This window comes from Dysgonomonas sp. ZJ279, assembly GCF_011039205.1.
In the GTDB taxonomy this organism is placed as follows: domain Bacteria; phylum Bacteroidota; class Bacteroidia; order Bacteroidales; family Dysgonomonadaceae; genus Dysgonomonas.
In genome coordinates this window covers 1-115343 of the sequence record NZ_JAAKEL010000006.1, presented here as the reverse complement: position 1 = coordinate 115343, position 115343 = coordinate 1, and the positions used below count along the sequence as shown (strand labels likewise).

At 37.5% G+C, this 115343-nt stretch carries 86 protein-coding genes, 1 tRNA gene and 1 pseudogene (1 of these 88 running past the window's edge); 51 read left to right on the top strand and 37 right to left on the bottom strand.

From position 1 onward, the window contains the following. Nucleotides 1-1878 carry the 5' portion of an HD family phosphohydrolase gene (locus tag G7Y57_RS09530; protein WP_165022947.1) on the bottom strand. The gene continues 186 nt to the left of window position 1, outside the view, so the window shows 1878 of its 2064 coding nt (coding positions 1-1878); its start codon is at nt 1876-1878; its stop codon lies off the left edge, out of view. Nucleotides 1879-1993: 115 nt separating this feature from the next. After that, a complete protein-coding gene (locus tag G7Y57_RS09525) occupies nt 1994-3475 on the bottom strand; it encodes an O-antigen translocase (protein ID WP_255491393.1) in 1482 nt (493 codons plus the stop codon). Between the two features lie 223 nt (nt 3476-3698). Here G7Y57_RS09525 and gltX point away from each other — a divergent pair, with 223 nt between their 5' ends. The 3 genes from gltX (at nt 3699) to G7Y57_RS09510 (ending at nt 7080) form a co-directional block, all read left to right on the top strand. Continuing rightward, nucleotides 3699-5216: a glutamate--tRNA ligase gene (gene gltX / locus G7Y57_RS09520; RefSeq protein ID WP_165023246.1), complete on the top strand. Its 1518-nt coding sequence runs from the start codon at nt 3699-3701 to the stop codon at nt 5214-5216. 9 nt (nt 5217-5225) lie between these two features. Further along, nucleotides 5226-6464 carry a 3-deoxy-D-manno-octulosonic acid transferase gene (locus G7Y57_RS09515; RefSeq protein WP_165022941.1) on the top strand — a complete coding sequence of 413 codons (1239 nt, stop codon included), beginning with the start codon at nt 5226-5228 and terminating at the stop codon, nt 6462-6464. Between the two features lie 298 nt (nt 6465-6762). Further along, on the top strand, nt 6763-7080 hold the full coding sequence (locus G7Y57_RS09510; RefSeq protein WP_165022938.1) for a hypothetical protein: 318 nt from the start codon (nt 6763-6765) through the stop codon (nt 7078-7080). Between the two features lie 248 nt (nt 7081-7328). Here G7Y57_RS09510 and G7Y57_RS09505 read toward each other — a convergent pair whose 3' ends face one another. The 3 genes from G7Y57_RS09505 to G7Y57_RS09495 form a co-directional block, all read right to left on the bottom strand. Next, complete coding sequence (locus G7Y57_RS09505; RefSeq protein ID WP_165022936.1) at nt 7329-8792, bottom strand: hypothetical protein; 1464 nt, start codon at nt 8790-8792, stop codon at nt 7329-7331. 4 nt (nt 8793-8796) lie between these two features. Continuing rightward, entirely contained in the window at nt 8797-9264 is a 468-nt protein-coding gene (locus G7Y57_RS09500; protein WP_165022933.1) for a CYTH domain-containing protein, read from the bottom strand. Nucleotides 9265-9350: 86 nt separating this feature from the next. Then, entirely contained in the window at nt 9351-10430 is a 1080-nt protein-coding gene (locus tag G7Y57_RS09495) for a DUF4831 family protein (protein WP_165022930.1), read from the bottom strand. 261 nt (nt 10431-10691) lie between these two features. On the opposite strand from G7Y57_RS09495, the gene G7Y57_RS09490 reads away from it, so the two are divergent. The 5 genes from G7Y57_RS09490 to G7Y57_RS09470 all read left to right on the top strand — a co-directional run bounded on the left by G7Y57_RS09490 (nt 10692) and on the right by G7Y57_RS09470 (nt 14801). Then, the gene (locus G7Y57_RS09490; protein WP_165022926.1) at nt 10692-11219 is read left to right on the top strand and encodes an RNA polymerase sigma factor; all 528 of its coding nucleotides are present in this window, start codon (nt 10692-10694) and stop codon (nt 11217-11219) included. Nucleotides 11220-11228: 9 nt separating this feature from the next. Beyond that, nucleotides 11229-11768: a hypothetical protein gene (locus G7Y57_RS09485; protein ID WP_165022923.1), complete on the top strand. Its 540-nt coding sequence runs from the start codon at nt 11229-11231 to the stop codon at nt 11766-11768. A 5-nt stretch (nt 11769-11773) separates the two neighbouring features. Beyond that, nucleotides 11774-12817, top strand: a complete 1044-nt coding sequence (locus tag G7Y57_RS09480) for a DUF4097 family beta strand repeat-containing protein (protein ID WP_165022920.1) — start codon at nt 11774-11776, stop codon at nt 12815-12817. Between the two features lie 12 nt (nt 12818-12829). Next, nucleotides 12830-13471, top strand: a complete 642-nt coding sequence (locus G7Y57_RS09475; RefSeq protein ID WP_165022917.1) for a GIN domain-containing protein — start codon at nt 12830-12832, stop codon at nt 13469-13471. A 409-nt stretch (nt 13472-13880) separates the two neighbouring features. After that, on the top strand, nt 13881-14801 hold the full coding sequence (locus G7Y57_RS09470; RefSeq protein WP_165022914.1) for an endonuclease/exonuclease/phosphatase family protein: 921 nt from the start codon (nt 13881-13883) through the stop codon (nt 14799-14801). Between the two features lie 84 nt (nt 14802-14885). Here the strand turns inward: G7Y57_RS09470 and G7Y57_RS09465 are convergent, their stop codons facing one another. Next, nucleotides 14886-15773, bottom strand: a complete 888-nt coding sequence (locus G7Y57_RS09465) for an AraC family transcriptional regulator (RefSeq protein WP_165022912.1) — start codon at nt 15771-15773, stop codon at nt 14886-14888. A gap of 470 nt (nt 15774-16243) precedes the next feature. Here G7Y57_RS09465 and G7Y57_RS09460 point away from each other — a divergent pair, with 470 nt between their 5' ends. The 4 genes from G7Y57_RS09460 to G7Y57_RS09445 are packed head-to-tail and all read left to right on the top strand — an operon-like array spanning nt 16244 to nt 24265. Continuing rightward, nucleotides 16244-17614 carry a sugar porter family MFS transporter gene (locus G7Y57_RS09460; RefSeq protein WP_165022909.1) on the top strand — a complete coding sequence of 457 codons (1371 nt, stop codon included), beginning with the start codon at nt 16244-16246 and terminating at the stop codon, nt 17612-17614. A 52-nt stretch (nt 17615-17666) separates the two neighbouring features. Further along, nucleotides 17667-21005 carry a DUF5107 domain-containing protein gene (locus tag G7Y57_RS09455; RefSeq protein WP_165022906.1) on the top strand — a complete coding sequence of 1113 codons (3339 nt, stop codon included), beginning with the start codon at nt 17667-17669 and terminating at the stop codon, nt 21003-21005. A 24-nt stretch (nt 21006-21029) separates the two neighbouring features. Next, on the top strand, nt 21030-23210 hold the full coding sequence (locus G7Y57_RS09450; RefSeq protein ID WP_165022903.1) for an alpha-galactosidase: 2181 nt from the start codon (nt 21030-21032) through the stop codon (nt 23208-23210). Between the two features lie 41 nt (nt 23211-23251). After that, nucleotides 23252-24265, top strand: a complete 1014-nt coding sequence (locus G7Y57_RS09445; RefSeq protein WP_165022900.1) for an aldose epimerase family protein — start codon at nt 23252-23254, stop codon at nt 24263-24265. Between the two features lie 2 nt (nt 24266-24267). On the opposite strand, the gene G7Y57_RS09440 is transcribed toward G7Y57_RS09445, so the two are convergent. Then, nucleotides 24268-28245 carry a hybrid sensor histidine kinase/response regulator transcription factor gene (locus G7Y57_RS09440; protein WP_165022897.1) on the bottom strand — a complete coding sequence of 1326 codons (3978 nt, stop codon included), beginning with the start codon at nt 28243-28245 and terminating at the stop codon, nt 24268-24270. Between the two features lie 464 nt (nt 28246-28709). On the opposite strand from G7Y57_RS09440, the gene G7Y57_RS09435 reads away from it, so the two are divergent. The 6 genes from G7Y57_RS09435 to G7Y57_RS09410 all read left to right on the top strand — a co-directional run bounded on the left by G7Y57_RS09435 (nt 28710) and on the right by G7Y57_RS09410 (nt 41977). Next, nucleotides 28710-31772: a SusC/RagA family TonB-linked outer membrane protein gene (locus G7Y57_RS09435; protein ID WP_165022894.1), complete on the top strand. Its 3063-nt coding sequence runs from the start codon at nt 28710-28712 to the stop codon at nt 31770-31772. Between the two features lie 38 nt (nt 31773-31810). After that, complete coding sequence (locus tag G7Y57_RS09430) at nt 31811-33382, top strand: RagB/SusD family nutrient uptake outer membrane protein (RefSeq protein ID WP_165022891.1); 1572 nt, start codon at nt 31811-31813, stop codon at nt 33380-33382. 31 nt (nt 33383-33413) lie between these two features. Then, the gene (locus tag G7Y57_RS09425; protein WP_255491392.1) at nt 33414-35522 is read left to right on the top strand and encodes an alpha-galactosidase; all 2109 of its coding nucleotides are present in this window, start codon (nt 33414-33416) and stop codon (nt 35520-35522) included. Nucleotides 35523-35621: 99 nt separating this feature from the next. Further along, nucleotides 35622-37826, top strand: coding sequence for an alpha-galactosidase (locus G7Y57_RS09420; protein WP_165022887.1), 2205 nt, complete (start codon nt 35622-35624; stop codon nt 37824-37826). Between the two features lie 162 nt (nt 37827-37988). After that, nucleotides 37989-39521, top strand: a complete 1533-nt coding sequence (locus G7Y57_RS09415) for a glycoside hydrolase 43 family protein (RefSeq protein ID WP_255491401.1) — start codon at nt 37989-37991, stop codon at nt 39519-39521. Between the two features lie 35 nt (nt 39522-39556). Then, a complete protein-coding gene (locus tag G7Y57_RS09410) occupies nt 39557-41977 on the top strand; it encodes a glycosyl hydrolase family 95 catalytic domain-containing protein (RefSeq protein WP_165022881.1) in 2421 nt (806 codons plus the stop codon). A 207-nt stretch (nt 41978-42184) separates the two neighbouring features. Here the strand turns inward: G7Y57_RS09410 and G7Y57_RS09405 are convergent, their stop codons facing one another. Together G7Y57_RS09405 and G7Y57_RS09400 are read right to left on the bottom strand one after the other, a co-directional pair. Beyond that, the gene (locus tag G7Y57_RS09405) at nt 42185-44323 is read right to left on the bottom strand and encodes a GH92 family glycosyl hydrolase (protein ID WP_165022878.1); all 2139 of its coding nucleotides are present in this window, start codon (nt 44321-44323) and stop codon (nt 42185-42187) included. A 153-nt stretch (nt 44324-44476) separates the two neighbouring features. Beyond that, nucleotides 44477-45658: a hypothetical protein gene (locus G7Y57_RS09400; protein WP_165022873.1), complete on the bottom strand. Its 1182-nt coding sequence runs from the start codon at nt 45656-45658 to the stop codon at nt 44477-44479. Nucleotides 45659-46016: 358 nt separating this feature from the next. Here G7Y57_RS09400 and G7Y57_RS09395 point away from each other — a divergent pair, with 358 nt between their 5' ends. After that, on the top strand, nt 46017-46553 hold the full coding sequence (locus G7Y57_RS09395) for an HDIG domain-containing metalloprotein (protein ID WP_165022870.1): 537 nt from the start codon (nt 46017-46019) through the stop codon (nt 46551-46553). Nucleotides 46554-46606: 53 nt separating this feature from the next. Here the strand turns inward: G7Y57_RS09395 and G7Y57_RS09390 are convergent, their stop codons facing one another. The 5 genes from G7Y57_RS09390 to G7Y57_RS09370 form a co-directional block, all read right to left on the bottom strand. Continuing rightward, entirely contained in the window at nt 46607-46945 is a 339-nt protein-coding gene (locus tag G7Y57_RS09390) for a T9SS C-terminal target domain-containing protein (protein WP_165022867.1), read from the bottom strand. Between the two features lie 78 nt (nt 46946-47023). Beyond that, nucleotides 47024-47938 (bottom strand): ribonuclease Z, encoded by a 915-nt coding sequence (locus G7Y57_RS09385; RefSeq protein ID WP_165022864.1) that lies wholly within the window; start codon nt 47936-47938, stop codon nt 47024-47026. A 6-nt stretch (nt 47939-47944) separates the two neighbouring features. Next, nucleotides 47945-48526 carry a 7-carboxy-7-deazaguanine synthase QueE gene (locus tag G7Y57_RS09380; RefSeq protein ID WP_165022860.1) on the bottom strand — a complete coding sequence of 194 codons (582 nt, stop codon included), beginning with the start codon at nt 48524-48526 and terminating at the stop codon, nt 47945-47947. Then, nucleotides 48510-48869 carry a 6-carboxytetrahydropterin synthase QueD gene (queD, locus tag G7Y57_RS09375; RefSeq protein ID WP_165022857.1) on the bottom strand — a complete coding sequence of 120 codons (360 nt, stop codon included), beginning with the start codon at nt 48867-48869 and terminating at the stop codon, nt 48510-48512. Before queD ends, G7Y57_RS09380 begins: the two co-directional genes overlap by 17 nt. Before the next feature lie 20 nt (nt 48870-48889). Further along, on the bottom strand, nt 48890-51049 hold the full coding sequence (locus G7Y57_RS09370) for a S9 family peptidase (protein ID WP_165022854.1): 2160 nt from the start codon (nt 51047-51049) through the stop codon (nt 48890-48892). A gap of 271 nt (nt 51050-51320) precedes the next feature. Between G7Y57_RS09370 and G7Y57_RS09365 the strand changes: the two genes are divergently transcribed. From G7Y57_RS09365 to G7Y57_RS09345, 5 genes are all read left to right on the top strand, one after another. Then, nucleotides 51321-52445, top strand: a complete 1125-nt coding sequence (locus G7Y57_RS09365) for a TlpA disulfide reductase family protein (RefSeq protein ID WP_165022851.1) — start codon at nt 51321-51323, stop codon at nt 52443-52445. Between the two features lie 77 nt (nt 52446-52522). Then, nucleotides 52523-54067: a YifB family Mg chelatase-like AAA ATPase gene (locus G7Y57_RS09360; protein ID WP_165022849.1), complete on the top strand. Its 1545-nt coding sequence runs from the start codon at nt 52523-52525 to the stop codon at nt 54065-54067. A 28-nt stretch (nt 54068-54095) separates the two neighbouring features. Beyond that, complete coding sequence (locus tag G7Y57_RS09355; RefSeq protein WP_165022847.1) at nt 54096-54701, top strand: DUF4254 domain-containing protein; 606 nt, start codon at nt 54096-54098, stop codon at nt 54699-54701. 65 nt (nt 54702-54766) lie between these two features. Beyond that, the gene (locus G7Y57_RS09350; protein WP_165022844.1) at nt 54767-55813 is read left to right on the top strand and encodes a glycosyltransferase family 9 protein; all 1047 of its coding nucleotides are present in this window, start codon (nt 54767-54769) and stop codon (nt 55811-55813) included. Between the two features lie 7 nt (nt 55814-55820). Beyond that, nucleotides 55821-56939 carry a glycosyltransferase gene (locus G7Y57_RS09345; protein WP_165022841.1) on the top strand — a complete coding sequence of 373 codons (1119 nt, stop codon included), beginning with the start codon at nt 55821-55823 and terminating at the stop codon, nt 56937-56939. A gap of 6 nt (nt 56940-56945) precedes the next feature. Here G7Y57_RS09345 and G7Y57_RS09340 read toward each other — a convergent pair whose 3' ends face one another. The 6 genes from G7Y57_RS09340 to mutS form a co-directional block, all read right to left on the bottom strand. Continuing rightward, a complete protein-coding gene (locus G7Y57_RS09340; RefSeq protein WP_165022838.1) occupies nt 56946-58115 on the bottom strand; it encodes a DUF4468 domain-containing protein in 1170 nt (389 codons plus the stop codon). Between the two features lie 163 nt (nt 58116-58278). Continuing rightward, nucleotides 58279-58995: a glycosyltransferase family 2 protein gene (locus G7Y57_RS09335; RefSeq protein ID WP_165022834.1), complete on the bottom strand. Its 717-nt coding sequence runs from the start codon at nt 58993-58995 to the stop codon at nt 58279-58281. Nucleotides 58996-59018: 23 nt separating this feature from the next. After that, on the bottom strand, nt 59019-60779 hold the full coding sequence (locus G7Y57_RS09330) for an LIC_10190 family membrane protein (protein ID WP_165022831.1): 1761 nt from the start codon (nt 60777-60779) through the stop codon (nt 59019-59021). Nucleotides 60780-60788: 9 nt separating this feature from the next. Next, entirely contained in the window at nt 60789-62495 is a 1707-nt protein-coding gene (locus G7Y57_RS09325) for an LIC_10190 family membrane protein (RefSeq protein WP_165022828.1), read from the bottom strand. Next, on the bottom strand, nt 62496-63440 hold the full coding sequence (locus G7Y57_RS09320) for a UDP-glucuronic acid decarboxylase family protein (RefSeq protein ID WP_165022825.1): 945 nt from the start codon (nt 63438-63440) through the stop codon (nt 62496-62498). Between the two features lie 87 nt (nt 63441-63527). After that, nucleotides 63528-66110 (bottom strand): DNA mismatch repair protein MutS, encoded by a 2583-nt coding sequence (gene mutS, locus G7Y57_RS09315; RefSeq protein ID WP_185153931.1) that lies wholly within the window; start codon nt 66108-66110, stop codon nt 63528-63530. A gap of 227 nt (nt 66111-66337) precedes the next feature. Between mutS and G7Y57_RS09310 the strand changes: the two genes are divergently transcribed. The 4 genes from G7Y57_RS09310 (at nt 66338) to ubiE (ending at nt 69770) form a co-directional block, all read left to right on the top strand. Further along, nucleotides 66338-67315 carry a PhoH family protein gene (locus tag G7Y57_RS09310; protein WP_165022820.1) on the top strand — a complete coding sequence of 326 codons (978 nt, stop codon included), beginning with the start codon at nt 66338-66340 and terminating at the stop codon, nt 67313-67315. 98 nt (nt 67316-67413) lie between these two features. Then, on the top strand, nt 67414-68361 hold the full coding sequence (locus G7Y57_RS09305) for a phosphoribosylaminoimidazolesuccinocarboxamide synthase (RefSeq protein WP_165022818.1): 948 nt from the start codon (nt 67414-67416) through the stop codon (nt 68359-68361). Nucleotides 68362-68414: 53 nt separating this feature from the next. Beyond that, a complete protein-coding gene (locus G7Y57_RS09300; RefSeq protein WP_165022816.1) occupies nt 68415-68981 on the top strand; it encodes a zeta toxin family protein in 567 nt (188 codons plus the stop codon). 51 nt (nt 68982-69032) lie between these two features. Continuing rightward, nucleotides 69033-69770 (top strand): bifunctional demethylmenaquinone methyltransferase/2-methoxy-6-polyprenyl-1,4-benzoquinol methylase UbiE, encoded by a 738-nt coding sequence (gene ubiE / locus G7Y57_RS09295; protein ID WP_165022814.1) that lies wholly within the window; start codon nt 69033-69035, stop codon nt 69768-69770. Between the two features lie 8 nt (nt 69771-69778). Here ubiE and G7Y57_RS09290 read toward each other — a convergent pair whose 3' ends face one another. After that, entirely contained in the window at nt 69779-70294 is a 516-nt protein-coding gene (locus G7Y57_RS09290) for a TlpA family protein disulfide reductase (RefSeq protein ID WP_165022812.1), read from the bottom strand. A 262-nt stretch (nt 70295-70556) separates the two neighbouring features. Beyond that, nucleotides 70557-72380, bottom strand: a complete 1824-nt coding sequence (locus G7Y57_RS09285) for a YgiQ family radical SAM protein (protein WP_165022810.1) — start codon at nt 72378-72380, stop codon at nt 70557-70559. Nucleotides 72381-72926: 546 nt separating this feature from the next. Here G7Y57_RS09285 and G7Y57_RS09280 point away from each other — a divergent pair. Beyond that, a complete protein-coding gene (locus G7Y57_RS09280) occupies nt 72927-75245 on the top strand; it encodes a BamA/TamA family outer membrane protein (protein ID WP_165022807.1) in 2319 nt (772 codons plus the stop codon). Between the two features lie 2 nt (nt 75246-75247). Here G7Y57_RS09280 and G7Y57_RS09275 read toward each other — a convergent pair whose 3' ends face one another. After that, on the bottom strand, nt 75248-76585 hold the full coding sequence (locus G7Y57_RS09275) for a dihydroorotase (RefSeq protein WP_165022805.1): 1338 nt from the start codon (nt 76583-76585) through the stop codon (nt 75248-75250). Between the two features lie 35 nt (nt 76586-76620). Next, complete coding sequence (gene miaA / locus G7Y57_RS09270) at nt 76621-77535, bottom strand: tRNA (adenosine(37)-N6)-dimethylallyltransferase MiaA (RefSeq protein WP_165022803.1); 915 nt, start codon at nt 77533-77535, stop codon at nt 76621-76623. A 150-nt stretch (nt 77536-77685) separates the two neighbouring features. Between miaA and rsfS the strand changes: the two genes are divergently transcribed. From rsfS to G7Y57_RS09255, 3 genes are all read left to right on the top strand, one after another. Beyond that, a complete protein-coding gene (gene rsfS, locus G7Y57_RS09265; RefSeq protein ID WP_165022801.1) occupies nt 77686-78042 on the top strand; it encodes a ribosome silencing factor in 357 nt (118 codons plus the stop codon). Between the two features lie 76 nt (nt 78043-78118). Next, nucleotides 78119-80134, top strand: coding sequence for an ATP-dependent zinc metalloprotease FtsH (gene ftsH / locus G7Y57_RS09260; RefSeq protein WP_165022782.1), 2016 nt, complete (start codon nt 78119-78121; stop codon nt 80132-80134). Between the two features lie 130 nt (nt 80135-80264). Beyond that, nucleotides 80265-81095 (top strand): phosphatidate cytidylyltransferase, encoded by an 831-nt coding sequence (locus G7Y57_RS09255; RefSeq protein ID WP_165022779.1) that lies wholly within the window; start codon nt 80265-80267, stop codon nt 81093-81095. A 96-nt stretch (nt 81096-81191) separates the two neighbouring features. Here the strand turns inward: G7Y57_RS09255 and galE are convergent, their stop codons facing one another. Beyond that, nucleotides 81192-82226, bottom strand: coding sequence for a UDP-glucose 4-epimerase GalE (gene galE / locus G7Y57_RS09250; protein ID WP_165022776.1), 1035 nt, complete (start codon nt 82224-82226; stop codon nt 81192-81194). A gap of 101 nt (nt 82227-82327) precedes the next feature. On the opposite strand from galE, the gene G7Y57_RS09245 reads away from it, so the two are divergent. The 3 genes from G7Y57_RS09245 to G7Y57_RS09235 are packed head-to-tail and all read left to right on the top strand — an operon-like array spanning nt 82328 to nt 85737. Beyond that, complete coding sequence (locus G7Y57_RS09245; RefSeq protein ID WP_165022773.1) at nt 82328-82588, top strand: hypothetical protein; 261 nt, start codon at nt 82328-82330, stop codon at nt 82586-82588. A gap of 29 nt (nt 82589-82617) precedes the next feature. Further along, on the top strand, nt 82618-84324 hold the full coding sequence (locus G7Y57_RS09240; protein ID WP_165022770.1) for a glutamine--tRNA ligase/YqeY domain fusion protein: 1707 nt from the start codon (nt 82618-82620) through the stop codon (nt 84322-84324). Continuing rightward, complete coding sequence (locus tag G7Y57_RS09235) at nt 84325-85737, top strand: tetratricopeptide repeat protein (protein WP_165022767.1); 1413 nt, start codon at nt 84325-84327, stop codon at nt 85735-85737. It abuts the gene before it with no gap. Here G7Y57_RS09235 and G7Y57_RS09230 read toward each other — a convergent pair. After that, nucleotides 85734-87515 carry a DNA polymerase III subunit gamma/tau gene (locus G7Y57_RS09230; RefSeq protein ID WP_165022763.1) on the bottom strand — a complete coding sequence of 594 codons (1782 nt, stop codon included), beginning with the start codon at nt 87513-87515 and terminating at the stop codon, nt 85734-85736. The genes G7Y57_RS09235 and G7Y57_RS09230 overlap by 4 nt on opposite strands. A gap of 314 nt (nt 87516-87829) precedes the next feature. Here G7Y57_RS09230 and G7Y57_RS09225 point away from each other — a divergent pair. Further along, a tRNA-Leu gene (locus tag G7Y57_RS09225) sits at nt 87830-87911 on the top strand. Nucleotides 87912-88140: 229 nt separating this feature from the next. On the opposite strand, the gene G7Y57_RS09220 is transcribed toward G7Y57_RS09225, so the two are convergent. The 3 genes from G7Y57_RS09220 to G7Y57_RS09210 all read right to left on the bottom strand — a co-directional run bounded on the left by G7Y57_RS09220 (nt 88141) and on the right by G7Y57_RS09210 (nt 90689). Further along, nucleotides 88141-88866: a phage Gp37/Gp68 family protein gene (locus tag G7Y57_RS09220; RefSeq protein WP_165022760.1), complete on the bottom strand. Its 726-nt coding sequence runs from the start codon at nt 88864-88866 to the stop codon at nt 88141-88143. After that, on the bottom strand, nt 88853-89980 hold the full coding sequence (gene tcmP / locus G7Y57_RS09215; protein WP_165022757.1) for a three-Cys-motif partner protein TcmP: 1128 nt from the start codon (nt 89978-89980) through the stop codon (nt 88853-88855). Before tcmP ends, G7Y57_RS09220 begins: the two co-directional genes overlap by 14 nt. A 430-nt stretch (nt 89981-90410) precedes the next feature. Then, nucleotides 90411-90689 (bottom strand): hypothetical protein, encoded by a 279-nt coding sequence (locus G7Y57_RS09210; protein ID WP_165022754.1) that lies wholly within the window; start codon nt 90687-90689, stop codon nt 90411-90413. 587 nt (nt 90690-91276) lie between these two features. Here G7Y57_RS09210 and G7Y57_RS09205 point away from each other — a divergent pair. The 7 genes from G7Y57_RS09205 (at nt 91277) to G7Y57_RS09175 (ending at nt 96494) form a co-directional block, all read left to right on the top strand. Beyond that, a complete protein-coding gene (locus G7Y57_RS09205) occupies nt 91277-91714 on the top strand; it encodes a helix-turn-helix domain-containing protein (protein ID WP_165022751.1) in 438 nt (145 codons plus the stop codon). A gap of 228 nt (nt 91715-91942) precedes the next feature. Beyond that, on the top strand, nt 91943-93136 hold the full coding sequence (locus tag G7Y57_RS09200; RefSeq protein ID WP_165022748.1) for an FISUMP domain-containing protein: 1194 nt from the start codon (nt 91943-91945) through the stop codon (nt 93134-93136). A 118-nt stretch (nt 93137-93254) separates the two neighbouring features. After that, nucleotides 93255-93989 (top strand): class I SAM-dependent methyltransferase, encoded by a 735-nt coding sequence (locus G7Y57_RS09195; protein WP_165022745.1) that lies wholly within the window; start codon nt 93255-93257, stop codon nt 93987-93989. Between the two features lie 4 nt (nt 93990-93993). Further along, a complete protein-coding gene (locus G7Y57_RS09190) occupies nt 93994-94572 on the top strand; it encodes a Crp/Fnr family transcriptional regulator (RefSeq protein ID WP_165022742.1) in 579 nt (192 codons plus the stop codon). Between the two features lie 81 nt (nt 94573-94653). Next, nucleotides 94654-95043: a pyridoxamine 5'-phosphate oxidase family protein gene (locus G7Y57_RS09185; protein WP_255491391.1), complete on the top strand. Its 390-nt coding sequence runs from the start codon at nt 94654-94656 to the stop codon at nt 95041-95043. A gap of 124 nt (nt 95044-95167) precedes the next feature. Further along, the gene (locus tag G7Y57_RS09180; RefSeq protein WP_255491390.1) at nt 95168-95761 is read left to right on the top strand and encodes an outer membrane beta-barrel protein; all 594 of its coding nucleotides are present in this window, start codon (nt 95168-95170) and stop codon (nt 95759-95761) included. 388 nt (nt 95762-96149) lie between these two features. Then, entirely contained in the window at nt 96150-96494 is a 345-nt protein-coding gene (locus tag G7Y57_RS09175) for an MGMT family protein (protein ID WP_165022736.1), read from the top strand. 13 nt (nt 96495-96507) lie between these two features. On the opposite strand, the gene G7Y57_RS09170 is transcribed toward G7Y57_RS09175, so the two are convergent. The 7 genes from G7Y57_RS09170 to G7Y57_RS09140 form a co-directional block, all read right to left on the bottom strand. Next, entirely contained in the window at nt 96508-97875 is a 1368-nt protein-coding gene (locus G7Y57_RS09170; RefSeq protein WP_165022733.1) for a hypothetical protein, read from the bottom strand. Next, nucleotides 97847-98785, bottom strand: coding sequence for a glycosyltransferase family 2 protein (locus G7Y57_RS09165; protein WP_165022730.1), 939 nt, complete (start codon nt 98783-98785; stop codon nt 97847-97849). Before G7Y57_RS09165 ends, G7Y57_RS09170 begins: the two co-directional genes overlap by 29 nt. Nucleotides 98786-98900: 115 nt before the next feature. Continuing rightward, the gene (gene tsaE / locus G7Y57_RS09160) at nt 98901-99320 is read right to left on the bottom strand and encodes a tRNA (adenosine(37)-N6)-threonylcarbamoyltransferase complex ATPase subunit type 1 TsaE (protein WP_165022727.1); all 420 of its coding nucleotides are present in this window, start codon (nt 99318-99320) and stop codon (nt 98901-98903) included. Nucleotides 99321-99328: 8 nt separating this feature from the next. Further along, a complete protein-coding gene (locus tag G7Y57_RS09155; protein WP_165022710.1) occupies nt 99329-100873 on the bottom strand; it encodes a bifunctional response regulator/alkaline phosphatase family protein in 1545 nt (514 codons plus the stop codon). Nucleotides 100874-101146: 273 nt separating this feature from the next. Continuing rightward, complete coding sequence (locus G7Y57_RS09150; protein ID WP_165022707.1) at nt 101147-102607, bottom strand: tryptophanase; 1461 nt, start codon at nt 102605-102607, stop codon at nt 101147-101149. A gap of 122 nt (nt 102608-102729) precedes the next feature. Beyond that, a complete protein-coding gene (locus G7Y57_RS09145) occupies nt 102730-103866 on the bottom strand; it encodes a glycoside hydrolase family 18 protein (protein WP_165022704.1) in 1137 nt (378 codons plus the stop codon). A 46-nt stretch (nt 103867-103912) separates the two neighbouring features. Then, on the bottom strand, nt 103913-106570 hold the full coding sequence (locus tag G7Y57_RS09140; RefSeq protein ID WP_255491389.1) for a TonB-dependent receptor: 2658 nt from the start codon (nt 106568-106570) through the stop codon (nt 103913-103915). Nucleotides 106571-106764: 194 nt separating this feature from the next. Here G7Y57_RS09140 and G7Y57_RS09135 point away from each other — a divergent pair, with 194 nt between their 5' ends. Both G7Y57_RS09135 and G7Y57_RS09130 read left to right on the top strand, forming a co-directional pair. Then, a complete protein-coding gene (locus G7Y57_RS09135) occupies nt 106765-108303 on the top strand; it encodes a glycine--tRNA ligase (protein ID WP_165022698.1) in 1539 nt (512 codons plus the stop codon). An 18-nt stretch (nt 108304-108321) separates the two neighbouring features. After that, nucleotides 108322-108918, top strand: a complete 597-nt coding sequence (locus tag G7Y57_RS09130; protein WP_165022695.1) for an FKBP-type peptidyl-prolyl cis-trans isomerase — start codon at nt 108322-108324, stop codon at nt 108916-108918. Nucleotides 108919-108930: 12 nt separating this feature from the next. On the opposite strand, the gene dacB is transcribed toward G7Y57_RS09130, so the two are convergent. Then, nucleotides 108931-110376, bottom strand: coding sequence for a D-alanyl-D-alanine carboxypeptidase/D-alanyl-D-alanine-endopeptidase (gene dacB / locus G7Y57_RS09125; protein WP_165022692.1), 1446 nt, complete (start codon nt 110374-110376; stop codon nt 108931-108933). 84 nt (nt 110377-110460) lie between these two features. On the opposite strand from dacB, the gene G7Y57_RS09120 reads away from it, so the two are divergent. The 6 genes and pseudogenes from G7Y57_RS09120 to G7Y57_RS09095 all read left to right on the top strand — a co-directional run bounded on the left by G7Y57_RS09120 (nt 110461) and on the right by G7Y57_RS09095 (nt 115221). Beyond that, nucleotides 110461-111588 carry an AI-2E family transporter gene (locus G7Y57_RS09120; RefSeq protein ID WP_165022689.1) on the top strand — a complete coding sequence of 376 codons (1128 nt, stop codon included), beginning with the start codon at nt 110461-110463 and terminating at the stop codon, nt 111586-111588. A gap of 129 nt (nt 111589-111717) precedes the next feature. After that, entirely contained in the window at nt 111718-112110 is a 393-nt protein-coding gene (locus G7Y57_RS09115) for a DUF3127 domain-containing protein (RefSeq protein ID WP_255491387.1), read from the top strand. Between the two features lie 87 nt (nt 112111-112197). Next, nucleotides 112198-112467 carry a 30S ribosomal protein S15 gene (gene rpsO / locus G7Y57_RS09110; RefSeq protein WP_165022686.1) on the top strand — a complete coding sequence of 90 codons (270 nt, stop codon included), beginning with the start codon at nt 112198-112200 and terminating at the stop codon, nt 112465-112467. A 149-nt stretch (nt 112468-112616) separates the two neighbouring features. Then, a pseudogene (locus G7Y57_RS09105) lies at nt 112617-113447 on the top strand (transposase). Between the two features lie 594 nt (nt 113448-114041). After that, nucleotides 114042-114392 carry a PadR family transcriptional regulator gene (locus G7Y57_RS09100; RefSeq protein WP_165022683.1) on the top strand — a complete coding sequence of 117 codons (351 nt, stop codon included), beginning with the start codon at nt 114042-114044 and terminating at the stop codon, nt 114390-114392. Next, on the top strand, nt 114376-115221 hold the full coding sequence (locus G7Y57_RS09095) for a hypothetical protein (protein ID WP_165022680.1): 846 nt from the start codon (nt 114376-114378) through the stop codon (nt 115219-115221). Before G7Y57_RS09100 ends, G7Y57_RS09095 begins: the two co-directional genes overlap by 17 nt. Nucleotides 115222-115343 lie beyond the last annotated feature (122 nt).

The following is a 115343-nucleotide window of genomic DNA, read 5'->3' as shown; positions in this document are numbered from 1 at the left end:
TAAACTTCGGGATGCGGCCTCTATTGTGTCCGCCATCATTAGCAAAGCAGTCTCTCTAGTGAAAGGGTTTGGTCCCGGATATGTAAAATCGGCTATGTCTACTATTTGGTCAGGATGACTGTTCACATATGAGTTATAGAAGAACTTAGCTTTCCCTTTACCATGATGAGTTTGTATGAAATCGATTATTTGCTGAGGTAAGTTATGTTTTTTCGCTATACGAACACCTTCTTCAACATGTCCGATAATGATATGTGCACTTTCCTTCTCGGTTAACCCGGCATGAGGATCCATACCCTGCGATTGGTTTTCTGTGAAGAATGCTGCATTAGTCATTTTACCTATATCATGGTATAAAGCTCCTGTGCGAACCAATGCTGCATTGGCTCCAATACGATGAGCTGCCGACACCACAAGGTTAGAGACTTGCATGGAGTGCTGGAACGTCCCTGGTGCCACTTCAGATAGTTCTTGAAGTAATGGCCTGTTTGTATTGGAAAGTTCTATCATGCTCACCTCAGAGATGAATCCGAATGTCCTCTCGAAAACATAAACTAATAAGTAGGCAAACGAAACAAATACGAAGTTGATACAGAAATAAACATATATCCACTTATTTTCTTTAATCAGAGTGAAGTCGCCTTCTGTAGCTAAAATCCATCCGGTATAAGAAACCATGTAGGTCAAGAGTATAAATAAAGAACAATATACCAACTGAGAACGTTCTGAAAGGTTTCTTAAACTGAATATACACATATAGCCCACTAGTAGTTGCAAGAATACAAACTGGGCGATTTGAGCAATAGGCATCATCAAGGCGCAGATAAGCACTGTTATTACATGAGCTGTCATTGCCGTTCGTGAATCTATAAATGTACGAAGCAAGATCGTTGGTATGGCAAACGGAATGATGTAAAGCAGGCTCGACATTTTATGATCGACCATAAATCCCGTTATGATTGGAAATATAATTACCATCAAAAGGATGAAAATTATACTTTTACGCTTATTGTACTCTGCTATTCTGTAGAATTTGAGATAGACCATCAACGTCATCATCAGAAGCGAAATCATAATAAGTTCGCCAACGATGAGCCATCCGGGTTTCGCTTTAGTGCCGACCTTACTTTCCACTTCACGGCTGTACGAGTCAAGAATATCTTTGAGACGGGAATCTACTATTTCTCCTCTGTCTATAATTTTTTCGCCTAGCTGCACCTCACCTTCATATAGAGCGATTTGCTTGAGCAGTTCCTGTTTTACTTTTGTTGACGTGTTCTCGTCATATATTACATTTACTGCCAGATAGTCGTTTAGGTTCAGCGATTTGAGATTTGTCGGATTTATGAAAGATGGAGCATCACTGAATATTTTCTCATAAGCTAATTTGGGCGTATAAAATGATGCGATATGCCGTGCCGCATAAATATGATTTTCATTGCTGATGAGCAATTGTTTTTTGTTAAGAAGCTGTACCTTATCATAATCTTCTGCTGATATAATACCTGCCTTATATACTTCTTGTAGTTTTCTGTTTATATAGTTTATATATTCGCTCGAAACGCTTTTAGCTCTGGCATCCTGATCGAATAGCGATATTGTCTTTTTCATAACATCCGGATCCATAGAGTAGTAAGGCTGATAAGATTCCATTATGCTATCTTTCTCGCCTTGTACCTGACTCTCCGATTTGTGGATATTAAAGTTGAAAGGAGCTGTAAGCAGTCCATATTGCCACGGTCTGTTTTCAGCATAGGAGTATTTGTATTTACCCTCGCGAGGTAAGAAATACATAATGACTAAAATCGCTATAATGAAAAGTCCCGGGGTAGGTATATTTATATTTATCTTCCCTTTTATTTTATTTATCAGATCCATAATGATATGGTTTTAAGCACAAATTTACAAGTTTATTTTTTACCGGAATATTTTTTAGGCCTTAATATCAAAGATAATAACATATAATACAACGGATAAGCCCTAATCCATCTATTTATTTTTTTCTAAACCAGTCTTTTAATTCATTTAGAGAGAATACCCTTTTCAACTTCAGAAAGGCATATATGAGTGATAGAAAAAATAATACACATCCAAATATAAGTATATATTCGGACTGAATATGTGTTATACATAGTGCGATGGTGATGAATAATGCATTAACGGCTATCATTTTCAATACATCGATGCTCCATGCGAACCCCGATATATTATTGCAAATAATAAATATTGCAAATAAATAGACTACATAAGCAATGAGATAACCAAAACCTGTTGCTGCTACTCCCATCTGGGGGAATAGTAGATAACAAGATAGGAGATAGGTTGCAAAGAACAGCACTTCCGAGAATAGATATAATCTGCCTTTGCTTTTTGCTAATAATATGGTCGCAATAGGTGTCGCTAATATTTTCAGGTATGTCCCTATTACCATCCACTGTAATATCTCTCCTGCGCCGGTAAATCTAGAAGAATAGAGTAAGAAAAGTGCTAGATGGGAAAATAGCAGAAGTCCGATAACTACAGGCGCAGCAATAACAAGTACGATATACGATTGTTCATTAACCAGTTTCTTTGTTTCAGCTTTGTTATCGATGATAGAGCATAAGCGTGAGAAATAATCGGTTCGGGTAGAGCCTAATATGAGTGCAACATAAACACTTGTGATGGTCCATGCCGATTGAAATAAACCGACAGTACTCAAATCCAATTCATGTGCAAGGTAAGTGCGGACAATAAACATACTTGCTGCATTAACAACTCCAGCCACAAGAACAAATAGCCCAAGCTTAAGTATTCTTTTACCTGTATTGACAACTTCCGAAAAAGGAACAGATACAGAGCGAACTTCCAACTTCTTATAATAGTAGTGGATGCAAAAATAAACAATCAGGCTATTTATTATGAGAGCTGGGATAACCCCCGCTATACCGAAGAAATAATAGATAGGGATAATGATCAGTAAACCAAGCATACTTTCGCCTATTGTGGCTTTCGCCAGATAGGATATTTTACGCATTCCTTGTAAGATAACCGACCTGCCGATAGTAATAATTGCAAAAAATACAGCTATGGAAAGCAATGCAATAGGTAGCGCATGTTCTTTATCATCAAATATCCAATAGCTAAGGGGGTACGAAAAAAGAATGCATATAAACATACCTATGCAGGCAGCAAACACAAACCAACGGTCGAAAACAAAGATAGATTTACCTAATAGATGTTTATCCTCTTCATTTGCCGCCTTTGCTATTTCTCTTATAGTTCCCGGTTCCATACCGAGGGTGCCCAGAGAACGAATCATTTCGATCATCGACTGATACACGCCTATAAGCCCGACTCCTGCAGGACCAAGCAAAATAGCTATTACCTTGGTTCGGATAAGCCCCAAGGCAATGTTGATGGCTTGCGAACCACTGTATATGCTAGTTGCTTTAACAATCTGATTGTATGAAGAATCTTTCTTATTCAAAGTCACCTGATTGAACGGTTTATGAATTACAAAGCTACTATTTTTTGATGAATAATTTCTCGAAAGTGGCAAACATGATGTCTATTGTATGATGATATAATAATCAGTGTATTTATGAATATGGAAACTAAAATATTTTATTAATCAACATATTGTTACATTAAATTGAAGCCTCGCAGTCTCTTTAGAATATTTTATATATTTTTGCAGTCTCTTATAAACAATAATTATTATGTCTCAAAAAGTCAGAGTGCGTTTTGCACCCAGCCCAACAGGAGCTTTGCATATAGGTGGTGTACGCACAGCATTATACAATTACCTTTTCGCAAAAAAGCATGGAGGAGATTTCATCCTTCGTATTGAAGATACCGATTCACAGCGCTTTGTTCCCGGAGCAGAGGAATATATTATCGAAGCCCTTACATGGCTAGGCTTAAAATTTGACGAAGGTACTCATATCGGTGGAGGTTACGCCCCTTATCGCCAGTCTGACAGAAAAGAGATTTATAAAAAATATGTTGATAGCCTATTAGAGAAAGGCGCAGCTTACATTGCTTTCGATACTCCTGAAGAATTGGATGCTAAACGTGCTGCGATAGCAAACTTTCAATATGATGCTTCTACTCGTGGCGAGATGCGGAATTCATTGACTTTGTCTAAAGATGAGGTTCAGAATCTCATAGATGCAGGAAATCAGTATGTTGTTCGCTTCAAGATAGAGCCTAATGAAGATGTACTTGTAAACGATATTATTCGTGGAGAGGTAAAGATAAACTCATCTGTACTGGATGATAAAGTACTATATAAATCGGCTGACAACCTGCCGACATATCATCTTGCAAATATAGTGGATGATCATTTGATGGAAATTACGCATGTGATACGTGGTGAAGAATGGCTACCATCTGCACCATTACATGTATTGCTATACCGCGCTTTCGGTTGGGAAGAAACAATGCCTCAGTTTGCACATCTTCCGCTATTGCTTAAACCCGAAGGAAATGGAAAACTGAGCAAGCGTGACGGAGATCGTCTTGGCTTTCCTGTTTTTCCATTAGAATGGAAAGATCCTAAAACAGGCGAAATATCATCAGGATATCGCGAAAGTGGATATTTGCCCGAAGCTGTCGTTAATTTCTTGGCACTTCTTGGATGGAATCCGGGAAATGACTTGGAGATAATGTCGTTAGATGAGCTGATAGAATTATTTTCACTCGAAAGATGTAGTAAAAGTGGTGCTAAATTTGATTACGAAAAGGGTAAATGGTTCAACCATCAGTACATTCAGAAGAAATCAGATGCAGAGATTGCAAAATTATACTTACCTTACCTAAAGGAAAAAGAAGTAGATTTTCCGCTTGATTACATCGAGACAGTTGTTGGACTTGTGAAGGAGCGTGTCAATTTTGTAAAAGAACTTTGGGATCAATCTTTCTTTTTCTTTGAGGCTCCTACATCGTATGACGAAAAAGTTGTAAAAAAACGCTGGAAAGAAGATTCTGCTGCTCAACTAAATGAGCTGATTGTTGTTTTAAATAACATAAGCGATTTCTCGGCTCATAATCAAGAGATAATAGTTAAAGACTGGATAGAGTTGAAAGAATATCATTTGGGTAATATAATGAATGCTTTCCGTTTAGCCATTGTTGGTGAATCGAAAGGACCACATATGTTTGATATAACAGCCGTAATCGGGAAAGAAGAAACAATAAAACGACTTGAAAAGGCCGTTCACGATATTAAATAATATTTTGTAATGCTACTCTATAACATAGCTATATACCTCTACGCATTTATTGTTCGTCTTGTATCGCCTTTTAATACAAAAGCGCGTAAGATGCTTGAGGGACATAAGGAGGTCTATACTAAACTGAAAAATGAAATAGACTGCAATGCCGAGTATATTTGGTTTCATGCTGCCTCATTAGGCGAGTTTGAACAAGGCAGACCTATAATGGAAGAGGTAAAGAAGAGCCATCCTCATTATAAAATTCTCCTTACATTCTTTTCTCCATCGGGATACGAAATCCGAAAAGATTATCCGTTGGCTGATATTGTTTGTTATCTACCTTTCGATAAAAAACATAAGGTTAAAAAGTTTCTCAAACTGGCAAAACCTAAGATGGCAATCTTTATCAAGTACGAATTTTGGTACAACTATATTAATCAGTTACATAAATTGGGTATTCCGACTTATATGGTATCTGCAATATTTCGTCCGACGCAAATATTTTTCAGATGGTATGGAAAACCTATGCGTAATATGCTAAAGTTGTATAGTCGTATTTGTCTTCAGGATGAGAACTCTGCGGTAATGTTGGCTAAAATAGGAATTATAAATGTAGAAGTATGCGGAGATACTCGTTTCGATCGGGTAATGGATATTCAAAAGCAAGCCAAGCAATTACCTGTAGTAGAGAGATTTGCACGTAAGGCAAAAGAAGAGAACGAAACAATATTGATTGCCGGAAGTTCATGGCCTAAAGATGAAGATGTATTTATCTCTTACTTTAATATGACAGCCGATCTGAAACTGATTGTTGCACCTCACGAAATTGATGAAGCTCATTTGAAGTATATAGAGAGCATCCTTCGTCGCCCATATATTCGATATTCTCAGGCAATTCCCGAAAATGTAGGTGATTATGATTGTTTGATAATCGATAGCTTTGGCCTATTATCATCTATTTATCGTTATGGGCAGGTTGCCTATATTGGTGGTGGATTTGGAGTAGGAATACATAATTTGTTGGAGGCGGCAGTATATGATATACCGGTAATATTTGGTCCTAATTTCAAGAAGTTTCGTGAAGCTCACCAGCTTATAGAGCAGGGTGGGGGATATTCGATTGCCAATGCGGAAGATTTTAGGGGGCTGATGGATGAATTCCTTCAATACAGTAATACACTCGAAGCTGCAGGTGCTCATGCAGGAGATTATGTAAAGTCTAATACAGGTGTTGTGAAAAGGGTTCTAAATATCCTCGAATTATAAGAATAACATAATTCAATATAAACAAAAGGCTATTCGTTTCGGATAGCCTTTTGTTGTTTTTTGCATAATACCTATCGCAAACATTACTTTTTTTGGGAAAGATTAAATATTTATACAAGACATATAGTATATAAATATTTAAGAATAAATAATAGATATTTTTTATATAATACTCATCTCAATACATAAGAAATCTTTATTGTATCTTTGTGACGTATTAGGATGCAAACCAAGAGCGATTGGGATGGTTGAAAACTACATTATTAGCAATAACTACACTTAACAGAAACTTGAAATTATGAAAAAAGTATTATTAGGATTATTTTTTTTAGCAACACTATCTATGTCTTCTGGAGTATATGCAAGAGAAATTGTTGTAACTGCTAAAACGGCAGATCAGATTGCAAAAATTAAAATGAATGCTGAAAAGGAATCAAAAGACGCCGAATTAAGAGCTGAAAAAGAAATTATAGAAGCTAAGAGGCAGGCAGAGAAAGACCTAATAAAAGCAACGGAGAAAGCTTGGAAAAAGGCTCAAGAGCGGAAGTTCAAAACAGAGCAAAAAGCTGCTGAAGATATTTTAAGGCTTAAACAAAAAGAAGGTATAGCCTTGTAAAATTATAAAAAATAAGGAGTCAATTTTTCAGTTGATTCCTTATTTCTTTTTTATAGGGAATTAAATTTTTTCTCAACTTTTGTTACTAACTTTACTTCACTAAAACATATTAACATCCTAACTATAAAAGCCATGACAAAGAAAATATTAGCAGTGTCTTTATTAGCTGCGGCAAGCAGTGTTGCTGTGTATATTTATATGCAAAACAAGAAAAAGGCTAAACGTAAGAATGTACCCATAAATTTTATTTAATCCAGCTCACTGACACTGGTTATTCCGTTACGATTGAATAGGAGGCGATAGGTTTTATAGTACTTATCGGTATCTGATTCGCACTGTACTACGAAGTATAGTGGATAGATGCGAGTTCCTTCAAAGCTGGAAAAACCTTTATCCTTATCTACAACATAAAGGGGGATAGATGGATTATCCATTTTCTGCACAAAGTGAAAAAGATTGAACCGGGTTATATCATTGATACCCGACAAGCGATATTCTTTATATTTTTCTATCTCATCTTTTGATAAATTGACCCATTTGCGATATAAAATTATCTGCTCGTTGTAGGTTTGATTTTCCGCCTCTACCAATGGGGAACGATTCCGCATATTAAGAACTTCACTCGATACTTTGCTTTCTTCTACAAAGTCGAAAGATTCTTTGAGCCAGCCTATTTCTTGTTTACGAATGCTTAGTTTGAGCTTTGTGTCAAAGTATTTTTTGCTGAGTTCGGATGAAAAATAGTATCGCATTAAATCTTTAATACGGTCTTTCAGCATATAACTGATAACTAATACAACGAAGAGGTCTGTTGTGAAGTTGCCATAGCGTTGTGTAGCGAAAAAAGATATTACGGTAGCGAAGATCATAGCGACTCCCGCTGCAATGCTATAATACATCTGTTCGGCAAAAGCACCGTCTTTCTTCTTGACAATCTGCAAGAACAAGTCACTCTCTACAAACTTCTTTAGTATATTGCGTTGTGTAATAATAAGGCTGTTGTGTTCCTCATTACCTTCTTCGAGAGTGGAGAAACCTCGTTTTTTCTTATGATCTATTTCTCCGATAAGTAGCTTGTTGAGAATGGGGTTAATTGATTGAATTACAGATCGACTATTGAGCTTTCTCATTATGTCGAACGTGTGCTGTTCAATAATATTTCCCAGAAAATTGTCTCCAAACAAATAATAATTGCGCTGTTCCTGACTAATCTCCGGTCTGGTTAGCATCTCCCATTTTTCACGGTATTCTAATGCAATGGCTTCTACTTGCGATACATATCTGTTAACTAGATGAACCAGCTCTTCGTCATCAGCTGTATTCGCTATAATCTGAGCTTCGCGCCGTAGGGCACTTTTCATAATGCAGAGTAGCATCTTTACCTGATAGAGATAATCTTCTTTTTTTATGTCATTAGTAGGGTCTACGGACAAGGCAGCCAACGCTTTTTGTAATCGTGGCAAAGGGCCTCTGCCGGCCTTTAGTATATCGTCTAAAGAATAGATGGGAGTAATTAGACGAATGTTGCTTTTTACATCCCTATAAAACTGCTCTTTGGAATAAGTCGCACGATTGATATCAAGACCATTGGGAATAAATATCCATGTATTAATCTTGAACTCATTGATATCTTTTGTCTTATTGTTGGTAATAAAACCCGTTTTGAATTCTACTGAAAAATTATCGTGTATTTTAACTTGAGTTTCAATCATGTTTTTACCATTTTGTAAATGGACATTTTACCAGCGATGCATTATAGTAACGATTATCTCCCGTCACTTCTTTACCTAACCAATCCGGATGTATAAAGGATTCTTTTTCGTCCTCCAGTTCTATTTCGGCTACTACTAATCCTTGATTCTCTCCACGGAATTCATCGACTTCAAATGTATGCTTTCCACATTCGATGTAATAACGAATCTTATCTATGGCTCCGGGTTCGCATAGATGCATTAATTCTTTAGCTTCTTCTATCGCAATTTCTTTTTCCCATTCATAGCGCGAAATACCGGAGGCATTGCTGATACCCTTTATAGTCAAATATGCCTTGTCACCCTTTATGCGAACACGAACGGAACGATCGGGAGCTGATGATAAGTATCCTTGTGTTATCTGTTCATGATGATAGGCGTGAGATTTAAAATCTCCGCTGACTAAAAACTTCCGCTCTATTTCTAATGCCATATATCAAATTGAAAAATGAGTAAATCGGCAAATCTTTTGATATATCTCATTTTGCTGATTTACTCATTCGTTTATCTTTTTTTATTTTATTGAATAATCTGTTTTACTGCACCCAAATAAGGATAGAAAATCACCTTGATCGGTTGCTTGTTGTTGTCGAACATTTTCGGTACGAGAACCTCTTGTGTACCATATTGTACCACATCGCATTCTTTTTGTATTAAGTCTTTGCTGTTAAATGTGATTTTTAGGTTTGCTTTTCCCGGTATATTGTAGATAATTCCTTTCGCGAATTTGTCAGCCAACGCTTTTTCTTCTTTAGGCGTTAATATCTGTGCTTGCTTTGGTTCCTTATTTTTAAGCGATAAATAAATCGGGGCTCCGGCCAGATCGCTCTCACCCACTACACCTAATTTTGACGAGAATCGGAAGACAATTCTACTGTCTATGTCCTTTTCATCGGGAATAATTACGAAATTTTGCATGCCTGTTTCAGTCGTTTCCGTTCCGGCAAACATAGCTACTAATGCTTTCTCCTGATCGTCTAGTTGTCCCATTACTATTTTATAAGCATTACCGTCAGGGGGCATATTGTCAGCTTCGCCGGTGAGGATGTTAGTACGGCTTTCGCGTAGGCGATATATTTGTTTGGCTATTAGCTCGGCTTGTTTAGCAGTTGAGCCGGCTCTCAATATTTCTTCTGATAAGAATGTACGTGGGTTTAATAATGGAGCTTGGTTTGATGGGGTGACATTATTTGATACGTTTTCTTGTGGAAAGGAGTAATCATCGTTGATTGCACAAATCAAACCGTCTCTGGTTAATGTCACAAAAGGCGCTGTTGAGTTTGCTCTGAATTCAACAAGATATGACTTGTCTTTGTCTATTATCCCATTTGTTACAGCTTCTATTTTGTCTAAAGTATAAGTAATGTCATCTTTTGTTATTGGATTCGATATACTCAAATAACGTTCGGCGTATTGATAGAACTCACCTGCTTTGCGTGTTGTTTTTGTATAGTATGCCTGGACTTCTATTGAGGTTTTAGGCAAAGAATAGGCTACGCCATAATCGCTGGCTTTTACAGCACTCATCTTTACCGTGTTTTGTGCAAATAATTGACTGCCTGCGAAAAAGAATAATAATACACCTATATAATATTTCATAATCAGTTTGTTTATTAGAATGTTGTAATTACAAAGCTAATTATTTTTTGTGAAATAACTAACAGGAATACCTCTGGTTGAATGTCATGAGGCGAAAATGTTTTCATAGTGAAGCCAAATTCTTCACTATGCAATATGTGTCACATTTATTATCCATCCATAATTTATCAAGTCTTTACTTTTTCTTGAAAAAATATATCTTCATTTGTAACACTTTCCTTTTTGATTCGTATTAGTATATATATAGAGTAATGAAGAACAATGGTTGATTTCGATATCGAGATAGTAGAAAGATGCAAGACGGGTGAACGCAGGGCACAGATGCAACTATATACTGCTTTTTACAAGCGGGTTTATAATAGCTGTTTACGCATCCTGCGAAGTGTCCCCGAATCGGAAGACGCTATGCAGGAGTCTTTTCTGAAAGCATTCTCGGGCTTAGATTCTTATGATAGGTCAACACCTTTTGAAGCATGGATACTAAGAATTGCAATCAACACCTCTATTGATAAGTTGCGGAAAAAGGATTTGGAATTGACAGACCTGAATGAGAATATACATTCTGATATAATTGATGCGGATGATGATGACTGGGATGAAATATTGGCAAAGGTCGAGCAGGTGAAGGCTGCTATCGGTAAATTGCCTGACTCGAGCCGCTTAATAATTAATTTGTATTTGATCGAAGGCTACGATCATGAAGAGATAGCTGAAATATTAAATATAGCACCGGGTACTTCCCGAATACAGTATATGAGAGCAAAACAACGACTTATAAAACTAATGTAAGGAGAAGAGATGAAAAATTTAAGGAAACAAATAAAAGATAATAAAGATATTTTCGATGATCAAGAGCCTATGGAAGGGCATTTTGAACGATTCGAAGCCCTTCTCGATAAGCAAGAGAAGGAAAAGAGAAAGCCAATTAAGAGGATGCAGCTTATGGGTATAATATCAATTGCAGCATCTATAGTAGTACTTATGGTTGTTGCGATTCAGTTCTATTCGCCACAACATATCCCGAATGATCTGCCTGTAATTGAAAATACGATGGAGGTATCGGACGAGTTTAGAGCTACGAATGACTTTTATAACCGACAAATGCAGGAGCAGATAGCTGATATTATGTGTAAACTGGCGAATACCGATAGCGAAAATCAAGCTTTATTGAATAGGGACTTGCAAAAAATAATAGATGGCAATGCCGCTTTCGTGAATGATATGGCAAATGCAGATGATGAAGAAATGGCTATTCACTATTTAGTAAAGCATTATAAGGCAAATATTCAAGCGCTCGAAAATATAAATGAAAAATTAGGTAAATACACTAAATGCTAACAGCAATGAAAAAGAATTTATTTTATACAGCAGTCATTTTATTCTGTCTCATCATTTCTCCCGAAATGCAAGCAGAAGATCATTTTGAGATAGACCAATCGAGAACCCCGGTTCAGATTGAGAAAAAAAGTTTTTCGAATATCTCCAAGATTGAGATAAAGCATCTTTATGGCGATATCTTTGTTCGGGAATCAGCGACAAAACAAGTAGAGTTAGAGATTCAGTATTTAGATCAAAAAGCCGGAGAGCAGGTAAGCTGTGAAACTTCGACGTCGAATAATATCTTATCGATACAGACTAATTATAAAGGGGGTGCGAATAATAACAATAGACCGTCCATTAATTACATTATCAGTATTCCGCGTAATACAGGATTGAGTATAGATCTCAAATATGGGAATATCAAAATGAATCCTTTCCATGGGCCTTTTATGGCTGATTTGTCTTACAGCGATTTGTCTGCTAAATCGTTAACAGGGTCAACCCCATCTGTTAAAATTAAGTACGGGAATATGTCTATTGAGAATGCACCTGACATCTTGGTAAATGCTGCTTACTCGGATATAAAAATCGATAAAGCGAATAACGTAAATATATCAGGAGACTATAATAATTATGTTTTTAATAATGCACATTCTATCACGTCAAATAAGTCTTTAAACTATGGCGATATAAAGGTGACTACTGTTACAAATATGAATTTGAATATTCAATATGGCGATGTTAAAATAGGTAACCTCGTGTCGAATCTGGATGCTGTGTGTCTATATAGTGATATTAAAATTAATAATGTGTCTCCTAAAATTAGCAACGTGATGATGAAAGGGAGTTATTCTGATATGACAATCAGTTTGCCACAAGATATTTCAGTTTCATTCGATCTGAATATGAATTATGGAGATGTTGATATTTCAAAAACACACAATGTAACTTATACGCAACAGAGCGAAAGCGATACCAAAATAGTAAAAATAGGAAAGATTGGCTCTAAATCACCAACAGGAAAAATAACAGTAATAAGTAATTACGGAGATTTGAAAATCAAATAAATTATAAATAGTATGAAAACAAAAAACATCGTTCTTACAACATTAATCTTTGTGTTGAGTTCTTTTACTCTGGTAGCTTACTCTGCTTCCGAGACAAGACCGGTTAGTCCATTTCAACAGGTCGAGGGCTCTAATGGTATAAATGTGATTTATTCGGCAAGCAATACTTTTAGCCTTAAGGTAGAAGCCCAAGACGACGTATTGAGTAGAATAAAAACTGAAGTGAAAAATGGAGTTTTGAAGATATATATCGATAATAAAGATAATTACAGAATCAAAGGGAAAATAGAGGTCTATATTTCGGCTCCAACTCTCGATCGAATAAATTTATCAAGTGGCTCTAGCTTTATTACCAATGAAATAAGCAATCCTGAATCGATCAGAATTGACTTATCCAGTGGAGCTTCTGTGGGAATAGGTAAACTTACGGCTAAAAGTTATTATCAATCGTCTTCATCCGGTTCGAGTGGTCATGCCAAAATAGCTGTATCTGATGTGAATATAAATGTGAGTAGTGGAGCCAGCTTCAAGTTGGATGGCAAAACTAATAATATCACACTCAATTGCAGTAGTGGAGCAGTAGTAAATATAAAAAACTTGGCTTACGAAACTATAGATTCTCATACCTCTAGCGGAGGTTCTGTGAGCAAATAATATATAATTATAAATAGAGTAGAAGGCGGAAGATTATCTTTCGCCTTCTCTTTTTTAGGGATGAAGGTAAGATAAATAGGCTGCTAATTTTGTAGAACTATTTAGTTAAAACATTAAATAGTTTTGTATTTTTGTTTGTGAAGTAGTTAACCCGAGGTCGTTTGATGATGAGTCTTTTTTGATAACTGATCATTAAATCTGAATCTAATATAGAGCCCAAAATATTGCGGCAGATTATCCGCAGAAAGTAGATGATATGAAAGCCAAATATCAGGAATGGGCTCAACGGACGCTGGTTCTCCCTGCGCCTTGATTATCTATAACACTAATTATTAAGAAGTAACTTGTTATATTATTTATACCTTTGTCTTGAAGCCTTAAATAATTTAATCCCTTAAATCTATAATCTATGCGTATTATTTGTAAATGTATATTAGCTATTATCCTTATTCTTCCGGTATATTCCTGTAGTAATAAGACGGCTTCCCAGCCTATCGAATTAAAAGTAATGAGTTTTAATATCTGGCTAGGTGCTAAAAAATCAATTCCTGCTACTGCACAGGTTTTAATTGAAAGTAAAGCCGATATAGTCGGAATACAAGAAGCAAACCGGGATGGGAAAGATATAGCTGTTTATTTGGCTGACAGCATTGGTTGGTATTCATACTCATCGGGTGGAAGTCCGACAATCGTTAGCAGATATCCTATAGTAGATACTTCTGCTAACAAAAACGGGGTGAAGATAAAAATAGATGAGTCTCATTCTGTATGGATGTTCAATGTTCACTTGATGTATTGCCCTTACGAACCATACCAACTGAATGGGATAGAGTATTGTGGTGGACCTATATTGCAGACCGCGGAAGAAGCTGTTGAATCTGCAATAAAGAGTAGGAGCGAAGCCGTAAATTCTGTTATCGCAGATATATTAGAAGTTCAGAAAGAGGGTTATCCTATTTTTCTTACAGGCGATTTTAATGAACCATCTTGTTTAGACTGGACAGCTAAGGCTGTAGAAGCCGGACTATGTAAGATACCTGTTGTATGGCCATCTACAAAGGCTTTCATAGATAAGGGTGGCATGCAGGATTCTTATAGGCTGTCCTATCCGGATGAGGTGAGTAAACCGGGTCACACGTGGACAACACTTCCGGAAGTTGAAACTTATACTGAGGTTTTAGATCGTATCGATTTTGTTATGTTCAGAGGAGATAAAATAAAACTTATAAACTCACAGGTTGTCGGAGAAAAAAGTGTAAAAAGCGATATCGGGTTCGATAACTATCCATCAGATCACAGAGCCGTTCTTAGTACTTTTACATTAGAATAATAAATGTAATCTCATCTAAATATAAAGGCTGTTTATTCATATTGAATAAACAGCCTTAGTTTTTCGTTAACAGGCTGACAGTTTTTATTGATACCGTTTTCTATATTCTTTCGGTGTAATACGCATCTCTTTTAAAAAAGCTTTAGAGAAATGAAAAGGATCATAGAAACATAATCTGAAAGCAATCTCTTTTATCTTCAATTCAGAAAACTGCAGGTACGAACATGCGCGTTGTATTCTCAATTGATTATAGTATATCATAGGAGGATAGGATGTTTTCTGAGTAAAAAGAGTAATCAGATGTGAGCTTGAATAGCCTACGGCATTGGCTATATCATTCAGTGTTATTTTATTTTCGAGATTGTCTTTCATGAAGTGAATGCTTTGCTGCACTACATCGTCAACCCTTATATTTTTTATTACTCTATACTGTGTCAAATATTTTAGCGACGCTAAGAAATATCTCAGGCAAAAGCTTATGTATTCCAGATTTTCAGGATTGTACCCCATCTCCAGATTCTGATACATATCCTCAAAAAGTAGCATACGGTCTTTATATCTGCTATTGTCCGATTCTTTTATTGAAAGGACCTTACCTATGATCGAATTAAACATCGGTACGTTTTTTCCTTGAAAATGCAGCCAATATATACTCCACGGATTGCGTATGTCTGCTCCGTAGGTATGGGGTTCATTTGCAGGGATAATATATACCTGATTATTCGATAAGTAAAATCTTTCCCCACCGTGTTCTATCCACCCTTTTCCTTTCTCGCAATATATAAGGATGTTTTCGTTGGCTCCCGATATTCGTTGTCTGAAATGAAACTTCGCATTGGGATAATAGCCTATGTGAGTCAGATATAGAGGTTCTGTTATTGGGTTTGCCTCTTGATACTCTCTTGTGTTGTAGGGTGTTACAATGGCTTTTTCTCCTTTGAACCCATTGGCAATTGTTTCTGTGTTTTCCATGATGTGAAGGTGTAGGTTAACGGATTAAACAAAGATACAATTGATCTGAAATATAGCCCTATAGATGAATTATATTTTAGAAAATATGTGTATCAAAAAGTAGTACAAATGTCGCATGCATGCCTATTCCTTATGAAATTAGGACATGTATTATATTTATTGCTTTTTATGTACCTGTTTATTAGCGAATAATAGAATATTTTTGATATAGATAAATGCAGATAAAAAATCAATTCTTACAAAAGACCAAACCGGAAGTTTATAAAAAATATTTACTTAATATTTATGCTATTTCGCTCTGGTTTTAAAGAAAAGACACATCATTATACTACGAATTGAGAGGGAATGCTTCTGATTGAAACGACAAGTAGAGTAAATCGTAATATTTTACATGTTTTCAAAAAGAACATACATTTTTAATAAATACTTTAAATCTAATTTTACATTCAGATAACCTATAAAAATCTAATATGAAAAATAGCCGCTATTTATTACTTATCACTTTTGTCTCAGCAATGGGAGGCTTATTATTTGGTTACGACTGGGTTGTAATCGGAGGAGCAAAGCCATTTTATGAATTATATTTCAATATTGCAGACTCACCTTATATACAAGGTTGGGTTATGGGGAGTGCCATATTAGGTTGCTTGTTGGGAGTTATGGTTTCGGGTAGCCTTTCGGATCGCTACGGAAGAAAGCCGCTAATGATAATAGCCTCGTTGGTATTTATCATCGCAGCCGTAGGCACAGGTGTCAGCGATACGCTCACCTGGTTTATTATCTATCGTATATTTGGAGGAATTGGCATCGGTATGGCATCCAACCTGTCGCCCATGTACATCGCCGAAGTTGCGCCAACGAATGTCAGGGGCAAATTCGTAGCACTTAACCAATTGACAGTTGTTATTGGAATACTTGCGGCACAACTTGTAAACTGGCTTATTGCCGATTCTGTCGCTCCCGGAGAAGATATCCTCAATTCGTGGAACGGACAGATGGGATGGAGATGGATGTTTTGGGCAGGAGGGGTTCCCGCAATCTTTTTCTTTATATTGATATTTATTATACCCGAGAGTCCACGTTGGCTCTATACCAAAATGAAGATAGAAAAATCACAGATAATACTTACCCGTATCGGAGGAGGTGACTATGCCAGAACCGAAATGAGTTCTATGAAAGAGATTGCTGATAATAGTAAAGAAAAGGTGAACTATAAATTACTCTTTAAAGGGAAAATGCCTAAAATATTACTCATCGGAATCGTTATCGCAGCCTTCCAGCAATGGTGCGGAATTAATGTAATATTTAATTATGCACAGGAAATATTTATGGCTGCAGGATATGGTGTTTCCGATATTCTTTTCAATATCGTTATAACAGGTGTAACAAATGTTGTTTTCACTATCGTAGGAATGTACACCGTAGACAGATTAGGACGACGCTCTTTGTTGCTTTTCGGGGCAATAGGCTTAGCCTGTATTTATGCGGCATTAGGCACTTGCTACTATTTAGAGGTGTCGGGCTTATCTGTTCTGGTTTTAGTGATGCTTGCTATTGGCTGCTACGCGATGACTCTGGCGCCTATCACATGGGTAGTTATTTCCGAAATATTCCCTACACGCATAAGAGGGATGGCGATGGCAATTGCCACATTCTCGTTATGGACGGCATGTTTTATACTGACATATACATTTCCATTATTAAACAGCAGACTAGGTTCTTACGGCACATTCTGGCTATATGGCATTATCTGTCTCTTGGGATTTGTATTTGTCAAAAAGAATTTACCCGAAACAAAAGGTAAATCACTCGAAGAAATTGAAAAAGAACTTACTAAATAATAAAGGTGCAACCTTAAATCGTATAATATTTAACTCAAAAGGTAAAAACGTAATGGAAGAGATAACTGATTATCTGATTCGATCCACTGTGAATGAAAAAAATGTAGTAAAAGCATGGGAAGAAAACATCATGCTCCCTACATACGAAATAGGAGAAGAAGAGAAAAACCCGATATTCCTCGAGAAAAGAGTTTATCAGGGAAGTTCGGGAGCCGTATATCCCTATCCTGTGGTAGAAAAGGTTTCTGATGAGAAGAAAGACAAGCAATACAAGGCTTTATTTATCGAAAACGAATATCTAAAAGTAATGATCCTTCCCGAATTGGGCGGACGCATTCAAATGGCTTACGATAAGGTTAAGCAACGCCACTTTGTATATTATAATCAGGTGATTAAGCCCGCATTGGTAGGTCTTACCGGTCCGTGGATTTCGGGAGGTATAGAGTTCAACTGGCCTCAGCATCATCGCCCGAGTACCTTTCTGCCTACGGATTATTATATCGAAAAAAATGCAGATGGCAGTATGACTGTCTGGTGCAACGAGGTGGAACGCATGTTCCGAACAAAAGGCATGCAGGGATTTACGCTTCGTCCCGGAAAAGCATATGTCGAAATAACTGTAAAAGTGTATAACCGTACTGCCTTTCCTCAGACATTCCTATGGTGGGCTAACCCTGCTGTTGTGGTAAACGATCATTATCACTCGGTGTTTCCGCCCGATGTCCATGCTGTGTTTGATCACGGTAAGCGTGATGTATCAAATTTTCCGATAGCAACAGGCACATATTACAAACAGGATTATTCGGCAGGAGTAGATATTTCGAAGTATAAAAATGTTCCTGTACCGACCTCTTATATGGCTATACAGTCCAAATTCAATTTTGTAGGAGGATATGAAGAAGATGTGAAAGGTGGTTTATTGCACGTTGCCAATCACCATATATCTCCCGGTAAAAAACAGTGGACATGGGGCAATGGTGACTTCGGTATTGCCTGGGATCGGAATCTAACCGATGAAGACGGGCCATACATAGAATTAATGACAGGAGTATATACCGACAATCAACCTGATTTTACATGGCTGCAACCCAATGAAGAAAAATCGTGGGTGCAATACTTTATGCCCTATGCAGAGGTAGGCTATGTGAAAAATGCGAATAAAGATGCAATCGTAAATATAGATGTAAAAGAGGGACAGGCAAGTATTATTCTTTACACAACTTCCGAGTTTCAGAATCTACACATTGTATTAAAGAACACCGATGGAAAAGTTTATTTAGATAGTTATGCAAATACCTCACCTTTGCATTCTTACTTCAACACGGTAGAGGTAGGAAATATAACTCCCGAAAATTTAATATTCAATCTCTATACATCCGATGGAAACGAGCTATTGACATATAAGGCAGACAAACCCGAAATAAAGCCGACTCCTGATCCTGCCAAAGCGGCTAAAGAACCGAAAGAAATTGCATCCATAGAGCAACTGTTCCTTACGGGTCAGCATTTGGAACAATATCGTCATGCGACCTATAACCCGATAGATTTTTATACAGAAGCTCTTAGCCGTGAGCCGAAAGATATCCGCTGTAATAATGCAATGGGACTTATTTTAATGCGTCGGGGGCAATTCGCTAAAGCCGAACCCTTTTTCCGCAAAGCAGTAGAAACGCAAACAGAGCGCAATCCGAATCCTTACGATGGTGAACCAAATTATAATCTGGGATGGTGTCTAAATATGCAAGGTCGTAAGGATGATGCTTACGGTGCATTCTTTAAAGCGACATGGAATGCCGCATGGCAAGATTCGGGATATTATGCTTTGGCACAAATAGATGCCGAAAGAGGATTGTGGGAAGAGGCTTTAGAGAGAATAGATCGCAGTTTGATACGGAATTGGCACAATCATAAAGCACGCCAGCTAAAGGCTTCTATACTAAGAAAGCTGGGAAGAAAAGACGACGCGATGGATTTAATCGAAGATTCTTTGAAAATCGATAAGTTCAATATCGGATGCCGATTCGAAAAATATCTTCTAACGAATGATATTAGAGATATAGAAATATTAAAAAACCTGATGCACGGCTCCACTCATCCATATATAGAATACGCGCTCGATTTTGCAGGTGCAGGACTATATGAAGAGGCAACTCGATTATTATCATGCTGCATCACCGACGAAAACAAGGTGTATCCGATGGTATATTATATACTGGGTTATTTCTCTTCTAAAATGGGTAAAGCTACCGAAGCTAAAGAATATTACATAAAAGCTTCTAAAATGTCGCCCGACAGATGCTTCCCCAATCGGATAGAAGAAGTAAATATACTACAAGAAGCCATGAGGCTAAACCCCGAAGACTCCTTAGCTCCATACTATCTGGGTAACTTCTGGTATGCGGCACGTCAATACGATGACGCTGTGATATGTTGGGAAAGATCGCAGCAATTAAACAATAAATATCCTACAGTGCTTCGCAATCTGGCATTAGCCTATTACAATAAATACAATCGCAAAGAAGAGGCTAAAGAATTATTGGAAAAGGCATTTGCTCTGGATATGACTGATTCACGTATATTAATGGAATTGGATCAGTTGTATAAAAAAAGAGGTGTCTCGCCTGATGAACGTTTAGCTTTTCTCGAAAAATATGCGTCATTAGTCGAAGAACGTGATGATCTTTGTATAGAACGGATCACATTATACAATCAGCTAGGACGATACAAAGAGGCTATGAATCTGATTACTGACTACAAGTTCCATCCGTGGGAAGGTGGCGAAGGTAAAATAGCAAAGCAATATACTGTCTGCCGCATCGAATTAGCCAAACAAGCTATGAAAGGTAATGAATTTCAAGAAGCACTCAGGCTACTTCACGAGACAGATTATTATCCTCACAATCTAGGCGAAGGTAAGCTATCTAATGCGGAAGAAAACGATATTGATTATTACAAAGGATTAGCTTACAAAGGCGTTGGAAACGAGCAAAAAGCAATGTTCCATTTACAAAAAGCAACTATCGGTTCGCCCGAACCTCAACAGGCATTTTTCTATAATGACCAGCAACCCGACAAAATATATTATCAAGGATTGGCTTGGGCTGCATTAGGCAATACAGATAAAGCAAAGAGCCGTTACAACAAGTTGATAGATCACGGAAAGAAGCATCTTTTCGACAACTGCCGTATCGATTATTTTGCTGTATCATTACCCGATCTTGCCATTTGGGAAGACGATCTGAATATTCGCAATCAGATACATTGCTACTATGTTATGGGATTGGGGAATCTGGGATTAGGAAATCTGAATGAAGCCAAGGAATATCTTATAAAAGTGAAACAATTGGATATAAACCATTTGGATAGCCACTTGATACTGAATAGCATTTAATATTAAAACAAAAATCATAATACCATGCAATTACAAAAGTATTTATTGATCGCTCTGTTTCTGGTAGCCTCTACGAGTCTGCTTGCCGCAAATTACATTCCGATAACAACGGATAATACATGCTTGCTGTTACAGGTTAACGACCAAAACAGGCTCGAACAAGTTTATTTCGGTAAAAAGATAAAACAGCTCAACGAATTAGAGGCAGTTCCTTTGAAGAGTTTTAGTGCCTATTCCACATTCGGAACAACCCATGTGTTCGAAGCTGCATTAAGAATGACCCATGCCGATGGGAACACATCGACCGAATTAGGATACGTATCGACTAAAACAGATCGTAAAGACACTAATATTTTTCATACTGTAATCTCTTTGAAAGATGAATATTATGGTTTGTATGTCGATCTGCATTACAATGCTTACCAAAAAGAAGACATTATAGAACAATGGACAGAAATAAGAAACGGCGAAAACAAACCTGTTATTCTTAATAATTTTGCGTCTGCCGATCTGTCTTTTTATGCAAAGAAATACTATGTAAGCCAATTTTATGGTGACTGGTCGGAAGAGATGAATATCGCAGAGCAAGAGCTAACTTCCGGTATTAAAATCATAGATACCAAATTAGGGGTAAGATCTAACCAATATACCCATCCTTGTTTTCTGCTCTCGTTAGGTAATCCTGTGGAGGAATCGAATGGCGAAGTGATTGGTGGCACATTAGCGTGGCCTGGTAACTTCCAATTCTGTTTCGAAGTGGATAACGATCAGAAACTACGTGTTTTGTCAGGAATAAATCCTTATGCCTCAACCTATACACTCGATAAAGACAAAATTTTCAAAACTCCTGCTCTGCTCTACACATATAGTAATGAAGGTACAGGAAAGATTACCCGTAACTTTCACCGTTGGGCTAGAAAATACGGTATAAAAAACGGAGATAAAGAGAGAAGTATTTTACTGAATAACTGGGAAGCGACATACTTCGATTTTGACGAACCGAAACTAACCCAAATCATTGACGATGCGTCTAAAATGGGATTCGAACTATTCTTACTCGATGATGGCTGGTTCGGTAATAAATATCCGAGAAATGGAGATACAGCCGGATTAGGCGATTGGCAAACCAACACCAAGAAATTACCAAGAGGTATCCCTTATCTGATAGAAGAGTGTAAAAAAAGAGGTCTGAAATTCGGAATCTGGGTAGAACCCGAAATGGTAAATCCGAAGAGTGAATTATACGAAAAACATCCCGATTGGGTTATCGCTCAACCTCACAGAGAAAGGACTCCTCAACGTAATCAGTTGATTTTGGATATGAGTAATCCGAAAGTAAAAGAGTTTGTTTATAATACAATTGACGAAATATTACAAAAGAATCCGGGTATCGACTATGTGAAATGGGATTGTAACCGTTTTGTTCAAAATTCGGGATCATCTTACTTGCCGGCTGATAAGCAATCGCACCTTTGGATAGATTATAGTTTAGCCTTACTGGAAGTAATGGATAAAGTAAGTGCAAAATACCCAGATGTAACCTTTATGGCTTGCTCGGGCGGTGGCGGTCGCATCGACTATGGCACAATGAAACATTTCGATGAATATTGGATCAGTGACAATAACGATCCATTACAACGCATATTTACTCAATGGGGTGCGCAGTATTTCTTCCCTACTATTGGTCTTGCAAGTCATGTTTCGGTATCACCCAATCATATTTCGGGACGCAGTACCCCACTTAAATATCGTTTCGACATTGCTATGGCAGGCAAATTAGGCATGGATTTACAGCCTGTACAAATGACGGATGAAGAAAAAATATTCTCGAAAAATGCAATAGAGACATATAAGCAAATACGTAAAACTGTTCTTCATGGCGATCTGTATAGAATCCTCTCACCATACAAAAACAATCGTACTGTCTTCATGTATGTTAATGAAAATAAAGACGAAGCTATTGTTTTCAATTTTCTTGTAAGAAAAGAATTGAAATCAGATAAGCAAACAATCTATTTGAAAGGTCTCGATCCCAACAAGACATACACACTGAAAGAAATTAATAAGGTATCTCCTAATTGGTCGAGAGCGGCTGCTTACGAGAATAAGCCATTCAGTGGTGATTATCTGATGACTGTAGGTCTTACATTCCCTATATATAATGAATATGAGAGCGTTCTTCTTCAACTTAATAGTATAAAATAGCAAATTTATTCTGACTGAAAACAAACACAAATAGATGCACTATGACTAAAATTTCTATACAACAGTCTGTTACCTATAAGCAAAAGGAGGTAATCTTGCTACGCTTGACAAATACTTCCGGTTCATATATAGAAATAAGTAATTATGGTGCATCTATCGTTTCCATCGTCGTTCCGAATAAAGAAGGGGTAGGAAAGAATGTTATTCTAAGCTATAATAATCTGGAAGATTACTTTTGTGATATGTTCTATTTAGGTTCTACTATCGGTCGTTATGCCAATCGAATATCTAACGGACGATTTACACTGAATGGACAGACATATCAGACAGATAGAAATGACGGACAAAATTCCAACCACGGAGGATATAATGGTTTCAATACAAAGATATTTGATTATAGAATCAATGAGAATAATGTAATATTCTATATCGAAAGTCCTGATGGAGAGGGCGGATTTTCCGGTAATCTGAAATTATCAGTTACTTATTTTTTCTCTGACAATAATGAATTGAGTATCGAATATAAAGCCTTGTCGGATAAAGCAACACCTGTGAATTTCACCAATCACAGCTACTTCAACCTTAACATTCAAAATAATGATATTCTGGATCATGAACTTCAAGTGAATGCAACGCAATATCTTGAGATGAATGATGAGTTTCTACCCATCGGCAAGATTTGTTCGGTAACGAATTCAGCTTTTGACTTCAGAGAATATAAGCCCATCGGTAAAATGGCTCAACTTAAAAAAGACAATCTAAAAGGGTATAACGCATATTTCATAAAAGACCCCGACACAGCTACTCCAATAGCATCGCTCAGGGAAAAAGTATCCGGGCGGATTGTTGATGTATATACATCCATGCCCGGTATTCAAATTTATACAGGCGATTTTTTAGAGGGGAATTTTGTGCCTTTTGGTGGAATATGCCTCGAGGCTCAATATCATCCTGATGGTGTAAATCATCCTTGTTTTGAAACAAATATTCTTACTGCAAATGAGGAAAAATCAGATTTTATAAGATTCAAATTTAGTTGTAAGCCCTCAAAATAAGATTATTCTTTATTCTGTTTCTCGAATTCTTTTGGAGTCATTCCGTACTGGCTTTGGAATAATTTAATAAAATAAGAGGATGAATTAATTCCTACTAAATAACAAATCTCATTTATCCTGTATTTTCCTTCCTGTATCAATTGTGCTGCTTTTTGTAGACGCACTAATCTTATGAAATCAGTTGGTGTAGAGTCGATCATTACTTTCAATTTGCGATGAAGGCTGGAGCGACTCATATAAACTAAATCGGCTAGGCTCTCCACATTGAAATTAGAATCGGTAATGTTTTCGTTTATAATTGATATGATTTTTGTCAGAAATTCTTCATCGGCTTTGTTGATTCCCGATTGCTGCATAGGTAGAAAAGGCTTTTTCAGGAACAACTCTATTTCGCGCTTTCTATTATTCATGAGAGATACGAGCAATGTTTGCAAATACTGGAACGAGAAAGGTTTTTCTACATAAGCATCAGCACCGATTTCCAATCCTTTAATTTTACTGTTCAAGTCATTTTTTGCAGTTAATAGTATTACAATAATATGGCTGTACTCCATATTTGATTTGATAAAATTGCATAACTCGAAGCCATTCATTTCGGGCATCATAACATCACTTATAACAATGTCGATACTTTTCTGTTTCAGTATTTCCTGAGCTTTAAGTCCATTAGACGCACATTCTACAACGTAATTTTCTTTCAACTTGTCTGCAATAAATTGTAACATATCCGTATTGTCTTCAACTACCAATATTGATTCTAAATGTTTCTTCTTTGCAGAGTTAGTTTCATTTTCTACAATATAATCGGATGCCCTGTCTATATTTATAGTATCTGTTCCATTTGTTGCCAATTCCTGCTGAAGAGGGACTTTGAGCATAAAGGTATTTAGCCCTGATTGTGATGTATAGAATAGATAGCCATTATGAAGTTCTGTTAAAGAACGAGCCAGAGAAAGACCAATACCTGAACCTGATGTTTCGCGACGATCTGATTTTACCTGAAAGAAAGGTTCAAATATTTTCTCCTTCAGCTCTTCCGGTATTAAAATCCCGTCATTCGAAACTTCTACTGTAAAATAGGTTTCGTCTTCAGATAGGAATATCTCAATGAGATGCTCAGAATATTTTATGGCGTTAGACAGCAAATTGTTTAATACTTTGTCTAAGCAATCCCTGTCAGCGATAGCTGAAATGTGTTCCTCGGGAAACGGATGTACTTTAATTGTTTTCTTAGAAGAAACCGATTGCTGCTGAAACCGTGAAATAACAGTTTTCAATAGTTCGTTTATATCTGTACTTCTCAGGTTCAACGAAAATTTTCGACTATCTACTTTTCTGAAATCCAGGAGCTGATTGATGAGATGAAGTAAATGGTTCGTATTTTGCTCTATGATTTTTAGGTTGCGCTTAATATTAGGGTCTGTGATATCCATTTCCATGATGGATTCTAACGGACCATTGATGAGCGTCACAGGAGTTCTTATTTCATGAGCTATATCGGTAAAGAAGTCTACTTTTGCCTCATAGAGTTCTCTTTCTTTTTCTATCTCAAATAATTTTTGTTTCTCATTACTTCTCTTTCTGTATTTTTTCAGCGATATCTTTAAGCCAAAATAACATATGCTGATAAACAAAACAAGATATACAAAATATGCAATATTAGATGCCCACCATGGGGGTAGTATTTCTATCTCGAGCAATGTTTCTCCGCCACTCCATAGTCCGTCGTTATTAGTCCCTTTCACTTTAAATATATATTTCCCGGGAGGTAATTTGGCATAAGAGGCACTATGATTATTATTAGTGTATATCCAGTCAGCATCTATATTTTCCATTTTATACGCATACATATTTGCTTGAGGTGCAGTATAGCTCAACGATACGAAATCGAGGATGATATTGGCTTGATTGAATGGTAGTTCTATTCGGTCTGTATGAATAATACTTTTCTGCAGAGGAGATCCATCGGCATTAGGGACTATTTCTTTGTTGAATATCGATAACTTGGTTATATATACTGGTGGAATGAATTCATTTTGCTTAAATTCTTCCGGTTTGAAAGCGATCAAACCCTCCATGCAGCCAAAATACAATTTGCCGGAGCTGCTTACTAAACTGGATTTATAATTGAATTGATTAGACAATAGACCTTCGTTTTGAGTAAAAACTTTTACTTGCTCGGTCTCAGGATTAAATCGTACTAATCCGAGATTTGTACCAAACCATAAATCATAATTTTTATCCTCCAGAATTTTGTAGGCTACATCATCAGGCAGCCCGTCTTTTATCGAGTAGCTTTTAAAACTCTTGCTTTTTTTATTATATACACATATTCCACCTCTGTCGGTCGAAAACCATATTTGTCCCAGATGGTCTTCTGTAATGCCGCTTACAGAATTGGAACTCAGATGATTTTCGCCTTTTGCCGTATGATGAATAAGAACTCCTTGTTTCTGATCATATTGAAAAACTCCGCTGCCCATCGTAGCAACCCAGATATAACCTTCGGAATCTTCCATTAAATCATAAGTGTAGCACAACCCAAAAGCATCCATATGCTTAAATTTCATGTCATTCTTGTCGGCGACAAAAACTCCCCAGGCATTACCTAACCATATTTTCCCATATCGGTCTTCACACAATGCATATATACTTTCTTCATTAAGCCCCATATCCGAAAGAGAATAATGCTGCACTTTATCTTGTGGGAGATTAACTATATCTAATCCGTTTTTGAAAAAACCGACCCAAACTTTTGAATCCTGAACTAAAAGAGCTAGTATTCTATTGTAAAATAAATTAGTTATCGGGTTAAATGTTTTTTTCTGTGGATCGAATATAGATAGGCCAGCGTCTTCGGTGCCAATCCAGATATTTCCGTCTTTATCCTCTTTCATTTCCCGGATTCGTTTCGAATTAATAGAACCTTTCTCGCTAACAGGAAAATACTTTTCAAACTTATTATTCCTGTTGGGAAGGTAATTGACACCGGCAAAGTTTGTGCCCAGCCATATTCCTCCTTCCCTGTCCTTATATATTTTTTCTACGAAGTTGTCAGACAGAGAATGGCTGTTAAGCGGATCTTCCATTATATGGTCTACTCTCTGCAATTTTTCGTTTACAATATATAAACCGGATTGAGTTCCGACCCATATCTCGTCATCGTTGAAAATTGCGATATGCCTGATTATTTTATTGTTGATTTCAGGTGCATTTACCTCTTGCAGTATATTTCTTCGTTTGTCGAGTTTCAACAATTTCTCTTCGTGTATACCGATTATTATATTATCATTATTATGACAGATAGTATAAATGTTTTTTCCGGCTAAAGTCAATCTGCCATTTTCATTACCTAAATACTGTGTAAATGTATCTTTCAAATTATCGTACAAGAATACGCCTGATCCGTTGGAGCCGATCCACACTCTGCCATTGTTTTCTATTGCAATACATTGGGGATTACTCACACTCGGTTTGAGTTCTTCTACTACAGAGTACAACACGAGTTCTCCGGATAACATTTCATATTTGAATACACCTTGATTAGGTACAACTATCCATATATTATTATTCTGATCCTGCTTAATGTCTGCAACCCATTCGTCTATGATTATTTTGTTTGCAGTAGTTATGTCGAACGACTTAAATCGCTCGGTAATCGGATCGAATATAAAGACACCTTTATCTGTTCCTAGCCAGAGTTTCTTATCAGAATCTTCACATATTGCACCGATGTTGTTATTTCCCTTTTTGGTTATCTGATCGTAGCAATCGAATACTTTAAAGGATATTCCATCATAACGATTTAATCGGTTGCGCGTACCAAACCACATGAATCCATAGCTGTCCTGACAGATCGATTTAACGTTGTTCTGAGATAATCCGGCCTTTCCATCGATTATCGAGAAGTAATAATCAGAAGCAAGGGTACAAGTAGAGAATAGAAATAAGAAAATGAATAGAAAAAAAATACGATTCATAGATAAGGCGACTTTATAGGTAGTAGAGTAACAAATATACATAATATATAAATCACACATGTCGTAATAAATAATACAAAGGTCGCATTTTGAAGTTAAAATATAGTGTTGCGACAAATTTGTTATTTTTTGAAAAGATGGTAATTCTTGTTACTGAATCTTAAAATTATATTTGTCGCATAACCTTTTAATGCCATTGAAGTAAAATAGGAAAAATAATAAAATTTTACATGTTTTCAGAAAGTACTTACATTTTTAATGGATATATAAAATCTAAATTTACGCTCTGGTCTCATTTAATAATAAAGATTGGAGTAAAAGAATCTGGTACGAATGGAAAACCCATGAAAAATACGTTTTAAGACCCCTTGAAAATAGCATTAAACCTTGAATTGAATTAACCTGTTGCTGAGTAGCAGGTTAGTATTAACACCCTAAATCTATAAACCTCAAACGACTAATTTATGAAAAAGTGTATGAACATTAATTTCAAACTGAGGGCGGCATTTATATTGATGCTGTTCTGCTTGTCGGGAGCCATTGCTTTTGCCCAGAATGTAACTATTACAGGGCTTATAACCGATGGAGAGACAAAAGAATCGATAATAGGAGCATCTGTTGTGGTAAAAGGTACAACCACAGGTACACTGTCTGATGTCGATGGTAAATATTCTATTTCAGTTTCACAAAATCAAACATTGACAGTTTCATTCCTAGGTTACGAAACCAGAGAAGTAAGAGCAGTGGGGCCTGTACTCAATATTAGTCTTACACCTCATAATTTTGAGATGGACGATGTGGTTATAGTCGGTGCCGTGATGAAAAAGAGCGATCTGACAGGGGCAGTCAGTAGTGTAAATTCCGCTGTACTGACCGAGAAGCCGGTTACTACAATTAATCAGGCACTTCAGGGACGTGTAGCCGGAGTATTGATTTCAAATGGTACTCGTCCGGGAGATGATGCATCTATCAAAATTCGTGGTATAAATACTATAAATACATCAACAGACCCTATTTATGTAGTAGATGGTTTGGTGGTGGATAATTATGCTTCGGGATTTAATGCAGTGAATGTGGATGATGTAGCTTCTGTCGAAATATTGAAAGATGCTTCTGCTACTGCACTGTATGGTTCTCGTGGAGCTAATGGCGTGGTTTTGATTACTACCAAAAGAGGAAGAAATGGTGAGGGTAGAGTAAATTATGACACATGGTTTGGCGTTCAGAATTTTGCCAAAGTTCCCAAGACGATGGATACACGACAATTATTCGAGTTAAGAAAAGATGCTTATGTGAATGGATATTCGGTAACCAATCCTAATGGAAATGTAAATCAATATATCAATGATGTAGTGATGGGTTCTAACAGGGTATTTGCCGATTATGAATTTGAAGCATATAAAAATAATGATAATTATGACTGGCTCGATCAGGTAACCCGTACAGGTACTTACCAGAATCATGCTTTAAGTTTTTCCGGTGGTTCCGACAAAGGAACATATTATTTGAGTTTCGGTTATTCAGATCAGAAAGGTTTGATGAAAAAATCGGGTCAAAGTAAATATACCGGCCGTATTAATGCAGAGCAAAATATTAAGCCTTGGCTGAAGGTGGGTACTAATACTTCATTTTCACGTACAAAAGATCAATTGGTAGATGATGGAGTGATGAATAGGGCACGTAATGCCAATCCGATGTTGGCTATCGACGAAAACATAGAAACATTGAACTATCAAGGTATATTCGATCAGAATAATTTCAATCCTATCCGCTCTTTGACAGTTGATAACGATCGTGTCAGAAATCGTATTCTTACAGCAAATTACGTGAATATAAACCCGATACAGGGATTGAATATCAGAACTTCATTCTCTTTGGATTATTCTGAACATAAAGAATTTAAATATACACCTAAAAACATATATGAATCTATTCGTTACTCATTGGATGGAGAAGCAAAGCATAAACGTGAATCGCGTACTATGTGGCAATGGGATAATACAGTTTCTTACGATACTTCTATCGGAAAACATAAATTTAACGGTATACTAGGTACAAGTAGTACCCGCACTGACTATGATTATACCGAAGCGAATGGAAAGGGTTTCGGAACAGATTATATAAATTATCACAACTTAGGCAGTTCTTATAAAAAAGCAGAAAGAGAGATCGGTTCTAATTTCACAACTGCTACTTTGATGTCGTATCTTATACGAGCTAACTATAGCTATGATAATAGGTATTATTTGACTGCGACTGCCAGATATGATGGTTCTTCCAAATTTGCTGAAGGACATCAGTGGGGTGTTTTCCCTTCATTCTCGGGAGCATGGAATATTGCTGAAGAATCATTTATGAAAGATCAGACAGCTCTCGATCAATTAAAATTGAGGGTTGGTTATGGAATAGTGGGTAATCAGAATATAGATGATTTTGCATTTCGTAGCCTCTATAGTCCGAATGTGAGTAATAATCAGGTTTCTTTTGTTTCTAATGACCGTAGAGGAACCGAAGATATTACGTGGGAGAAACAAAAACAATTAAATATTGGTATCGATCTGGCATTCTTAAAGAATCGCATCCATTTTACTGCGGACGCATTTTTTATCAAGAATAAAGACTTGTTAATGGAGCGTACCTTGCCTGTTACATCAGGGTTTAAGAAAGCTTTTGTAAATATAGGAGCAATCGAAAACAAGGGCGTTGAATTCACAGTGAGTGCAAGTGTTATCGATTCAAAAGATTTTAAATGGAATTTGTCTGCTAACCTATCTGCCGATAAGAACAAGATCACACAATTATATGGTGAGAATAATGTAATTTATAAAGTAGATGGTAATCGTAATATTGAAAAAGAAGGTAACCTATTTTTAGGCGAATCCAGAAATACGATCTATGTCTGGCAGACAGGTGGCATTGCTCAGGCTGTCGACTTAGATGGATTAAGTAAGATAAATTTCAATGGCTACAACGTAGGTGCAGGAGATTTATATCCGGTGGATACGAATGGAGACAATTCGATAGATCAAAATGACCGTGTGGTAATAGGCTCTACCGACCCGAAATTTTATGGCGGTTTTGCTACTGACTTCGAGTGGAAAGGCATTGCCTTGAATGCTGTTTTTAACTATTCTCAGGGTGCTAGAAAACTAAGTCCTTATTACGAATCTTTAATTACCAGTGTTGGCAGCAGTGCAGCTTCTCTTGATTTACTCGACAGATGGAGTCCTGAGAATAAAGATGCTAAATTCCCTCGCGTATTGACTGGTTTTGATTATAACCATTATAATGCAAGCCAGATGGATTTTAGTGTTCAGAAGGCATCTTTCTTGAGAATGTCGGCCTTAACTTTAGCATATACTCTGCCTGCTAATATAGTGAGCAAATTGAAATTAAGTAATCTGCGCGTATACACAACAGGTTCGAATCTATTCTGTATAACTAATTATAACGGTTATGACCCTGAAACAGGTGATTGGTATCCTCCTACAAAAATGTATGTATTTGGTCTCAATGTAAGTTTCTAAGCTATTCAGAATTATTTAATTATTTAATACGATTAACAATGAGAAGTATAAAATTCAAATTTATAATATATGCATTAGTATTTGCTTTTGCAATAAATACGACCTCCTGTTCAGACTTCTTGGACCAAGAGTCCAAAAGCAGTTTGTCGGAAGAAGAAGTTGTTTCAAGTCTCGAAAACATAGAATTACTCATACAGGGCTTATATACCAAATACCGTGGGTGCAAAGAAGGACGTAATGGACTGATGGTCAATTTAGGTTTAGACGAGAGCCAGCAAGGTAATTTTCAATTAATATCTTCGGGTTCACAGGCCGGAATGGATAAATACAACGGATTGTTGGATGCTACATCTACTCAGGTGGCTGCAATTTGGGAAAACCGATGGCCGGCTGCAAGTTCGGCAGCATTGGCTGTTTATGGTCTTGAGCAATTAGGAGATAAGTCCGAGAAAGCGACTCAACTATTAGGTGAAGCGAGTTTTATCCGAGGTATGCTGATGTTGGAATTAAGTATGTATTGGGGTGAGATTCCTATTAAAGATAAAAACCGGGAAAAAGAACTTGGTCTTGCACGCCAGCCATTGAAAGATGTATGGGCATTTATTATCAACGATTTTAAAATAGCATCTAACAATCTTCCCGACAAATGGGATGACCCTAAGCGTGCTACATCAGGCGCAGCATTGGCGATGCTAGGTAAAGCATATATGTATGCTCCCGTTGAAACAGGTCTTCGTGATTTCTCTTTAGCAAAAGAGTGCTTTGACAAAATGATAGGTCGTTACGATTTGGTAGCTAATTTTGAAGACCTTTATGCTTATGATAAACCTAATTCTGTAGAATCTATATTCGAATTGCAATTTAACAATATCTGGCCCGATTGTAATTACTGGCAATTCGATTGCGGATCGAGAGCCGTAGATGCTTGGTTTTCACAAAGGTGTCATTTTTCAGGATACGACTTTCTTGTGCCTACCCCATTTGCTTACCGCACTGTAGCGCAAGGTGGTATTTGGGAAGATGGCGATCTTAGAAAAGAAGCCAGTATCCGTTACGATTTTACGTATCATGGAGTAACCCCGGATTTATCGAAAACGGAATGGACCGGCACTACCGATGAACTTGAACCTCATATAAAGAAATTTGAAGACCCTCGTACCGATCAGGATAATGGAACAATAGGAAATATGTGGAACTCAGGCAAAAATTTCGCAGTTATTCGCTTAGCAGATATTCTTCTGTTACAAGCCGAATGTTTAAATGAATTGGGGAATACAGCGGATGCCATATCGCTTGTAAATAATAGAATACGTACCCGTGCATGGGGCGGTTCTCTTCCTGCCGACAAGAGATGGGGGAGTATGTCGCAGGCACAATTCCGTGAGAAAATTATGGATGAGCGTTTTCGCGAACTTTGTTTCGAAGGCTGGCGTCGTATGGATTTGATTCGTACCGGAACATTTGTAAATTTGGTGAAAGAACGTAACCGTTGGGCAAAACAAGAAGGGACTATTCAAGAATACAATATGCGTTACCCTATACCTGATACTGAAATTAAAAATAATGACGATATAGGTCCTGAGCATCAAAACCCCGGATACACAAAATAATCGTCTTCAATAAAAATAAAAAGAACCAATGATGAAAAACAGATTTAAACATCTGATCATATTTACTTACATGAGTTGCCTGTGCCTTTCGGCATGGGCCGCTCCTGTAGCTAATGGTAAAGAGATCAGTTACGGTAAATGGAAAATAGTTTACAACGATGCAAGCAAAATGATAGACTATATCTATAATGGAGAAACCGTATTGGCGGGAGTATATGCAAAAGCTAAAAATCAGGATGATTATATACAAAGCACCGATTATAATAATGTAGCCATCAAGCAAGAATCTGTTTCCGATGTCTTTGGGTCTGGCAAGAAGTACACTATCAGCTATACAGGTCTGGAAGGAAAACCAGATATAGAGCAAGTTTATTATTTCTATTCGGGCAGAGATTATTTTTTGACGGAAGTTTTTTTGAAATCGGCAACAGCTATTTCGAGTAATTATATAGCTCCGATATATACCACAACTAAAAATTCATTTCTTCCGGCGGAAGATAGCAACCGTATGCTACGTGTTCCGTTCGATAACGACAATTTTGTACACTACTTGTCGTCACCTCTGACAGGTGAGGACATATCATTCGAAGTTACAGCCATTTTTAATGGAAAAGAACGCAAAGGTTTGATCGTAGGATCAGTAGAACACGACACATGGAAAACAGGTGTCCGCTATAAAGGCGAAGACAATAAATATATTACTAAACTAGAATGTTTTGGTGGAGTGGTACACGAACTGACAAGAGATATCAGCGAGAAACCCGACAGACCATCGAAAGAACATGGTAGCATAAAAGGTAAAAGCCTCAAATCACCTAAGATACTATTCGGAATCTTTAGCGACTGGCGCAAAGGTTTGGAAGAGTTTGGCGATGCGAATGCGCTGATTGCCGCACCTCGCAAGTGGAATAGTGGTACTCCGTTTGGTTGGAACAGCTGGGCTGCATTAGCCGAGAAAGTAAATTATGAAGGAGCGATAGATGTATCCGATTTCATAAAAAAAGAATTACAACCACATAGTTTCGAAAATGATAATACGACATATATTGGTTTGGATTCATTCTGGGATAATTTCACAGAAGAACAATTAGGCCTTTTTGTAGAACACTGTAAAGCCAACGGGCAAAAGGCAGGGATTTATTGGTGTCCCTTCTCCGACTGGCACGGCAATGCGGAGGCAGAGGTTGAAGGTACTAATGGAGCCTACAAGTATAAAGATATTTACTTATATGCTAACGGAAAACCCCGTAAAGTGGAATCACTGGGGGTAGATCCTACTCATCCCGCTACAAAACAGCGTATGGATTATTACATCAACAAATTTAAAAAGTTAGGATATACCTATGTAAAACTCGATTTTATAAATAACGGAACGCTTGAAGCGGATTCATTCTACAACCCCGATGTTACAACGGGTGTACAGGCCTACAATGAGGGGATGAAATACCTTTCCGATCTGTGTGGTGAGGATATGTTTATGGCATTGTCCATAGCTCCGACATTCCCTTCTCAATACGGCTCGTCAAAAAGGATCAGTTGCGATGCATGGGGTGCTATGACCGAAGGCGAATGGGGCACAACAGGCTATATGCTCAACAGCCTTTCGTTCGGATGGTGGCTCGACCGTGTTTATCCGTTCAACGATTCCGATCACATATTACTTTATAAACCACAGGAAGCAGAAGACTATAAAGAAGGGGCGAACAGGGCACGTATAACATCTGCTGTGATTACAGGTTTATATATGTTAGGCGACAATTTCAGTACAAAAGGAAAAGTGCCGTCAGATGGTGTCGCAAGAGAGAGGGCAAAATCGGTTGCTACTAACGCTGATATAAACGATATAGCACGTATAGGGAAATCATTCTACCCAATAGAAGGTTATATGGCGGCCGGTGCCGGAAAAGCTGAAACATTATATACACTTGATACAAAAGAATATGTGTATATAGCTATCTTTAACTTTGACAAAACAGCAGATATGCAGAGAAGCTTAAATCTGGACAGAGTTAATTTGAAGCATAATAATAAGATGAAAGTAAAAGAGCTATGGACTTCATCTCCTGTTTCTATAAATAATAATACCCTTCAATACTCCGTTCCCCCTCAGGATGTTAGAGTATATAGAATCAGTAAATAGGCTACGATATTTTATTTTTATGGAATAGCCGGTTTTACGGTAATTAATTATAAATTGAAAATAAAAAGAGAATCACTCTCTTATTAACTATTATTGAAAATGAAAACTTTAATATTAAGTGTTCTCTTAGTGTTTCTGACGGCGATAAATGTATTTAGTCAGGAAAAGAAAATTATAGAAGTAGGAACAAAAGACTTGTCTATGATTTTCACAGCAACTCCTAACGGGAAAGTTATTTTCCAGTATTGGGGTAACAAACTGAATGGTACATCCTCTTTTTTAGATAAGAAGTCGAAGGGTCAGCCTGATACTAATGACGATTTTGCATCACAATTGTATCCGGCATATGGTGGGCGTTATTATCTGAATCCGGCATTGAAGCTAACTCACGATGATGGGGTTCTTACCACAGAACTGGTATATGTGGCTACAGAAACGAAGGTGTTGGACGAAAACCGTACTGAGACCGTGATTAGCCTGAAAGATAAGTTATACCCTGTTTTTGTAGATGTCCGCTTCATTGCTTACAAAAAAGAGAATATTATTTGTCAGTCGGTAACAATTCTGAACAAAGAGAATAAATATATAAAAGTAGAGAATCTCGCATCTTCATATATTCCTATCCATGCCGGATCGTATTATCTCACACATTTTAATGGTACATGGGCCCACGAGATGCAGATGGAAGAGGAAGAATTGACGCATGGAATTAAAGTTATAGAATCTAAAAAAGGTGTTAGGGCGACTCAAGCCGAAAACCCTTCGTTTTTGCTCTCTCTGAATGGTCCTGCCAATGAAGATTCAGGTGAAGTATATGGCGGTTCGTTAGCATGGTCGGGTAACTACAAATTATCTTTCGAACTCGATGAAACCGGTAAACTTGGTATTGTAGCAGGAATGAATCCGTTTGCTTCGACTTTCTGTCTGAAACCGAATCAAAAACTTGAAACTCCCGAAATGGTCTTGACGTATAGTGCCAATGGAAAAGGACAGATATCAAGGAATTATCATGATTGGTCACGGAAATATGCACTTAATCAAGGAGACAGGCTTCGTCCTATAATTCTTAATAGTTGGGAAGGTGCTTACTTTTCTTTCGATGAGAAAACACTCACTGACATGATGGATAATGCAGCTAAGTTTGGAGTCGAAATGTTTGTACTCGATGATGGCTGGTTCGGCAATAAATATCCCCGCAATGGTGATAATGCAGGACTTGGCGATTGGCAAACAAATAAGAAGAAATTGCCTAGAGGTATCAGTTATCTTGCTGATTATGCTGTTAGCAAAGGGTTGAAATTCGGTATATGGATCGAGCCCGAAATGGTAAATCCCGATAGTGAATTGGCTAAGAAACATCCCGAATGGATAGTTAAAAGCGGGAAGCGGGATATATTGCCTATGCGCAATCAGTGGCTATTAGACTTGAGTAATCCTAAGGTTCAGGATTTCGTATTCAATACATTCGACGAGGTTGTATCTCTGTCACCAAATATCAGTTATATAAAATGGGATGCAAACAGGCACGTCGATAATGTCGGATCAGATTATCTGCCTGCCGATGAACAGACACATTTCTGGTACGAGTATGTAAAAGGATTGTACAGTGTTTACGAACGTATCAGAGCGAAATATCCCGATATTCAGATACAACTCTGTTCATCCGGTGGTGGTCGTGTAGAATTCGGTGCATTGAAATATCACGATGAATTTTGGGCTAGTGACAATACGAATGCTTTGGATCGTATATTTATCCAATACGGAACGAATATATTCTTTCCTGCTATAGCTACAGCATCTCATGTGTCCACGAGTCCCAACCATCAGACCCAGATGATAACTCCGCTTAAATTTAGGTTCGATGTGGCTATGTCGGGGCGTTTAGGAATGGAGCTTCAACCCAAAGACATACCAAGTGATGAGTATGGTTTTGCGATTAATGCCATTAAGAACTATAAAGACATAAGACCCATTGTACAGCTTGGCGATTTATACAGATTGATATCTCCCTATGATAAAAACGGGTGGACATCACATATGTATGTGTCGAAGGATAAGAAACAGTCTGTCTTATTTGCATACAGCCTTCGATATCATGGGCGTACAACTTATTTTGAAACAAAAATGAAAGGGCTTGATCCGGAGAAGAACTATAAGATAACCGAACTGAATATCAAATCGGGAAATGGTTCGTTCTATGGAAACGGACATGTGTTTTCGGGCGATTATCTTATGAAAGCCGGTATAACTCTTGATATAGGAAACCCTTTCGATAGTAGTGTTTTACTTCTTACCGAAGAATAAATCTGAAAAGTTCCTGTTATCTTCTTTAGAGGGGAACAAGACTTATCATTTTATCCGGATCGTTTTTTCTTAAGTTGCAAACGACTGTTGTTAACCTTAAAATTAGATACAATGAAAACAAATATTTACCTCAAAAGAATAGCGGTATTCATTGCTCTTTCGATGCAAATCATTAGTTCTTCTGCTCAGAATATAGATAACCGTTGGGGAGATCAAGGTAATGGAAGATACGTCAATCCCATATTAAATGCCGATTATTCCGATCCTGATGTAATTCGTGTGGGCGATAAGTATTATATGGTTTGCTCCGAATTTCATTTTATAGGGATGCCTGTATTGGAGTCGGACGATATGGTGAACTGGAAAGTTATAAGTCAGGTCTATGATCGGTTCGATTTTCCCGAATGGGACAAAAATCAACGTTATGGTGGTGGCTCGTGGGCTCCTGCCCTTCGTTATCATAATGGCGAATACTGGATTTTCTTTTGTTCTCCTCACGAGGGATTGTTTATGTCTAAAGCCACCGATCCGGCAGGACCATGGTCTCCGTTGCTGAACGTGAAACATATTAGTGGTTGGGAAGATCCTTGCCCTTTCTGGGATGAAGACGGGCAAGCCTATGTGGGTAGAAGTCAGCTGGGAGGAGGTCCCATCATACTTCATAAAATGAGTCCGGATGGCACAAGATTACTTGATGATGGAGTGACAATATACGAAGGTCCGGTTGCTGAAGGAACTAAGATTGATAAAAAGGATGGATATTATTATATGAGTATTCCCGAAGGTGGGGTTGCTACAGGTTGGCAAACGGTCTTACGGGCAAAAAACATATATGGTCCATACGAAAAGAGAATTGTATTGGAAGAAGGAAATTCGGGTATCAATGGGCCGCATCAGGGGGCATTGGTCGATACACCCGAAGGGGAATGGTGGTTCTATCATTTTCAATCGAAAGATCCTGTGGGGCGTATCGTACACCTTCAGCCTGTAGTCTGGAAAGATGGCTGGCCAATTATTGGTGTTGATACAAATGGTAATGGAATAGGTGAGCCTGTGAAAGAATGGGAGAAGCCGCATACAGGGAAGTCGGTTTCTATAAGTGCTCCGGCAACTTGTGATGAGTTTTCTTCAACGGAGCGTTCATTACAATGGCAGATAAATCATAATCCTGTAAATACCAACTGGTCGCTTGCCGATAGAAAAGGTTATCTTACCATCAAAGCTCTGAGGGCAGACAATTTGCGTGATTCGAAGAATATGTTCACGCAAAAAATAATGGGATATGAAGGAGAAGCCGCAACAGAAGTTAACTGTGAAAGACTGATCGATGGTCAGCATGCCGGATTGTTTTGTGTCGGAAATCTTTATAATGCTATAGGGGTTGCTCGCGAAAATGGGGGGAACTATGTTTATACCGAAAGTAATGGAAACAGCGAACGGATAATTCCTATATCTGATAATACAGTATATTTTAAAGTATCGCTAGATGCAAATACGAACCGGCATCAGCTTTATTATAGCTTAGATAATATAAAATATATAGCTTGTGGAGAACCGTATCCCCTTTATTCTAGTGATTGGAAAGGTGTGCGGGTCGGTATATTTTCGTACAACACGCTTGGCGATGGTGGTGAAGCCTATTTCAATTGGTTCAGGTATGCATTTGATGGGCCGGGTTTACATGCTGAAAAATAATAATCAAACTAATTAGTTGTTTAAAATAGAATCATATGAAAAGCAAAAAACAAAAGATATTACTCTCCTTCGTTATTTTTTTGTCTTTAGGAAGTCTTCAACCGATATGGTCTCAAACCAAATATTTGAACAAGCTATGGTATCGACAGCCTGCAGATGAGTGGATGAAAGCACTGCCACTAGGCAACGGGCGTATTGGCGTAATGGTGTTCGGTGATGTTGAGAAAGAAACTGTAGCCCTGAACGAAATAACTATGTGGTCCGGACAGAAAGATAAGTTTCAGGAGCGCCCACTAGGGCCCGAATTGCTAAACGATATTCGTCAACTATTCTTTGCCGGCGAATATGCAGAAGGAAATCGCATTGTTACAGAATTTATGGCAGGAACACCACACTCATTTGGTTCTCATGTACCCGCAGGCGATCTCAAAATGAATTTTAAATACCCTGCCGGTGGTGTTTCAGATTACAAAAGAGAATTGGATCTTAATAATGCAATACATACAGTGACTTTCAGGATTGGCAATACACTATATACCAGAGAATACTTTTGTAGTAATCCCGATGATGCTCTGATTATTCGCTTATCGGCAAGTAAACCTAAAATACTGAACTTAGATTTATCTTTAGATATGTTACGTGAGGCCGTAATTAATGCTGCGAATAATAGCCTTGAATTCACGGGCAAAGTCTCTTTCCCTAAACAGGGTCCAGGTGGTGTCAACTTTATGGGAAAGATCGGTGTAACAACCAAAGATGGTAAAGTGTCTGTTGCAAATCAAAAAATAAATATAGAAAATGCTACATCTGTTGTAATTGCTCTTGATTTAAGAACTGATTACAGTAACGAACAGTACAGGCAGGATTGTGTGTCGACAGTAGGTAAGGCACTATCTCAAAGCTATGATGTGTTGAAAAATAACCACATCAAAGACTATTCTAATCTGTATAGTAGAGTCGATCTGTTTTTAGGTGAAAGCGATGCGGATAAATTGCCTACTGATAAAAGATGGGAGCAGGTAAAGGCAGGAAAAGAGGATGTCGGGTTAGATGCTTTATTTTTCCAATATGCCAGATATTTATTGATAGCTGCATCGCGTGAGAACTCGCCGTTACCCGCTAATCTTCAAGGCTTGTGGAATGACAATTTAGCTTGTAATATGGGGTGGACTAACGATTATCATCTCGATATTAATACACAGCAGAACTATTGGTTATCCAATATAGGAAATATGCACGAGTGTAATGCACCATTGTTCAGTTACATCAAAGACCTCTCTGTTTATGGGCAGAAGACTGCAAAGGATATTTATGGAGTAAGGGGCTGGGCAGCCAATACAATTGCCAATGTGTGGGGATATACTCCTTCGGGACAAGGTGTCAATTGGGGATTGTTTCCTCTTGCCGGAACGTGGATAGCTTCTCATTTATGGACACACTATACTTATACTTTAGATCAGGATTTTTTGAGAGATAAGGCATACCCCATTTTGAAAAGCAATGCAGAGTTTTTGCTCGACTATATGGTTCAGGATCCGAATAGTGATTATTTACTTACAGGTCCCAGTACTTCTCCCGAAAATTCATTCAAATATAAAGGCGACGAACTATCCATTTCTATGATGCCGGCATGCGATCGCCAGCTTGTGTATGAAGCATTCACATCCTGTATCGAAGCTTCTGAGATATTAGATACTGATAATGAATTTAGAGATTCCTTAAGTATAGCGTTGAGTAAATTGCCTCCTATTATGATTGGAAAGAATGGTGCTGTACAGGAATGGTTTAAAGATTTTGAAGAGGCTCAACCTCATCATCGTCATACGACACATCTACTCGCATTATATCCTTTTTCTCAGATTTCACCGGTGAAAACACCCGAATTGGCTGTTGCTGCCAGAAAGACACTAGAGTATCGTCTGTCTGCCGAAAACTGGGAAGATGTAGAATGGAGCCGTGCGAATATGATTAGCCTTTACGCCCGCTTATTCGATGCACAGAAGGCATATGAAAGTGTGGTGCAACTACAACGTGAGTTCATCCGCGAAAATCTGTTGACAATATCGCCTAAAGGGATTGCAGGAGCTCCTTACGATATATTTATTTTTGATGGAAATGAGGCAGGAGGTGCCGGAATTGCAGAAATGTTGGTGCAAAGCCACGAGGGGTATATACAGTTCTTGCCTGCTCTTCCTGTACAATGGGAAACTGGTTATTATAAAGGTCTTTGCGTAGAAGGAGGGGCTGAAACCGATTTAACATGGAAGAATGGTAAAGTAGAAAAGGCTCTGATAAAAGCTTCTGCCGATAATAATTTCACAATAAAACTTTCCGTAGATGGAACAATACCACGTTTTCTGAAAAATGGTAAGGTAATCATGCTAAAACAGAAAGATGATGGCTTTATCCGCTTCGAGTTGAAGAAAGGAGAGACGGTGGAGTTGAAGTATATTTGATTTTAAAGAAATTGATATGTAGAAATAAGGGAGTGTGTTACAAGTAATGTGTACTGTAAAAGTGTTACTCTCTTTTGTCATTCTGAACGAAGTGAAGAATCTTGACTCTCCATAAGAGATCCTTCTCTTCGTTCAGGATGACAATATCATACGAAAAATTACTTGTGACACACCCTCTTATTTTATTCAGTCGTTATTTAGAGCAGACTAGTTGGTGGTAATCACCAACTCTTTACCTTGTTTTAGTTGATCGTGAGTTATAAAGTAACCATCTATTTTCTCGCCTCCATAGGTAATATTTGTTATCTTCTTACCTGTTCCTTCTTTCAGAATTGTAAATTTAGTATCCTTATCTAAGGTGAAAACAATCTTGTCGAAAAGCGGAACAGAGATAATATATTCAGCGTCGGCCGGAGAGAAAGTATAAAGACCAATCGCATTAAATACATACCATGCCGACATTTCGCCTGCATCATCCATTCCCGATAAAGCTAAGCCTTCTTTGCCCATACCATAAAAATGGTTCATGCAACTATCTAGTATAGCTTGTGCTTTTTCTTGCTTGTCTACAAAATAGTACATATATGGTGCGCTATGATCGGGCTGATTGCCATGACAATATTGTCCTATAAAACCAGTTAGATTATGTGCTTCATACCCTTTCCACGGAATAGTGAAAAGAGAATCCAGCTTGGTCTCAAAGTCATCTTTGCTTTTATAGAGAGCTATTAATCCTTCAGGATCGTGTGGTGCAAAGAATGCTGACTGCCATCCATTTGCCTCACGATACATATATTCGTAGTATGGAAATTCGGGATCGAACTTTTTAATCCATTCTCCATTCTCGAGGCGTCCTCTCATTAATTCAGTAGAAGGATCGAACAGGTTTTTATAATTGCTTGTCCTTTTCATCAGCATTTCATAATTATCCTTGTCGTTCAGTTCCTTCGCTAACAGAGCTACCGCATAATCATCGTACGAATATTCCTGTGTTTTTGTTACTGCAGCTTTTGCGACAGTTTCGAGTACAGGGTTTTCGAGATCCATCTCCGAAATCCATCCTTTTTCGATATACTCGGCCAGATGAGGTCTGCTGCCCGGCACTGTCGCATTTTTTAAAACCAGATTATAGGCACTGTTTATATCATATCCTCTTAGGCCCCTTAAATAAGATCCCGCCACAAAAACAGAGGCGTGATCACCATGGAAGAATGTCGGCATAAACCCTGTTTTCTCGCCTTTATCCGTTATTGAATTAATTACATCGACAGCTACGGTAGGTGATATCATTCCAAGGAGAATTAACTTATTTCTATAATCATCCCAAAATGAAGGATCGGTATAATATTGGAAACCTTTATTTACAACCTGACCCTTTACATCGGTGAAATCGCCATTGACATCACTGCGTAGAGCAGGCCAAAGGAAAGAACGATAAAGTGAAGAATAGAATAGTCCGCGTTGCTTTTCAGTACCACCCGATACTATTATTTTCGATAATAGATCTTCCCATGTATCAGTAGCTTCATCCCTTATCTCTGTGAAGCTTTTTTCGGCAATCTCTGCTTCAAGATTTGCTTTCGCATTCTCTATGCTTACAAACGAGAAGCCAATTTTCAATTCTAGCGGTTCTGGTTTATCATTATCGATGAAATTAACGATGGAGATAACTTTTTTATCGTTTCGGAGTGAATCTATTTTTTCTATTTTATGGTTGGAGATTGCATAGAAATACATTTTCTCGCCAGTCTCCTGAAATCCTTTGAATATGTTTTCATTTTCTTGCGAGATACTCCAGTTTCTCACTCCTTCGTTAGATATGGAAAGGTCTGCAATAAGCTTCTTAGGTTGTCCTTCTTTGTATGTGTATTTGTGATATGCACATCGTAATGTTGAAGTTAATTCTGCATTTATATCATATCTTTCGAGGAATACTTGGTAATATCCCGGATGAGCAGATTCATTTTTGTGGTTGTATGCCGATTTATAATCGTCCGGTGCAAAAGTTCCGGTTGCCGGCATTAGTGGTATATGGCACAGGTTCCAATGCCCTTTATTGGTGTGAGTAAAAGCATAAATCACCGTATCCTCATATTGATAGCCCGAACCACTTCTGAATAGTGTGACAGGACTAACCTGAACCATCGCATTCGGAAGTGATGATCCGGGGAATACTTCGGCTCCCCATGCTCTGCGTGTAGGTTTATAACCAAGGTCTATACTGTCCCATAGGGTAGCAGTACCCAAAAAAGGATTAACATAATCAGTGAGTCGTTTCTCGACGGGAGATGAGCAGCTTGTTATGAGTACGAGCAAGCCAATCAGAATTGTGTTGATTTTATTCATAGCTATTAAATTAAATAAGGCAAAAGGTTAAATGCGTCTGTAAATATACGCTTTTATTTCATATGTGTCAACATATAAACATATGTATATGTTTCAAATACAATGTGATATGAAAATTATTTAATATCTTTAGCTTAAATAATCAATGCTTTACTACTCTTTTTGATATAATGCCTGAATTTCTTTTTCGCTGTTCAATTCTATATTTACAATCAGTTTTGTAGTTTCTTTTTTCTTCTTTTTGTCGGTATACGTGATCTGACGTTCGATCGGTAAAGTCGTGAAATAGATATTCTTATTGTCTCGTATTACCTCCAGCGAATTCATATTTACAGTGTATGCAATAGATTTTATTTTTCGTGTTTTTAAATCAGATTCTATTGATTTAGTTATCGCCTCTTTCGTCGTGTTTTTTGCTCCGAAGAAATTGGTAAGAGTAGGAGCCATCTCTTTTTGCAGATCTTTATATTTATTTGAAGATAAAGTTTTGAAGAAATTAGTCAGTGTCTTTTTGATGCTGGCTAATTCTTCTCCTTCAATTGTTTTCATCTGGCTGAGGTAGTCATACCTTTCTTGTGCCAATGATCTGTATTCACCTGCAAAGTTTCCTAACTTTACATTTTCTATGTATGCGAGATAGCCTGCTGCTGTATTCTCATTACTGGTTGTTGCCCAACTGAGAGAATCCATTGTATGCCGTATCTCACGTTCATACGGAGTCTTTGGGTGGTCTGTAAGAAATGCGAAGAAAGCGTTTATATCTGTCGATTTTCTGAGTTTTGCCCACTCCTGACGCTCTTGTTCTCTAAGCTCTAGTATTTTTGCTTGTGCCATTGTACTAAACTGCCCTTCGGGATATTGCACCAGATATTTGGAATAGGCAAGAGGCGTATTTTTATCGATGCAGTCGTTCCAGAAAGCAGCTTCTTTGGCTTCGGCCTCTTTGTTTTGAACATACATATAGGCTCTTATCCCGCCAATAGAAATGAGGAGAATGAGGCCAATTAGTAGAAAGATGATTGATTTTTTATTGCTTTTACGTGGGATGGGATCCGTAGATTCTTCTTGGCTCGAGGGCCCTTCTGCATCTTTTATAGATTCCTCTTCTTTTATATCCTCTTCCACCTCTTTTGCGAAGGTTGTTTCTGAGATAGCATTATTTTCTATTTCTATGCTTACTGTTGAGAAATTAGTAACAACTTCAATGTCTTCCGCATTTTCTTCATCGGCAAACTGCGAAGCATGTGAGGTCAGTGCTATTTCTTGGCAATCGCGACAAAATGCTTCATCTTCTACTACATCTTTACCACAAAGGGGGCATTTATTCTCGGTCATAATTCGGGTTGTTTATACAAATGTACTTAAACATCTATTCTTTATGGGGGTATAACAATTATTTCTTACGTATGGTTTTGCATCCGACCTATTGTTTGGTCTAAAGTTCTCTATTTGTTTACTATATTTCTCTCGTCTCGTATTTATCTGTTTTAAATCAATGTTCAAAAGCAAATAATTTAATTACTTTTACACACCGAAAAATAAATACTTCTGACAGAATAACCATGAATGTCACAATGTTAAACTAGAAAAACAAGCTTTTATGTGACAAACTTTTTTTTCGGTCAGACGTTTTAAATATACACAATACTACAAACTTACATATTTTCTGAGAATAAATTATATTACTATAAAAATGAATGCACTAACTATCATCGAAAGATACTATAAAAAGGATTCTGAACTTCATAACATACTTATCAATCACAGTACCGATGTAATGAATAAAGCTCTTGTAATTGCCGAAAAACACCCGGAGCTAAATATTGATACAGACTTTGTGAAAGAGGCTGCAATGTTACACGATATTGGAATATTTTTCACTTATGCCCCATCTGTAAAATGCTTTGGAATAGCTCCTTATATGGCTCATGGCTATATGGGTAGTGAGTTGTTACATGAACTAGGTTATCCCGAACATGCTTTGGTTTGTGAACGCCATACGGGCGCAGGGCTATCTTTGCAGGAGATAATCGATAATAAATTGCCACTTCCTCATCGCGATATGATCCCGATAAGTATAGAAGAGCAAGTGATTTGTTTTTCTGACTGTTTTTTTTCGAAAACACATTTGGGCGAGGAGAAAACAATAGAACAAGTGAGAAATAGTCTGGCGAAATACGGGGAGCGTTCTCTGGCACAGTTTAATGAATGGTGCGAAAAGTTTTCATGAAATAAAAAAGCCTGCATCTGTGTAAATGCAAGCTTTCATTATTTTATGTCGGTTTATCTGACAATTATCTTTTGAGTAACCCTTCCTGCTTTTAATATATATAAGCCTTTAGGTAATTCTAGTTCACAGCCACCGAGACAGTTCTGTAGATTTTTACTTGTGACCTTCGAACCTAAAATGCTATATACTTCCAAATAGCCTTTTGTTGGTACATTCTGCAATTGGGTTCTGGTAGTACTATTTATCAAAATATCGAGATTCATAGTAATCTCTTTATTATCGACTGCCACAGCATCCTCTATCTCTATTGAGATGACAGAACCTTCGGCATCTACCGAAAGCGAACATCCTATAAATAGCAGTAAGCAGAATATTTTGTTAAATTGCACCATTATCACTTGTCTAATATTGGCAAATATATACAATCAAATATTATAAAAAGTATAAAGTAATAAAAAAATCAGGCTGGTTCACAATTTTTCACAGAGTCCCTCGTTAGCGAGTATTGTATTATCAAACAATTCTTTAGCTTCTTGTAGTAATATTCCGTTGTCTGTGTATCGGGCTGAGAAGTGCCCCAGCATAAGTTTTTTTACACCTGCCATTTTGGCTATTTTGCCTGCCTGCCTGGCTGTAGAGTGTCCTGTCTGTTTGGCTCGAAATGCTTCTGCATCGGCAAATGTCGCCTCATGATACAATAAATCCACGCCCTCGATGATAGGGATTATTTTTTCATTATATGCCGTATCAGAGCAATATGCATATGATTTAGAAGGCTCTGCGGGACGGGTTAATCTTTCATTTGGTACGATAGTTCCATCTTCTCTGATAAAATCGGCTCCTTTTTTAATTTTCGCTAATTCCTTGATCGGTATATCGTAGAATTTGATTTTATCTGTAATCAGATGAGCCTCTTTGGGCTTTTCCTGAAATAGAAAACCTGCGCAGGGTATTCGATGTATAAGAGGAATTGTCTTTACAGTTATTGATCTGTCTTCGTATATCAATTCGCTTATCTGAGGATCAAAAGGTTCTATTTTTACGTCACACGGAATTTCTCGGCAGAAATAATCCAGCTGAGGTCGTAGAATAGTTTCGAGGTCGGCATGAGCATGTATTGTAATGTCACCTGTTCGGCCAAGTAAAGCCAGTGTCGATATTAATCCTATCAGTCCAAAGCAATGATCGCCATGCAGGTGCGAAATGAAGATGTGGTTTAAACGGCCAAAGCGCAATCGGCTGTGGCGAAATTGTAACTGGGTACCTTCTCCACAATCGATCATGAAAAGCTTCTCCCGTACATTCAAAACTTGTGACGTGGGGTTGTGCTGTAGAGTCGGAGTTGCCGATCCACATCCCAGTATGTTCAGATCAAATCTTTCCATCTTTCCTTATTCGATATGTATCAGTTTATGTATCTGTAGGCTTAGTCTCCATTGCGGATTTGCCTTGATCAGTTCGACACAATAGTTTGCATTTTCGATATTTAGTTTATCTCCATCGAATATTGGACTGAGAAAATAGTTATCGGCTTTCGGGAAGATAGAGATGTCAGGAAGTTTATCTCCTTTCTGAACAGGTATCCTTATTTCGTGCGCAAAAGGAATACGTGACTTGATAATCTCATAGTCTTTTTTGGGGCTACATGTAATGTAATCTATCAATGATGGTACAGGTCTTGTCCCATTTGTTTCGATGGCTTGCTTATAGCCTTGTTCCCTAAATTTAGCAAGATGCTCATCTGTTAGTTGTATAGTTGGCTCGCCGCCTGTCCAGATAATCCACTTGCATGGATATTGTTTTATCTCATCTAGAATATCATCAATACCCATTTCGTCTCCATTTGCAAAATCCGTATCGCAGAAACTGCAAGCCAGATTGCATTTCGTTAAACGAATAAATATAGAGGGTTCGCCATTGCGCCCGCCTTCACCTTGAAGCGAGTAGAAAATCTCGTTAACAATCAGCTTCATAGATGGCAGATGTTTTAGGGGTTTCGCACACTTCTACGGCATACAGTTCGGGGATACTTTTCTTGAAAATATCGTATAAATGTTTTGCTATATTTTCGGCTGTCGGATTGAACGAAAATACATCGTTCAGATGTCGATGATCTAACGTATTATCAAGATAATCTTTTACGGTGCTTAGTTCGCGATAATCCTTAATAAAGCCCGTATTGTCCAGCTGCTCGGCTTTCAGATGTACGGTGATTATATAATTGTGACCATGCAACCGCGAACAAGGATGATCTGCTGACAGACCGTCCAGTATATGTGATGCGGAGAATGCGAATTGTTTACTTATTTTATACATAATGAATAATCAATCTAAATTTACTTCAAAAAATCGTCGAAGTAACGGGTTATATGTTCGTGTAAGTGAACTCTATCGACTCCCATCATATTATGCTCGTGACCGGGATAGACAAAGAAGTCAGGATGAGTTCTGTTTTTAATTGATGACTTAAGAAATTGCATGCTGTGCTGCATTACTACAACAGGGTCTTCATCGCCGTGTATAAGCATAAGCCGGCCTTTCAGATCACCTGCTTTTTCGACCATGCTCGAATTCTTATAGCCTTCAGAATTTTCTTTAGGAGAGTCCATATAGCGTTCGCCATACATTATTTCGTAATACTTCCAGTCGGTGACAGGTCCTCCGGCAACACCAACTTTGAACGTTTCGGGGTGGCGAAGCATCAGATTGAGAGTCATAAACCCACCATAGCTCCAGCCATGCACTCCTATACGTTCGGTATCTACATAGGGCTGCGATCTGAGAAAATCTACGCCTGACATCTGATCTTCAGTTTCTATTATACCAAGCTGGCGGTGTGTTATATTTTCGAAGTCGTTACCTCTGTTTGATGTTCCTCTGTTATCTATCGTGAAAACTACGTAGCCTTTTTCTGCCATGTATATATCCCATCCACGAGCTTGTCCTAACCAAGAATTATCGACTAATTGAGAATGCGGGCCGCCATATACATATACAATGACAGGATATTTCTTTTGCGGATCGAAGTTTAACGGTTTAACCAGACGGTAATAGAGGTCAGTCTTCCCATCATTTGCTTTCAGTGAGCTAAGAGTTATTTCCGGTAACTGCATATTGCGATAAGGATTTTTAGCTTCGTGGAAAATGGAGGTTTTATTATTACCTGTTTCAGTCAAAGCTACTTTTCCCGCATTGTTTTGCGATGTGTATATATCACAGATGTATTTGCCCGATGCGCTTAACATGGCTGAATGAACGCCTTCTTGTTTCGATAGCTGTTCTTTCTTCCCATTTTTAAGATTTATCTTATAGATATGCTTTTCTATCGGGCTGGCTTCGGTCGAGCTATAAAGAAGATTATCGCCTTTTTCGTCAAAACCGATTATTGAGGTTACATCCCACTTTCCGGAGGTGATTTGTTTGATCAGGGCGCCGCTTGTATTATATAGATATAAATGGTTGAAGCCATCACGTTTACTTGTCCAGACGAATTTGTTGGAATCATTTTTCAAAAATATGACAGGATTTTCGGGTTCAACATATTTCGGATGAATCTCTGTGAATAATGTCGATTTTAGGTTTCCTGTAAGTGCATCATAACTTTTTAGAATACACGTGTCTTGTCCTCTGTTTATTTCTGCAATATAAATAGATTTTTCGTCAGGACTCCATGCTATATTAGTCAGATATTTTTCTTTGGGGGTCCCTGTTTTGAGATAAACGGTTTTTTCTGTTTTCAGATCGTAAACACCGAGTGTTACTTGGTGGCTTTTCATTCCTGCCATCGGATATTTCAGGTCTTTCAGCTCTGCTACACGAGTAGATATGTCTACCAGCGGATAATCTATAACCATCGTTTGATCCATTCGGTAAAAAGCCAAAGCATTTCCTTTGGGTGACCAGAATGTTCCTTTATGTATCCCAAATTCGTTGCGGTGAGCGGATTGTCCATTCACAATAGCTTTGTCGGTTTCTTTTGTTATGGGAAGCTCACGACCTTCTTTGGTTTGTATATATAGGTTATTATCTTTTGTGTATGCAAATATTCTCTTTTCGATAGAGAAATCTTTATTCTGCATTTCTTTTGTTATGGCATATTTTCCTGTCGTTTCTCCTGTAAGGATATTGAGTAAGTAGCTGTTGCTCGCGGTTGAAATGAGTATTTCATTCGATTTGCCATACAGAGATGTTACATATCCGATGCTTTTTAGTTCAGCACTCTTTTCTAAGCCAAGCTTTTGATTAATAATCTCAAGAGTGATTAATGCTTGTGGCTTTTGATTTGTCTTTTGAGGTACAATAAATATCGAGTCGCCTTTAGCATAAGTCAGTTGATCTCCGTACCAATTTAGCTGACGGGGCATTTCGGCACGATACTTGTAGAATGATTTTCCGCCGGGAATGAGGTCTTCTAACGAAAGAGGAATGTCTTGGCTGTATGATTTCATTGGAAGTATGATGCTCAAAGCAAAAATAATGAAATTTATGATTCTCATGTCACGTTTGTTTTTGAAAGTGCAAATATAGTGATTTCTATGGTAAGAGCTTATTGGGTAGCTGTTATTAATGTGAAAACAAGAGAACATAACTGATTGTTGTTTGGCTCAAAAGAGTGTTTTTGGATATCAGAATCTTTAAATTAATCTTTTTTTAGAACAATTTAAGGTTTTTAAACGTTTTAGAAAATAAAAGCTATCTTTGTACGTTATTCTAATAAAGGCTATGATGTATATAGCGATAATGTATTGAAAATTTAGAATGAACATAATGAATAAGAATAATATAATAACTCTAACGTCTCTACTTCTGTTTGTGTTTGCTTTAATATCTTGTGGGGGTAATTCTTCCAAGTTTGAGGTGAAGGGCAAATTAGATAATGTAACAGAAGGATATTTTTATGCTGCCCGCGAAATAGGAGACTCGCTTTTAGTTGATACGGTGAGGATTAATGCAAAAGGAGAATTCTCTTTTTCAGGAACTGTGGATACGTTGACTTTTATGTCTTTATATTTCAATCAGAATACAAAAAGTACTTATATACTTGTAGATAAAGGTTGGACAGTAGAGCTGAAAGGGGATGTTTTGTTTCCTGATCTGATAAGTGTAAAAGGAGGATCTATAAATGATGATCTGACTTCGTTTAAAGAGCAAAATAAAGATATGCTGAAATCTCGCGTCGAAATTTTGAATGTTTTATCTGAGGCTGTTGAAAAAGATAGTGTAAGCGGAAAAAGTTTTGCCGAATTAAAGAATATAAATTTCACCCTGTCTAATATTGCTGCAAACTATGTGAAAGCAAATCCTGACAAGATAGCCAGTGTAATGCTCATCAATACATTTTTTAAAGATGAGACATCGATACCTCGTCTTGATGAAAATCTCGAATTGTTGAGAGGTGAAGCTGCCGTATTTCCTCTGACTCTCGATTTGAAACGTTATAGTGCGAAAATAAAGCAATCGACAGTGGGTACACCTGCCCTTAATTTCACATTAAAAGATCTGAAGGGAAAAGATGTAAGTCTTATCGATTACAGAGGTAAATATCTTTTATTATCATTTATATCTACCACATGCGAGGCGTGCGACCGCGAACGGAAAAATGCCGTAGAGGTTTATAATCAGTTGAAAAAAGACAAAAAGAATATTGATTTTGCTACAATAGTTATGGATACAGAGCTGGAGCCTATTTCGAAAAACACTCTTGATTCTGTGAAGTGGACTCTGTTGCCCGATCACGGCGGATGGTCTGCTAAGACTGTTGAGCAATACTACATACGAGAAATTCCTTACAGTATATTAATATCTCCTACGGGAATTATATTGGAAAGGGATGTGTCTTTTTTAGACTTACCAAAGAAGCTGGATGATATTTTATCAGGCAAATCGAAATAAAGGTAGACTGTTATTGAGATAATCCTTCTGTATTTTGCTATATTTGCCTTTTCTGATTAATTCTATAAATACAGCTAATGTTAGTAAAAGTTTTTGGTGCAGCAGTGCAAGGCATAGAGGCAACATTGATAACTATAGAAGTGAACTCTTCTAAAGGTATTAAGTTTATGCTTGTAGGCTTGCCTGATGCTTCAGTAAAAGAGAGCCATGAGCGTATTATATCTGCACTTCAGGTTAATAATTATAAAGTTCCTCGTCAACAAGTTGTAATAAATATGTCTCCTGCTGATATCAGAAAGGAAGGTACTGCTTATGATTTGCCATTGGCTATTGGTATTCTGGCGACGAGCGAGCAAATAAAAGCCGATAAACTCGGGGATTATCTTATTATGGGTGAGTTGTCGCTCGATGGTACTATACTGCCTATCAAGGGTGTGTTGCCGATTGCGATTAAAGCTCGTGAATTAGGATTTAGGGGAATTATACTTCCGAAGAAAAATGGTAGAGAAGCAGCTGTTGTAAATAATTTGGAAGTTTACGCAGTTGAAAATATATGTGAAGTGATCGATTTCTTCAATGAGAAGGTCTCATTAGAGCCTACTATTGTAGATACACGAGCTGAATTTGAACAATCACAACAAACTTTTGAATTTGATTTTTCAGATGTAAAGGGACAAGAGAATGTGAAACGTGCATTAGAGGTTGCAGCAGCCGGAGGACATAATCTTATAATGGTAGGGCCTCCCGGAGCAGGTAAATCTATGATGGCTAAACGTATTCCATCTATATTACCACAATTCACATTGCATGAAGCCCTCGAAACAACGAAAATACACAGTGTAGCAGGCAGAATGGGAGCCGAGACGTCACTGATGACTCAACGCCCTTTTCGCAGTCCGCACCATACTATATCGGATGTGGCTTTAGTCGGAGGCGGAGCCTATCCTCAGCCCGGAGAAATAAGTCTGGCACATAATGGTGTGCTGTTTCTTGATGAACTGCCCGAATTTAGCCGGAATGTTTTAGAGGTAATGCGACAACCTTTAGAAGATCGTAAAATTAATATATCCCGTTCTAAATTCTCCGTGGAATATCCGGCAAGTTTTATGCTTGTGTCGTCTATGAATCCTTGTCCTTGCGGTTATTATAATCATCCGGACAAAGAGTGTGTATGTCCGAATGGGGCGGTACAGAAGTATCTCAATAAAATATCAGGACCATTACTTGATCGTATTGATATTCATATTGAAATAATTCCTGTTCCTTTCGAAAAAATATCGGATAAAAGACCGGGCGAGGCGAGTAATTTTATACGAGAACGTGTGGTAAAGGCTCGCGAAATTCAGGCTGTGCGATTCGATAAAGAAGATGGTGTGTATTCTAACGCACAGATGACTCCAAAACTTCTGGCAAAGTATGCTTCACCCGATAGTGCGGGTTTGGAATTGCTGAAAACGGCAATGGATCGATTTAATTTATCGGCACGTGCTTACGATCGTATATTAAAAGTTTCCCGTACTATTGCAGATCTAGATTGTTCGGAAAATATTCTTTCAAAACATCTGGCGGAAGCAATTAATTACCGAAATTTGGACAGAGAAACCTGGGCAAACAAATTATAAGACATAATATTTACTAATATATAGCTATATGAAATTTACAGCTTTGAGTAATTCAATTTTTGAAAAATCAATAAGCAATTACCATACAACAGATAATGTAGATACTCCTATCAGTAATCCATATGAGGTTCAATCTATAGAATCACTTCTTTACCTTAAAAACTGGATAGATACCGTTCAATGGCATTTGGAAGATATAATTAGAGATCCACATATTGAACCATCGGAAGCTCTTAAAATAAAAAGGCGGATCGATAAATCTAATCAGGAAAGAACAGACTTAGTAGAACTAATAGATAGCTATTTTCTGGATAAATATAAGACTGTAAAAGTTTTGCCGGAGGCTAAAATTAATACCGAAAGCCCTGCATGGGCAATTGATCGTCTATCTATTCTTGCACTTAAAATATATCATATGCAGCAAGAAGTGGATCGCCAAGATGTAGAGGAGAAGCATCATCAGGAATGTTTGAAAAAACTAAATATATTACTTGAACAACGAAAGGATTTATCTACAGCTATTGACGAATTGTTGCTGGATATTGAAAGCGGGAATAAATATATGAAAGTTTATAAGCAGATGAAGATGTACAATGATCCTGCATTAAATCCAATATTGTATGGGAAAAAATAATTTTTCATACTAATAAGCAGCACACATATATATAATACATGTCTCTATGGACTTAATTTCTTTTTATGGCTAAAATATTGGTAATAAGGTTGTCGTCTTTTGGTGATGTTGCAATGCTGGTACCGGTAATATATTCTGTTGCTACAAAGTACCCTCAAGACCGTTTCTCTGTAATGACCCGCAAGTCTTTTGCACCATTATTTGAGAATTTGGGTTTTAACGTAAATGTTATTCCATTTGATATAAATGGAAAGCATAAAGGTATCCGAGGGTTGCTACGGATGGCTAATAAATTGTATGTAATGGGATTTACTCACGTAGCGGATGAACATGATGTTTTACGTTCGAAAATAATAAGATTTATTATGCGAATTGCAGGGCACAGAGTGGCCTGTATAGATAAAGGGCGTAAAGAAAAAGCCGAGGCAATTGCTACAAAAAAACTTGTTCCGCCTTTGAAAACCACGGTGCAGCGTTACTTGGATGTTTTTGACAAATTGGGTTTCCCTGCAGATATAACTTTCACTGATATACTTTATTTTGTTCCTCGCGAATTTTATAATCTTAAGGCGATTGCCACAGAGAAAAAAGGTAGATGGATTGGTGTCGCTCCATTTGCAAAGCATAAAGGAAAGATTTATCCTTTAGAGAAAATGGAAAAAGTGGTTGAGATGCTTTCGAAAGAACCTGATACGACAATTTTTTTGCTCGGAGCAGGTAAAGAGGAGAGAGAAGTATTGAATAAATGGGCTAGCACTTATCCTAATGTAGTAGATACTTCATGTAAGCTAAAGCTTGAGAATGAACTTTTGCTCATGTCGTATATGGATGTTGTTTTAACTATGGACTCGGCTAATATGCACTTAGCGTCGTTGGTTAAGACACCGGTAGTGTCAGTTTGGGGTGCAACACATCCTAATATGGGATTCTATGGTTTCGGTCAAGATCCAGACAATGCTGTTCAGATCGATCTGGAATGTCGCCCTTGTTCAGTATATGGCGACTTGCCTTGTCAGAGATTCGATTACGCATGCTTGGGGTACATCACCGAATCTATGATTATCGATAAGATACATAAGGTGCTGGATAAGCAGAAAGAGAAAAAAGGTTGAGGATATTATGAGAATAGCTATTTTATCTCCGTTTTACCCTTATCGTGGAGGGTTGGCGCAGCTCAATGCAAGATTGTATACAGAGTTGTCGAAGAATAATGAGGTAGAGGCTTTTACATTTACAACCTTATATCCTGAATTTCTTTTTCCCGGCAAAACGCAGTATGTATCGCAAGATGATTCGGCAACGGTGATAGACAGTAAAAGAGTTTTAAATTCGATAAATCCATTCACCTATATAGGTACAGCACGTGCTATAAATAAATTCTCGCCCGATGTGTTGATTATTCCTTATTGGATGTCATTTCTTGCTCCGGCTTTCGGCTCTGTGTGTATGTTTCTGGATAAGGGTATCAAGGTGGTTTCACTTGTTCATAATGCCATACCACATGAGCGTAGGATTATAGATAAATCTTTTGCTAAATTCTTTTTTAATAGATGCGATGCTTTTATTGTCATGAGCCAACCTGTTTATGATGATCTTTTATCGCTAAAGAATGATGCTAATATTCTTTTGCAGCCTCACCCTATTTACGATCAATATGCAGAGCGTACAGACAAGGATACAGCATGTGGTAAATTAGGAGTTAGGTCGGACAAAAAGAACCTCTTGTTTTTTGGACTTATCAGAGATTATAAAGGCTTAGATATTTTAATAGAAGCTATGGATCAACTAGATGATAGTTATCAACTGATAATAGCCGGTGAATGTTATGGTAGCTTTGATAAGTATACCGAACTTATTAATAAATCAATATTGAAGGATAATATTATTGTTTTCGAGCAATATATTCCCGATGATATGGTTACTACTCTTTTTTCAGTGGCGGACGTATTGATATTGCCCTATCGTTCGGCAACACAAAGCGGAGTTGTGGCTTTGGCTTATCAACTGGAAACACCCATGATCGCAACCAATGTAGGAGCTTTGGGCTCTACTGTTGAACAATCGGGTACGGGACTCGTTGTCTCTTTACCTACTCCTCTAGGTGTGGCAAATGGTATTAAGGAATTTTTCGATAAGGATAAGATCAGCCTTTACATAGAAAATCTGAAAAAAGAAAAGACTCGACTTTCCTGGGCGAATTTCACTCAGTCGGTCGAATCTTTTTTATCTGTCTTGTAATTCTTATTATTTCACCCACACATTAAGGATCTCACCTATATACATTTTGTGTAAGCCGTCTTTTGTAAAACTATTAGGTAATTCTGATTTATCAATCTTTAAACCTGCTTCAGATATTGGTTGAGCTACTAATTTACGACATTCGAATATCATAGAGGCTTCCGAAAAAGCAGTGGCACCCGAAGGTGTTTTAATAGGAGTAAGGCCTGAACCTTTTATCTTATCTGTATTTTTACCACTTGTAGTTCCACAATACTGTATAACATCTTTATATGCCGGGGTATAGAAAGATATAGTATATGTTTCTCCCTCATCCATTGTTTTAATCGAGTAACGGGTAGGGTTTAGGAAGCACATTGATATCGGTTTTTCCCATAATACACCCAATCCACCCCAAGAGGCTGTCATAACATTTGTGCTTTCGCCTTTTCCTGAAGTTATCAATGCAGCTTCATTGAGTAATTTAATAATATTCTCAGGTATATCTTGAGGCGATATGTTTTTGAAGCCCAGTAAAGTTGCCCCTGCGGTATTTTCTTTTACTTCCGGAATAACAGCTATTGGAGGTGTTAGACTTCCTGATGAAGACATTGTATTTTGATGTCCATTGATATGCTGGTTAAGAGCGTTGAATATCTGATTAACAGAATCGATTGTTGCTGTTCTGAATTTACCGTAGTAAGTATTCAGTTTCTGTCCATTTTTATGAACAGCAATTTTATCCGTAATCATATCTTCGGCAGCAAGGGTTTCGGTGTCTTTACCGGTATTGTAATCGTATTTTATATTTCGAATAGTTGCATTACAAATGTCGTTCTCTATGTTAAGAATCATTTGATAAGACATTACAGCTTTATCGAGCATAAGGACTCTTTTGGCGAAAACTAAATCAATGCTTCCGATACAGGCTATTTGTTTTTTTTCCGAATCAGACAGTAAAATCCGTTGGTTGGGGTTTTGATTGTTCTTTCCAAAATATATTTCAGCCCATTCGTTCACTTTATTGAATAGTTGATCTCCTGATAATTTTGAACTAGGCTGAATCGATTTTGTGAAAACTACCTTGCCATTTGTTTCGGGCACTGCCCCTGCCAGATATTTTGTATTTTCCTGTGCATTGACCAAGGATACGATTGAGAAAAAAAGAGCTGTAAAAAGTAGAATATAGCTTTTCATACTGTGGTATTTTTATTTTATACAATTAGAGTCTTTAAAGTTAAATAATTATGCGGATAGATAGCAATTTTTGTAAAAGGAAACTATCTAAGATTATACGCCAAATAAAAAAGGCATCCTGAATATTTCGAGATACCTTTATTGTTTGTTTTGCAGAATATATTTATTGGATTCTGAATAATCCGTATTTTATCATACAGATAAAAGCTCTGACTCCATCTCTCCATCCTATTTTCTTACCTTCTTCGTATGTACGTCCATAATAAGAAATACCCACCTCATATATTCTAACATTCGGATATCTCGATACTTTGGCTGTAACCTCTGGCTCGAAGCCGAAACGTCTTTCTTTGAGAGGAATAGATTTTATTATGTCTGCTCTGAACAGTTTGTAACATGTTTCCATATCTGTAAGGTTGAGATTGGTAAACATATTAGACACAAAAGTTAGAATCCTATTACCTATAGAGTGCCAGAAGAATAATATACGATGAGGATTTCCGCCCATAAACCGAGAACCGAAAACGACATCAGCAAAACCATTTACAATCGGTTTTAATAGAATGTTGTATTCTTCCGGGTCATATTCCAAATCGGCATCTTGTATTATTATATAGTCACCTGTGGCTTCTGCTATACCTCTGTGTAGCGCAGCACCTTTTCCCATATTCATGGGCTGGGCAAATAGCTTTATGTCACTTTCGGGGTGGTCTTTAATATATGCTTCAACAACTTCTGCTGTGTTGTCTTTCGAGAAGTCATTTACTATTATAATTTCTTTCTGTATATTGTTTATTAATTGTACATCTAGAACTTTATTCAGTATAAGATGAATTGTTGGAGCTTCATTATAAGCCGGAATGACGATAGACAATTTCATGTTGGGTCTTTTTTTAATGTAAATTAATATGTTATCCGGTATGGTGCTCCTTCTTTTGTCCTAAAGCCTTCTTGTAAAGTTTTTCCTCTCATCTCTATACCTCCAGTGTAATCCGAACCGCAAGGTAATGGACAATCGTAACAGTGAGTTTCTACCGTACTTGTATATATAATCATATTATTAATTTCCACAGGTACAAATTCTATTTTTGTTCTATGAAAATCTTCTTTTAGTTTTTTTGTAAAGTCAATATTTTGTGGTTTGTACAATAAGCTGTAAATAGGTTGTGTTGTATCTATTTGATAACAAGTCCAACGAATTGCCTGCAAAGTTATAAATAATACAATACAAATACTAATTAATATTTTAATATTAAGATTTGAACGAATGATTTTTTCATTCTTTATAGTATTTAGAATGAGGTGTATCGGTATAAAAACTAACGAAATAATGAATCCATAAGCAAACCTGAAATCAGGGGCAGAAGAGAACCAGAAAATGAATCCGCATAAAGCGATTAGCCAAGTAAGGTATAAATATCTAAGCTCTTTCTTTCTCTTTTTTAACGAAAAATAAATGATAGGCATGGAAATGATTGCCATTAGACTCGCGATAAAGAAAAACCTGTTAGCATAAGGGTTGTAATAGAACATCCCTGATTGCCACCATTTTGTTATCCATTGATGGAGAGGCATACTTAATACTTGATCAATAGGGGCACAATCTATTCTGGCAAAAGCATAAATGTAATCCTTTTGGTCGATGACATATTCGATAGGTACTTTCCAATCGAAACTGAATATGTCTATTCCGGGATATGGGAAGACTAAATATCCTGTCATTATTACTGTTCGGATAAACCAGGGTAGTACAATGATTAATCCTGTGGAAATGAAAAAGGAGAGGCTTTTATAATTCTTATTTTTAAAATTGATCCATAATACGTAAGCTGCAAATAGGCAAATAATAAATGCTGATAACTTCAGAGTTATGCAGAATGCCGGTAAAGCTATAAAGACGAGTTGATTATTTTTTACCGTATTCTTGTCGAATAATACCTTTATAAAAAGATACATAATAAGTAAATTGGGAAGCAAGTCGGTTGTTGGGGATGAAATATGGAGCTTATATACTGTAATAAAACTACAAATCATCACGATGGGAACGACAGATTGGAATACCGAATTACACTTAATCGTTTTGTATATAACCCACATGAAAATGAATACCAGACAAAGTGAATGCACTCCGAATATATATTGTCCGAAAAGAGGTTTTAGCCCAAAGGTAGAACACGCTAAGAAATAATTAGAGTTAAATCCAAAACGAGCTTGTAAATTTGCCAATCCGGGCACTACACTATATTGCTCGTCCCACATTATATTTTGTATGTGATAATAAGGTGTGTCAACCCACATCGGACTAGTAAGGCAGTGTATTGCAAAAACGAGAATAGGTGATAAAATAAGGAAAAGATGTAGTTTCGGCAGCTCTTTGATCTTCTTTGTGTAAGAATTGATTTCTGTTTGAAGGTACTTTCTCGATAATAAGCAATATAATATGCAGATTGCGACAAGACCTAGCAGTAATATATAATTGGCAGGAATAAATAAAGAGCTTATGGCTATGAATGTAGTGGTAAATACCATTCCAATCATAAATGTATCTATTAATGAATATGGGGTATCTTGCTTTGTAACTTGTCTGTAAACAGAAATACAGAAATTTCCGATAGAAAGAAATACAAATGCCACAATTGCCCATGTGATAATAATTGCAAGCATAATTAAAAGTTAGTTTTGTTTAGTTTTGAAGCCCTGATTAAGCCTCTCTCCTCTCATTTCCAGTTTATTATTCGGGTATGGCATGCACGGTAAACATTGGTCGAAGCATTGGTTACCATTGTCAGGGTAGTATATCGTTGAATTATTTATATTGTATTCTAAAAATTTAGAATCTTTCTCATTCTTTTTGTAATCAATCGATTGTGGCTTATACAATAAGGTGTATATCGGTATATTCGGCTCTTGGTAATATTTAACCTGACTGTATCCCATATATGTCAATAAGATCATGCTAAGAATAATAAATGAAGGGATGACAAAGCCTATTTTCTTTACAAAGGATTTTATCATTAAACTTTTCTCTTCCTGCGAAAAGAAAAACATATAAGGAATAAAGGCACTACAAATGATAAAGCTAAAGCTAAATCGAGGATCGGGCGCAGTGAAGAACCCAAAAAGGTAGCCGAATATAGCTGTTGCCCATACTACGATAAATATACTGTTACGCCTTAGTGCTTTATTGCAGACTAAGACTATAATAGGTGAAATAAGGGCGAGAAGATAAAGAGTCAGATTATAAAAAGACTGATTCTTCAGCCAGATAGGTACCCATTCAGTCAATGGCATATTCAATACTTTGATAGGATCTTCATTGGGTATTCTGGGCCAGGCATAAGCAGCATTCTTTTCTTCCAAAACCTGTTCTATCGGCATTTTCCAATCAAAACTGAATATATCTATCGCAGGGAACGGATATGCAAGATAACCACTAAGAATAATAAAGCGGGTACACCATGGGATGATGATAATTGCACAGATTCCCATAAGGATTAATAAGCTTTTGTATTCTTTATTCTTAATGAGATATATTAAAGCGAATACACTGATCAGGCAGATCAAAGCAGATGATAATTTCAGTGTTATGCAAAATAGAGGTAAGATGACGAGCATCAGTATCTTATTCTGTAAGATATTCTTCTCTATAATGCAACTTAATAAGATGTATATAATCAATATATGCGCCAGTATATCGGTAGAAGTTGATGATAGGTATATGCCAAATGAGAATATGCAGAGAAGCATAATAATTGATAGCATTGCTTTCTGTACGAAGTATTCAGATTTACTTATTTTTACTATCAACCAAGTAGTAAATACAAATAGAGATAAACTATTTATCGAGAAAAAACACGGGTAAAAACCCGGATGATAATTAAATAAAGTAGATAGCAATAAAAAGTTAGAATTAAAAGCTAACCGTCCATGTAGATTACCCAGACCGGGAACAACACTATATTGCTCACTCCACATCATTGTTTGCAGATGATATAAGCCTTCGTCGTACAACAATGGGGTAGTCGATGCTAAAAGGAAAATGGCTGCGACTGAAATGGCTAAGGCTGCTTTGCTCCAAACGGGTAGTCCAGCTAATCTGGTGCTGATTGTTTCGTATAGAGCTCCTAGTCGCTTCCTTTTTATAATCCAATAAACGATTGATATGGATATAAAAAGAGCAAGTATATAAATATTTATAGAGGAAAAGATAGATATGACAGAGAGTAAAACTCCTGTCGAGCAGATTCCTAGCCAGAAACTATCGAAAAAGGAATACTTATCTTTCTTCTTTGAGATATTATGCCATAACGATGATGTCATATCTCCAAAAGCAAGAAATATGAGAACCATCATTAACCACGAGCAAAGAAGTGCCAGCATTTATTTCTTTAGAACTTCGTCGAAGTATTTAATTGTTGTAATAAGACCTTCTCTTAATTGTATTTTCGGCTCCCAGCCTAACTTCTCTTTAGCCAGTGTTATATCAGGCTTCCGCTGTCTCGGGTCGTCGCTAGGTAATGGTTGGAATACAAGTTTAGATTTTGAACCGGTAAGTTCGAGTACAAGAGTTGCTAATTCAAGCATTGTAAATTCACCCGGATTACCAGTGTTTACGGGACCGATAAAGGAATCTTCGGTAGCCATCATACGTATCATAGCTTCCACTAAATCATCTACATATTGGAAACTACGTGTCTGATTCCCATCGCCATATATAGTTATGTCTTCGCCTTTAAGTGCTTGTACTATGAAGTTGGAAACTACGCGCCCATCATTCGGATTCATGTGTGGTCCATAAGTATTGAATATACGTACAAGTTTGGCTCTCACTCCATTTTGGCGATGATAGTCTACAAATAATGTTTCGGCACAGCGTTTCCCCTCATCATAACAAGAACGAATACCAATCGGGTTTACATTCCCCCAATAGCTCTCCGGTTGAGGGTGAACATTAGGATCGCCGTATACTTCGCTTGTCGAAGCTTGCAGCACTTTCGCTTTCAATCGTTTGGCAAGACCAAGCATATTGATAGCTCCCATTACCGATGTTTTTATTGTTTTTATCGCATTGTATTGATAGTGAACCGGTGAAGCAGGGCAAGCAAGGTTGTATATTTCATCTACATCGATGTGGAAAGGATGGACAACATCATGCCTTACAACTTCGAAATAAGGATTATTCATCAAATGAATGATATTGTCTTTCGATCCTGTAAAATAATTATCCAGACAGATTACTTCATTCCCCTCATTAAGTAGTCTTTCACATAGATGTGAACCGATAAATCCGGCTCCTCCTGTGACTAATATTTTTTTGCGATTCATATTGCTAGTTATGTTGTTGCTATTTAGTTTGTTTGAGTTGCAAAGGAACGAAAAATACTACTAACTTTTGTCTTGTTACATAGCATTTTATTTCCCTGCCACAATTTTCTTTATGTCGCTCAATTTATTTAATGCTTCCATTGGCGTCAGATTATTCACATCCAACGATACAATTTCGTCACGAACCTGGCTGAGTACAGGATCATCTAATTGGAAGAAACTAAGTTGAAAACCTTCGCGTTGTTCTGTTATATCGCTTATCGGTTTTGCTATCCCTTGTTTCCTATTGTCGGTTTCTAATTCTTTAAGTATAGTGTTTGCTCTTTTTACAATACTTTGAGGCATGCCGGCCATTTTGGCAACATGGATACCAAAGCTATGTTCGCTACCGCCTTTTACCAGCTTACGCAGGAAGATTATCTTATTGTCAATCTCTTTTACTGATACATTAAAGTTTTTGATACGCTTGAATGATTTTTCCATTTCATTCAATTCATGGTAATGCGTTGCAAAAAGAGTTTTCGCTCTCGCTTTTGGATGTTCGTGTATGTATTCGACAATCGCCCAAGCTATCGAAATTCCATCGTATGTACTCGTCCCACGTCCTAGCTCATCGAAAAGAACCAAGCTACGGGACGAAAGATTGTTGAGGATGTCGGAAGCCTCGTTCATCTCTACCATAAACGTAGATTCTCCTAATGATATATTATCAGAAGCCCCTACACGTGTAAATATCTTATCTACAAGTCCTATTTTTGCCGATTCGGCTGGTACGAAACTCCCTGCCTGCGCCATCAGCGTGATAAGTGCAGTCTGACGAAGTAATGCAGACTTACCCGCCATGTTGGGCCCTGTAATAACAATTATTTGTTGAGAATCATTGTCGAGATAGACACTGTTTGCAATGTAAGCCTCGCCCAGTGGTAATTGTTTCTCAATAACGGGGTGACGCCCATTTTTTATATCCAGAACCTCGGTATCGTTGATCTGAGGACGGATGTATTTATTCTCTTTAGCTGTCTTGGCAAACGATAGTAAACAATCTGTTTGGGCTATCAGGCTGGCATTTACCTGTATTGTCGGTATATATTCTACGAGGCTAAGTACTAAATCATTATATAAAGTCGTCTCCAGAGCCAGTATTTTGTCTTCGGCCCCAAGTATTTTCTCTTCATAATTCTTTAATTCCTCTGTTATATAACGTTCAGCATTTACGAGGGTTTGTTTACGAATCCACTCGGCAGGAACTTTCTCTTTGTGCGCATTACGCACTTCTATATAGTATCCGAATACGTTATTGAAACTGATTTTTAGGGAAGATATCCCTGTCGTTTCTATTTCGCGTTGTTGTATTTTCAGCAAATAATCTTTTCCCGAATGTGAAATCTGGCGTAACTCGTCGAGATCGGCATTCACTCCTTTACGAATAACGTTCCCTCTGTGGAGTAAAGCAGGAGGGTCGGGTTGTACTTCTTTTTCTATGCGGTCGCGAATGATCGGACAGGGATTAAGTCTTTCGCCAATTTCACGCAGGCTAGGTTCGTCTGATGCCAGAAAAGCTTCGCGGATAGGGGCTATTGCATTTAGTGCTACTTTTAACTGTACCACTTCGCGAGGTGAGATACGATTCACAGCTACTTTCGAAATGATACGTTCCAGATCCCCGATAAGAGATAATTGTTCTTCCAGAAGAGTTTTTAATTGTACATCTTTGAAGAAATATTCCACAACAGCCAAACGGCTATTAATAGGCTTTTCGTCTTTCAATGGGAATACTAACCAACGACGAAGCATACGTGCGCCCATCGGCGAAACTGTTTTGTCGAGGATATCCAGAAGGCTTTTACCACCTTCGTTCATTGTCGAGATAACTTCGAGGCTACGTACTGTAAATTTATCCAGACGTACATATTTATCTTCTTCTATGCGCGATAGGGTAGTGATGTGACCTATCAGCATATGTTGTGTGACATCTAAGTAGTGAAGTATAGTACCGGCGGCAATCACTCCATTTGTTAGCTGATCGACACCGAATCCTTTTAAGTTTTTCGTTTCGAAATGCTTTACAAGTCGGTCTTTGGCTGTATTTTCAGTAAAAACCCAGTCGTCGAGTTCGAAAATAAAGAAACGATTACCAAAATATTCTTCAAATAACTTTTTCTTGCTGCGTTCTACTAATATCTCCTTCGGAGAGAAATTTGTAAGCAGCTTATCTATATATTCTTTCTTTCCTTCTGCTACAAGAAACTCTCCTGTCGAAATATCAAGGAGCGATATTCCGCAGATGTTTTTCGCAAAATGTATGGCGCAGAGAAAATTGTTTTCTTTATGGTTGAGTATATTGTCGTTGATCGAAACTCCCGGCGTTACCAGTTCTGTAACACCTCTTTTTACTATCGATTTTGTTAACTTAGGGTCTTCGAGTTGATCACAAATTGCAACACGCCTTCCTGCTCTGACGAGTTTCGGCAGATATGTATCTAATGCATGATGCGGAAAGCCTGCCAACTCTACGAAAGTAGCTGCCCCATTAGCTCGGCGGGTTAGTGTAATTCCTAATATTTCGGAAGCTGCAATTGCATCCTCAGAGAAGGTTTCGTAAAAGTCACCCACGCGAAACAATAAAACTGCATCAGGATGTTGGCTCTTGATCTCTAAATACTGTTTCATTAAAGGGGTTTCTGCTACTTTTTTTGCCACTATGTTCGTGCTTTAAATTTTGATATTGTACAATTTCTAAAGAAACAAAGATAGAAAAAAATAAGTGAAACAAAGTTCATTCGCAGGTAGTATGGTATTATAAAATAATAATTATCTTTGGTAACCAAAATTTGACCATTACATTTTACCCGACACCAAAAACTTTTATTTATGGTATACAGTTGATATAAAATTGAATGATAGAACAAATAATAATTTTAGAAAATATAGACCCTGTTGTCTTTTTTGGGACTAATAATGCGAATGTACAACTTATAAAAACGCTTTTTGCAAAACTGCGGATCGTTGCTCGGGGCAATGTTATAAAGGTGAGTGGTAATGCCGAAGAGATTCCTCTTTTCGAAGAAAAAATAAGAGAACTTGAGAAATTCTGTAGCGAAAGAAATACGCTTTCGGAAGAAGATATTGTAGATATCATAAAAGGAAAATCGCCTAATGTGGTTAAACAAGAAAATCTTATTGTATTCGGACTGAATGGTAAGCCTATTAGTGCCCGCACGCCCAATCAACAAGCATTTGTAGATGCTTTCGGTCAGAACGATCTGGTATTTGGTGTAGGGCCTGCTGGTTCAGGCAAGACATACACAGCGATCGCTTTAGCTGTAAAGGCATTCAAAAATAAAGAGGTAAAGAAGATAATTCTAAGTCGTCCGGCTGTAGAAGCCGGTGAAAAACTGGGGTTTCTTCCCGGCGATATGAAAGATAAAATAGATCCGTATTTACAACCACTATACGATGCCTTGGAAGATATGATTCCTCCGGCAAAGCTGAAAGATTATATAGAAAATAAAGCAATACAGATAGCGCCATTGGCATTTATGCGTGGACGGACATTGAGCGATGCTGTTATTATATTAGACGAGGCACAGAATACATCGGTGCAGCAGATCAAAATGTTTCTGACCCGTTTGGGGATGAATGCAAAGATGATTGTTACCGGCGATATGACTCAGATAGATTTACCGCCGACTCAACAATCGGGCTTGAAGCATGCGCTTCGTGTGTTGAAAGGAGTAAAAGGTATTGGCTATATTGAATTTGATAAGGCCGATATTGTGCGTCATAAATTAGTGCAGCGTATAGTCGATGCTTATGAGAAAGAAGATGTACGAAATAAAAAAGAAACACTAGAAAAGAAAGGCTTTGAGCATTAATCTCTTAGAAAAAATCATTGCTTTTAACAGACTTTCTGTTAACTTTGATGACGTTTTTGTGTTATAATATCAAGTATAATAAAGATATAAAATATAAGATGAAGAATACTTTAGTAACAACAGATTATAATTTTTCGGGACAAACAAGTGTTTATCATGGTAAAGTAAGAGATGTATATTCCATTGGTGAAGATACATTGGTAATGATAGCTACCGATCGTATATCGGCTTTCGATGTAGTTCTACCTCAGGGTATACCATACAAAGGGCAGGTGTTGAATCAGATAGCTGCTAAGTTTTTAGATGCTACCTCAGATATTGTTCCTAACTGGAAGCTGGCTACGCCTGATCCTATGGTTACAGTTGGTCTGAAATGCGAACAATATAAAGTAGAAATGGTTATCCGTGGTTATCTGACCGGTAGTGCATGGAGAGAATATAAAAAAGGAGCAAGAACTCTTTGTGGTGTAGCTCTTCCCGATGGGATGAAAGAAGATCAGAAGTTTCCTTCTCCTATTATCACACCGACTACTAAAGAAGATGTAGGGCACGACGAGAATATTTCGAAAGAAGAAATTATTGCTCAAGGTCTTGTTAGCAAAGAGGAGTACGAACAATTGGAAAAATATACCTACGCATTATTCCAACGTGGTACGGAAATCGCTGCTCAAAAAGGTTTAATACTTGTGGACACTAAATACGAATTCGGTAAACGTGATGGTAAAATTTACCTGATAGACGAAATTCACACGCCTGACTCTTCACGCTATTTTTATGCTGATACTTATCAGGAGTTATTCGACAAGGGGGAAGAACAAAGACAGTTGTCGAAAGAGTTTGTTCGCAAATGGCTAATGGAAAACGGATTCCAAGGAAGAGACGGCGAGCAGGTTCCTGAAATGACAGAGGAGTATTGCAACAGTGTTTCGGAACGTTATATCGAGCTATACGAAAAGATAGTTGGAGAGCCGTTCGTTAAGGCTGATGTTTCGGATGTAGCTATCCGCCTAAAGAAAAATATTACCGAATATCTGGAAACCGTTTAAATTCTTTTCCGCGAAAATACAAACTGGTTTCTAAGAACAAAATATAAGTTCATATGCCAAATCTTTATATCATATCAGGATGTAATGGTGCCGGAAAAACGCTCGCATCATATGCAATGTTTCCTGAGATGCTGGACTGTAAAGAGTTCATCAATGCTGATGAAATAGCAAAAGGTCTGTCTCCGTTTCAGCCCGAAAGAGCTTCGATAGAGGCAGGTCGCCTTATGGTTTATCGGATGAATGAAATGCTGCAACTAAAAGAAGATTTTGCAATAGAAACAACATTGGCAACAAAGTCTTATGCCAGTTTCATTCGAAAAGCCCAAAGTGAAGGCTATTTTGTTACGCTCATTTATTTTTGGCTCGACTCTCCGGAATTAGCGATCAGGAGAGTGGAACAACGAGTTAGCATGGGAGGGCACAATGTGCCCGAAGATGTGATTCGCAGAAGATATAGAGCCGGGATGCGCAATCTTTTCAGAATGTATGTCCCTATTTCTGACTATTGGATATTGATTGATAACTCTACCGATCCTTTTCAAATGATTGCAGAAGGAAATAGAAATGAAATTCAAGCTATTCATCATGTGGAGATATTCAACTACCTGCAGAGTATATAATCTTTGCAGTTTGTTATTTAAAACGAATAGAAATCCCATATTTTATAACCTATGACCTACGATGCTGAGAAAATAGTGCCCTATTCGAGTTCCGAAAACAAAGGGGCTCAGGTAGAGCGGATGTTCGATTCTATAGCTGAGAATTATGATGTTCTTAACCACACTATGTCGATGGGAATCGATAGAGGTTGGCGGAATAAAGGTTTGTCTATGCTGAAAAAAGTGAATCCTCAACAAATCCTCGATATTGCAACAGGAACGGGGGATCTGGCATTGCAGGCTTATGATATACTAAAGCCACAGTCAATTTTAGGCATCGATATATCGGAAGGTATGATGGAAGTCGGTCGTAAGAAAGTCGAAAAAGTAGGTTTGTCTGATAAGATCGTATTCGATAAACAGGACTGTATGGCTCTTGATCTTGCCGACAACTCATTTGATGCTGCGATGGTGGCTTTTGGAGTACGTAATTTTGAAGATTTGGATAAAGGTTTGAAAGAGATACTCCGTGTATTAAAACCCGGAGGTCAATTAATGATTCTCGAATTGTCAACACCTAACCACTTTCCTGTGAAACAGGGTTATTGGCTTTATTCACGATTGTTTATACCGACAATAGGTCGCCTGATTTCGAAAGATCAGGTTGCATACTCTTATTTACCTAAATCGATAGAGGCATTTATTCAGGGAAAAGAAATGGTGAATACACTTTTGAAAAATGGATTTGCTCAGGCAGAATATAAGACCTATACATTTGGCGTGTGCTCCATGTATCTGGCTTCTAAATAATAAATGTATTACTCTTTTGTCAACTTGTCAATTAGTTCTAGCAACTGATCAAACTCCTCAGGTTTGAATCCGCTAGAATCATAAATTATCATCCCATTTTTATCGACTAAATAAGCGCGAGGAATATATTTTGTCGCAAATTTATTAGAGAACTCACGTTTCGCATCAGGGTATAGAGGGAATGTGAATTTCTTACGCGTATTATATTTTATGAGTTCATCTTCGGTATGTTCACGTCCTACTACAAGCATTTTGAAATTGGGATTATCCTTGTATTTTGGCCATAATATACTTTCTACTTCTGCCAGCTCTTTCTGGCAAGGTCCGCACCAAGTGGCAAATATTGTGATTAGGACTACTTTTCCTTTTAAATCTTTGGAATCTATATTTCCGTATTCGGTAGAAGAGAGCACGAAAGACGGCATAGCGTCACCTTTGTTTACTACATCACCTTCGGCTTTTTGAGCAGACAAAGAGAGAATAAATAGTGTTGTGGATAAAAATAGTGCTGTTAGTCGTTTCATAGTGGTATCTTTAATTGTTAAATCTATTATTTCAATAATGTGAGTTCGATATAAACATCATATATAATTATGAGTTGTGAGTTATATTTGTCTCTCACCCATTCTGTCATCCCGAACTGAAAGGAGGGATCTGCTCTGAAATTAGTCTAGCTATTAGTTAATAATCTCAAGAGATAGAAGATCCCTCCTTTCAGTTCGGGATGACAAAGCCGAATGAATATTATATTTTTCATTTTCTTATATAGGGCTTATATTTAGAAGCTTATCTTGCGTATAGTTTATTTAACAGATCGTCTCGTCTCAGTTTTTTCAACGATTGAATAATTTGTTGGCGATACTCTCTGTCGTACCAAAAGAAAAATTGGCGCTGAGCCAGTTTTTGATCTTTAGTACGTGCAGTATATACTTTTTCCAGTGTATAGGGATGATAGCCTGTATAGTATATTTCTGTAGCTAAAGTCATAGGTGAAGGGGTGAAATCTTGGATTTGCTCCAACTTAAATCCTAAGGGTTTTGTCTCAACAGCCAACTCTGCCATATCTACCTCTGTACAATCGGGGTGCGATGATATAAAGTAAGGTATCAGTTGTTGTTTCATACCTGATTCCTTATTTATTTTGTCGAATATCTTTCTAAAAGTGTGGAACTGCTGGAAGCTGGGTTTGCGCATGCAGTTCAATACTTTGTCAGAAGTATGTTCGGGTGCTACTTTCAATCGTCCCGAAACGTGATTCAGAATAAGTTCTTTCGTATATTTATCTGATATTTTATTCAGTCTGTCGTCATCATTTCTATGTAGAAGCATGTCGTAGCGGACGCCACTGCCTATAAACGATTTCTTTATTTTCGGTAGCGCATCTACTGCAGCGTAAACATCTAATAGTGCGGAATGATCGACATTCAGATTCTTGCATATCTTAGGGTGTACACATGAGGGGCGTTTGCATTTGGCACAAATATTTTCGTCCTTGCCTTTCATGGCGTACATATTTGCCGAAGGGCCTCCCAGATCGCTCAGGTAACCCTTAAAGTCGGGCATTTCTGTTATCTGCTTTACCTCATTCAATATAGACTTTTTAGAGCGCGATGCTATAAACTTTCCCTGATGGGCAGATATGGTGCAGAAAGCACAGCCGCCAAAACATCCGCGATGCATATTGACTGAGAATTTAATCATCTCGAAAGCCGGAATAACCTTCTCCTTATATTTCGGATGAGGTAAACGTGTATATGGCAGATCAAATGAGGCATCTATCTCCTTTTCCGACATCGGTGGATAGGGAGGATTGATGACTACTGATCCTTCATTATAGTTTTGAATAATGCGCGAAGCATGAACCATATTGGATTGCTCTTCCACTATGCGGAAGTTTTTAGCTTGTTTCAATTTATCCGCTAAACATTCCTCGTGAGAAAAAAGATGGATATCTTCTCTGTCTTTATGTGGGTCGATTTTGTCTTTTGCAAGGTACGCTGTTTGGGGAATTTCTCTCAAAGTATTTATTGCTTTCCCTTCCCTTAATTGGGTGACGATTGCCTTAAGTGGATTTTCTCCCATCCCATAGATAAGCAAATCTGCCTTAGAATCAACAAGAATCGATTTGTATAATTTGTCGTCCCAATAATCGTAGTGTGTGACTCTGCGCAGCGAGGCTTCTATTCCTCCCAGTACGATGGGCACATCGGGGTATAATTCTTTCAGAATATTAGAATATACGATAGAAGGTCTATCGGGGCGCATACCTGCTTTTCCTGCGGGCGTGTAGGCATCGTCGGAACGTAAGCGTTTATTTGCTGTATAATGGTTTATCATAGAATCCATTGCGCCGGGACTTATGCCAAAAAAAAGACGGGGCTTGCCCAATTTCTTGAAATCGCGTAAGTCGTCACGCCAGTTAGGCTGAGGTATTATGGCAACTTTTAATCCTTCGGCTTCGAGCATACGACCGATTACTGCTGCTCCAAAAGAAGGATGATCTATATACGCATCACCAGAGAATAAGATAACATCCAATTCATCCCATCCTCTTATCTCAACCTCTTTCTTAGTGGTTGGCAACCAATCTGTCAATCGATATTCTTTCATATTTCGACCGCAAAGGTATGTTATTTTTGGCAGAGAGAATACATAAAAACATCACTTAACTCTTTGCGTCTTGCTTTAAAGTTGTTTTGCATTTGAATCTGCATAGAAGAGGAAGCCTCCTGCACATTTGATATTTTATGTTGATATATGATCTTTCGGATTTATCTATATAGGAAGTGTAGACTTTTTGTTTTTCGTATTATTTTGTCATTCTGAGGAACGAAGAATCTCGGTTGTGAGATGCTTCTCTATCGTTCAGCATGACAGAGAGAGTAAAAAGAAAGACTTTTGAAAAGTCTAGACAACTTCTGGTAATAAATTGAAAAGAGGTGAAAATATTAGCAAAAGGTTACAGTGAAAAGCTATATAAAAAGTGTCACTTTTGTTACCTTTTAACATTCTCTAGTTGTCGAAATAAGTGAGAAATACGAAGGCTGAGAGTTAAAAACCATTTGCTGGCTATGATCTGAATAATAAATAGGTTTGCAACCTTAATGGTTTCTGTCAATAAACATTTATATTTGTAAAACGTTATTAATATTAATTATGAGAGGACTTCGCTTATTACTGTGTATATTTTTAATATTGATTATTGCGGCATGTAGTACTACCAAAAACATTCCGGAAGGAGAGTATTTACTCGATGCTATAAATATTAAGCATGACACAAAAAATGCGACCTCTGACTTAGAATCTTTTGTCCGCCAGCAGCCTAATGGTAGCTTACCTCTTTTTGGCAAAGTTCGTCTGAATATTTATAATATGGCAGGGCAAGACACCAGCAAATGGATTACCCGTGCAGTAAGAAAAATGGGACAAGCCCCTGTTATATATAGTGCGAGGAGTGCAGCATCTTCGGCTACTCAGTTACAAAAGGAAATGAGTAATCAGGGTTATCTTAATGCTGAGGTAGACACAGCTCTTAGAGCTAAGGGTAAGAAGATGACTGTGACATATAATATAAAGGGAGGCACCCCTTATCTTATTCGTAACTATACCTATACCATAGAAGATACGACCATGGCTCGTATTATGAAAATAGTTCCCCTCAAGCCTTATCTTGCGAAAGGTGACTTCTACGACATGAGTATGCTGGAACAGGAACGTGGACGGGTCAATCTCATTATGCGTAACGGCGGATATTATAATTTCTCGAAAGAATTTGTTTATTTTAAAGCAGATACAACACTTAATTCGCATCAGGTAGACTTGTATATGAATATTTATCCGGCAAAAGATAGTCTTCCATATCCTCGTTTACGTTGGAATAAGGTTACTATTGTTTCTGGTCTCAACTCTTTAGAGACACCTGATAGACCTCAGGGGGGAAATAGAAGAAATCGGAAAAATCCTTATTTCAGAAATGCTGATACAACTCAATACAATGACATCTGGATAATAAGAGGGCAAAATAAATTTTTGCGATCAACAAGTATCCGCCGAAATAACTACATAAAAAAAGGTGCGCTTTACTCTGATAGAGCGTTAACCAAAACATACGAGTCGTTTAATCAGATGAGTGCAATAAAGCAGGTGAATATAAGTACGACACCCTCTTCCGAAGATAGTACACATTTGCTGGATGCTACAATCTTACTGACTCCTGCCAATGCACATTGGTTTAAGGCGAGTCTTGACGGTACAAACTCAGCGGGGGATATAGGGGTTGCACCCAGTCTTTCTTATCAGCATCAAAATCTATTTAATGGATCTGAGCAGTTGAGTATAAAACTAAAAGGTGCTTACGAATTTATTTCCGGAGGAAATGAGGACGACCTGTTGAATCAGAGTTTTTATGAATATGGAATAGAAACAGGTGTTACCTTTCCACTGTTCCTTGTTCCTTTTCTTAAGAAAAGCTGGCGGGAGATGCCAACAGCGACAACCCGATTCAGCGTCGGGTTAAATAATCAGCATCGCCCCGAATATACACGTGAATTTTTCAATATGACTGTCAATTACGGATGGTCGTCTAATAATAACCGCTTGCTTCATAGTGTCGATTTATTCGATATAAACTATGTTCGTATGCCTTGGGTGTCGGCGCGGTTCGATAGTTTGTTTCTAAATAATGTAAACAATCCTTTATTAAGGGAGAGTTACAAAGATCAGTTTATTTCCCGTACATCTTATTCATTTACATTGGTTAATGGGCGGCGCTTCAATCCGTTATATCCGACCTATTCTATTCGTGGTTCGTTAGAAGTGGCTGGAGTATTGCCTCGATTGATTGCTGCGATGAATGGTGACAGCCCTGGAGAAAATGGACAAAGGAATATATTCGGAGTGGCGTATGCAGAATACATAAAAGGTCATATCGATTATGCCCGCACATTTTATTTTTCTAAGAGGCATTCATTGGCATATCATGTTGGATTGGGCTTGGCACATCCATACGGAAACTCTAATATATTACCTTTCGAACGGCGTTTCTTCTCCGGGGGGGCTAATAGTGTGAGAGGATGGAATACCCGAAGACTGGGACCCGGTTCTTACCGTGGTAACAATAATAGCGAAGACTTCGTGAATCAGGTCGGGGATATGAAACTCGATATAAGTATAGAGAACCGCCATAAGGTAAATAGTCTGCTTGAATTAGCCGAATTTATCGATGCAGGAAACATTTGGACATTAAAGAAATATGAGGCTCAGGGTGGGGGGCAGTTTCAGTTTTCCAATTTTTATAGAGAGATAGCTGTGGCTTATGGCGCAGGTATACGTTTCGATTTAGGGTTTCTTCTCCTTCGTCTCGATTGTGGAGTGAGGGCCTACGATCCGGGCTTGCCGCAATCCGACCGGTTCGTTTTGTTCCAGCCGAGATTGTCACGTATGGCTCTCCACTTTGGTATTGGGTATCCTTTCTGATTTTAGCGGTCGAATCTCAAAGCCATTCCTCTTACGTCGTGCACAACTCCTTTGTTAAAAGCCATTCTTCCGTTTAGAAATGTTTTCTCTATTGTTGTAGACATGGTTTCACCTTCCAATGGAGCCCACTTGCACTTGTATAAAATATTATCTTGTGTAATGGTATATGGTTTTTCAGGGTTTACCAATACAATATCCGCATAATAACCTTCTCTGATATATCCGCGTTTATGTATTTGGTAGAGGATTGCAGGCGCATGACACATTTTGTCAACAACCTGTTCTTTGGTTATTTTACCTTGTTTTGCCAATTCTAACATCATCTGCAGAGAATGTTGTACTAATGGGCCACCCGATGCGGCTTGCAGACATCCGCCATGCTTTTCCTCTAGCAGGTGAGGTGCATGGTCGGTGGCAATGACATCCAGTTTACCACTTAGCAGTCCTTGCATAAGAGCATCTCTGTCTTCTTTCGTTTTTACGGCAGGATTCCATTTTATACGTGTGCCATATTTAGCATAGTCTTCATCAGAGAACCATAGGTGATGTACACAAACTTCGCCTGTAATTTTCTTTTCAGCCAGAGGTTTTGCATCGAACAGGCTTATCTCTTTCTCGGTAGAAAGGTGTAATATATGCAATTGTGTCTGATATTTATCAGCTAGCTCTACCGCTTCGGCGGATGATCGGTAGCAAGCCTCCGCGCTACGGATAAGCGGATGGTATTGAAGTGGGATATCATCTCCGAATTTTGCTTTGTAATGAGCTATGTTTTGTTGAATGATCTCTTCTTTTTCGCAATGGGTTGTGATCAACATACCTACTTCGGCAAAGATAGCTTCTAAGGCCTTCTTTTTATCTACCAGCATATTACCGGTAGATGATCCCATAAATACTTTAACCCCACACACTTCTTTTGGATTAACTTTTCTGAGTTCAGGCAAGTTGTCATTTGTAGCACCGAGATAGAACGAATAGTTGGTAAATGATTTATCTTCCGCTATCTCGAATTTATTATTGAGTGCTTCTATTGTTGTGGTCTGAGGTTTTGTATTAGGCATCTCCATGAATGAAGTGACCCCTCCGGCTATGGCTGCACGGCTTTCGCTAGCAATATCTCCTTTGTGTGTTAAACCCGGTTCGCGGAAATGAACCTGATCGTCAATTACTCCGGGAATCAGCCATAGGCCTTTTGCATCTACTTTTGCAGCATGATTGAGTATTTCTGCAGGAACTTCTTTCTCTCTATATACTTTTGTGATAAAGTGATTTTCGATCAGAACCGAACCGATGAAGGATGTGCCTTCATTTATAATAGTGGCGTTGTGAATAAGTATCATAGCTAATTGTTTTTTACAAAAGTAGGGTTATTTTCTCATTTCATTAAAGCCATCACCATTTTTATTCGTTCTTCGATCGGTAATTCGGCATTCATCCAATGAATATGTAGACCTCGCTTTTCCATCCCTCTGAACCATGTCATCTGACGTTTGGCGAACTGATGAATAGCTATCTCGAGTTGAGAAAACATCTCTTGATAAGAAAGTTGATTAAGTATATACAGGGTTACATATTTATATTCCAAGCCGTAATAGATAAGATCTTCCGGGACGATTCCTTTGGCTAAAATAGCTTTGACTTCGTCTATCATCCCTTCTTCTAACCGGTCTTTGAGTCTCTTTGATATTTTTTGGCGGCGAAGTTCCCTGTCTATATCCACTCCTATAATGAGGCTGTTTAGCGGAGGAAATTCGTTTTGCTCGAGGGGATGATCTTTCTTATATTCTTCGATTTCTATAGCCCTTATTGCCCGTTGGGCTGTATCTACATCTGTTTTATTATGTAATGCCTTATATGTGGATAGAATTTCTTCCAATTCAGACAAGCTTTTGCCTTCATACTTTTTTCTCAGTTCTTTATTTTCGGGAACGTTGGCTAATGAATACCCTTTTAGTACCGATTCGATATATAATCCCGATCCTCCGCAAAGAATGGGAAGTTTATTCCTGTTTTTTATGTCGGTATATACTTTGTGAAAATCGTGCTGATACTCATATATGTTGTACTTCTCTCCTGCATCGCATATATCTATCAGGTGATAAGGTATAGCTTTGCCATCAACGATATAGTCGTCCAAGTCTTTTCCTGTACCGATGTCCATCGACCGATATACCTGACGTGAGTCACCGCTTATTATTTCAGCATCTAGATTATGTGCCAATTGGCAGGCAAAAGTAGTTTTACCCGAAGCCGTAGGACCTATTATTGTTATCGAATCATAGTTATTCATGACTGCAAAAATATGAAAAAGAGAGCTGATATGCTCTCTATTAAGCAATTTTACACAATTTAATATTTGTTCTTCTGATAGATATACGTCGATTGTTCAAAAAAACGAGTTATATTTGTAGCTTAATAAAAATCTACATTAAAATAGCGAATGAAAGAAGTAAAAAGCTTAGTAAACAATATTGTGGGCGCATGCCAAGATAAGAAAGCAAAAAACATTGTAGTTGTTGATATGACAGAGCTACCCGGTACCATCTGTCAATATTTTGTAATTTGTGAGGGTAATATGCCGACTCAAGTAGGGGCAATTTCCGATCAGATCATTAATGAATTAAAGAAAAAAGGAGAGCGCCCTATTACTGTCGATGGGCTACGCGAAGCCCGTTGGGTAGGAATCGATTATGGCACAGTTATTGTACATGTGTTTATACCGGAATTACGCGAATTCTACAATATAGAGCACCTTTGGGCTGATGCAAAACTTGAATCAATACCTGATGTTGATTGACAACAATTTGCAGAACCCGCTTGTTATATCTTGGAAGAAAAAATAATAACTAAATAGAAGTTTCCGGAGAAAATATATGGATAACTACAATAAAGGAGAAAATAAACAACCCAAAGGGCCTAATCTGAAAGGACCTAAGATGCCTTTCAATATGGTATGGGTGTATATGTTTATTCTGGCAGCAATTGTCGGGATGTATTTCTTTACAGAGAATAGCATGTCGAAAGAAATTGGATGGTCAGAATTTCAAGGTTATGTCAAAGATAATAGTGTCAGCAAAATTGTTGTAGACAATAAAGCAAACTCACTAAAAGCATTTATAAGAACGGATTCGGTAAAGCATGTTTTCAAGAATGACGCAGAGCGTGCCGGAGAAAATCCTGTGATTTTTGTTAAAATACCTTCTGCTGACAGATTTTCAGACTTTTATGATCGTGTAAAAGCCGAACATAACTATAATATAGATGTCAGTTATGAAGCGACTACTAGTGCTACCGATGTGCTGTTAAGCTTCTTGCCGTTTATTCTTATTATAGGCTTGTGGATATACATGATGCGACGCATGTCGGGCGGTGGCTCCGGTGGTGGAGGCGGTGTATTCAGTGTTGGTAAGTCGAAAGCACAATTGTATGACAAAGGTTCAGATCTACGAGTTACATTTAAAGATGTTGCAGGTCTTGCCGAGGCTAAAGAAGAAATAGAAGAGATAGTAGAATTCCTTAAGAATCCTACACGCTATACAGAAATAGGAGGTAAAATACCTAAAGGAGCTTTGCTTGTAGGCCCTCCGGGAACCGGTAAAACATTGTTGGCAAAAGCCGTAGCAGGTGAAGCAAATGTTCCGTTTTTCTCGATGTCAGGTTCTGACTTTGTAGAAATGTTTGTTGGGGTAGGAGCGTCACGTGTACGTGATTTATTCAAACAGGCTAAGGAGAAATCTCCTTGTATTATATTTATCGACGAGATCGATGCTGTAGGTCGTGCCCGTGGAAAGAATCCGAATATGGGTTCGAACGACGAACGCGAGAATACATTGAATCAGCTATTGACAGAGATGGACGGTTTTGGCACAAATAGTGGTATCATTGTTCTGGCTGCAACTAACCGTGCTGATATATTAGATAAAGCATTACTTCGTGCAGGTCGTTTCGATCGTCAGATTAATGTAGATCTTCCTGATTTGAATGACCGTAAAGAAATCTTTAAGGTGCATTTACGCCCTGTGAAGATCGATGACTCAGTAGATATCGAATTCTTAGCTCGTCAGACTCCCGGATTCTCGGGTGCTGATATTGCCAATGTATGTAATGAAGCTGCCTTGATTGCTGCCCGCAAAGGGAAGAAAGTGGTTCAGAAAGATGATTTTACCAATGCTGTCGATCGTATTATCGGTGGTTTGGAAAAGAAAAATAAAGTGACAACTATTCATGAGCGTAAGACTATTGCTATTCATGAATCGGGACATGCTACTCTAAGCTGGTTCTTGAGGTATGCCAATCCGTTGGTGAAGGTAACAATCGTACCGCGAGGTAAAGCGCTTGGTGCTGCCTGGTACTTGCCCGAAGAAAGACAGATTACGACTAAGGAGCAAATGCTAGACGAAATGTGTGCTTTGCTGGGTGGTCGTGCAGCCGAAGAGGTGTTCGTAGGACATATATCCTCAGGTGCAGTGAATGACTTGGAGCGTGTTACTAAGCAGGCTTATGCAATGATTTCGTATATGGGTATGAGCGATAAATTACCTAACCTGTCTTATTACGATTCGACAGGCGATAATTATGGCTTTACTAAGCCTTATAGTGAGGAAACAGCCTTGCTGATAGATAAGGAAGTGCAAGCAATGATTAATGAGCAATATGAAAGAGCGAAGCAATTACTTATTCAATATAAAGACGGACATAAGGCATTGGCTGATAAATTAATGACTGAAGAGGTTATTTTTGCAGACGATCTTAAAAAGATATTTGGCGAACGCCAATGGGAATCTCGTTCGGAAGAATTGATAAGAGAAACAGAAGGCTTAGTTAAAGATGTTAAGGTCGAAGAAATAAAAGGTGATTCTCCGGTTTTGCCTGAAGGTGTTCAGCCATAATAACATGATTTAAAATATAGAAAGCAAAAGGTACGACTGTAAAGGTTGTACCTTTTGCTTTTTTATACTGATAATATTCTAATTTTTAATTACTTTTGTTTTCGTTGAAAAAACCAAAAATTAGATTCCATTGAAACTACCAAATATTGTTGTACGTATACTTGCAGGAGCCGTTTTTGTGGCTTTTTTGTTGGGCGGTATTCTTGTTGATGAATATATTTTTGTCGGAGTGTTTGCTCTCATTACAGGTTTAGCTTTATATGAGTTTTACATATTGATCGAGAAAACCGCAAAGGTGCCTATATCTAAGACGCTTAATATAGTAGCCGGAGTCTTTTTGTTTCTGGGAGGTTATCTCTATAATTTCCATTCGGGATTATTGGGTTTTGTTATCTATCTTCTTCTTTTGTTTATAATATTTATAAGTCAGTTGTATCAGAAAAAAGAAGATCCGATAAAATGTTTGGCTTATTCAATCTTCGGACAAGTATATATTGCGGGCTCGTTAGCTCTGTTAAATTATCTGGCGCGACCTTTCTTTGAAGATACCTATCAGAGTATCTATATACTTGCCATTTTTGTATTTATATGGGTGAACGATTCGTTTGCTTATCTTACAGGTATGGCATTTGGTAAACACCGTCTTTTTGAACGCATATCTCCTAAAAAGTCATGGGAAGGATTTATTGGAGGCGCGATATTCTCAATTGCATCCTCGCTTCTGTTTTATTACTTCTCGGTGTCAAGTCTGAATGTGTATCAGTGGATGGGGTTTGCAGCTGTGACTGTCGCTTGCGGCACTTGGGGAGATCTTTTCGAATCACTGATAAAGCGTACTTTGGGTGTTAAAGATTCCGGTAATATGATTCCGGGTCATGGAGGTATTTTAGATCGTATGGATAGCACATTGTTGGCTATTCCTGCCGTGGCGATCTATTTATGCTTTCTGCATTTTATCTGAATTTTATTATTGTTGTTGTAAGGATGGCAATAAATAAGAAAAGGAGACCCATTGTTTGAATCTCCTCTTCTTTATTTTATATTTTTCTAAGAAATATTACATTATCCCTTTTTCTCTCAGTTTAAGTTGCCATTTCCAGGCAGAGGCCATAGTGTCTTCTATGTTTTCCTTAGCCGTCCATCCAAGAACATTGTTGGCACGACTAGGTTCTGCCCATATCTTTTCTATGTCTCCAACACGGCGATCTACTATTTTATAATTCAGTTTTGTCCCCGATACTTTTTCAAATACTTTTATCAATTCGAGAACTGAAACTCCTTTTCCTGTACCCAGATTGAATATTTCCACCTTTTCTTCCGATTTGTTTCCGAGCATACGATCTATAGCGATTACGTGAGCCTTTGCAAGATCGACTACGTTAATGAAATCACGGACGCACGATCCGTCAGATGTGCTGTAATTATCTCCAAAAACACTTAGTTGTTCGCGTATGCCTAGAGCTGTTTGGGTAATGAACGGAACAAGGTTTTGAGGCACACCGTTTGGTAATTCACCTATCTCTGCAGTAGGATGCGCTCCCACCGGATTGAAATAACGTAATATGATGCTTTTTATATCTGCTCCTGAGCGTACGGTGTCTTGTATAATCTCTTCGTTTATCTGTTTCGTATTTCCGTAGGGCGATTCTGCCGGTTTAATAGGTGCAGTTTCGTCTATCGGATTCTTATCAGGCTCTCCATAAACGGTGCATGATGATGAGAATACGATGTTTTTGACTCCAAACTCGGGCATCAGTTCAAGTAAATTGATCAGAGATACCAGATTGTTGCGATAATAAAGCAATGGTTTTTGCACCGATTCTCCTACTGCTTTGCTGGCAGCAAAGTGGATAATTCCTTTTATGTCAGTATGTTTCTTGAATAGCCTTCTTAGCCCTTCAAGATCATTGCAGTCTAATATTTCAAATTCAGGTCTTATTCCTGTAATCCGTTGTACGCCATCAATCGAATCGGCTGTAGAATTGGATAAGTTATCAATAACTACTACCGAGTAGCCTGCGTTTTGCAATTCTACTACCGTATGTGAGCCGATATATCCGGCTCCACCCGTAACTAGTATTTTTCCTTTCATTTAAGCATTAGTTTTTTATAAACAACAAATATATGAAAATCGTATGTAATGGGAGTTGATATACGGCTAATTTATTACCTTTGCAGTATAAATATTACATTATGAGGAAAGTTCTGTTCTTATTTGTCACTCTGTTTCTATTGATTACGTTAGGCGCTTGTTCGTCTGTGGATGGCGACGCTAAGGAAGCTGCCGAATTGAATCTGAAATCACTGGAATATATCAGAGATAATGAATTGGATAAGGCAGCCGCAGCTTTCGAAGAATCGCAGGCAATAATTGCCCGCTATAAAGGAGCCGATCATTTTGATGAATTCTATAAAGCATATTCGAACTATATGTCGAATGCCTCTGATAAATAAAATAAAAAACAATCTTATATATTCTCACTATGTCTGAAGATGTAAATAATACTGACACGAACACTGAAGAAACGAAAAAGAGCCTCAATTTCATAGAGGTGATAGTCGAAAAGGATCTGGCTGAAGGTAAGAATGGCGGTCGTATACAGACCCGTTTCCCACCTGAACCTAATGGTTATCTTCATATAGGTCATGCTAAAGCGATCTGTATGGACTTTGGTATCGCCCAGAAATATGGTGGTATATGTAATCTGCGTTTCGATGATACTAATCCGGTGAAAGAAGATGTAGAATATGTAGATTCTATTATGGAGGATATACAATGGTTAGGCTACGATTGGGCTAATGTGTATTATGCATCCGACTATTTTCCTCAGTTATGGGAGTTTGCTGTTCAATTGATAAAAGAAGGTAAAGCTTATATTGATGAGCAATCGGCAGAAGTGATAGCTAAACAAAAAGGTACACCGACGCAAGCCGGAGAAAATAGCCCGTATCGCGATCGTCCGATAGAGGAGAATCTCGATTTGTTCGAAAAGATGAATGAGGGTTTGTTGGAAGAAGGTAGTATGGTGCTTCGTGCCAAGATAGATATGGCATCATCGAATATGCATTTCCGCGACCCTATTATATATCGTATTATTAAATATCCTCATCACCGTACGGGGAACACTTGGCATGCATATCCGATGTATGACTTCGCTCATGGTGAATGTGATTATTTCGAAGGTGTGACACACTCTATATGTACATTAGAATTTGTAGTGCATCGCCCGCTTTATGATTGGTTTATCGATCAATTGGCTACGAGCGACTATCGTCCGCGTCAGTTTGAATTTAACCGCTTGAATCTTACTTATACCGTTATGAGTAAACGTAAGTTGCTCCAATTGGTACAAGAGGGATTGGTTGCAGGCTGGGACGATCCGCGTATGCCTACAATAAGTGGTTTCCGTCGTCGCGGATACACTCCTGAGTCTATTCATAGTTTTATAGATAAAATAGGTTACACTAAAACAGATGCTATTAATGATATCGGATTGTTAGAGTATTCCGTTCGTGAAGATTTATACAAAAAAGCCTACCGTGTATCAGCTGTTCTTGATCCTGTGAAATTGGTTATAACCAATTATCCGGAAGGGAAAACAGAGAAACTGGTGGCACATAATAATCCGGAAGATGAAAATGCAGGGGATCATGAAGTTCTTTTCTCGCGTGAGTTATATATCGAGAGAGATGACTTTATGGAAGATGCTCCTAAGAAATATTTCCGTTTGACTCCGGGTAACGAAGTTCGATTAAAACATGGCTTTATCATAAAATGTACCGGTTGTAAACGTGACGAAAATGGCGAAGTTGTTGAAGTATATGCAGAATATGATCCATTGACTAAGAGCGGAATGCCTGAAAGTGCCCGCAAGGTAAAAGGAACTATTCATTGGGTATCGACAGAAGATTGCTTTGATGCAGAGGTGCGTATTTATGATCGCTTGTTTATGGTTGAAAATCCAAGTGAGGATGAACGTGACTTCCGTGATCTTATTAATCCCGATTCAATGAAAGTGCTTAAAGGCTGCAAGATTGAGTCATATCTGAAAGATGCGCAGGCATTAGATAAATTCCAGTTTCAACGTTTAGGTTATTTCTGTGTCGATCCCGATTCAACAGCGGAAAATATGATATTCAATCGTACAGTTCCGTTAAAAGACTCTTGGTCGAAAGCTAAAGATAAATAAATGACATTTAAAGATATATCTGAGCTTGTACGTAAGTATGAGGAAGCTCTCGAATTGGGTAAAAGTATCTATCTGGATGCTGACGACTTCGATGAGTTGGCTGATTATTTCGATACAAATGCCGATACTGATGCTGCCCGTGATGTTATAGACGCAGGCTTGGCTATTCATCCCGAGAATACTTCTTTGTTGCTAAAGAAGGCTAAGTTTGCTGCTTACGACGGTGAGTACACAGAAGCTCTTCGTTTGCTTAATAGTATAACTTCATACGACTTCGACTCTTATCTGGTTAAGATAGAATGTTATTTGCAGCTAGGTCTTTTAGCTGAAGCGTATGCCCTTACGAAAGAGATATTAGAGGAAGAAGACACCGATTTGGACAATGCATTGGCCGAATTGGGGTTTTTATATGTTGAAGCTGATTATTTCGATGAGGCAATTCTCTATTTCAATAAAAGCTTAGAGTACAATTCTGATAATGTAGATGTATTATCAGATCTGGCCTATGCCTATGAGATGTTAGGCGATTACGATGCAGCTATAGTTGCCAGCAATAAGATACTGGATATAGATTCTTATAGCTATGAAGCGTGGGTAAACGTAGGGAAATTACATTCGTTGAAAGATGAATTTGAAAAGGCTATAGACGCTTTCGATTTTGCTTTGGCTATCAATGATTCGGATGAGAATGTATTGAAGCTTAAAGCTCATTGTCTGTCTCTTTGCGAACGGGTATCCGAGGCTATCGAGATTTTTGATGGTCTCCTCTTGTCTAATCCGGATGATACTTCTATTTATTTCCTTTTGGCAGAATGTTACCAATCATTAGAGTTGTATGAAGAGGCTCTTGCCTATTTGGATCAGTATGAAGAGCTGGTCGGCAGAAGCACGGAAGTTGTGTCGAAAAGAGTACAAATCCTCCTTTTGCAAGGGGAATTGGATGCAGCATTTCGTCTTATAGATGATCAGATGAGTAATGATAAGGATTCTGTTGATCTAAGCATTATTGCCGGTGAGATAAAATTGAGACAGGAATTGTACGATGAGGCGGAAGCTTATTTACTAAAGGTATATCCTGATAATCAGGAAGATTTTCACTTGCTCGATATGCTGGCGATTGTCAATGTAAAGAAAGAGGATTATCTGAAAGCTATCGAATATACAGAGCAATTATTAGATCTTGATCCACTCAATCTGGCTGTGAAACAACGCTTGGCCTTGCTGTATTTTGAGATAAATGATAATGAGCAGTTTAACGATTTACTCGAGCAGTTTACTGATAAAGAGCTGTTGTCTCTCTTCAGATTTATCTATAATCCACATTCTGATGAACATTTCGATAGGGATCAGCTGATTTTTTACTTGAATGATGCACGTGAACGCAGAACGCTGTTCAAGAATTTGAAATACTAAGAGAGTTCTAATCCAAACTCATCTTTTAAACGGCGGAGACTCTCATTCTCTTCCATCATTAAGTTGAATTTCTCGGCAGGAGTAAACGCCAGTTTTTTCTCATTGTCTTCGCTTATACGTACTTGCATCTGTATTTGAGTATTGCGAAGTTGCTGCTTCAACTTGTTGAGAATATCCATTTTGTACTCAAGAAGTCTTTGTTCCTGCATCGGATTGTTGACAATAATCTCAAATATATTATTATCCTGAAGATTAGGGAGGCAATTCAACATCGTATTCTTTAGATGATGCTCTTCAATCAATACTTCTGCATAAGCTTTCCACTCTTTTATCAATTGGATAGGAGTAAAGCGTTCGGTCAATACTTCCGATTGTGTCTCTACTCTAATCTCTTCTTCCTTTTTCTCCTGATTGAACGCAGAAATAGATATGCCAAGACCACCTACGCCGGGCGATCTGGATGCTTTATTTACGGCTGGCTTATCATTGGGTAGGTTTGCTACTCTCGAAGTCACAGCTGGCTGAGTATTCGGTTGCGGTTGCGGCTGTGCCGCTGCTACGACAGGACGTGTCGCTTGTGCTGCTGCCTGTGCCTGAGGAGCGGGCTGTTGAGTATTTCCCTGATTTGAAGAAAATATAGGTTCAATTACCTGCTTTTTTTTTTCGCCTTCCATTCCTGCTTGAGGTGAAGACGATTGACATAAGCGGATAATGGTAAGATCGGAGAGTAGGCGTTTGTTTCGGCTTAACCTGTAATTCAAATCGCTTTCGTTGACTATCTCTATGGCTCGGTAAAGAAATTCGTTACTACACCTCTTGGCTGTTTCTATGTATCGCTCCCGAATGGATGCCCCGACCTCGAACAGTTCTGCAGTCTTAGCATCTTTGCATAGTAGTAAATCGCGGAAGTGAGAAGCAATTCCTGTAATTACATTATTTCCGTCAAATCCTTTACTCAATATATCGTTAAGGATAAGCAGTCCGTCCACTACGTTTCCGGTGAGGATACAATCTGTTAGTTTGAAGTAATATTCGTAATCCAGTACATTCAGATTGTCTATTACGGCTCTGTAAGTAACATTACCTCCTGTAAAACTAACTACCTGATCGAATATCGACAATGCGTCGCGCATACCGCCATCCGACTTTTGGGCAAGTACATTCAGTGCTTCCGGCTCGGCAGTTACGCCTTCTTGCGAAGCAACATATTGTAAATGCTCGACAGTGTCTTTTATTGTTATGCGGCTAAAATCGTATATCTGGCAACGTGAAAGTATAGTTGGTAATATCTTATGCTTTTCGGTTGTTGCCAATATGAAGATAGCATGATGCGGTGGTTCTTCCAATGTTTTGAGGAAGGCATTGAATGCTGCTTGCGACAACATGTGAACCTCATCTATGATATATACTTTGTATTTGCCTATTTGTGGGGGGATGCGTACTTGCTCTATGAGCGAACGAATATCATCCACCGAATTGTTAGATGCTGCATCTAATTCGTGTATATTGAATGAACGTTGCTGATTGAAAGCAACGCACGACTCGCATTGATTACATGCTTCGCCGTCGGCTGCGGGAGAAAGGCAATTGATTGTCTTGGCGAAAATACGGGCACATGTAGTTTTGCCAACACCTCTGGGGCCGCAAAACAAATAAGCATGAGCCAGTTTACCTGTTGCTATTGCATTTTTGAGAGTTGTTGTCAGCGCACGTTGTCCTACAACCGAGCCGAAGGTCATGGGGCGATATTTGCGGGCTGAAACTATATAATTGTCCATATTTATTTTTCTCCTTTAGTATTACAAATGTATAAAAAAAAGTCGAGAGTAAAATGTGAAAAATGGACTGTATCTGTCCAATGAGATTTAATCATTCTTTTAGTTATGCAAGTGTGTAAATATTTTTTGGTTGTTGTACTGGAATAGCAAATCTTTTATCGGATTAAAGATAAAAATGAAATATTGACTTTGGATAAATTTGTCGATTCCCCGTATGTTTAAGTAGCATATAAGTATTTATTTGATTTTTTTTCGTTCAAAATCGTTGTAGATATAAAAATAATTATATCTTTGTACTCGCTAACAAAATAGCTGCGCATGTGGCGTAATTGGTAGCCGCGCCAGACTTAGGATCTGGTGTCGAGAGACGTGGGGGTTCGAGTCCCTTCATGCGCACAAAGCCTGATAGAGAAATCTGTCAGGCTTTTGCGTTGTATATATTTCACTATCTTGACGGTAGAGAAAACATATTGCATCATATATCAGATTTTGAAAGTTGGATGTAAGTAGTGGTAGAAAATATTTTTATAGAAAAGAAAGAAACGCAACAGTGTGCGTTTCAATTACAAGTTTTTATTTATTAGTGATTGTGTGCGAGTATCACACGCTTATGAAATAATTAAAGTTAAATAGGCATTTCTTGATGTATTTTACCATTTATAAGTTTTCCATTAGCTTTTTTGTTCCTTTTAATACCATCACTACCCCAAGTGCCCCATTGTTTAAAAAAGAATGATGAACCCTGTTCTTCAACTTGTTTTTTTATGGATAGTACCCATTCTTCTTTCATCAATCTTGCTTTCATTCCACTTTCTCCACCAACAATAACCCAATCTATATTTTCTAAATTCAATATCCCCAAATTTTCAAGTAATGGTTCACATGATAAGAAATGAATTGTTGCAGGTATTTTTCTTAAATAGTCAATTCTTAGCTTAGAACTCTGAACATCTACAGTTACCCCTATCCATGCATTTTCTGGAACTGCTCTCGTCTGAAAGTATTCGAACATATTCTCTGCACGCTTAGTCAGTATTTGGTATCTATGATGTGGTGTTGACTCTATAACATCCATTATTTTATCAATAAATTCATTGGGAACGTCTTGGTGAAACAAGTCACTCATAGAACATACAAATATTGTAGCGGGTCTTTTCCACCTCAAAGGTTCATTCAAACAAGAATCATGTAAAGTAAGTTTAAATCCATGTTTATATTTATCTACCCCCATTGCAGTTAGTCTTTTTGACATTATTTCTGCATAACAATTTAAACAACCTGATGAAACTTTAGAGCATCCTGTTATAGGGTTCCACGTTTTATCCGTCCATTCAATTTTAGTTGTTTTCATTTTCTGAAATTTTGATGTTATAAACATCTACATTATGTATACTTGTAGATGTTCTGTTTTTCTTACCGATAATTTCAATTTTCTTCTTTTTTAGAAGTTCATTGATAACATCAGGAAATATCTTAGGTTCACATCCGCATTCTAATGTATATAACAAACCATCTTTATTGTTTGTTATTTCCCCGTTCAAAATTAATTCTTTTATTTTATCTTTTGTATTATCTATTTTCAATATTGGCTCTGTACTCTGAAATAATTGACCATAGTCTTTTTCCCAATTGGATTCGCCTGCATATGAGTCATACTTCCAGCATGTTGAAACAAATTTCTCCATTCCAAAAGAATGGTTTGACCCGAAAATAATACCATTATAATTCCTATTCTTCTTTATTGTAAATGAATGTAGATGATATTTTTTACCATTGGGAATAAGTTTTTTAAAATATAATGCTACTTCTTGGTGACTTTTTTTTGGGTCTCCTTCATCTACAAATATATCTGCATTTTGAAATCTTAGTGTTACTGAGTCTGTATTTTTAAACTGTTTCATTCGTGAAGAACTTATAAAAAATAAAAAATCAGTAACAGGAGAATTCATTAATTTAGTGAAAACTAAATCATCAACCTGTTTAAATCCGTATTGATCAATTAATATGAATTTAGCATATTTCTTATTATTCAATATTTGTTGAAATTTTTTATTGTCAAACAAAGTACTAAAATCATCATTTTTTATGTGGCAAGACTTTTGGCATAAACAGTTCTCTACAGAACATTCTGTTTGACATTTTTTGAAAAAATCTTGGACATTTGTATGTAATAATTCACATTTATCTTCTAAGTATTCATTAAAACCGAAAATTATCTTTTTACCTGTTTTTTCTAATACTTCACAGTATTCTTTGACTTCATTTAAAAGCATTAAAGGAGACCCAAACTGTCCTATCGAATCTTTTCCACTACCTGCAAACATATCATATATATAAATACGTTCTATATCTTTTCTGTAAATAAAGACAGGAAGCCATGCTTTAAAAAAATCCTTAAACAGGGATAATTTTAGCTGTGTGCTTTCATCAAATGCATGTTTATTTATATCTTTCTTTTTTGCCATTTAAATGTAATGTTTGGATTGAATATTAGATATATAGTACAAATATATTCTATTTTTTTAACATTGTTAGTTTAAGGTTTAGAAATCCACTCCTTCAACTCATAAATCAGCTCCAAGATCTTCTATGAGATAAGCTAATAGCTTACAGCTATCAGCTAATGATCTCAAGATGTAACAGATTCCTCACTACGTTTCGGAATGACAGAGCGAAAATAACAGAGAACAAATGACGGAGAGAACGATCGATAACACAACCTATAACTCATAATTATTATGATGCTTATATCGAACTCACATTAATTTAGAAAGGGAATGACTTTTGTCATTCCCTTTCACGCTCCCATTAGATGTTTAATTATAAGCAGTACTTGGAGCATTTTCTAGGTTTGGGTTCGGTGAATAATGAGGGTGTTTTTAAGAGTATCAGATATTAATTATTCGTGTTTACTATATTGTCGGTCTCAAAATAAGCATCGATACATGTATCATCGTGGATGCGGCATATAAGAGTAGCCTCCGATAAATGTATTTTGATTAACAGATCGGGTTTCTTGTCTTCGGGTTTTGCGATATTATATTTCAGGTAAAGTTCTATGACCTCATCAAAAGTCAGTCCGATACATTCTTCGGGTGTAAGAGGGAGAGACGCATGGCGGAAGTCGTCCGGCATATTGTTCTTAGTATTCTGTTTTTCGTTCTTTTCAGACATAGCATATAGTTTAACAAACTTGCCTGTCCTCTAGCAAGACATTTAACAATAAAGAAGCGGGAGGACATTAACCTATTCGCAGAACAGGGAGTCGAAGCCCCAAGCACTAACAGGAAACGCCTCCCGCCCTATATTGATAAGACGGGATTGGCGTTCTACTGTTTCCAAGTGCTTTTACTAATTTTCGACTTTTGTTCTACACTGAACCAGTTAAACGCTTAATATCTAAACTATATTATGTCTTGTCATTTCTGACAGGACAAAGATATAGATATTCTTTTATATTTGCTTTAAAATACATTTTCTAAAATATTATCAGAGAGTTCATCTTGACTTTTGCTCTGTGGTTAAAAGAAAAGTCGAGACGCATTCAGATTATAACATCACAAAAATAGAGCCTTACCCTGTAATAATATATTTTGGCGGACGATATTATATTTACTGAATATCAGCAGCTTTTTTATTTTTCGGAATATAAAAATAAAGAATACGGCAAATTCTTATTTGAGTTGCGGTAAAATATCTTAATTTAGCACTAAACTTCGAAGAGATACATTTGTTTAATCAACTGATAACGATACATAAATATGGAAGCTGTTGCCGAAAAGAAAAAGAAAATCAATCACGGGAGAAATATACGGATTGCGAGAACCTGTCAGAATATCACTCAGGAAGATTTAGCTTTCAGGGTAAGCATGTCACAAAGTAAAGTATCTGCTTTGGAATTGGAAGAAATAATTGAAGATCCTGTCCTTGATAAATTCGCAACGGCTCTAAATATTCCTGTTGGTTTCCTAAAGAACTTTATACCAGAGGAAGCAATGAATATTTATAACCAAACAATGTCAGAACCTACTTTAACAAATACCTCTGCTGAAAATTCTAATGATATAGTAACTCAACAAATTGTAGGAGAACAAGAAAATAATTACAATTATCCTATTAATGACATTAAAGACTTATACGAAAGACTCCTCAAAGAAAAGGATAAGCAGATAGAAGAACTAAAAGCAAAACTTAAATAAATGAGACTCCCGCAAGGGAGTTTTTTGTTAAATCATCGTAATAAAACTACTCAAAAATATTAGCCGCGATTTTATTTACAATCTGTTTCAGGCGGTTCTCAAGCATACTTAATACTCTGTTAGCTTTCTGAATCAAGGTTTTGATTAATAAACTTTATTTTTTATATTTGTGTCGAATTGACAGAAATCCATTTTCTGATAATTATTTATGTATAGGCAAAAAACTTTATGAAACATTTATTTTTTTATTCTTTAATTATTCTTTTCTCTGTTCTGCCACTAAAGGCTCAAGTAACAATTGGTACAAATAATAAGCCCCATTATGGAGCTTTATTAGATTTGACCGGAGGACAATCAGACTCTGGAAGTAATGCGGTTGTATCTAAGGGATTGGGGCTTCCTCGTGTAGCCTTAGAAAAAATAGATCAGCTATTTCCGATGCTTAAGGGGGATTCTGACTATGAAAATGGAACAACAAAAGGCGATCTTGATGCGAAGCATATAGGGCTGCTGGTTTATAATACCAGCATGTGTGTAGACAACAATAGTGCAAACCCTCAGGGACTATATGTTTGGGATGGTCTGGAGTGGAAATTACTCACCGAGTTAGAATCCGAAAATGTAGTTATATATAAAGATCAGGACAACAAGGATTTTAAAGCACGGTTGTTCGGTGATGCCGGTATTTGGATGGTGGAGAATCTGGCGGTAACCAAATTCGCATCAGCTCAAGGAGGCGCTTCGCTTCCCACTACTCCCTCGAATGCCGGAAGCAGTGGTGATCCCAGATGGTGTTATCCCGGAACTAATAATTTAGACCCGACTCTTTTTAATGCACAACCCGAATTGGGACTTCTATATAATTGGTACGCTGCTACAAATGGTAAGACTCATCCCGGCACAGACGAGGGTGGTACCAGCGAAGGAGCTAGAGTTCAAGGTATCTGCCCCGACGGATGGCATCTGCCGAGCGATAAGGAATGGACAGATCTCGAAAACGAAATAATTAAGAATACCTCTAAATATTCGACCATGGCCGATATAGGAAGCCCTCTTTTGGAGTACGACAGACCCTCCGGTGCGACAACGAGTCCACATGGAAAAGCGATGAAAGCACAATGTATGATATCGGGTAGTCAGTTGCCCGAATCGTATGGGGCAAGCAAGCCTGCATACAAAGGTGGGTTCGATGCCTATTTAGGTGGCTTTTCTCCTTCCTCTCAGTTTTACGGTCAAACATCTTATTTCTGGACGAGTAGTGCTTATTATGCAGCAGTTACACCGAATACCAATAGTGCATGGAATAGAAAAATAAATGCTGTAAACGGCGCAGGTAATCCTGAAAATTATATATCCAGAACAGGTATGGGACGACAATTCCTGACAGCTATACGTTGCAAGAAAGATACAAACACACCCTGATTCTGCTTCTTATCTATTATCGATGAATACGAATGGAGAAATATGATTCTCTGAATTAAGCATAAATCTAACCCCTGAGAATCTTTCGGTTTTCAGGGGTTTTTTGTACATTTATTTTATGAAAGAGAACAAATACGATAATCCCGATTTTTTCGATCAATACAGCCGAATGACACGGTCGGTAGAAGGATTGAAAGGTGCAGGAGAATGGCACATGTTGCAGAAGATGTTGCCCGAATTTGAGGGTAAACGTGTACTCGATTTGGGCTGTGGATTTGGCTGGCACTGTGCATACGTGGTGGAGCATGGTGCAGTATCTGTGACAGGAATAGACCTCTCCGAAAAAATGCTCGAAGAAGCAAGAAAAAGAAATAACTCTCCCCGTATAGCGTATAAATGTATGGCAGTAGAAGATTTCGAATTCTTGCCCGATACATTCGATATTGTTATCAGTTCTCTTACTTTTCATTATTTAGCATCGTTCGATGATATTTGCCGGAATGTGAATAGATGCCTTTCGCAGGGCGGTACATTCGTTTTCTCGGTCGAGCATCCGGTATTTACTGCGTATGGTAGTCAGGATTGGTATTGCGACCAAGAGGGAAACCGCTTACATTGGCCTGTCGATAACTATTTTGGAGAAGGCTTGCGGAGATCGACTTTCCTTGGGGAAGAAGTGGTAAAATATCACAAGACATTGACAACGTATATAAATGGCCTTCTCAAATCAGGATTCGAAATAACAGAATTGGTAGAAGCGCAACCGCAGAAAGAGCTTGTAGAAACTATTCTTGATATGAAAGATGAATTGCGCAGACCGATGATGCTTTTAATTTCTGCTACAAAAAAATAGTAATATGCTTACGGACATTATTAATCATATTCAGAAATATGTTAAACTCGACGATCGTGGTATTGAAGCTATGTATGAATATGTCAAGCCATTATCGTTGAAGCGTGGAGAGTATCTGGTTAAAGAAGGATCGGTATGTAAGGCCTATTATTTTGTAAATAAGGGCTGTCTTCGCATGTTCTATAACAATGATAAGGGTCTGGAACAAATAGTGCAATTTGCGATAGAAGATTGGTGGCTGACAGATTACTTTAGCATCAGTACCCAAAAGGCATCGGAGTATAATATTCAGGCGGTCGAAAATTCAGAAGTGATATCTATCGATTATGCCTCATTGATTGAGCTTACGAACGAAGTACCTCTCCTTGAACGTTATTTCCGTATGATGGCAGAGAGGGGATATGCCGCTTCCCAATTCAGGCTTAAATTGATTTTCAATCTGTCTAAAGAAGATATGTATTTGCATTTTAACTCATTATTCCCCACCTTTATGCAGCGGATACCACTGTATATGATTGCCTCATATCTGGGAATTACACCCGAATATTTAAGTGAAATACGAAGGAAAAACGCGAAACTCTGATTTCTTAATCCAGCTTAATTTTTGTCTGCCTTCTTATCCATAATTTTGTGATCTGTTTTAATTATTAATAAAGAAATCATTATGGATAAATCAGTCATTTTTACCGAAAAATTTGTAGAAGTACTTGAACACGAAGGTGTCGTATCTATCGTTTCGTGGGGCACGGACGAACCGCATGTCGTAAATACGTGGAACTCGTATATTGTGATTGCAGACGAGAATCGACTATTAATTCCTGCATATGGTATGCGCAAGACAGAGAAAAATGTGATGGTTAACGATCAGGTCAAAATAACGATCGGTAGCCGTGACGTTTTAGGCTATAAAGATTATCAGGGCACAGGTTTCCTGATCGATGGAACAGCTAAATACCTCGATTCGGGTGCGGATTATGAGTTTATGAAGGAAAAGTTCTCTTTTCTTACAAGAGTTGTTGAAGTCACTGTAACATCGGCCAAACAAACATTGTAGTATTTTATTTGCAAAAAGGGTTCATAGGTTAAAAAATGTTTTGATAAATGTTAATTAAGTCATTTGTTTTATATAGATTTGTTTTAAATCAATATAAAATGATACTATGAGGAAATTGTTTTTGGTGGCTATTTTGGCCTTAGCGACGTTTGTTAATGCCAGTGCGCAAGATGTTGGTCAGATGTGGGTTGGAGGATCAGTCAGTTTGTGGTCGAGTAAGATTAAAGGGGCTGACGAAAGTCAGACATCTTATAGTATTCTTCCCGAATTCGGCTATGTAATTAGTGAAAATATCGGTATTGGTATTGTTGCCGGTTATAGGCATACGGAATCACCATCATCTTATCATTCTAATGATGGAAAGTATTTTGAAACTCGGACGACAGAAAGTTATGTGATTAATCCGTTTGTTCGTTATTCTTTTTTGAAGGGAGATATTGGTGGCTTGTTTGTTGATGGCGGTATCTCGTATGCTCATTCAAAACAAAAAGAATATGATGATACCTCGCATCAAATTGAAGTAGGATTTAGACCTGGTGTTGCTATTAATGTTTCTAGTAAGGTTTCTTTGTTAGGCAAGTTTGGGTTTCTGGGATATCAAAATGATAAAAGCAAATATGATCCTAATGGTTATCAAGATGAAACAACCACAAACGGCTTTGGTTTCAATCTGGATATGAATAACGTACTTCTTGGAATGATTCTCAAATTCAGATGATCATTCAATCTTTTCAGATATGTTATCTGAGAATTAAAGATATTATGATAGGGGATTGTTTGCTTAAAAGCAAGCGATCCCTTATTTATTATTTTGAGTTCATCCTGACTTTTAACTACATGGTCACACAAAGTATCACAGAGTATTATAAATAAGGGATTTAATATAACATAAGTTCAAAATGCAAATCATATAATTTATGAGTTGCATTATATATCGTTCTCTCTGTCATTTTTTCTCTGTCATTCCGAACTGAAAGGAGGAATCTGTTACCACTGGAGGTCATTAGCCAATAGCTATAAGCTTATCGGTTCGAGACGACTTCTACATAAATAATTGACTATTACGTTTTGAATATCCTTATATTTGCCTACTCAACTTGTGATATATGAATAAGATAGATAAAGCATCTTTTATACAAGCAGTATATGATATCGTGAAAACTATTCCGTCGGGTCGTGCCACAAGTTATGGTGCTGTAGCCAAAGCAATAGGCTATCCTAATCTGTCGCGAATGGTGGGGCGTGTTATGAGTGAATGTGATTCTGCAAAGACGGGCATTCCTGCCTTTCGGGTCGTGAATAGTCAAGGTATATTGTCGGGAAAAGATGCTTTTGGCAGCTCGGGAGAAATGCAAAAGATGCTGGAGTCTGAAGGAGTAACTATTGTCAATGATAGAATTAAAAACTGGAAAGCAATCTTTTGGGATCCTATGGACGAGATACAGATATAAAACATTCTGTATACTACGATAAAACGTCAGGCTTGTTGTGAGAACCTCTGACCCTTGCTATTATTAATGATATCCCCTGACCAATAACAATAAAGCCAAAGAGTAAAGTCGGTATATACCACACTATATAATCCATGTGAGGATGCTCTGAAGCATGCTGTTTAAAGATGATGAACCAAGACAATGGCGATAGCACCGAGAATAAAGTAGCTGATATCAATGCCAGATTTTTAATCTTATATACTTGATTTAATTTTTTGCTGATAAAGTATATTGCAACACCGAAAAGGCAGATAATAAGGAAGAATACCCCAAAGTAAAATTTAAATTCGGTCTGAGGTAGAAATCCGAGATCAAATACATTCCCCTGAAAGTACTTCTGAAGAATCTCTCCATATGTTTCGCTTTGTTCTATTATACCATAAGTAGCTCTTTTGGTATAAGATACGAGTATGTGGTTAATACCATCACTGAATGAACCTTCAAGCGATCTTATCTGCATTATCAATACAAACATCTCGGCTAAGACCGCTATCACCATTGTGATTCCGGCTTTGAATGCGAAACCGATAAAAGATCGGAAACTTTTTTGCTCCAAAATATAGTAATACACTATAGGGCACATTGCGGCTATCAGAGTAGATGTGATAAATTCAAATCCGGTGAAGAAGCACTTTGCAAAAACAGCAAGGAAAAGATAAATGAGGATTTTGTTATTGCTCATCTTATCTTTGAAGTTATGCTTCTTCTCGAAGAGAAGCAACATTGTTATAAATGGGATGTAAAAACTCCACAAGGCCCACCAGAGATTGTGAGCAAAGTTATTTATCCATGGCGAAATAAGTAAGAGAAATAAGGTGATTATACTACTTATCCCACCATAATTCCGGTATACCCATCCAATGAACAATACGAAGCAAAGCGCTGCTAATGCAGCATTCAGGCCTTTGAAGAGTCTTAGATTCCCGAGGTTGTCAAAAGGGCTTATCTTTTGTATTGCACTATAGAGAATCGCTTGCCCACCTGTCTGGCTTTTGTAAGCAACAAATTTATTAGGAAGGGGGCTGTTTGTTAGATAGAGATCGTGTTGAATCGATAAATTTCGGCTATATTCTTCACTCATAGTACTTATTCCGAGGCTGTCTGTTTTCAGGTATTCGGTATAATTTAATCCTGTGAGTCCTCCATCCGAAAATACTCCATCCTGAGCCGCTTTGGCTATTCTCCCTACTACTAGCCCTTCGGGTTGCCGCTCGAAAAATAAGAACATATTTTCGTCAGAAACTTTCCATATATTGACAGAATAGCTTGAGAATAGTATAAGGAAAGCGATACAAAGAAAAATTGCCTGCTTAATATCTTTTGGTTTTTGCAGCTTCATCAAAATTTAATAATGAGTGTTTGAAATTTTTCTTGTCGAATTTAGAGATATTATCCAATATCAAGCCGCAAGTGTATAACAGAACCGCTATTATAACGGAAGCTACCGCTGCAATGGCAGTGGGTACTTTATATACATATTGATACTCTATATAATCTATAATTGGGAAAACGCCTAGTATTAAGCCAATTAATAGTATAAATGCTGATATAAGAGTGAAAAAGCTTAGCGGTTTGTAGAGACGGTATAGATTGAAGAATAACTTCAATACCTTATAGCCGTCCTTGTATGTATTCAGTTTGGAAACGCTACCTTCAGGGCGGTCGCGATAGTCTATTTGTATTTCGTGTATTTTGAAATCGTAATTCAGGCAATATATAGTCAAATCAGTCTCCAGTTCGAACCCTGAAATTAACGAAGAATAATTCTTTACAAATCTGCGACTGAAAAGTCTGTATCCCGAAAGGATATCATTAAGGGAACTATGATAAAATTGGTTTATTAGTTTCTTTACCAGATCATTTCCAAAATTGTGGAACGGCCTCTTGTTCTCAGCAAGATATGTTTTGTTCGACAACCTGTCGCCAATCACCATGTCTGCATTTGTCTTTTCTATGCACTCGACAAGTTTTTTTGCTGCCTCGGCAGGATAAGTGTCATCGCCGTCTACTAACAGGTAATAATCGGCATCGATATCACGGAACATACTTAAAACCACAGCACCTTTGCCCTGTGTCGTTTCTGTTCTTACGATAGCTCCGGCGGAAGTCGCCTCTTCTATCGTATTATCGGACGAATTATTATCATAAACGAATATATCTGCTTCGGGTAGTACTCTTTTGAAGTCCGAAACAACTTTTCTTATTGTCAATCCCTCGTTATAACAAGGTACCAGTATAGCTATTTTCATAAAGACGTAGTTAGATACTTATTGCAAATATAATGCAAAAAAGCAGATTAGCTCTGTGTTTGTAATAGTTTGTTTAGTTGTAACAGTTAAGAATATCAGATTCTTATAAGCACAGTTAAGTTCTAATTAGTGTTACGCTGCGACTGCCATCCTCTTGTATTTTAATGCTGACATTCACCGTATCTTTTGGCAGTAGGTCTTCGATGAGTTCAGGCCACTCAATGAAACATAGGCTGCCGCTGTAGAAATAGTCTTCATAACCAAAGTCATAGGCTTCCTCTATTTTGTTGATACGGTAGAAATCAAAATGGTATATGAGTTCCCCCGTCTTCGATCGATATTCGTTTACAATAGCAAATGTCGGGCTGTTGATTGTATCTGTAACGCCAAGGTTTTCACATATTGCTTTTATAAATGTAGTTTTACCGGCTCCCATTTCTCCTCTGAAAGCGAAAACGGTATTGTCGCCCATTATCTTTATGAATTCGATGGCAGCATCGTTAATTGTATCCAGTGATTCTATCTTTATTTCCATACTAGTTCTTATTTGGGTGTCATTGTTATAAACGGGACAATCATTTCTTCCATCGATATTCCCCCGTGTTGAAATGTATCGGTATAATAAGATACATAATGGTTATAATTGTTGGGATATGCAAAGAAATCATCTCCGGTTGCAAAGATATACTTTGTACTGATATTTGGAGTCGGAAGTCCTATTTTTTGTGGATCGCGAATGTCATAAACTTTCTTACGATCATACTCCAGATTGCGTCCGACCTTATATCGTATGTTGGAGTTTATGCTTTTATCACCTATCGTTTTCATCGGGCTCTTTACACGGATAGTACCATGATCGGTAGTCAGAATAACTTTACATTTCATTTCGGCAACCCTTTTCAATAAATCCATTGTGCTCGAATGTTTGAACCACGAACGGGTTAATGAGCGGTATGCAGCTTCGTCGGCAGCCAGTTCGCGTATCATCTTCGATTCGGTACGCGCATGCGAAAGCATATCTACAAAATTGATGACAATTACATTCAGCTTTTTATCGCTCAATGTGTTCATATTCTGAATCAGTTTTTCTCCTGCGGCCGAAGTCGTTAATTTGTGGTAGGAAAATGAGTCTTTTCGCCTGAATCTTTCCATAAGGGTTTGAATCAGTACCTCTTCATTCAGATTCTTACTTTCATCTTCACTTTCGTCTACCCACAAGTCGGGAAATGTTTTTGCTATCTGTGCAGGCATCAATCCCGAGAAGATTGCATTGCGCGCATATTGTGTCGCTGTTGGTAGAATGCTGCAATAGGTTTCTTCTGTAAATGTAAAATCATTGACAAGAAGATCTTTTACCTCCATCCATTGGTCGAGGCGTAAATTATCAATAAGGATGAAAAAAACAGGTTTGTCACCCTCTAGTAATGGAAATACTTTCTTAGGGAAAAGTTCGGGACTAATGAGCGGTCTGTTTTCAGGGTTTTGTATCCACGATTCGTAATTTCTCTTTATGAATTTGCAAAACCCATTATTGGCCTCTTGTTTTTGAGTATGTAATAAGTCTATCAATGGGTTCTGTGATGCAGTCAGTTCAAGCTCCCAATAGATAATTTTCTTGTATATTTCTACCCAATCATAGTATGTTATAGAATCTGTGATTTGAGTACTTATTTTACTATAGCCTTCTCTGTAACCTTCGAGTGTAGCCTCCGATACAATGTCATCTTTGTGCAGATTCTTTTTGATAGATAGTAATATTTGATTCGGATTGACAGGTTTTATAAGGTAGTCGGCTATTTTCTTGCCTATGGCATGTGTCATTATACCCTCATCCTCACTCTTAGTGATCATTATAACAGGAACACTGGGGTTAATCTCTTTGATCATAGTCAGTGTATCCATACCGGTTAGCCCCGGCATGTTTTCATCTAGAAATACAACATCGAAACTCTCGTTTCTGAAAGCTTCAAGGGCATCTTGTCCGCTATTGACAGGAGTTACCGTATAACCCTTTTCTTCGAGAAAAAGAATGTGAGGTCGCAAAATATCGATTTCATCGTCTGCCCAGAGTATACGTCCTTTCGCCATGTTGTAAATTTATAATAAATCTATTTATATCAATTGTTAAAAGGTAACAAAGGTGACACTTTTATCCTTCTTTTGACTGTAACTTTTTACTTGCTTATCTAACTGTCTATCTTTACTATAGATAAAATCGAAAGTAATGTTTTATCCGTTTCTGTAAATGAAAAACAAGCCACATTATAGTAAAGTGGCTTGCTCTATATCTATTTGCACTTTAGTTAAAACCAAAAGTACATACAGAACTGCAATAAGTGAAACGGAGATGGTTAAAAATTATTATAAGCTATCTCCAAAGTCTTCTTTAAATTTCGCAATTAATTTTTCAGGCCAATCGCTGATTGGTTCAAGACCACCCATAAAGAAACGGAGAACAGGTGGTTCGTAGACAAATTTAAGTCCGCCTATCAACTCACGATTTTCGTACAGCCAAGTCATACGGTCTTCTACATATTTAATTTGCGACAGTGTAAATACACGGCGAGGAATAGCTAGTCGTAACAATTCCATATCAGCATAAGTTTCATTTCCATATTCGTCGCGCTGATTGGAAACGGAACCGCGTTCCATACCTCTCACGCCCGATATAAGAAAGAATGCAGCAGCCAGTGCTCCCGCAGGATATTGTGTTTGAGGTATATGGGCACATATTCTCATTGCATCTACGTGACAGCCTAATACACCGGCAGGAGTAACGACCGGTACGCCTTTACTTTCTAATGCTTTTACGAGGTATTCTATGAATTGCGGACTTTGGCAGATCATTGTCTCGTCAAGTGTCTCATATAAGCCTACCGCAATAGCTTCTATCTCACGAACCGACATGCCCCCATAAGTGAGAAATCCTTCAAATAGAGGTACTAAAGGTTCTAGTTCTTTAAAGATGGCGTAATCATTCGTGCAGATACCACCTCCACGCGAAGAGCTTAGCTTACGTGCCGAGAAGTAAACAAGGTCAGCCAGATCTGTCATGCAAAGAATGATTTCGGCCATCGAGCTATTCTTGAATTCTTCTTCACGTTGTTTTACCAGCCATGCATTTTCGCCAAGTAGGCTCGCATCTAATACAAGACGTATTTTGTGTTTAGTAGCTATCTCTCTTACGCCGCGCAGATTTTCGATAGAAAACGGTTGACCGCCAATTAGGTTGGTCGATGCTTCTATTCGGATATATGGTATATTAGATGCACCATGTTTTTTGATACACTCCTCTAATTTTTCCAGATTCATATTTCCCTTGAATGGGTGTTTGCTGCTTATTACATAAGCTTCGTCATATAGCAACTCTTCTATTTTACCGCCATATTGAGTAATATGAGCCATTGCTGTGGTAAAATGGTAGTTCATCGGAACAATATTCCCTTTGCGGATAAACGCGTGCGAAATAATATTCTCGGCGGCACGTCCCTGATGAACGGGTAATAAATGTTTTTTGCCAAGTACATCTTCTACCGCTTTTTGATAACGTACAAAGCTTTGAGATCCTGCATAGGCATCGTCGGCGCTCATCATTGCCCCGAGTTGTTTGTCGCTCATGGCATTTGTTCCGCTGTCTGTAAGCATATCCAGGAATACATCTTTGGTGTCGAGCCTAAATGTATTGAATCCTCCTTCGTGGAGAGCTTCCAGTCTTCGTTCGATGGGAACTAAATGAAGTTTTTGTACAATGCGGACTTTGTGTAACTCGAGTGGAATATTTTCTCCACTGTAGAACTTAATTTTTTCGGTGTTATTAGACATGGTGTTAGTTTATTGGATTTTTAGGTTTCAAATTGTTCGCGCAAGGTAAAAATAAAAAGCGTAAAAAACAATAAGGTTGTCATTTGCTTGTTAAATGACAACCTTACTTTAGTTTTAATGTTTTATTTTAATGCTTCATTTATTGCATCCAGAAGATATTCCTTCGGATCGGAGCTATATTCCCAGAACATAACGCCTGCCATGCCATTTTGCAAAACATATTCGCATTTAGCTTTGACCGATTGCTCGTCATCGTAGGTTACAAATAGTTTTTCACCGCTATTAAACAGATAAGGAGCATGGGCGATACTATCCCACGATTTTGCATACCCATTTCTATTTTCGAGACTATCTTTTATATATGTAAATCCTTTTCCCGATACTTGTTTCTCAACCTTATCGCCTAAGCCTTTAGTAGCATCGTCTTTCAGTTTGAAAGTACGACCGTAGAAAGCGATGCCCATAACCAGTTTGTTTGCAGGTACTCCCGCTTTAATATATTCTTGCACAATCAAATCGGCACTGCGCTTAGGTTCATAGCTGTCCGAGGCATAAAGGTTTGTGTGATGGATTGCTGTTTCACTCGATTGAGCATCGTAAGTCATAATATTTACATAATCAAGGTATTCCTGTGCTTTGCCCATCTCTGTGTTTTCAAGAAACTTGCTGAAGCCTCCGGTTGCAGTCGTTAACAAATAAGGTTCGTTTGTGATTTTAGTTACAGAATCCAGTTTTGCTCTTAGAGATGCGAACATAAGGGTGTATGTTTGCTTGTCTTCCGGACGGTAGATATTACCGTCGTCTCCCGGTATTGCAGGATATTCCCAATCGATATCTATACCATCGAGCTTATAAGTAGTCATAATATCCAGAGCCGATTGAGAAAAAGCCTCGCGGCCTTCCGCTGTTAACACGGCATCAGAGAAATTTTTACTCCATCCCCAGCCTCCGAGAGAAATAAGTATTTTGAGATCGGGATTTTTCTCTTTTAGCAAATTTAGCTTTCTGAAATTAATCGTATCTGTTGCCTCGTTAGTAAGAACTGCTTTCCCGTCCACTACATTTACGAATGCATAGTTGATGTGAGTGATTTTATTTGCCGATACTTTGTCTACATCGGTTTCTCCTCTGAAACCTCCTACATAAGCTATAATGATTGTTTTGGGTGCTTCTTTCTTTTCTTCCGGTTTTTGAGGACATGCGGTTGTCGATAATGCTACTATTGCCAATAGGCAATATGTTACGAAGTGTGTTCTCATGGTCTTGTGGCTTTAAAATGAATACTAATATTAAAAATATTTATTTTCAAAAATAGTAATCATTATCCACATTATCGCTTTTTCCTTTGAATATATTGAATCGGTAAGAGAAACTTAGCATAACGAACTGATTCAGTGTGTTAGTCCTTGTGTCCGACAGGTAGTTTCCGCTAACGTATCGGGATACATTGTTTCTATCATTAAGTATATCGAATAATTGTAATTTTAATGAGCCTTTTTTCTGTTTAAGAAATAGTTTGGCTATCGATGCATTCCATAGCATTTCGCTTGTTTGGAAATCATCCCCGTAACCTGCAAAATAAGAGTAGTCGAGATTGCTTTGAATAGAAAAATCGTAGGGCAACTTCACCAACGTTATATTGCTGAATACATAATTTGTTGTTACTCTGTTTTGCGCATTAGTCAAATTGTTCTTTGTGATACTATGGTTTATATTGCCTTGCAAGCTGGTTTCAAACTTAGTCGATTTAAATCTGACCATAAGTTGCTCACTAAGAACAATATTGTTGGTTATTGCTTTTTCGCCATTGGTGAAACCTTTATTCTTATAGTAATTGACAAAGGTATTAGTGTTTATCGTGAATTTTTTATTACGTAAAGGCGTATTGTACATAAATCCCAGATTAGACCCAATATTGCCATTTATATTGCGGTACGTGTTCAGACTGTTCCCCTGTGCATCGATAAGGGTATAATCGACAATATTGTTGAATGTATAACGGAAGCTACCTGAAATCATCATAAAGCGGTTAGTCTCATAATCGGACTTCTGATAATTAAAATTGAAATTATTGTCGTAGCTAGGTTTCAGATTCGGATTACCGTAGTATTTACTCAATGCATTTACGACTGTAGTGTCTGCCGATATTTGGTTTATTGCCGGCTGCCTGCTATATCCCGAATAGTCGAAATCGAGATTGGTTGTAGTATTGGGTCTGTACGAAAAGTGTAGAGTGGGAGAATAGTTTACTACATTTTGTGTTATATCCTCGATGATTGAATCGCCGAGGCTTATATTGCTCTTCGAATAAGAAGGATCAATGCTGATACCGAGGGTATAATTATATTTCTCTTTTGTCCCCTGAAAGTTCAGGCTTATATTTTGGTTTATATAATCATTAACTGTATTTCGACTGAATGGTTTGTCGATGATAGTGTAATTGCCCTCCTCATCTTTTTTACGAGCATCCCGATCCCTGTCCGAATGATTATTATTATAATTATAAGCGAACTGCAATGAATGATCTTTGTTTATCGGCTCCACATAAGAAAGTGAAAAGGCATAGCCGTTTGTTGTGCTTTTGGTCGTAAGCTTTTGGTCTATAATGTTATCGGGGATCTCTCCGCTATAACTCGTTAGGGAATAATTCATTCCCTTGCTATCATCTTTTCGCAACGTGTGATTTAATGTCAGGCTGATAGTTCTGCCTTTGCTGTTCAGTTTACGACCGATCGTAAAAACGTTGTTAATATTATAACCATTGCCTTTGGAGTCATTAATGTTGTAGCCCGATGTTGTGTCCATTTGTGCCACATGCGATATGCTGGTTGATGTCTGGTTGATGTTGGAATTGTTGAAATTGATATAAGACCGGGCGAAAATGGTGGTTAATGAATCGGGTTCCCAACTGAGATTCATACCTCCATTGAAGTTTTCCCGTTGATTCTCGTTTTTAGAATCTTGCCTCGATGTACGGTCACCTGATGATAGAAATGTTTGAGTTTCGGTTTTGGTCTCTAGCATGTTTTCATTGTTCGAGTAGCGTATATTACCCCCTATCTTGAATTTCTTCGATGCTTGTGTGTATAAGTTGAACCCTGCATTTTTATTTCGTTCCACTCCATCACTCGATACGAGATTGTCATTGTTGTTTACATTGTTTATATTACCTACAAATGATGCCTGATTTTTATCACGCATGTAGTTAACAATAGCCCTGTTGGCATATTTGTCGCCACTGCCATAACCGACTCTTACATCACCGAATATGCTTTGCTTAAGTTCCTCCTTCACAATAAGGTTGAGGACTTGTTCGGGATCTTTATCTCTGAATCCGGTTACTTTGGCTGTTTCAGATTCTTCTTTGAATAGTTGAAGTTTCTTTATCATGTTGGCAGGCAGGTTAGCCAAGGCCAAAGCAATATCGTTGCCAAAAAACTCTTTTCCGTCTACCAATATTTTTTGTACCGGTTTTCCATTGGCAGTTATGTTTCCATTGGCGTCGAGTTCTATACCGGGAATATTTTTTATCATATCCGACAGCATTGCATTTTCTTCGCTGGTATATGCTGCTGCATTATATTCTATGGTATCGCCTTTTACAACAATATCGGGAGACTTTGCCTCTACCACGGCTTCGCCAAGCATGAACGCATCTTCTTTCAGATACACTTTCTCGAGATTGTAGCCGGGCTGTTTAGAATTGAGTTCAATATTTTGATGGAATTTTGTATATCCGATGAAAGATATTTCGATTATATATTTTCCTTGAGAAGTTAATAATTTAAAATTTCCGTCAATGTCTGTAACGGTACCTTGTATATAAGTACTGTCGCTTTGCTCTAGCAAACGGATGCTCGCTTGGGGGATAGATTCTCTCGTTTTTGCATCATACACGCTACCTTCTATATGACTTTTTGCCTCTCTGCTTGGGGTTTGAGCCAAAGCGGAGAGCGTTATCATAGTATAGATGAATATGAACAAATAGCGCATTATGAACACCGTTTTTTGAAACAGCTAAGATAGCTTTTTTACAATAGAGTGTAAAATTGGCATAATTCGTTAAACTATGACAACTTTTATGTCAAAAAAAAATAGTTACTTTGTGCAACTTATTGCTAAACATATAGAAGTAACGAAAAAAAAGATTCAAAAATATGTCGGAGGATGTTTTTAAGAAAATAATTTCACACAGTAAAGAGTATGGTTTTGTATTTCAATCTAGCGAAATCTATGATGGACTAAGTGCTGTGTACGATTACGGTCAGATGGGAGTTGAATTAAAAAACAATATTAAAAAGTATTGGTGGGATAGTATGGTGCTTCTTCACGACAATGTGGTGGGTATCGATTCTGCAATATTTATGCACCCGACTATTTGGAAGGCCTCAGGACACGTTGATGCTTTCAACGATCCGTTGATTGATAATAAAGATAGTAAAAAACGTTATCGTGCCGATGTCCTTATCGAAGATCATCTGGCTAAGATTGACGACAAAATAAACAAAGAGGTAGAAAAAGCAGCAAAACGTTTTGGTGAGACTTTCGACGAAGCTATGTATCGCGAGACTAATCCAAGAATCTTGGAGAATCAAGCGAAGCGCGACGAGATTCATACCCGTTTTGCAAAAGCATTGAACGATAGTAACCTCGAAGATCTGCGTCAGATTATACTCGACTGTGAGATTGTATGCCCTGTTAGTGGTACACGTAACTGGACAGAAGTTCGTCAGTTCAACCTGATGTTTGCTACTGAAATGGGCTCTACTGCCGATGGTGCAATGAAGGTATATCTTCGTCCCGAAACAGCACAGGGTATCTTTGTGAACTTCCTGAATGTGCAAAAAACAGGTCGTATGAAGATTCCTTTTGGTATTGCTCAGATTGGTAAGGCATTCCGTAACGAGATCGTAGCCCGTCAGTTCATCTTCCGTATGCGTGAATTCGAGCAAATGGAAATGCAATTTTTTGTTCGTCCCGGTGAAGAATTGGAATGGTTCGCTAAATGGAAAGATATTCGTATCAAGTGGCACAAAGCCCTTGGATACGGTGATAATAAATATCGTTTCCACGATCACGACAAGCTTGCTCATTATGCAAATGCTGCTACGGATATAGAATACGAAATGCCATTCGGGTTTAAAGAAGTAGAAGGTATCCATTCCCGTACTGATTTCGATTTGAAGAGCCATGAAGAATTTTCAGGTAAAAAATTACAATATTTCGACCCTGAACTCAATAAATCGTATACTCCTTACGTTATTGAAACATCAATCGGCGTCGATCGTATGTTTTTGTCAACTCTTTCGGCTTCGTATTGCGAAGAAGAACTGGAAGGTGGCGAGAGTCGAGTAGTGTTGAAGTTGCCGCCGGCATTAGCTCCGATAAAATTAGGTGTACTTCCATTAGTGAAAAAAGATGGTTTGCCGGAGAAAGCTCGTGAAATAATTGATGCTCTGAAATTCGATTTCAAATGCCAGTATGATGAGAAAGATAGTATCGGTAAGCGTTACCGCCGTCAGGATGCCATTGGTACTCCGTTCTGTGTGACAGTCGATCATCAGTCGTTAGAAGATAATACAGTAACAATCCGTTATCGTGACACAATGACTCAGGAGCGAGTTGATATCGATAAGTTATCCGATATTATATCTGAGAAAGTGAGTATGAAGAATTTACTAAAAACAATAGGTTGATATTTTAATATAAATAGAATGAATAAAAAAATATATGCACTGTTTGCTTTTCTTGTATGTGCTGTAATAGTTTTCTCTTCATGTGCTGAAGACGATGACGATACGGCTCTCATGGAATGGAAAGCATACAATGAAAAGCTATTTAGTGATGTTGTCAAGAGTGGCGAATATAGAGCGCGTGCCTCATATAGTGGTAACGGTGATATATATTGGAAAACATCAAATACAATTAAGTCTCAAGAAACGAGAATAACACCGGAGGGAACCCCTCATATGACGGATACTGTTATTTGCCGATATACTGGTTGGTATTATACACTAGATGGCACAAAATACATATTTGATACTACTGAAGATGATGCTAATGCTCAGGCAGGTAGGACGTTTTCCATGACTGGTTATGATGCAAATGGTAACTTTGCAGGTGTAATAGATGGATGGACAACAATGTTACTAGCCATGGCTGTAAATGACGAAGTTGAGTTTTGTATTCCTTATAATTTAGGATATGGATCCGCAGGAAATTCACCTAAGATACCGGGCTATACAACTTTGTGGTTTACTATGAAATTACTGGAAATAAAACCGAGTAATCCAAATGAATATCCTAATTGAGATAATGATAGATTAAAATACATCCAATAATAAATTCTCAATAGCCTTCACAACTTGTTTGCGAGGGCTATTATATTTATTGACCATTATTGTAAAAGCATACTTCTTTTCTCCATTTATGTAATAACCGGCAAAGCATTGCACATCGGCTATGCTACCACTCTTTACATACACTTTCCCCTCCAGTCGTGTTCCTTTCAATAAATTACGTACAGTTCCTTCTTTTCCTGCTTTGGCGAATGATTTAAGGAATATGTCTGCATTCTTACTTTCGTTTTGCATATATACCAATACATCACATATAAATGTCGGGCTAACGGCGTTCGATGGTGCAAGACCACATCCGTCATGCATAAATAATGCATCTGTATCCAGTCCGCGTTCTTTCCATAATGCATTCGTTTTTTCTATGCCATTGTCCAAGGCTGAAGAGTATATATCACTATTGTTACTTCGCCCGATGGTACGTATAAGATGCTCTGCATAATGATTATTGCTTCGTACATTTACATCTCTTATAATATCTTTCAGAGGGAATGATTGATGGATATAAAATATCTCTTCGTCATACACCGTTTTTTCTTTTGAATACATTTGCTGATGATATTGCTCGAAAGTGGTACTAAACTTTTCGACTCCTATATTATTTTGCTTTAGCTGCTGCGAAACTATTTCACCCAGGAATAGACCTGGATTAGGTATATCGCCTTTTAATGATATGGAACTTTTTCCGGCAGGTAATTTTCCGATTAATAGCCTGTCGTTGGAGAATGGTTCTCCAACTATAAAGCCGGTGTTCTCCCCTTCGGTGTCGATTCTTAAGGTATTTCTGAATCTGATACTATTCATTCTGGGGTTCGTCCTCACGATGAGAGGGCAAGTGTCTTGCCGCAGGGTGTTTAGGTATAATTGGTATGTATTGTCAAATATGCTGATGCCGTAACTTCCCGAAGCATAGTAATTCCCAATATCTTCCCGTAGCCATTTTTGCGCAATACCTTCATATCCGAAATAATCATCTATTACTACTATATCCAAATCTTGATTTGTGCCGAATGCCGATTCTATTTGTGTTGACCATTCTGAAATAAATGCTTCTTGATCGTTTTCGAGGTACATTGTGCCTAGGGTCGGATCTCCATATCCATGAATAAGTAACTTGTTGGATTGATTTTTATCTTTTGCTAATGTAGTTTTATACCTGTAGTTTGCTCCCAGAGTTTCCAGAGCCGTGGCAGTTGTCACAATTTTAAGTATCGAAGCTGGGGTATATGCCCGGTCTTTATTAAACGAAGCTATCTCTTTACCCGAAAAATCTTTGATGCAAATTCCGATCGATGCATGTTCTAAACCGGGATTCTCGACAAATCGCTGAACAGCCGCTTGTCTTTCTTGGGCAGGCAGTATATAAATGCTTAAAATAAAGATGATTGATAAATATAGAGTCTTCCTTTTCATAGTGGAAAATTAGTTACATAATATCCGAAAAATAAAATATCTTTGTAAAGATATATAATAAATAATAATACTCAAGGTAAGCATATGGTACAACGTTTTGATCAGCCATTCACTTTAGATAGAGTTGTCCGCTTAATAATTAGTGCTTTAGCTATAGGTGGTGGACTCTATTTGCTTTATTTGTTGAAAGGGGTTTTACTCCCTTTCTTTATAGCATGGCTTTTTGCTTATATGTTGAATCCTGTTGTGCGCTTTTTGAAGAAAAAGCTACATATTGCTCATAGTTTTGCTGTTATACTAACGTTGTTGTCGGTTGCAGGCGTATTTACATTATTGGGAATTTTGCTTGTTCCTCTTATAGAACAAGAGATATGGCAAATCAATAACCTGATAAGTAATTACGAATTTACAACTATCAGTAGTGATGGTATTCCATTACATATGGCTGATATTATAGACCGATATGTCGATTTTAAGGAAATACGCAATAGCTTATCCAGAGATACGATGATCGAGACAATACAATATGTCAGTCCAGCATTAGAGAGGCTCTTTTCGGATACAATTTCATTTTTGCTGGGATTTACAGTCGTTTTTATTGTGATATTATACCTTATTTTTATAATGCTCGATTATGATAAAATTAACGAATTCTGGAGATTTCTTGTGCCACCTAAATATCGCCCTGTGGTGAACCGTATAACGGTTGATGTCGAAAAAAATATGAATACCTATTTTCGTCATCAGGCGCTCATCTGTATTATTCTTGCGGTGCTTTATGCTGTTGGCTTTCAGATTATAGGACTGCCGTTAGCAATCGTTTTTGGTATTTTTGTCGGTCTGGTGCATATGGTTCCTTACTTGCAGGTAATCACTTTTCCTCCGGCTATACTTCTTTGCTGGCTGCGAGCATCTCAAACGAACGACACTTTTTGGGCTATGATCGGATTCACTATTCTTGTGTATATTACCATTCAGTGTATTCTCGATCTGTTTTTAGTACCAAAGATAATGGGTAAGGCGATGGGTTTAAATCCGGCAATCATCTTACTTTCATTGTCGATATGGGGCTCTTTTTTTGGAGTAGTAGGTATGATTATTGCTATTCCGTTGACAACTTTATTGTTATCATATTACAGGCAGTTTCTTACAGCCGCCGAGAACTTGCAAATGGATACTCATTCTGAAAATATACCGCCCCACGAGGGATAGGATTAGGGTTATTTTTTATACCTTTATGCTTCTTTTTCGAAGAACGGGTAATTATATAAAGTATCGATAATTATCTTATACAATAAAGAAACTTTTTGGTAGTATAACTACGTAATAATAAATAGGTCTGTGACCTTAATTAATAAATATGCAATGCAACTAACAGCTAAATTAATTCAAGTAATGCCTGTACAAACCGGTATGGGTAAAAATGGAGAATGGAGAAAGCAAAACATCATTCTCGAGACAGATGGAACCTATCCTAAGAAAGTATGTGCTACAGTTTGGGGAGATAAAATAAGTGACGCAGTGTTACAAATCGGTAATATTCTGGATGTATCTTTCGACATTGAAAGTAGAGAATATAATGGAAATTGGTATACAGATGTAAGAGCATGGAAAGTAGAGCCGGCTGGAGCAGCAGGATCAGCACCTGCACCTTATGCAGCTAGCGGTCAGCCTGCACCATCTGCGCCTCCGGTTGATTTCACAAGCGATAGCGGAGATGACCTGCCATTCTGAAAAATGATTTAATATAGGCTAAAGATTTGTCTGTCAAAAAATAAGTCTTATCTTTGCCTCGCAAATAAATTAAAATAAGAAGAACTTATGTATTTAGATTCAGCTAAAAAGCAAGAAATCTTCGCAAAACACGGAAAGTCTAACACTGATACTGGCTCACCTGAGGCTCAGATAGCATTGTTTTCGTTCCGTATTTCGCATTTAACTGAGCATTTGAAGTTAAATAAGAAAGATTATAACACAGAAAGATCATTGAGACGTCTAGTAGGTAAACGTCGTTGTTTACTTGATTATCTAATCAAAAACGATATCGAAAGATACCGTGCGATAATCAAAGAACTAGGTATCAGAAAGTAATTTTCTGGTTAAAAAAGAAAAGAAGAGGTTGTTTCAAAAGAAACAACCTTTTTTATTTTAGAAGTCGTCTAGACTTTTTTTAAGATTAAAAAAGAAAGAGGAAAGCGTTAATTTTGTAATCGCTAAAAAACAAATAACCAACGCTTCCTATGTACAAAGTACTAGACAAATATACAATTGAAAATGAAATAATCCCTCATTTATCAGTAGCAAAAAGAGGATTTAAGACAAAGAGTTGTCTTATCGAAATAGTCAACAGCATTCTTTATAAGCTAAAGACAGGTATCCAATGGCATATGCTTCCCGTTAAGTGCCTCTTCTCGGATAGGGTTTTGAGTTATAAGACAGTTTTTTGGCAATTCCGAAAATGGTGCAAAAAAGGCGATTGGCAAATAAGTTGGGTTCAAATATAGTCCATTCACAAGAAAGATTTGGACTTATCCAGTTGCGATATTGATGCTAGCCATAGTCCTGCTCTTCGTGGAGGAGAACAAGCCACTTATCAAAGTCGTAAAAGTAAAAAGACAACCAATGCTCTTTATTTTACAGACCGACAGGGGCTCCCATTAGCGATATCTTCTCCAATTGCAGGGAACCATCATGATTTGTATAACATTAAAGAATCATTGAATGAGTTATTTACAACATTGAAGCTGGCTGGCCTAAATCTCGATGGATTATTTATAAATGCAGATTCTGGTTTTGATTCCAAAGAATTTAGAGATACTTGTAATGAGCATGGAATATTCCCTAATGTTGACTTCAATTCTAGAAATGGGAATGTAAATGATACTGATTTATTAGATGAACTACTTTATAATGAAAGATAAGCAAAAGAAAGAACAAATGCGTGGATAGATTCCTTTAGGACGCTGCTAAATAGATTTGATAAAACTGTTTCCAGTTGGAAATCTTTCAATTACATTGCTTTTATAGTAATCTTTCTTAGAAAAATAAACAATAACAAAAAGTCTAGATGACTTCAATAGTTATTATATAATTATAATAAAAAATGCTTTTTTTAATATTTTTTAAGATAATTTATTTATAAAGTGCTTGTGAGTTTCTCCTATGAACAAAGAAAACGATAATATATTGCATTAAATAAAAAGTACTAATCAAGATATTTATCTCATATAAAGATATTTAAGCCTAAATTAGATAAAAAGTAATTGAAAAATATTTATATATGTCTTCAACAGCTTTCGAAACTAAATCAAGAACTTATCATGGTCAAAATTCAAAAAAAATAGAATTTTAAAGGGGATCTGATTGTCCTCTTTAGCTAGAACCTTGAAAAGGTCAGAACAAGATTCGTTATCTATCGAACAAAAAGAGAATATTGAAAAAGAATTATTAATACAGTTATCAAAAGTTCTAGGAGTGCTTATGGAAGTTTTAGAAACTTTTTCCAATGAAAACCCTATGTGCCATATCGAGAATTTCAGTAATACTGACCAATGTCTATTCATTAATTTAAAATATAATACTAATAATTTATATGCATATATTACTTATGTATAGAAATATTATGTATATTTGGAAGTATAATATATTACAAAAAATAAATCATTATGTTTTCACAAGAAATTCTAAAGGGTACGATTAAGCCTTTAATCATAAAAATGATTAAAGAAGAAGGTAGAATGTATGGATATCAAATCACTCAAAAAGTAAAAGAAATGTCATTAAATAAAATTCTGATTACCGAAGGAGCATTATACCCAGCACTACACAAACTATTAGATGAAGGTTTTTTAATTACAGAAAGTGAACGGATTGGTAATAGAGAACGCAAATATTATCGTCTCTCGGAGACAGGGCTAGAACAGGCAATGTCCAAACTAGAAGAAGTAAGAGAATCTATTTTAGTATTAGTCCATTTATTCGATCTAAAACCATTACTATATGAAACAACTAAATGAATATCAGGTAAAAAAAGTAGAAAGATACCTCAAAGATATTCAAATAGAAAATAAGCAAATTTACACTGATTTTACCGACCATCTTTGCTGTATTATAGAGGACTACATGGAATTAGGAGAGAATTTTGATAAGTCTTTAAAATTTGCGATGAATCAACTCCCTGGTTCGACAATTAAATCAATAGAAATATTCACTTTAAAATTACTAAATATGGAAACAACATTTTCTACACGTACCGCTTTATTAGCTACAATTCCGTTCTGCTTATTCGGATTAACATGGATGTTTTTTAATTCAAGTTTCGGTGCGCCGTTACCATTGTTATGGTTTTCTCTGATAGCATCAATGATATTTATGCTAGGGCTGTTATGTATTGGATGGGTAAAAAACTTTCCTCGATGGTCATTGCCTGCACTTGGCTTTTGTCCTCTTGTTAGTCTATTCTTTATGATGATATCAATACCAGGTGTTTCAAATGGGAAATTAGGATTCTGGGCGTTAATCCCATTGGCTGTTACTATAGTTATTGCCTTTCTATTTAAACCTTCTATTGAACCATTGACAAAATTATTAGTAAAAATAAAAGAAGAGCCAACTCTTATTCTATTTGCTTTATATGGATTCCTTCCTTTTCTCCTTTTTATAATGTGTGATGAAATTCATTCTACTCAAATTGGTATAATTGCAATAATATCGACATTAATCTTATCAGCCGGACTGTTTTTCTTTCTTAGAACTAATACCATTATCAAAAGAATTTGCTCAATAGTATTATCTAGCGTATTAACGTTCGGATTAGTTTGGTTTTTTGTTATTGAAGTCGTCTAGACTAATTTAAAATTGTAAATATAATAAGGAAGTGTTAGTTTAGTAATCGCTAAACAACTAATCATGAACACTTCCTTATGTACAAAGTACTAAGCAAAGATATAATAGAAAATGAGATATTG

Coding starts and splice junctions, on each gene's coding strand:
- G7Y57_RS09515 (WP_165022941.1), top strand. CDS start 5,226: ATGCTACTCTATAACATAGCTATATACCTCTACGCATTTATTGTTCGT.
- G7Y57_RS09510 (WP_165022938.1), top strand. CDS start 6,763: ATGAAAAAAGTATTATTAGGATTATTTTTTTTAGCAACACTATCTATG.
- G7Y57_RS09505 (WP_165022936.1), bottom strand. CDS start 8,792: ATGATTGAAACTCAAGTTAAAATACACGATAATTTTTCAGTAGAATTC.
- G7Y57_RS09500 (WP_165022933.1), bottom strand. CDS start 9,264: ATGGCATTAGAAATAGAGCGGAAGTTTTTAGTCAGCGGAGATTTTAAA.
- G7Y57_RS09495 (WP_165022930.1), bottom strand. CDS start 10,430: ATGAAATATTATATAGGTGTATTATTATTCTTTTTCGCAGGCAGTCAA.
- G7Y57_RS09490 (WP_165022926.1), top strand. CDS start 10,692: ATGGTTGATTTCGATATCGAGATAGTAGAAAGATGCAAGACGGGTGAA.
- G7Y57_RS09485 (WP_165022923.1), top strand. CDS start 11,229: ATGAAAAATTTAAGGAAACAAATAAAAGATAATAAAGATATTTTCGAT.
- G7Y57_RS09480 (WP_165022920.1), top strand. CDS start 11,774: ATGAAAAAGAATTTATTTTATACAGCAGTCATTTTATTCTGTCTCATC.
- G7Y57_RS09475 (WP_165022917.1), top strand. CDS start 12,830: ATGAAAACAAAAAACATCGTTCTTACAACATTAATCTTTGTGTTGAGT.
- G7Y57_RS09470 (WP_165022914.1), top strand. CDS start 13,881: ATGCGTATTATTTGTAAATGTATATTAGCTATTATCCTTATTCTTCCG.
- G7Y57_RS09465 (WP_165022912.1), bottom strand. CDS start 15,773: ATGGAAAACACAGAAACAATTGCCAATGGGTTCAAAGGAGAAAAAGCC.
- G7Y57_RS09460 (WP_165022909.1), top strand. CDS start 16,244: ATGAAAAATAGCCGCTATTTATTACTTATCACTTTTGTCTCAGCAATG.
- G7Y57_RS09455 (WP_165022906.1), top strand. CDS start 17,667: ATGGAAGAGATAACTGATTATCTGATTCGATCCACTGTGAATGAAAAA.
- G7Y57_RS09450 (WP_165022903.1), top strand. CDS start 21,030: ATGCAATTACAAAAGTATTTATTGATCGCTCTGTTTCTGGTAGCCTCT.
- G7Y57_RS09445 (WP_165022900.1), top strand. CDS start 23,252: ATGACTAAAATTTCTATACAACAGTCTGTTACCTATAAGCAAAAGGAG.
- G7Y57_RS09440 (WP_165022897.1), bottom strand. CDS start 28,245: ATGAATCGTATTTTTTTTCTATTCATTTTCTTATTTCTATTCTCTACT.
- G7Y57_RS09435 (WP_165022894.1), top strand. CDS start 28,710: ATGAAAAAGTGTATGAACATTAATTTCAAACTGAGGGCGGCATTTATA.
- G7Y57_RS09430 (WP_165022891.1), top strand. CDS start 31,811: ATGAGAAGTATAAAATTCAAATTTATAATATATGCATTAGTATTTGCT.
- G7Y57_RS09425 (WP_255491392.1), top strand. CDS start 33,414: ATGAAAAACAGATTTAAACATCTGATCATATTTACTTACATGAGTTGC.
- G7Y57_RS09420 (WP_165022887.1), top strand. CDS start 35,622: ATGAAAACTTTAATATTAAGTGTTCTCTTAGTGTTTCTGACGGCGATA.
- G7Y57_RS09415 (WP_255491401.1), top strand. CDS start 37,989: ATGCAAATCATTAGTTCTTCTGCTCAGAATATAGATAACCGTTGGGGA.
- G7Y57_RS09410 (WP_165022881.1), top strand. CDS start 39,557: ATGAAAAGCAAAAAACAAAAGATATTACTCTCCTTCGTTATTTTTTTG.
- G7Y57_RS09405 (WP_165022878.1), bottom strand. CDS start 44,323: ATGAATAAAATCAACACAATTCTGATTGGCTTGCTCGTACTCATAACA.
- G7Y57_RS09400 (WP_165022873.1), bottom strand. CDS start 45,658: ATGACCGAGAATAAATGCCCCCTTTGTGGTAAAGATGTAGTAGAAGAT.
- G7Y57_RS09395 (WP_165022870.1), top strand. CDS start 46,017: ATGAATGCACTAACTATCATCGAAAGATACTATAAAAAGGATTCTGAA.
- G7Y57_RS09390 (WP_165022867.1), bottom strand. CDS start 46,945: ATGGTGCAATTTAACAAAATATTCTGCTTACTGCTATTTATAGGATGT.
- G7Y57_RS09385 (WP_165022864.1), bottom strand. CDS start 47,938: ATGGAAAGATTTGATCTGAACATACTGGGATGTGGATCGGCAACTCCG.
- G7Y57_RS09380 (WP_165022860.1), bottom strand. CDS start 48,526: ATGAAGCTGATTGTTAACGAGATTTTCTACTCGCTTCAAGGTGAAGGC.
- queD (WP_165022857.1), bottom strand. CDS start 48,869: ATGTATAAAATAAGTAAACAATTCGCATTCTCCGCATCACATATACTG.
- G7Y57_RS09370 (WP_165022854.1), bottom strand. CDS start 51,049: ATGAGAATCATAAATTTCATTATTTTTGCTTTGAGCATCATACTTCCA.
- G7Y57_RS09365 (WP_165022851.1), top strand. CDS start 51,321: ATGAATAAGAATAATATAATAACTCTAACGTCTCTACTTCTGTTTGTG.
- G7Y57_RS09360 (WP_165022849.1), top strand. CDS start 52,523: ATGTTAGTAAAAGTTTTTGGTGCAGCAGTGCAAGGCATAGAGGCAACA.
- G7Y57_RS09355 (WP_165022847.1), top strand. CDS start 54,096: ATGAAATTTACAGCTTTGAGTAATTCAATTTTTGAAAAATCAATAAGC.
- G7Y57_RS09350 (WP_165022844.1), top strand. CDS start 54,767: ATGGCTAAAATATTGGTAATAAGGTTGTCGTCTTTTGGTGATGTTGCA.
- G7Y57_RS09345 (WP_165022841.1), top strand. CDS start 55,821: ATGAGAATAGCTATTTTATCTCCGTTTTACCCTTATCGTGGAGGGTTG.
- G7Y57_RS09340 (WP_165022838.1), bottom strand. CDS start 58,115: ATGAAAAGCTATATTCTACTTTTTACAGCTCTTTTTTTCTCAATCGTA.
- G7Y57_RS09335 (WP_165022834.1), bottom strand. CDS start 58,995: ATGAAATTGTCTATCGTCATTCCGGCTTATAATGAAGCTCCAACAATT.
- G7Y57_RS09330 (WP_165022831.1), bottom strand. CDS start 60,779: ATGCTTGCAATTATTATCACATGGGCAATTGTGGCATTTGTATTTCTT.
- G7Y57_RS09325 (WP_165022828.1), bottom strand. CDS start 62,495: ATGCTGGCACTTCTTTGCTCGTGGTTAATGATGGTTCTCATATTTCTT.
- G7Y57_RS09320 (WP_165022825.1), bottom strand. CDS start 63,440: ATGAATCGCAAAAAAATATTAGTCACAGGAGGAGCCGGATTTATCGGT.
- mutS (WP_185153931.1), bottom strand. CDS start 66,110: ATGAAACAGTATTTAGAGATCAAGAGCCAACATCCTGATGCAGTTTTA.
- G7Y57_RS09310 (WP_165022820.1), top strand. CDS start 66,338: ATGATAGAACAAATAATAATTTTAGAAAATATAGACCCTGTTGTCTTT.
- G7Y57_RS09305 (WP_165022818.1), top strand. CDS start 67,414: ATGAAGAATACTTTAGTAACAACAGATTATAATTTTTCGGGACAAACA.
- G7Y57_RS09300 (WP_165022816.1), top strand. CDS start 68,415: ATGCCAAATCTTTATATCATATCAGGATGTAATGGTGCCGGAAAAACG.
- ubiE (WP_165022814.1), top strand. CDS start 69,033: ATGACCTACGATGCTGAGAAAATAGTGCCCTATTCGAGTTCCGAAAAC.
- G7Y57_RS09290 (WP_165022812.1), bottom strand. CDS start 70,294: ATGAAACGACTAACAGCACTATTTTTATCCACAACACTATTTATTCTC.
- G7Y57_RS09285 (WP_165022810.1), bottom strand. CDS start 72,380: ATGAAAGAATATCGATTGACAGATTGGTTGCCAACCACTAAGAAAGAG.
- G7Y57_RS09280 (WP_165022807.1), top strand. CDS start 72,927: ATGAGAGGACTTCGCTTATTACTGTGTATATTTTTAATATTGATTATT.
- G7Y57_RS09275 (WP_165022805.1), bottom strand. CDS start 76,585: ATGATACTTATTCACAACGCCACTATTATAAATGAAGGCACATCCTTC.
- miaA (WP_165022803.1), bottom strand. CDS start 77,535: ATGAATAACTATGATTCGATAACAATAATAGGTCCTACGGCTTCGGGT.
- rsfS (WP_165022801.1), top strand. CDS start 77,686: ATGAAAGAAGTAAAAAGCTTAGTAAACAATATTGTGGGCGCATGCCAA.
- ftsH (WP_165022782.1), top strand. CDS start 78,119: ATGGATAACTACAATAAAGGAGAAAATAAACAACCCAAAGGGCCTAAT.
- galE (WP_165022776.1), bottom strand. CDS start 82,226: ATGAAAGGAAAAATACTAGTTACGGGTGGAGCCGGATATATCGGCTCA.
- G7Y57_RS09245 (WP_165022773.1), top strand. CDS start 82,328: ATGAGGAAAGTTCTGTTCTTATTTGTCACTCTGTTTCTATTGATTACG.
- G7Y57_RS09240 (WP_165022770.1), top strand. CDS start 82,618: ATGTCTGAAGATGTAAATAATACTGACACGAACACTGAAGAAACGAAA.
- G7Y57_RS09235 (WP_165022767.1), top strand. CDS start 84,325: ATGACATTTAAAGATATATCTGAGCTTGTACGTAAGTATGAGGAAGCT.
- G7Y57_RS09230 (WP_165022763.1), bottom strand. CDS start 87,515: ATGGACAATTATATAGTTTCAGCCCGCAAATATCGCCCCATGACCTTC.
- G7Y57_RS09220 (WP_165022760.1), bottom strand. CDS start 88,866: ATGAAAACAACTAAAATTGAATGGACGGATAAAACGTGGAACCCTATA.
- tcmP (WP_165022757.1), bottom strand. CDS start 89,980: ATGGCAAAAAAGAAAGATATAAATAAACATGCATTTGATGAAAGCACA.
- G7Y57_RS09210 (WP_165022754.1), bottom strand. CDS start 90,689: ATGTCTGAAAAGAACGAAAAACAGAATACTAAGAACAATATGCCGGAC.
- G7Y57_RS09205 (WP_165022751.1), top strand. CDS start 91,277: ATGGAAGCTGTTGCCGAAAAGAAAAAGAAAATCAATCACGGGAGAAAT.
- G7Y57_RS09200 (WP_165022748.1), top strand. CDS start 91,943: ATGAAACATTTATTTTTTTATTCTTTAATTATTCTTTTCTCTGTTCTG.
- G7Y57_RS09195 (WP_165022745.1), top strand. CDS start 93,255: ATGAAAGAGAACAAATACGATAATCCCGATTTTTTCGATCAATACAGC.
- G7Y57_RS09190 (WP_165022742.1), top strand. CDS start 93,994: ATGCTTACGGACATTATTAATCATATTCAGAAATATGTTAAACTCGAC.
- G7Y57_RS09185 (WP_255491391.1), top strand. CDS start 94,654: ATGGATAAATCAGTCATTTTTACCGAAAAATTTGTAGAAGTACTTGAA.
- G7Y57_RS09175 (WP_165022736.1), top strand. CDS start 96,150: ATGAATAAGATAGATAAAGCATCTTTTATACAAGCAGTATATGATATC.
- G7Y57_RS09170 (WP_165022733.1), bottom strand. CDS start 97,875: ATGAAGCTGCAAAAACCAAAAGATATTAAGCAGGCAATTTTTCTTTGT.
- G7Y57_RS09165 (WP_165022730.1), bottom strand. CDS start 98,785: ATGAAAATAGCTATACTGGTACCTTGTTATAACGAGGGATTGACAATA.
- tsaE (WP_165022727.1), bottom strand. CDS start 99,320: ATGGAAATAAAGATAGAATCACTGGATACAATTAACGATGCTGCCATC.
- G7Y57_RS09155 (WP_165022710.1), bottom strand. CDS start 100,873: ATGGCGAAAGGACGTATACTCTGGGCAGACGATGAAATCGATATTTTG.
- G7Y57_RS09150 (WP_165022707.1), bottom strand. CDS start 102,607: ATGTCTAATAACACCGAAAAAATTAAGTTCTACAGTGGAGAAAATATT.
- G7Y57_RS09145 (WP_165022704.1), bottom strand. CDS start 103,866: ATGAGAACACACTTCGTAACATATTGCCTATTGGCAATAGTAGCATTA.
- G7Y57_RS09140 (WP_255491389.1), bottom strand. CDS start 106,570: ATGATAACGCTCTCCGCTTTGGCTCAAACCCCAAGCAGAGAGGCAAAA.
- G7Y57_RS09135 (WP_165022698.1), top strand. CDS start 106,765: ATGTCGGAGGATGTTTTTAAGAAAATAATTTCACACAGTAAAGAGTAT.
- G7Y57_RS09130 (WP_165022695.1), top strand. CDS start 108,322: ATGAATAAAAAAATATATGCACTGTTTGCTTTTCTTGTATGTGCTGTA.
- dacB (WP_165022692.1), bottom strand. CDS start 110,376: ATGAAAAGGAAGACTCTATATTTATCAATCATCTTTATTTTAAGCATT.
- G7Y57_RS09120 (WP_165022689.1), top strand. CDS start 110,461: ATGGTACAACGTTTTGATCAGCCATTCACTTTAGATAGAGTTGTCCGC.
- rpsO (WP_165022686.1), top strand. CDS start 112,198: ATGTATTTAGATTCAGCTAAAAAGCAAGAAATCTTCGCAAAACACGGA.
- G7Y57_RS09100 (WP_165022683.1), top strand. CDS start 114,042: ATGTTTTCACAAGAAATTCTAAAGGGTACGATTAAGCCTTTAATCATA.
- G7Y57_RS09095 (WP_165022680.1), top strand. CDS start 114,376: ATGAAACAACTAAATGAATATCAGGTAAAAAAAGTAGAAAGATACCTC.